Origin of the sequence: Streptomyces dangxiongensis, from assembly GCF_003675325.1 — a bacterium.
Classification (GTDB): domain Bacteria; phylum Actinomycetota; class Actinomycetes; order Streptomycetales; family Streptomycetaceae; genus Streptomyces; species Streptomyces dangxiongensis.
This window is the reverse complement of sequence record NZ_CP033073.1, coordinates 1,489,437-1,604,779: the sequence shown is the minus strand read 5'-3', so window position 1 is coordinate 1,604,779 and position 115,343 is coordinate 1,489,437. Positions and strand designations below refer to the sequence as shown.

Sequence of the window (115,343 nt, the reverse complement as noted above, 5' to 3'; positions counted from 1 at the left end):
CCCGCCGAGGTCCGTCCGTCTTCCGTCGCCTTCTACACCCGGGGCGAACTCCACGGCCTGACCGGCATCACCCACTACCGGCTCGGCGAAGCGGAGAAGGCCGAGTTCCACGCCCACCGGTTGCGGACCTCCGCGACGACCAGCACCGCAACCGCGCCTACTACCTGTCCCAGGCGGCCCTCGCACAGGTCGCGCAGGGCGACGTCGAGCAGGCCGTGGCCACCGCCACCCGCGTCATCGCTCCGACCGGCGCCGACTCGGGCCGGGTCCCCCATCTCTTGGGCAGCTTCACCTCCGCACTCAACCAGGCGGCCCCCAAGTCCGCCGTCACCCGCCAGTGGAACGACCGCACCCGTACGGCCTGAACCGTCACGCGACAAGGAGCACCATGCCCGCCCCGGAGATCACCCTTCACCGCTACGGCCCTGATCAGCTGCCCACCATCCGCCCCACCCTGGTCGGTGTGTACGCCGAGGTGTACGAGAAGGAGATCGGCCAGGACCCGTTCTTCTCCGTCGACCGCTTCGAGGGTCGTCTCACCGGCCACTCCTCCCGCCCGTCCTGGGAGGCCGTGGTCGCCTACGACGGTGGCGAAGCCGCCGGCTACGCCTACGCCGCCGCCCTGCCCCAGAACACCGGCTGGTGGGCCCACATGCTCCAGCCCCTCCCCGCGGTGGACACGACCGAGGACGGCACCCGCACACTCGCCCTCTTCGAAATCATGGTCCGTGCTCCCTGGAGGGGCACGGGCCTGGCACACCGCATCCACGAGGAACTGCTGGCCGGTCGCACCGAGGAACGCGTCACGCTGCTCGTCGAGCCCAGCCACCCGAAGGTGAAAGCCCTCTACGAGGGTTGGGGGTACCAGCACATCGGCGACCAGCAGCCGTTCCCCGACGCCCCGGTGTACACCACCATGCTCCGCGCACTCAGGCGTGATGGAAGTGCCTCTGCAGGGCGAGCCTGAGGCCGGGGACAGCCCTGAGGGCGGCTCGGGCGAAGCCGACGACGGTGACGCCGACGGTCCTGGCGGCGGTCGCGACGAGCGCGTGCTAGTCGTCGTTCAAACGGACGCTGCACACTTTGGAGCGCTGACCGTCCCTGTGGATACGTCGTTGTGTACGAGACTCAGGCGAGGTAGCGGAGGTGCACGAGACTTCGGGCACGCAGTCTGCTGCTCTTTCCTCGGCTGCGATCCGCCCTCGGTCGCAGCCTGGTGGACCGGTGCCCCCTGGCTCCGGTCCGCTCCCGCAACTCCAGGGGCGGGATTGGCCGAGACGCTCTCCCCCGACGGGGAAGAGCGTCTCGGCCGATAACTTGCTCCGTCTCGGGCTTGGGTAGGGGTCGCCTGCTTGGAGGTTGTGGGGACGCGTGGCAGTGGGGTTGCCGTGCAAGAGCGTGCCTTCTGTCGGTCGGGCTGGAATGGCATCGAGGCTGTGGGGATGGGGAGTACGAACGCCAGCTCGCCCCGCGACGGATGCGCGGGGGAGCAGCGTGACTTTCGGAGGGGGGCTACGCGGCGTCTGCTTGGCCGCTGTTGAGTTCGGCCTGGACCTGCCAGGTGATCTTGTTTCGGCGGTCCCTGCCGATGGGGAGGCCGCGAGCGCGGACAGCCGTCTCGATGTGGCGGCTTGACGCGCGCCCATCGCGTCCGAGCGGGGCGGTGCGGGCGATGGCGAGGAGTTCATCGTCCGTGGCGGCGGGCTTGCGACCGGTGCGCTTCTTCGGCGGGACGTGGCCTTCCGCCACTTGGTCGGTCTCTTCCGCCACATCGACTGATGCGCCCTGCGCAGCGCCAGCCGGAGTGGGGCGGTCACCCTCGCGGCCCTCGTGCCGTTCCGGGTCCCGGAGCTGCAGTGTGGCGGAGTGGGCGCGGGGACGGTTCAGGTCCGCGGGATGTGTTGAGGGCTCCCCTGTAGGGCGGCGACTGTGGCGGGACTCCGCGGCAGCGACGTGGCGGTGGATCTGCCGCATGAGGACGCCGAAGGCGAAGAGCGCGGCTGCGGGTGGGACGGCGGCGACGACGTAGTCGAGGGCCGGGGCCGGGACGCCGTCGGACCTGCTGACACCGGTGACGTTCAGGGCGATAGAGCCCAGAGATCCGGCAGCGGTGAGGGAGATCGCCCACCCGTCGGATTCCCGGCGGAGGCTGGCGCGGAGCATGAGCACTTCGCCGGCGACGATGAAGGCATCGAGCGTCGCGGGCCATGCCCACTGGCGGGTGGGGGAAGTCCCGAGGCCGTGCCGCCCTGCGACCTCGGCTAGGTGGGCGTAGGAGAGCCAGAAGCCCGCGGCGGTGAGAGCGACGATGACGCATCCAGCGATGGCGAGGGCGTACCGCTCGGCCGTCTGCGTGCGGTGGGAGGTGGTGGTCAAGCGGGTGGTGCTCCAAAGGGGTGGGCGCGTTCAAGCGGCGGGGGAGGTACGGCGGCGGTCGGGCCCGTCGAGGATGACCGGTGGGTCATCTCGGAGAGGCGGGAGGCGACGCGGTCACCGAGGGCGGAGCGGAGCTTGGGGATGGGGAGGTTGGTCGTGAGCAGGGTGGGGCGCAGGTACTCGTACCGGTGGTTGATCAGCCGGTAGGTCAGCTCCTCCGTCCACTCGCTGCCCTTGGCGGCGCCGAGGTCGTCCAGTACCAGCAGCGGGCAGCGGGCCAGGGTGTGCAGTTCACGCTCGGCGTCGAGTCCTGGTCGCGGCCTCAGGCGGGCGTACAGGTCGGCGGCGGTGACGGCTTCCCAGCGCAGGCGGACGCCAGCCGCGAGCAGGCTGCGGACGGCCCCGTAGGCCTGGTGGGTCTTGCCGGTGCCGGTGGGGCCGGCGATCAGCAGCGACGGGCCCTCTGCGATGCCCCGTGTGCCGGACGGGCCGGGGCGCCCGGCACGCGCGATCTCGTCCACCCAGTCGGCGACCTGAGGGTGATCGGCGAGGGACTGTCGGTAGCGCGGGGGGACGCGGGCGTCGGCCAGTTGCAGGGAGGTGACCGGTTGGGGTGCGGGCTCCGGTTCCTTCGAGTCCATGACGGACGGGTCCATGCCCCGGCGGAGCAGGATCCCCGCCATGGTCCGGACGACGTGGTCGGCCGGCTGCGGGAGGGCGGTGGGGGTCAGAGGGCACCCCCGTAGGCGGCGGCGACGTCGGTGGGGTTGGTCCAGGGGCGGTGGGCGGCGGTGGGCGTGGAGGCACCCGCGTTCATGACCTCGTGCACGAGGCTGGGCAGGGTCTTCGGGTGGAGGCCCTTGGCACGGTGGCGGTCGAGACCGGCTCGTACGTGGGCGGGGTCGATGCCCTCGTCGAGGAGCTTCTTGGCCTCCTGCCCGAGTTGGCCGAGCACGGTGGAGGGAGGGCGGTGCTCGCAGGCCGCGGCGTACTCGGTGATGAGGTCCTTCGCCGAGACGGTCTGGGACGCGGGGGCGCTCGCGCCCCCCAACGGGGTAGTTCCTAGATCCCTGTTCCTAGGTCCTAGATCCGGACGCTGAGGGCTCACGTCAGGCTCATTGAGCCCTCCCTCAACCGGCTGCGAGGGCTCACTGAACTGCCCTTGACCTGCGAATTCCCTGCTCATGGCGGGCTCCCTGCCTGCTGCCTGACCCGTCCTGGAGGACTCCGTGACGGCTCCGCGCACCGGCAGTGAGGACTCACGTGGGACGCCGAGGTCGTGGTGCGGGCAGGACGGGATCCTGCTGATGCTGGGGCGGTTGATCTTCTGGTGGAGGGCGAAGGCGACGACGTGCAGGTACTGCCTTCCGTCCTCGCCCTCGTAGCGGCAGATCAGGCCGGCCGCGTCGAGCTGCGTCAGATCGTCCTCGACCTCCACCGGGCCGTGTTCGCGGCGCAGCGACCACAGTTGTCCCGCGATGACGGCGGCCTGGTCGCGGAGGCGGCCCTTGTCGTCGGCTTGGGTGAGCAGGCCGAAGAAGGTCCGCTCGGCGCTCAGGGACACGGCCGCCAGGGACTCGGAGGCGAAGGCCTCGGGCTTGATGGTGCGGATACGGGCGATGGAGATCGACCGCCTTTCGAAATCGCGGCAGGGAAACCGGCGGGGCCGGGGTGCGTGGACAACACAGCCACACCCCGGGTCTAGAAGTCCAGACCTGGCTCAAGCGGCCGTGAAAGGTTTTCCGGTCGCACGACCGTAAATCCGAAACACCGGTCGGTGAAATCGCCCGCGATATTCGATGTCGGGATCGCTCACAGCAGACGGGGAATGCCTTCCCGAGCCTCCGGCGGGCAAGCTACAACACACCAATGCCGCCACGCCCTCTTGAAATCGGACCCGCCGGCCGCGCCGCCGCCCACGCCATCGAACGCACCCGCGTGGCCCGTGGCTACTCCCAGCGCCAGCTCGCCGCCCGGGTCACCGCACTCGGTCGCCCCATGACCTTCACCGCGCTCTCCCGCATCGAACGTACGGTCCGACGCTGCGACATCGACGACCTCGTCGCCATCGCAGCAGCCCTCGGATCCTCGCCGAACGCGCTTCTCGCTGCTCCGTCGAGCCGCCCCGAGTCACTGAGGGTGGGCGGAATATAGCCGACGATCCCCGGTTTCCGAAACCGGGGATTCTCCACACCATTGGTGGTCCCTGGAGGCCGCTGCGTCTGTGCGTGGCTAGTGGTCCATTTCCCCGTCCCCTGCGTAAGGAACTTCGCTTGTCCGTCGTCGATCCGATTCCCTCTGTCGGTGCCCCCGAATTTCGTCACCGTTCCACCGTCGGCCGTGCGTTTCTCGGGGTCCAGGACACGGCCGCGTATCTCGGCATTTCACCCAAGACGCTTTACGTCTGGCGTCACCGGCGGCAGGGTCCGCCCAGTTTCCGGATGGGCGCCCGCGGGCGCGTGACGTACAGAGTCGATGCGCTCGACGCCTGGATACGTGCGCAGGAACAGGAGGACTCCCGCTCCAACCTCGACCTCAACCCCGTGAGCGCCGCACCGCAACGGCGCGCCGCCTACTCGGCAACCGTCTGACGGCTTCCGGCTGACCGTCCCGAACCCCTAGCTGCAAGGAAACACTTGGCTGGCTACATCGAAGACCGTTGGATTAACAAGAAGAAGGACCCTGTCACCGGCAAGCGCGAGCGCACCGCCCGGTACGGCAAGGGCAGCCGGTACCGGGTCGCGGGCATCCCGGGCGTCCGGGGCATGTCGTTCGACACCCTGGAGGACGCCAAGGCATGGCTCCGCCGAGCCGGCACCGACAGTGAGCGGGGCGAGTTCGTCGACCCGCGCGACGGCTTCATCACCATCGCCGACTACATCGCGCGCCACTGGCAGGCGGGCGTGCGGGGTGCACCGGGCACGGTCAAGCGGGTGGACGAGCGCGTGCGCCTCCACGTACTCCCGCACATCGGTGACGTCGCGCTGCGGGACGTCACCGCCTCCGTCCTGCGCGGCTACATCGCCACGCTCGAAGGCGAGTGCGCACCGCGCTACGCCCGGCAGATCCTGACCACCCTCTCGAACGTCTTCGAGACGGCGATCGACGACAAACGGCTGGTCCGCAACCCGATGCGTGCCAAGTCTGTGCGCTGGCCCAAGGCCCCGGAGGACCAGCGGGAGGCTTGGCCGCTGGAGACCGCGCAACGGGTGCGGGACGCCGTCAGCCAGCGGTACCGGATCGCCGTCGTGGTCGCCCTCGGGTGCGGGCTGCGCCAAGGAGAGGTCTTCGGGCTGTCGCCGGCGGACGTCGACTTCGAGCGCGGGCTCATCCGCGTCCGCCGACAGGTCCAGCTCCTGTACGGCCGTTTGTACTTCACCCTTCCCAAGGGCGGGAAGACCCGGGTCGTCGACATGCCGCCTTCGGTGGCCGCCGAGCTGCGCGCACACTTCCTGCAGCTTCCAGCCGTCGAGGTCGAGCTGCCCTGGGGTGGACCCGAACCGGATCGGGAGAAACGCTCCTTCCCACTGGTCCTGACCACGACCTACGGCAACGCGATCCGCGCCAACATCTTCAACGACGAGGTATGGAAGCCCGCCCTCGCGAAGGCCGGCGTGATCCCCGTGCGGGAGAAGGGCCAGCGCTGGAAGGCCTCCCGCAAGGACGGCTTCCACATACTCCGGCACACCTACGCCTCCGTGATCCTCGAGGCGGGTGAATCCGTCGTCACCCTCGCCCGATGGCTCGGCCACTCCAGCCCGACCATCACCCTCGACCACTACGCCCACTTCATGCCCGAGGCCGGTGGCAAGAGCCGCGCGGCAGTCGATGCGTTGCTCGGCGCGCGGTGCCGTTTGCCATCCAATCGAGTCGTATGACGGTGAATCCAGTCGTACGTGAGCACGCTCCTGATCGAAGGGACACAAGCTGCGACGACGGATCGTTTAAGACGACGCGCCCTTCCGGAAACTCAGGTGATCTGTGTCCGGGATCGTCGGGTCGCGGACGAAGGGAGAGATCGCCGCAGCGGTCAGCGGGGAGGACAAGTACGCTCCGAAGGTGTGGAAGTCGATACGGCCCATCGGAGTGTCGGCGTGCTGGTCAACGGGGAAACGGTCGCCGAGCCGACGAGGAACCGCCACCAGGTCACCTGTGTCGGCGAGGTTCACCCAGTAGCGGACTCCGGCGGGCCGCGAACCCCGATCGGCGGTTGGCGTGGGCACCAAGTGATCGAAGATTCCGCCTGGCAGGCCGAGAGGAGAGCCCAAGGTCACGAAGCAGTCCACGGTCAGCTCTGGGTGAGCGTGGAGAGCCTCGTACGTGACGACCGAGCCGAGGGAATGGGCCAGCACTACGCGGGGGCGCACCTGTCGGATCGCCTCGGCCACAGCGGATCGGGCTGCATCCCTTACCTGCGGAACATGGAGGTAGCGGCGAACCTCGCCCGCCAGCTGGACGGCAAGCCGAATGACCGTCCCGACGGGGATGTTGCGGCGTTGGGAAACCCAGGACAGGACCTGCCGCAGCGGAGCAGTAACCAATCCCTGCCGTTCCCGGAGGGTGGGTGAACCGAGGGCCAGCGCCCAGGCGATGACGACGGACTCTTCTCGTTCGTCGAGAGCAGGTATGTCCAGCACGGCGGCCTGCCGCTCCGCGGCGTAGGTGTGGTGAGCGTAGTACGCGGCGTGCAGGGCAGGGAGCAGGTGGCCGTTCAGTCCAGCAGCCGAGAACCCATGCTGCAGCTTGAGCCGCCACTGCCCTGCTAGTTCGATGGCCGCCTGTTCCGGCGAGCGGCCGCTCAGGTGGTTGCCGATGCCGTGCACTGCGACGATCGTCACTGCTCTGGTCCTTCCTCCAAGTAACAATGAACGGAGTACGCCGGGAAGCGCCACGGGCCGCCGGTGGTCACGCCGGCGACCCTGCTGATCTCGTACCAGTGTGCCTCCAGCCGCATGACCTCGAATCCGTGGGGCGTGAGTACGTCGACGAGAACATCGTGTAGCTCGGCCGTCGTTGCAGTGATGGGGCGGGCGTACACCAGACCGTGGGAAGGCGGCAGGCCTCCCTCCCATTCCTCGAGGGTGTGCAACTCCCATCCGTCTGCACGGGCATCTCCACATAGCAGTTCGCCCGGCAGCCAAGCCAGGACATGGGTGGCGTGGACGGTCGGCTGCGCCGGTCGGACTGCCGACGCCGCTGCGGAACAGACCCACCCGAGGGCCGTGACATGGCCAGCCTTGGTGCCTACCAGCACACCGCTTTCGTAGGGGACGAGCGTGTGCACCCGACCCGGCACCAGGGCCGGATGTCCAAGTAGATCGCCGGATTCGGCATCCCATGCCTGGACCTCCTCCTCGCCGACAGCGGCCACGAGTACCGGCCTGCCGTTCACTTGGCTGACCGTCATCACCTGCGGGTCGGCGACGGGGGCGGAACCCACGAGCGAGGCCGTTACGAGGTCCCAGACCCGTACCTCATCGCCGTTCGAGGATTGCTCTGCAGCGAACAGGCGCCCGCCTTGCATCGTGATCGCTCCGATCCGGTCCAGCGTGATCGATTGCCGCAGGGTGCTGTCAGCCAGGGACCAGAGACGTACTGTGCGTTCGTTGTGGACGCTGATCAGGAGAGACTCGCCGCCGACGTCGCCCGCGACCAGTTCTGTGACCGGCCCCTCCACGTCGGCGAGGACGTGGGAAAGAGACTCCTTGCTCGTGTCCCATACATGGATGCTGCCGTCGGCACCGCCAACCACGGCCCATACCGAATCGCCGTGCGCCACAGCGGCCAATGAGGTGGCCGGGGTGGGGAGGCGGACCGTCGATTCGAGGACATCCTCACGGACATTCCAGGTGTCGAGCTCGGACTCCGTGGTCACCGTGACGACGTAGGACGCGTTGCCAGCTGTCACGATGGCGGCGTGGCTGAGCTCGCCCAAGTCGCCCAGCTCGTGATCCTGGGTACCGGCGCTCAGGTCCCAAGCCTTGACCTCACCGGATGCGAGTTCGATGCTGAGGGCGAGCTCCGAGCCGCCGAGCCGGATGGTGCCGAGTACTGTGGCGTGGTGCCAGTGGTCTTGGCCATGGCCGAACCGAGGGCAAACGTCGAGGTCCCACACCCTCATGTTCCCGTCGCGATGGGCGGTCAGCGCGAGCTGAAAGCGGTCGACACGACGGATGTCCGCGAGCGTCAACCCGCGGTCTTCGGCTCCGGTGACCACGTGGACGGTCTCGCCGTTCCCCCGTGCCGCATACATGCCGGAGTGGTAGGCGATGAGGGAGAACAGCGGGGTGCGTGCGTTGGTGGGCCGGATCCGCACTTCCTGGAGCGGTCCCTCCGATGAGATGCTGACGGGCCACTCGTCCAGGTGCCTCAGCACCTTCGGCCCGTGACCTTGAGGTGCGGCGGGCGCACAGTGAAAGCTGAGGGAGCCGTCTGCGGACTCCACACCGAGCAGCGAAGCAATGGCGGCGTCCCCGGCTTCGATGGTGTCGAAGATCGTGCCGAAGGACTCGTCTAGCAGGCCGACCAGGCCGATCTCTCCACTGACCCGACCGACTGCAAGCACCGCCTGGTCGCCGGTGCCGACGACCGCCAAGGCGGAGACCCTCTCGCCGTCGAGGCGTGCGTCGGCGACGTGCGAACCCGTCGTGAGGTCGTACAGCTGGAGCACGTTCTGGTCAGTGACCGAGACAATGACCGCCCGCTCGTCCAGATCCACGATCGCCATCTGGGTGATGGTGCCCTCGCCTGTCCGAGGAATCGAGAAGTACCGGAACGCGACGTCGGGGCTCGGCGTGATGTCCCATGCCTGGAGGGAGCCATCGGTACCGGCGAACACGGCGAGGAGCCGTCGTTCGACAGATCCCAGGGCCAGGGCTGACACCGTGGCGCCCAACTCGTCCTCGCCGATGACGGAGAGCAGGGACTCCTCGGGTAGCCCGGTGCTCCAGCGGGTACGGAGCACGGTCCGTTCGTCGCGGAGACGGCGTGCCAGCCCCACAGCCCGGTAGGTCGCCAGGTACTGGCGAAGCTTGGCACGGCGAGTCTCCAGCGGCACGCGCCGGCCAAAGCGGTCGCCGGTATCGAAGCGACCGAACGCCGTTCGGTACGCGACCCCCGCCCGCCGCGCCGCCGGGGTCCTCGTCCGGTGAACGGCCTCCCAGATGCTGCTGTGGTCGGCGCGGACTAGGTACTCCGGGTCCAGGAACAAGTGGTCGACCGCGGATCCGGCTGGCGCAGCGACGGCATGCTCCATCAGGTGTCGCAGGAGATAGGGTGCGGCGAGGTCCCACCGAGGCCCCTCAGCAGCCCACCGTCCGGGGACGGCCGACAATAGCTCGTGAAAGAGCATGTCGGCGAGCCCTTCGAATTCAGCCCCGGCGTCACGGAAGTGCTCGGTGACCGTCTCGTGGAAGAACCGGTAGAGCTGACGTCCGTCCGAGTCGATGCTCGTTCGCAGATAGAAGCGGGCGGTCGCTAGCTTCTCGTGGGCCTCGCCCGGGGTTAGCGGGCGAAGCTCCTGACCCGCGGCCATGGCGGCAGCGGTGGCCGCTGCGACCACAAGTTCCAGCGGCATACCCTGACCTCGCGCTTGTGCCAACCCCACCATCAAGTGCCGCATCCACGGGTCGCCGTCCAGGGTGGTCCGCAGGTGCAGTTCGAGTAGGTGCGGCAGGCTCTGCGGCAGTCGGGCGACTGCCTCGGCGGGATTCAGGGGTACACCGGTCCGCAGGAAGTCGGCGAAGAGTGCTGCGACGAGGAAGGTGCTGCGATCGGGGCTATGAGCGATCGCGGTAGCGACCGCATGGGCTACGGACTCACGAAGGGCCTGGTCGCTGTAACCGGGTGCGCTATACAGGATGTCGGCGATGTAGGTCGTGAGGTCGGCCGCGAGGTCCTCGACACCGGAGGAGGTGTCCAGGTCGAGCACCTTCCCGTGGGCACCGGGCACTTCCCAGCCCCGGTGGTCGTCCGCCTGCGGCGGGCGCATCCCCACGAGCGCCCGGAAGGCGGGGCGGCCGTCAGGGCGCAGCGTGCTCAGGAGCTTGGGTAGCAGATCGCTGACGATACGGCCGCTCTCTAGGGCTTCGTCGATGGCATCGAGGATGAGTACCACCGGTTCCGGAAGGTCTCGAGCGATACGTTTGAGCTCGTCCAGCGCTTGCTCACTACTAGCGAAGGCAGGCCTCGAGTCCTCGGGAGTCAGTTGAACAATGATCGAAGCGACTACCTCGTCCCTGCTCCGGTGCCGGGCATGGACTGCGACAAGGGTCGGGTACCGACGCTCCGGGCGGTATTGAGCAGGAATGCGACCGACCAGCATGGTGCTCAGCTCGGCGAGCTGGTGGTGCGACAAGAAGACTGTCACCCCCAGCAGCGCCGACTTTCCGGACCCAGGGCTTCCGGTGACCAGCAACAGGGGTTCGTCCCTCGCCAACCAGGAGCGAATCCGGGTCAGCTCACGGGTCCGCCCAGTGAAAAGGCAGCCCGTAATCGCAGAGGCGTCGTCCAGGCGGCCGGACGCTCGGGTGAGGAAGTGCACGGGGTCCAGACCGGGGTCGAACTCCGCCGCCAGCTCCCGAACTGCCAGCCGGAGCCGGCTCCGAAGCCGCTGCCAGCCGTCTGTGCTGAACGCCGGGTTGGCGAAGAACTCCGGTACAGGCAACGAGGCGGCTCGGCGTGGAGAGTGCACCACGGTCTGCGGATACCCCTCGCCGAGGCGGACCAGCTCGCGCGCGATCTCGTCGGCCACTGCTTCCACCGGCACGTGGGCCATGGCCGGAGAGATATCCCAGTGCCCCAAGCGGAGCCGCTCCAGTGCCTGTGCTGTGGCCTTGGTGAAGCATGCGTCGAAGGCGCTTTCGCCCGCCGTGCAGGCCGCAATCACCCAAGTCTTTCGGTCGCCCTCGGAAACGTCCTGGAACAACTGATAGTCCGTCGCGGCCCCTGCGCCGCAGACATCGAGCAGGAACAGGACGGGAGACTGGTCGGAGCCATGCTCGACCTCATTCAGCCATCGGCCGATATCGATCGCCGAAGCCGGAAGGTCAGTCGGACGACTATCGTGCACGGGCAGGTACAAGACCCTGCCACGAACGATCCCGTGACCGGCAAAGTGAACGATCCGCGGCAGACCTCCCGAATCGTGCCGCAACTGCCGCCAGCGCTCCTCGACGCTAATCTGGTCCGCATTGATCACCGGGTCACTGACGTGCAGCCCGTCGAAACGTGAGAGCACCGCACCGAGTTCACGTACTTGCGGTTCAACCGACGGCAGCGGAGACAACCCCTCCGAGGTGGGGCTCCACTCGCCGTCGGCCGCGTTCTCAAAGGTCCCAACTCCGAGCAGAAGTGCCCGAACCATCATCCCCCCGTGCCTGTTCGATTCTGTCTCCAGGCTATCGGGGTCGAGGCTGCTCACCCCTCACGACTGGATTCACTCCTTGACTAGCGACTGTCTGGATGTGTGTCCACGCAGGGTCGTAGGACGGCGGGCAGTCTCCACCTCGCATCTGAGATCTTGTGCCTACGGCAGTCGCCTGCGCCCGGGTCTGCTCCAGGCGCGCTGTCACCTCACCCTGGTCCGGTTGGTCCTCGATCGCCATCCGCCAGCCAGCTGAGCCTAGACCCACCGATGCCTTCATCAGTCGGTAGCAGTGAGGAGTCGCGCCGCATGCTCGGGGTCGAGATCCCATTGCAGGGTGATGGCCGTCATGCCGTCCAGCTGTAGGTAGTCCGCTGTTGGATGGTCAGCCACTCCTTGAGCGATGGCGCTGGCGAGGTTGGGCACGCCAGATTCTCTGAGGGATGGGTCCTCAGAGATCTCGCTCTCAACCCGACGAGCGAGGGTGTCGAGGAAGTCGAGGACCACTTCGATGACCGGATCCCCTTGGCGGAGTTTCGTGATCACGCGACGTGCCTGCTGGAACTGTGCTACCGCCTCGTCGGCAGTGCCCTGGTGCCTCAGGTCTGTGTCCCGCCGGGTCGCAAGGTGAGCGAGCCCCGACAGGCACTGGAGGGCCTGGTGGGCGGCGATGGCAGCATCGGTGAGGGGAGTTGGGTGCGCTTCGGGAAGCTCGGCGCTCCAAGCGTCGAAGAGACCGATTCCCGGCCACAGGGTCGTCTGGAGCTGTCGCGCCAAGAGCCTGACCGGCCTGCCGTTGAGAAGGGGCACGAGCAGGACGGCCCTACAGTTGCCCTGGGTGCCGGGATCATGCTCCAGCAGCGAGCACAGCTGTTCCACTGCCGTCGGCCACTGAGCTAGTTCGGTGAGGCTAACGCCCACCGCGAGCTCCACGGCAGGCCACTCCGTTGAGTCCGGCTCGGCGACGGGTCTGGTGTGCACACGGACACGGATCCCTGCTGCCTTGGCGTCGGACTGGAGTTTCACGGGCAGGGCCTCTGCCCGTGCGCTGGCAACTCGGCGGGCAAGGTCTGCCACCCGGCTGAGTGCCTGTGCGGAGGGACCTGATCGCGCCGCGGTGGTGAGTTTCTTGGGTTCGAGGGTGCCCCAGGCGAGTTCGGCCAGAACTGCGTGCAAGTCGGTGAGCTTCCTCACGAGGTGATCGAGGACGTCCGGAGGCTCCTGGCCGATGAGGTGCCAGCGCTCCTCATTCCGTACTTGCAAGGCGAGGCGCGTCAGGCTGTCACCCACGTAGCTGGCTAGCGCTGCGTACCCCTTGGGGTCTGCGAGCCTTCCGGTGAGGTTCTCGGCGATCCCATTCACGAGCTGTTGCAGGTGGTCGGTTCCACCTCCTGGAACGTCGTCGCTGACGGGCAGCGTGGACAGGAATGAAGTGTCGACAGGGAGTGTCAGTGAGGCAGCCCAGTCCTGTAGTGCTGCCTGCGTTGTGCATAGGTCCTCGACGTCTTCGGGCCGACCACGACCGACGCACCAGATCTGAGTCAGATCCGTCAGGTACTGGTGGAGCACGGGGAGTGAAGAGGCTGCGGTCGCGGCTCGGGTGGTCCAGTCGCTTTGCCCAGCCGCCATTGCACCGATCAACATGCGTGTGCGAGTCCACGCCATCGAGGCGGGAGGTCTGTCGAACTGCCGCTGCAGACGGCTGACCCCACTGGTGAAGTCACCGATGGTCAGGGGCAGGCCACCGGGCAGCAGATTCTGGACGTCGACACTCTCGCACTGCGGAAGGCAGCGCAGCAGCATCCGTCCGAGGTCCCTGACCTCCCGTTCCGCGTCCGGCCGTGCCTGGTCCGACACATGGAGCAGGCGGGCGAACGCCACCCGGCTGTCCTCGCGATCGACGATGGTCGCCTCAGTGACCCACGGCGAATGGGTCGCGATGGTCCGTAGCACACGCTCCTCTCCGCCCGCGATCTCCAACAGCTCTTCGGCCAGGGGGACCGACACGGCCCGGGCGGTGGAAAGTATGTCTCCCAGCAGATCGACCGGTGCGTCGGCGAGTAGCTGGCTGAACGGCGAATCGGAGAGTACCGTCGGCCAACCCGTGAGATCCAGATCCGTCCCGGCAAGGACGGCGAGCAACCGCTTGGATTCGACCGGCTCCCCGCACTCTGACAGGAGGAGGCTGATCGCTGCCGTGCCGAGCCGCTCCGCGAGCGCGTTGCGCAGTGGCGAACCGGATGAACCAGCTGCCCGGATCTCAGGGATGGCCGCAGCGATCTCGGGTTTGAGCTGCGGCAGCAGCTCTCCGTCTACGAGCGCGAACTGAAGGGTGGTGCGGCGCAGCGAGGGTGGGATCTGGTGTCGGTCGAGGGTCCGGAGCCAGGCGGCCGCAGTGCGGTTGACGTCGACCAGCCGAAGAGCCTGCAGAACGCCGGTGGTCGCCTCTACAGAGGGTCGGTTGCCGAGTTGGACCGCGATCTGGTCCAGTACGACGGTATCCAGCTCGGGATGTTCGGTGAGGACGCCGGCGATGAACGGCTGAAGCTGTGACTCCGCCAGCATGCGCATCACTGCGAGCACGGTCTCGTCCAAGATCGGCGGTGGAATCGCGTGCACGGCGTCGGCCAGGTGCGCCGAGCGCAGCTGGTGCAGCCCGGACAGCCGTCCGCTCCGCTCGTGGACGAGGTGCTCATCGGCCAGGCGGGACAGCGCTACGCGAAGGTCCGTGTTTCCAAGCCCCAGCTGCTGCTGAAGTGCCCGTACGGGCAGATCGACGCCCCACCGGTGGGCGATCGAGATCCTGGCCAGGATCTCGATCTCTGTCTCCCGCCCTTCGATAACTCGCCGCTCGACTTGCTCGGACAGGACATCCGAGAGCCTTCGTCCGCGGGTGAGGAGGTGAGTGAACTCCAGGGTCAATCCGTTTGCCGCGCCGTACGCCTCTTGCCAATGCGCGGCCGTCGTGGCTCCGGTAGCCGACAGCCCGGCGTGAATCTGCTCAGCGACCTCTTCATCGAGGGTCACCTCGATCTGGGTACAGTCGGCCCGGCTTTGAAGGGGCAGTAGGTCCTCGCTCCGGACCGAGCCCAGGAGCAGGACACCGGGAATAGGGGCGAGCTCGCGGTAGAGGACATCCCATGCCTCGGCCGCTCCGATGCCGATGCCGTCCACGACGAATCCGACCGGAGAACGAGCCGAGGGCTGCAACGCCTTGGCCAGCCTCACCAGCGGGACGGCGTCGTCGGCCTGGAGCCGCCTGATGCGGTACCAGAGCACATGCCTGGTCACGTAGGCAGCCGTCCACATCACTGTGGACTTGCCGATACCAGAGGGACCGGTCACGAGGACGCTCTGACCTCGATGGAGCGCGTCCGCTACCTGCCCGGTCAAGACCGGCCTGGGGGCCGGAAGCCCGGCAGCGATGTGGCCGGGCTGTACGTCGATGCCTTCGTGGAAGCCGGCTGACTGGAGTGGCCGGTCGAAGTCCACCGGCTCGCAGAGGCCCGTAGCCAGTGCCTCCTCCAGTGATGAGTGGTCGATGGTTTCCGCGACCTCGGTCGCAATCCGTGCAATGCTCGTTCGACTCAGCCCTGCTGCTTCCGACAGGCTCGTTTCAGCGTCGGCATCGGCCTGTTTTGCGACGGCGCTGCGTAGAGCCAGCACGACTGTCTCTGCGGCTACCGGCAGCAGCCCGAGCCGATGGGCTACAGCGGTGCGGGTGTCCTCGGCGGCGGCGCGCCATGGCAAGACGTAGAGACTGGCGGCATCGCACCATGCGTCGATTTCGTCCTTGTTCACGCCGGCCTTCGCGGCCTTGGCGTTGAGTGCCTCTAGCAACCGGTGGCCTCGCGGGAGGTCACTCAAGGGGGCGCCCCACTGAGTGAGCCATTCACCTTCAATCGGCCGCTCGAGCACAAGAAGGGGCCGACCTGCCACCCCTGCCTGTACACGCCTCGCGTGTGCCAGGGCCATGGCAACAAGATGCTCAGCAACCTCAGGAGCGGTGAAGTCGCCCATCCGTTCCTGGCGGGACTTCACCTGGACGTGCCAGGGTGTTGGTCCATCACATGAGAGGTCTTCCAGCCCTTCCGGGACGACGCGATCGGCGTCGAGGGCACCGGACATGACGCGGCCGCACAGCCAGGCCCCGACAGCGTCCTGATAGTGGAACCCACGCCCGGCGCGTGCTCCCGACCGCGTTTTCACCCATAGGGTCTCGCCGGGTCCGCTGCTCGGTTCGCTCTGCTGAACGGGGACGGAGGGCTTGACCCTGCTGCGTTGCCCCCTGCTCTTGCTGGTCATCCGAGAAGCTTTGCAGGCCCAGCTGGGAAACCGTACGGCTTCCCAGCACGAAGCTGAGGTGCACGGAGGGGGGAGCAGGTGGGAGGAGTGCGGCTCACTCCCCGGTGCCGCGCGTTCTCCCCGGATTCTCCCCAAGGCCTCGAATTAGTCCATCGTTGATGTTTGCCGTGGCGAACTCGATCACCGATTCTTGCTCCCCGACTAAAGCCAGTCGCGCTTCTTGAAGATGACGTACAGGCTGACGCAGACCACTGCCATCAGCAGGATGGCGAAGGGGTAGCCGGCCGCCCACTCCAGTTCCGGCATGTCCTTGAAGTTCATGCCGTAGATGGTTCCCACGAGTGTGGGTGCAAACAAGATGGCCGCCCACGAGGAGATCTTCTTGACCTCCTCGTTCTGCTCGAAGCCCGCCTCCGCCAGGGCCCGCATCTCCGCGTTCTGCTGCTGGGTGACCAGGGTCGCGTTGACCGTGAGGATCTCGGTGAGGGCCTGGCGGAAGCCGTCGACGCGTTCGCTGGTGTGCGTGACGTGGTCGGCGACGTCCCTCAGGTACCGCTGGAGTTCCTCGTCGGTCTCGTACTTGGCGAACCCGGCCATCAGGCCGTGCAGCATGCCGACGAGCGGGCGGGTGGCGCGCTGGAACTCGACCATCTCGCGGGAGAGTCCGTAGATGCGGCGGGAGACCTCGGGGTCGCCGCGGAACACCTCGGTCTCGATCTCGTCGATGTCGTTCTGGACGCCGGCCACGACGGGCACGTAGCCGTCGACCACCGCGTCCAGGATCGCGTACAGCACCGCCTCGGGGCCCAGTGCCAGCAGCTCGGGCGCGTCCTCCATGCGGCGCCGGACCGCCGACAGGTCGGGGGCGTCGCCGTGCCGGACCGTGATGACGAAGTCGGGGCCGACGAAGACGTGCAGTTCGCCGAAGTCGACCTCCTCGGGCGCGTCGAGGTAGCGGGCGGCGCTCAGGACGACGAAGAGCGTGTCGCCGTACCGTTCCAGCTTGGGCCGCTGGTGGGCCTCCATGGCGTCCTCGATGGCCAGCGGGTGGAGGTCGAACTCGGCTGCCAGGGAATGGAGTTCGCTGCCGGTGGGCCGGGCGAGGCCGATCCACGCCATGCCCCTGGGCTGCTGGCGCAGCTCGTGGTAGGTCTCGGCCAGGGTGGCGGGAGAGGAGACGCGGACGCCGTCGCGGTAGAGCACGGCCCGTACGACGTCCGCCGGCCCGGCGGGGCCCTCCGGGCCGGGGGAGGGCGTGGGCGGCTCGGCCGTGGCGGGGAGCTGGGCCGGGGTGACAGCGCGGCGCCAGCCGGACCTGCGGCCGCCGTTCCTGCCGTTGGGTCGCTCGGGCATCGGCCACCTCCCGGTGGTGCCCGCGCTGGGCGTGCTCACCCGGCGCGGGTACCTGCAGGATATCCGCGGGCCGCCGCGATCGGCGGACGTCGCGGTCCGGGTCCCGGCGGACGTCGCGGACCGGCTCTCTCCGCAACCGGTGTCGGAGCGGCTGGCGGGCGTGCGGTGTACGGGGAGTCGTACGGCATCCGGTGCGCGGCGGCCGTACGGCGGTGGGCCGGGGGGTGGTGTCGTGCCGCGGTGGCCCGGCGACGGTGTCCCGTGGCGTGGGCCGGGGTGGTGGAGAGGGGGCGTTGCGGGCCGCTCGTGGTGGCCCGCAACGCCCCCCGGCGGTTACCCGAGGGATGCTCGGGAAATCTTCCGGGTCACGAGTTGACCTGCGCGGTCACCAGGTCCGAGAAGGTGGCCAGCCGGGTGTAGACACCCGGGTAGCCCGCCTCCGCGCACCCCTCGCCCCAGGAAGTGATCCCTGCCAGGGCGCCCCCGATGAGCAGGGGACCGCCGCTGTCGCCCTGGCAGGTGTCGACGCCGCCGGAGGTGTATCCGGCGCAGACCATGTCGGACTGGACGAAGTCCGAACCGTAGGAGGAACGGCAGCTCGAGTCGGCCACGATCGGGACGGTCGCGGTCCGTAGCTGGTTGGAGGAGCCGCCGTTCTCCGAGGTGGTGCCCCAGCCGAGGATCCGGGCCGTGGTGCCGGCCGCGTAGACGCCCGTCTGGGACGAGGAGACGTACGACGCCGGGGTGTACGGCATCGACGTGGAGAGGGTCAGCACGGCCACGTCGTCACCGTTGGTGGCGTCCGAGTAGTCCGGGTTGATCCAGATCTTGCTGACCTTGCCGACCGTGCCGTTGGTGCCGTTGAGGTAGGTCCGGCCGCCGACGACGCGCACGCTGCCGGTGGTCTCGCCCACCATGCAGTGGGCGGCCGTGACGACCTTCCTGGGCGCCACCAGGGTGCCGCCGCAGAACTGGTTCTGGGAGGCGTCCGTGATCTGCATCATGAACGGGTACGCGGTCGTCGTGGTCGTCGTACCGCCGACGACGGGCTGGGGGGCGGCGGCGCTCGCCGTCGGCGCGGCGAGCAGCGCGGTCGCAGCGGCGGCGGCGGTGGCCACCAGGGTCGCGGCGGTCTTTCTCACACGTCTGGTCCCGAACATGAGTCTCCTCAGTGGGGGTTGCACCGGTGGGGGGTCGCGCGGGTGTGGGGAGTGCATGGGGGTGTGGGGGTCCCCTGCTCGAGCGCGGTCGGGCGCTCGGAGAGGGGACCGACCCCCATGTGCCCGGGCGAGCGGCACGCCCTTTACGCTAGGACCCGGAACCCTCGGCTCCCAATGAGGGAACCCCCTAGGGGGTTGGGTGAGGGAAAACCCTCGGTCCGGTTCAGTTAACAAGGGCGCCGCTCAGTTCGCGCGGTGACCTGCGGCCAATCGGACGATGTCGACGCGCGACCGGATCCCCAGCTTGCGGTAGACCCGGGTCAGGGTCGCCTCCACCGTCTTCACGCTGATGAACAGCCGGGCGGCGATCTCCCGGTTGGTGGCGCCCTCCATGACCAGCGCGGCCACCTGACGCTCCATCGCCGCCAGCCCGTCCAGGGCGTGCAGCGCCTCCGGCACGGCCGGCGTCATTTCCCGTTCGGGAGTGGTGAGTGCTTCGTCCACCTGGCGCAACCAGGGCAGCGCCCGGCAGCGCCGGAACATCCGGGCGGCCTCGTCGAAGGCGTTGGCCGTGCCGGTCCGGCGCGTCCCTTCCGTCGGACGCCTGGCCCGCAGCCGGGCCAGCGCGAGCGCGGCCCGCGCCTCCTCCAGACCGTAGCCGAGCTTGCCGAGCCGGTCCTGAGCGGATGTCAGCTTGGCGAGCGCGGCCTCCGGGTCGCCCTGCGCGGCCCGCACCAGGGCCTCTGACCGGTCGAGGACGGCGAGGACGCTCTCCCGGCCGAGCCGCAGCGCGTGCTCGCGGCTGACGTCGAGGACGTCCTGCGCCTCACCGGGCTCGCCCGTCCGGACGAGTGCCTCGGCGAGGTCGCCCTGCCAGCGGCCCCGGGCCGGGTCGGTGATGCCGAGCGCCAGCTCCAGCCGGCGCACCCGGCGCAGCGAACGGACGGTGCCCGCCGGGTCCCCGGCCACGAGCTGGGCGTACCCGAGGGCGCCCAGCGCCCGCGACAGGTACATCTGGTCGCCGTCCTCCTCGGCGTGCTCCACCGCCTCCCGGGCGAGCGCCAGCGCCCGGTCGACGTCGCCGCCGGAGGCCTCCGCGAGGGAGGTCAGCATCGCGGACGCGGTCTCGCCGATGCCGGAGTCCCGGGCGAGCCGCAGGCTCTCGCGGGCCAGGTCGAGTGCGCGCCCGCAGTGCCCGGCCCTCAGTTCCGTCTCGGCGAGGCCGCGCAGGAAGTGCACCTCGCTCTCCACGGAGCCGCGCCGGCGGACCTCGCGCAGCAGCGCGGTGACCGTGGCCCGGGCCTCGGCGAGCTGGTCGCCCATGACCAGCCAGCGGAACCGGGCGCTGCCCGCGCCGTTGTGATGCCAGGCGACCCGCGGGTCCTGGGGTTCCCGCAGGGCCCGTTTGATGGTGCGGGGTGCTTCCGGATGGCCCATCAGGGTCTCGGTCTGCGCCTGGAAGGCAAGGGAGAGCAGTTCGGTGCGCCGGTCGCCGCCGCACGCGGCGAGCCCGGCGGCGTGCGCGGCGGCCTCCCGGGCCTCGGTGAAGTCGCCCTCCACGATCAGCGCCCGCCAGGCCAGTTGGTAGTGGACGAGGGCGAGCAGCCGGGAGTCGTCGCCGGCGTCGGAGAGGGCCTGCGGGAACACGGCGTCGACCTCGGCCATGGTGTGGCCGGCGCTGTCGATGACGATCATCCAGGCCCGCACCCGGTCGGCGGGCACGGTCGCCCGGGTCAGCACCTCGCGGGCGATGTCCCGGGCCAGGTCCACCTCGCCGGCGGTGATCGCGTCCTCGGCGGCCTGGAGCCGGCGCTCCTCCTGCCGCGGCGTCCCGTCGGCGGGGGTGTGCCGGGCGGCGAGCAGCCCGAGCTGGGCGGCGACCGAGGGGGCGCCGCGGTCCCGGGAGAGGGCCGCGGCCTCGGCGAGCCGGGCGGCGACCTCCGGGTCGGTGCCGGTGGTGGCGAGGGCCAGATGCCGGGCCCGTTCGATGGGGTCGGAGGCCGCGGTGGACAGCGCCGCGTGCGCGGCCCGCCGCTCCTGGGCGGGTGTCTCCGCGTACAGCGCCGCGGATATCAGCGGGTGCGCGAACCGTACGGCCGGTGCGTCGGGCTCGGTGGCCAGCAGCCCGAGTTCGGCGGCCTGGGCGCACTCGGCCTCGGCGTTCTCCCGGCCGGCCGCGTGCAGCAGCGCCGGGGTGGGCCGGGCGCCGGCGCTGGCCACCAGCAGGGTGCGGCGTGCCTCCACCGACAGCATGTCCAGGCGGCTGAGGACCAGGGCGCGCAGTGAGGTCGGCACCGGCAGCGGTTCGCCTGGGCGGGGCGGGGTGGGGCTCTCGGCGAGGGCGCGGCCCAGCTCCAGGGCGAACAGCGGGTTGCCGCCGCTGGTGCGGTGGATCTCGCGGACCGTGGACCGGGACAGGCCGCCGTGGCCGCGGTGGCCGAGCAGTTGGGCGACCTGGGTGCGGGAGAGCGCGCCGAGCCGGACGGCGAGGGTGTCCGGCGGGCAGGCGTGCAGGTGGCGGTCGCACTCCTGGCTGGACTGCCCTTCTGTGCGTACCGCGCAGAGTAGCTGTACCGGGGTGCCCCCAAGGCGCCGGGCGGCGAAGCCGAGCAGTTCGGCGCTGGCCGGGTCGAGCCACTGGAGGTCGTCGGCGACGATCAGGACCGGGCCGTCGGCGGCCAGGGCGCGCAGCGCGGAGAGCACGGCCAGGCGCAGGGCGAGACCGTCGCGCTGGAGGCTGGACTCGCCGCGGCCGGTGAGCGCCGACTCCAGGGCGGTGCGCTGGGCGGCCGGCAGCCGCGGGGCGATGTCGTCGAGGACGAGACCGAGGAGGTCGGCGAGGGCCAGGAACGGAAGATGCGATTCTGACTCGGTCGCCGAGCAGCGCAAGACCGTGCGGGCGGTGGCGCCGTATTCCTCGGCCAATGCCCGCAGGACGGTGGATTTCCCTATTCCGGCGGGGCCGTGGAGCAGCACACTGCCCCCGGAGGCGAGTTGCTCACGGGCGCCGGCGAACAGCTCCTCGCGGCCGATGACCAGGTCGGGGCGGCACCTGGCAGGCTCCTGGAAGTCCCGTCGCAAGGTCACCGCTCCCCTCGTGTGTCGTGTCCGGGCCAAATTCTAGGCAACGATCGTGGAAATACGGACGGAAGCCGTGGTGAGGGAAATAACAAACGGTCAAGCAGAGGGAAATTCAAAGCGCCGCCGCATGAATGGCAGGTTCCCTTCCCGTCGCCGCGCTACGGCAGCAGCCCCGCCCTGCGGGCCGCGGACACCGCCTCCCCTCGTGTGTGGGCGCCCAGCTTCCGCATCGCCGAGCGCAGATAGCCCTTGACCGTCTCCGGCCGCAGACCCAGCCGCTCCGCCACCGCCGTGTTGGTGGCGCCCGCCGCCACCCAGGACAGCACGTCCAGCTCACGTGGCGCCAGGGTCACGCCTCCGGCTCGTGGCGGCGCGGTCAGCAGCCCGCACGCGGCGAGCAGTTCGGCCCGCAGACCCGGATCGCTGATCCGGGGGACCAGGGCCCGCAGTGCGGCGTGCGCCTCGCGCACCTGTTCCCACCCCGCGCCCCGATCGGCGCCCTCCGGCTCCGGCCGGGCCGCGGCCAGCAGCCCCCACGTCTCGTCCCGCACCACCAGCGCCTGCTCCACATCCCGCGCCGCCGCCATCGCCGCGCCCAGCATGCGGTCACCGAGCGGCTCGGCCGAGCGCAGCGCGCCGTACAGCACCCCGCGCACGCGGCGCCGGACCACGACCGGCACCGCGAGCACCGAGCGGATGCCCTCGGCGGCCACCGGCACGTCGTACTCGTGGCTGATCTGGCGGGAGCTGGAGTAGTCCGTCACCGCGCACGGCCGGGCCAGCGCCACCGCCCTGCCGCCGAGACCGCTGCCGGAGGTGACCGCGAGGGCGTGCAGCGCGGCCGTGGTCGTGCCGCTCAGCTCGCTGATGCGGATCCGCGGCCGGCCGGTCTCCACCAGCCCGCCGAAGGCGACCGGAAGTCCCGTCGCACGCCGCAGCCGGGCCAGCGCGCCACCGATCACCACCTCGCCCACCGCGTCCGCCGTCACCTTGTCCGCCCCTCCGGCAGTCCTCACCCCCGTTCGGGGGTAGTGAGACCTGCATCACGGATTAGACGATGCCAGAGAGCCGCCCGGCAATGGCCGGGAACATGGGAGGACAGATGACGACGGCGACCGACGCCTTCAGGGGCGCACGGGACTTCCTGCTGGAGCACCGCGAGGACTACGCCAGCGCCTACAACGGGTTCACCTGGCCGCGGCCCGAGCACTTCAACTGGGCGCTGGACTGGTTCGACGTGATCGCCGACGGCAACGACCGGACCGCGCTGCACATAGTGGAGGAGGACGGCAGCGAGACCCGGCTCTCCTTCGCGGAACTGGCCGACCGCTCCGACCGGGTGGCCCGGTGGCTGCGCGAGCGCGGGGTCGCCGCCGAGGACCGTGTCCTGGTCATGCTCGGCAACCAGGCCGAGCTGTGGGAGACCGCGCTGGCCGCGATGAAGCTGCGCGCGGTCGTCATCCCGGCCACGCCGCTGCTCGGCCCCGCCGATCTGCGTGACCGGGTGGACAGGGGCCGGGTGAAGCACGTGATCGTGCGGGCGCAGGACACGGCCAAGTTCGCCGACGTGCCCGGCACCTACACGCGGATCGCGGTCGGCGGCCTGCCGGAGGAGGGCTGGGAGCCGTACGAGGACGCCTACCCGGCCTCCGCCGAGTTCCTCCCCGACGGCCCCACCCTCGCCGACGACCCGCTGATGCTCTACTTCACCTCGGGCACGACCGCCCGCCCCAAGCTGGTCGAGCACACCCACACCTCGTACCCGGTCGGGCACCTGGCCACCATGTACTGGATCGGCCTGAAACCTGGCGACGTGCACCTGAACATCTCGTCGCCGGGCTGGGCCAAGCACGCCTGGTCCAACCTCTTCGCCCCGTGGAACGCGGAGGCGACCGTCTTCGTCGTCAACTACACCCGCTTCGACGCGGCCCGGCTGATGGCCGAGATGGACCGGGCCGGCGTCACCACGTTCTGCGCGCCGCCGACCGTGTGGCGGATGCTCATCCAGGCCGACCTCGGTCGGCTGCGCACCCCGCCCCGTGAGGCGCTGGCGGCCGGCGAGCCGCTCAATCCCGAGGTGATCGAGCAGGTCAGGCGGGCCTGGGGCGTGACCGTCCGGGACGGCTTCGGGCAGACCGAGACCGCGGTGCAGGTCTCCAACAGCCCCGGCCAGCCGCTGAAGACCGGCTCGATGGGCCGTCCCAGCCCCGGCTTCCGGGTGGAACTCCTCGACCCGGTCTCCGGCGCGCCCGGCGCCGCCGAGGGCGAGATCGCCCTCGACCTCACCGAGCGCCCGGTCGGCCTGATGACCGGCTACCACGGCGACCCGGACCGCACGGCGGAGGTCATGGCGGGCGGCTACTACCGCACGGGCGACATCGCCTCCCGCGACGGAGAGGGATATCTCACCTATATCGGGCGCAGTGACGACGTGTTCAAGGCCTCCGACTACAAGGTGAGTCCGTTCGAGCTGGAGAGCGCGCTGCTGGAGCACGAGGCGGTGGCCGAGGCGGCCGTCGTGCCCGCCCCGGACGAGCTGCGGCTCGCCGTGCCGAAGGCGTACATCGTCCTGGCCGCGGGCTGGGAACCCGGCCCCGGCACCGCGCACATCCTCTTCGAGCACTCCCGCAGCGTGCTCGCCCCCTACAAGCGCATCCGGCGGCTGGAGTTCGGCGTGCTGCCCAAGACCGTCTCCGGCAAGATCCGCCGCATCGAGCTGCGCGAGGCCACGGCCGCGGGCTCACCGAACGAGTACCGCGAGGAGGACTTCCGGTGACGGTGACCCCCCGGCTGTCGTACACCCACGGGACGGGCACCACCGCCCTGCTCGGCGACACCATCGGCCGCAATCTCGACCGGACCGTGGCCGCGTGGCCGGACCGCGAGGCGCTGGTCGACGTCCCGTCCGGGCGGCGCTGGACGTACGCACAGTTCGCCGCCGACGTGGGGGAACTGGCGTGCGCGCTGCTGGCGAGCGGGGTGGCGCAGGGCGACCGGGTCGGCATCTGGGCGGTCAACTGCGCCGAGTGGGTGCTGGTGCAGTACGCCACCGCCCGGATCGGCGCCGTCATGGTCAGCATCAACCCGGCCTACCGCACGCACGAGGTGCGGTTCGTCCTCGACCAGGCCGGGATCTCCCTGCTGTTCGCCTCCCTGCGGCACCGGACGAGCGACTACCGGGCGATGGTGGAGGAGGTGCGGCACGCGTGCCCGCGGCTGCGGGAGGCCGTCTACATCGGCGACCCGAGCTGGGAGGCGTTCACCGCGCGCGGCGCACACCCCTCGGACGGGCTGCGGGACGAACTGCGGGACAGGGAGGCCGCGTTGTCGTGCGACGACCCGATCAACATCCAGTACACCTCGGGCACGACCGGCTTCCCCAAGGGCGCCACCCTCTCCCACCACAACATCCTCAACAACGGCTACTTCGTGGGGGAGTCGATCGGTTACACCGAGCAGGACCGGATCTGCGTCCCGGTGCCGTTCTACCACTGCTTCGGCATGGTCATGGGCAGCCTCGCGGCCACCTCGCACGGCGCCTGCACGGTCGTCCCGGCCCCGTCCTTCGAACCCGGCGCCACCCTGGACGCCGTACAGCGTGAACGCTGTACGTCCCTCTACGGCGTGCCGACCATGTTCATCGCCGAGCTGAACCTGCCGGACTTCGCCTCCTACGACCTGTCCTCCCTGCGCACCGGCATCATGGCGGGCTCGCCCTGCCCGGTGGAGGTGATGAAGCGGGTGGTCACCGAGATGCACATGGAGCAGGTCTCCATCTGCTACGGCATGACGGAGACGTCACCGGTGTCCTTGCAGACGCGTGTCGAGGACGACCTGGAGCACCGCACCGCCACCGTCGGCCGCGTCCTGCCCCATGTGGAGGTCAAGGTGGTCGACCCGGCCACCGGAGTGACCCGGCCCCGGGGAACGGCGGGCGAGCTGTGCACCCGCGGCTACAGCGTGATGCTCGGCTACTGGGACGAGCCGGGGAAGACCGCCGAGGCCATCGACGCGGGCCGCTGGATGCACACCGGGGACCTCGCGGTGATGCGCGAGGACGGGTACGTGGAGATCGTCGGCCGGATCAAGGACATGATCATCCGGGGCGGCGAGAACATCTACCCGCGCGAGATCGAGGAGTTCCTGTACGCCCACCCGGGCGTCCGGGACGTCCAGGTCGTCGGGGTGCCGCACGAGCGGTACGGCGAGGAGGTCCTCGCCTGTGTCATCCCGGCCGACCCCGCGGACCCGCTCACCCTGGAGGACCTCCGCTCCTTCTGCGCGGGCCGGCTCGCGCACTACAAGATCCCCAGCCGGCTGCGGATCCTCGACTCCTTCCCGATGACGGTGTCGGGCAAGGTGCGCAAGGTGGAACTCCGGGAGACGTACGGGGTGTGAGGCGGCGGGGGCCGAGCATCCGCTGAACGCTCCACGGCGGGCCCCGGACGAGCGCGCATATTGCGGCGCACTCGTCCGGGGCCCGTCCGCGTTCCGGTGGCCGAGCCGGTGCGAACAGCGCCTGGTGGTTTCCCGCCCCTCCCGCCCCGCCGCTCCTGTCCCGCCGCTCCTGTCCGGTGCTCGCCGGTCCGTGGACCTCTTGACGGTCCTGCCCCGCCGCCCTACATTGCTTCCAGATAGTAGAAGTTATATTCCGTAATGCGAAAGATTGCGGAAGGTCGACCACTTGGAGACTGTGCTCACCGCGGGGCGCGACGGGAGTACGCATCCGACAGCCGAAGCAGGAGTACTCGATGGCCCGTATGACCGCTGCCCGCGCGGCAGTTGAGATCCTCAAGCGCGAGGGCGTCACCGACGCCTTCGGTGTGCCGGGCGCGGCGATCAACCCGTTCTACAAGGCCCTCCAGGAGGGTGGCGGCATCAGCCACACCCTTGCCCGCCATGTCGAGGGCGCCTCCCACATGGCCGAGGGCTACACCCGTACCCAGCCGGGCAACATCGGCGTCTGCATCGGCACGTCGGGTCCGGCCGGCACCGACATGATCACCGGTCTGTACTCGGCCATCGGCGACTCCGTCCCGATCCTGTGCATCACCGGCCAGGCGCCGACGCACGTCATCCACAAGGAGGACTTCCAGGCCGTCGACATCGCCTCGATCGCCAAGCCGGTCACGAAGATGGCGGTGACCGTCCTGGAGGCCGCGCAGGTCCCCGGGGTCTTCCAGCAGGCCTTCCACCTGATGCGCTCCGGCCGCCCCGGCCCGGTCCTGATCGACCTGCCGGTCGACGTGCAGCTCACCGAGATCGAGTTCGACCCGGAGACCTACGAGCCGCTGCCCGTCTACAGGCCGGCCGCGACCCGCGCCCAGATAGAGAAGGCGATCTCCTTCCTGCTCGACTCCGAGCGCCCGGTCATCGTCGCCGGCGGTGGCGTCATCGGCGCCGACGCCGCCGACCTGCTGGTCGAGTTCGCCGAACTGACCCGGACCCCGGTCATCCCGACCCTGATGGGCTGGGGCACGCTGCCCGACGACCACGAGCTGAACGCCGGCATGGTCGGCGTCCAGACCTCCCACCGGTACGGCAACGCCACCTTCCTGGAGTCCGACTTCGTCCTCGGCATCGGCAACCGCTGGGCCAACCGCCACACCGGCTACAAGCTGGACGTCTACCGGCAGGGCCGCAAGTTCGTCCACGTCGACATCGAGCCCACCCAGATCGGCAAGATCTTCCCGCCGGACTACGGGGTCGTCTCCGACGCGAAGGCCGCGCTGGAGCTGTTCGTCGAGGTGGCCGAGGAACTGAAGGCGGCCGGCCGGCTCCCTGACCGCTCCGGCTGGGTGGCCTCCACCCGGGAACGCAGGGCGACACTGCTGCGCCGTACGCACTTCGACGACGTTCCGATGAAGCCGCAGCGCGTGTACGAGGAGATGAACAGGGCCTTCGGCCCGGACACCCGGTACGTCACCACGATCGGCCTCTCCCAGATCGCCGGCGCGCAGATGCTGCACGTCTACCGGCCGCGCCACTGGATCAACTGCGGCCAGGCCGGCCCGCTCGGCTGGACCATCCCGGCCGCGATCGGCGTCGCCAAGGCCGATCCGGACTCGCCGGTCGTCGCGCTCTCCGGCGACTACGACTTCCAGTTCATGATCGAGGAGCTGGCGGTCGCCGCCCAGCACCGGATCCCGTACGTGCACGTCCTGGTGAACAACGCCTACCTCGGTCTGATCCGGCAGGCCCAGATCGGCCTGGACATCAACTTCCAGGTCAACCTGGAGTTCGAGAACATCAACGCGCCGGAACTGGGCGTCTACGGCGTCGACCACGTCAAGGTCGTCGAGGGACTGGGCTGCAAGGCCATCCGGGTCACCGAGCCGGACCAGTTGGGCGCCGCCTTCGAGCAGGCGAAGAAGCTGGCCGCCGAGTACCGGGTGCCGGTCGTCGTCGAGGCGATCCTGGAGCGGATCACCAACATCTCGATGAGCCGCACCATGGACATCAGCGACATCTCCGAGTTCGAGGACCTGGCCACCGAGCCCGGCCACGCGCCGACGGCGATCAGGCCCCTGAAGGTCTGACCCGCCCGGTAGGCACGGGGAAGGGGCGGCCGTCCGAGAGGACGGCCGCCCCTTCCCCGTGCCCGCACACCGGCCTCAGCCGCCGGCCGGGGCCCGCGTCCGGCCGGGCCCGCCCCTCCGGACGGAGGAAGGGCGGCGCCCGGTCCGTCCGGCCCGCGTGACGCCCCCCCCGTGCGGGGTCCGCCACCCCCGTGCCGGCGGGCCCCGCGTGGAGATAATGTCCCCGAGAACAGGCGCGGTTGAAGCCCCCGCGGCGGTGTTCAGAGGTTGATTTGAGGTTGCGCGGCCCGCGTACGGCCACTGCCCTACGCGCCGTCGCCCCGGCCGGCGCTCCTACAGCTCGTGCTCCGACAGCCCGGGCCAGTCGTCCGGCCCCCCGCCCTGCCACTCGATGAGATCGCTCTCCTCCACCTCGACGCGGTCGAGGTCGGTGAGCCGCAGGATCTCCACGACGTCGTCCAGGTGGGACGCGATCCCGAGGATGACGTCCCCCTCGGTGACGCGCCGGGAGCCGTCGAGGGCCGGCGGATGGACCACGATGTGCGGGTACTGCGTCGGATCGCCCATGGCTTCAGCGTGCTGCGGAACCGGCGCCCGCGCACCCCGGGCCGGCCGGGCCGCCGGGAACACGCGAAAGCGCCCCCCGGCCAGGGGGCGCTGCGGGCGCCGTGTGGTGACCGTCCGACGGCGCGAGGCTGGGCGCGACAGGTCGTTCGCGCCGCCGGACGGGGTGGGAGGGCCCCGCTGACGGGACTGGGTGGGACCGCGGTGGGAGCGACGGAGCCGGACGCCCCTCCCTCTGGTCGAGAAGGGAGTCCGGTCCTTCACCACCGCACTGGCTCGCACGCCACCGCGGTCCTCGCCCTGCCCGCGCCACGTGCCGGCGACCACCCCTCATCAGGGCCCGTCCGGCGTGCTGCGCGGGCCGCGTGCGGGATTATGACCTCCCGTCAGATCCCGTACGCTGCTCGGTTGTTCCTCGGGTCAGTCCTCGCGCAGGGCGCGTACCGCCTCCTCCACGCGCTTGCCGTACCCGGGGTCGGCCGCGTGGAAGTGGGTCAGGTTCTTCTCGATCACGTCGTCGCGGGAGACCTGCGAGAGGCCGCCGGCGATGTTCGCGATCAGGCGGGACTTCTCCTCCTGCGACATCAGGCGGTACAGCTCGCCCGCCTGGAAGAAGTCGTCGTCCTTGGTGTGCAGGGGGGCCTCGTGGGTGCCCGTGTGCCCGTGGACCGCGAGGGGGGCCGACAGCGGGCGGCCGGTCTCGGCCGGGCCGTCGTAGGAGTTCGGCTCGTAGTTCTTGGCGTACCGGCCCTGGGGGTTGAGGGCCATGAGGCCGTCGCGGCCGTGGTTCAGGGCGCCGCCCGGGACCGCCTTCGGGGCGTTCACGGGGAGCAGGGTGTGGTTGACGCCGAGGCGGTAGCGGTGGGCGTCGGCGTAGGCGAACAGGCGGCCCTGGAGCATCTTGTCCGGGGAGGGGCCGATGCCGGGCACGAAGTTGTTCGGGGAGAACGCGGCCTGCTCGACCTCGGCGAACACGTTGTCCGGGTTGCGGTCGAGGACCAGGCGGCCCACGCGCTGGAGCGGGTGGTCACGGTGCGGCCAGACCTTGGTCAGGTCGAACGGGTTGAAGCGGTAGTCGGCCGCCTCGGCCGCCGGCATGAGCTGCACGTAGAGGGTCCAGGACGGGTGCACGCCCCGCTCGATGGCCTGGAGCAGGTCCGTCTGGTGGGAGTTGGGGTCCTGGCCCGCGATCTCGCGGGCCTGCTCGGCGGACAGGCAGCGGATGCCCTGGTTCGTCTTGAAGTGGTACTTGACGAAGAAGGCCTCGCCCGCGGCGTTCGTCCACTGGTAGGTGTGCGAGCCGAAACCGTCCATGTGGCGGTACGACGCCGGGATGCCGCGGTCGCCCATCAGCCAGGTCACCTGGTGCGTGGCCTCGGGGGAGTGGGCCCAGAAGTCCCAGACGTTGTCGGGTTCCTGCCGGCCGGTGAACGGGTCCCGCTTCTGCGAGTGGATGAAGTCCGGGAACTTGATCGGGTCCTTGATGAAGAACACCGGGGTGTTGTTGCCGACGAGGTCGTAGTTGCCCTCCTCGGTGTAGAACTTCACGGCGAAGCCGCGCGGGTCACGGACGGCGTCCGCACCGCCGAGGGAGTCGGCGACCGTGGAGAAGCGCACGAAGACCTCGGTGCGCTTGCCGGCGGCGCCGAGGAAGTCGGCGTGGGTGAAGCCGGTGACGTCGTCCGTCACCTCGAAGTGGCCGTAGGCGCCGGAGCCACGGGCGTGCACCACACGCTCCGGGATGCGCTCGCGGTTGAAGCGCGCGAGTTTCTCCAGCAGGTGCTGGTCCTGGATCAGGAGCGGGCCGCCTACGCCGGCGGAGGCGGAGTTCTGGTTGTCGGCGACCGGGGCGCCGGACTCTGTCGTCAGCACGCGCTTGGACATCGGGGACCTTCCGTGCGGTGGCACTTCCGTGCGGGTGGCAGCGGAAATCTTCTTCCGCTCGGTGGAGCCTAGAAGTGGGACATCTAAGCGTCAACAGTTTGTTGAAGTTGATTCCGGGCCGCGGTACCGCCTGGGCGCGACAGGACAGGTGTCGGCGGCACCGCGGCCCGGAAGTCTCGTGCGGCCGGTCAGACCTGGGCGCCGGACAGGCGCTCCACGGCCCGCAGCAGGGCCGAGTGGTCCAGGCCGCCGTCGCCCTGGGCGCGCAGCGACGCGACCAACTGGGCGACCACGGCGCCGACCGGCAGGGCCGCGCCGACGGTGCGGGCGGCCTCGGTGACGATGCCCATGTCCTTGTGGTGCAGGTCGATACGGAACCCGGGCTCGAAGTCGCGGGCGAGGAAGTTGTCCTTCTTCCGCGTCAGCACGGTGGAGCCCGCCAGGCCGCCGTTGAGGACGTCCAGCGCGGCCTTCAGGTCCACGCCCGACTTCTCCAGGAAGACCACGGCCTCGGCGCACGCCTGGATGTTCACGGCGACGATGAGCTGGTTGGCGGCCTTCACGGTCTGGCCGGAGCCGTGCGGGCCGCACAGCACGATCGTCCTGCCGAGCGCCTCGAACACCGGCCTGGCCTCGTCGAAGTCGGCCTGCCGGCCGCCGGCCATGATGGACAGCACGGCCTCGACGGCGCCTGCCTCGCCACCGGACACCGGCGCGTCCAGCACCCGGATGCCCTTGTCCTCGGCGGCCTTCGCCAGGTCGACGGAGGTCTGCGGGGTGATGGACGACATGTCGATCAGCAGGGTGCCCCGCCGAGCGTTCTCCAGGATGCCGTCCGGACCGTAGGCGATGGCCTCGACCTGCGGGGACGCGGGCACCATCGTGATCACCACGTCGGCCTCGCGCACGGCCTCGGCGATCGAGGGGGCGGCGGTGCCGCCGGCGGCGGCCAGGCGGTCCAGCTTGTCCTGCTCCAGGGTGTAGCCGGTGACCTGGTAGCCCGCCTTGATCAGGTTCTCGGCCATGGGGGAGCCCATGATGCCGAGGCCGATCCACGCGATCTTGGGGAGGTTGCTCATCTTCGGGGTGCCTCTCTCACTGCTCTGCAAGGTCGGGGGTTCGGCGCGCCGGGCGCGGGAGCCACTCGAAGGCCTCGGCGCTCGGGCGGTCGCCGGGCTTGTACTCCAGGCCGACCCAGCCGTCGTAACCGGCCTTCCCCAGCCGGTCGAGCAGCTCCGCCAGCGGGAGCGAACCCGTGCCGGGGGCGCCGCGGCCGGGGTTGTCGGCGATCTGCACGTGCCCGGTCCTCGCCGCGTACCGGTCGATGACCGCCGGCAGGTCCTCGCCGTTCATGGACAGGTGGTACAGGTCCATGAGGAACTTCGCGTTGCCGAGGCCCGTCGCCGCGTTCACCCTGTCGACGACGGCGACCGCGGCCGGCGCCGACACCAGCGGGTACCGCGGCGACTCGGGCTTGTTGAGGGCCTCGATCAGCAGGATCGCACCGACGCGGTGGGCGGCCCGGGCCGCCAGGACCAGGTTCTCCAGGGCGAGCGCGTCCTGCTCGGCCGGGTCCACGCCCTCGACGCGGTTGCCGTACAGCGCGTTGAGCGCCTCGCAGCCCAGGGAGGCGGCGAAGTCGGCCGCCACGTCGATGTTGGCGCGGAACCTGTCCGACTCCTCGCCGGGCACCGACAGGGCGCCACGATCCGGGCCGGGCAGTTGTCCGGCGTAGAAGTTCAGCCCCGTGAGCCGTACGCCCGCGTCCTCGATCGCCTTCTTCAGGGCGTCCGGTTCGGACCGCTCGGGGGTGGGGGAGTCGATCCAGGGCCACCACAGCTCGACCGCGGAGAAGCCCGCCGCGGCGGCTGCCGCGGGGCGCTCCAGGAGCGGGAGTTCCGTGAAGAGGATCGACAGGTTGACGTTGAAGCGCTGGTCTGTGGTGGTGCTCCACTCGGAACCTGGCATTCGGGCCGCGCTCCCTTCCGTGGTTGCTATTCCGTATTACGGAAGTTTGTTTCTGTGTAATGGAAGATTGCCGTCGTGTGTCGCCCCTTGTCAAGGGGGGCCGGCCGCGGAGTCCGGCCGGGCTGCCCAGGAACCGCCCCGCGCGTTAGGTTGAGCCCGTGCGATTGAGAGTGGAGTTCACGACCGAACCCTTCGACCTGGACGAGGCGCCCGCGCACGCCCTGGTGGCGCGGGAGGTCATCGAGACGGCCGGGCTGGACGCCGTCGACGTCGGCCCGTTCGGCAACACGGCCGAGGGCGGGGCCGACCGCGTGCTCACCGCGGTGGACGCGCTGCTGCGCAAGTCCCTCCAGGCCGGCGCGACCCGGGTCTCCCTCCAGGTCAACGTGGTCGACGACGAGATCGGGGAGGAGGGTAGGTGACCGGGGACGAGCCCTTCATCGCGGCCGTGAAACCGCTGGTCGACGCCATGGGCGGGGAGATGCTCCCGCCCGACGAGGCCGGCCCCGACGACGTCGTCCTCGCCTGGCAGGGCGCCGACATCGTCGCCGTGCGCCTGCCCCAGCTCGCCGACTCCCTCGACCACATCCTCGCCGCCATGGAGCGCAGACAGGGCCGGCCGCTGGCCGAACTGGACCGCAAGGCCAAGCAGGAGGTCGTACGGATCCTGGAGGCGCGCGGCGCGTTCGCCGTGCGGCACGGCGTGGAGACGGTGGCCGGCGCGCTCGGCGTCAGCCGCTTCACCGTCTACAACTACCTCAACCGGGAGAAGGGCGTCTGAGGGGCCGGGGACGGGGGCCGACGCGCAGCCCGGTCCCGGTCCTCTCTTGTTACGCGGAATTTTCAACAAAGTGTTGACGTGATGTTTCCGAGGGCGTTAGCTATCGGCAGCCCGTTCAGCACGACGGCCCATCGTGGCCACGGAGGCTCCCGTGACGTCGACTTCCACGCCCCCGGGCCTGGCCCGGTTCAACGCCCTGGAGGAGCCGGATGCCCTCGCCGCCCTCCACGAGGTGTGCGCCTCCACCGAGTGGGCCCGGCGCCTGACCGCCGCCCGTCCCTACGCCACCGCGGAGGACCTCCGCACCGTCGGCGACGCCGCCATGGCCGAGCTGACCACCGCGGACCTGGAAGAGGCGATGGCCGGGCACCCGCCGATCGGACGCCCCCGCCCCGGCGACCCGACCTCCGCCCGCGAACAGCGCGGCATGGCCGGCGCCTCCGCCGAACTGAAGGCGGAGCTGCTCGAACTCAACCTGGCCTACCAGGAGAAGTTCGGCCACGTCTTCCTCATCTGCGCCACCGGCCGGACCGCCGAGCAGATGCGCGACGCGGTCAAGGAGCGCATCGGCAACGCGCCGGAACAGGAACGGGAGATCGTCCGCACCGAGCTGGGGAAGATCAACCGCATCCGACTGGCCCGACTCGTCGAAGAGGACGCCTGACACCATGAGCACCAGCACCACCGCCTCCGTGTCCACGCACATCCTGGACACCTCCGCCGGCCGCCCCGCCGAGGGCGTCGCCGTCCGGCTCGCCGCCCGCGGCGGCGCGGCAGCCGACTGGCAGACGCTCGGCGGCTCCGCGACCGACGCCGACGGCCGGTGCAAGGACCTGCCGGCCCTGCCGGCGGGGACGACCCACGTACGGCTCGACTTCGCCGTGGAGCCGTACTTCGAAGAGCAATCCGCGAAGAAGCAAGCCGATGCGCAGCAGGACGCCCCCGCGAACCGGGACAGCGGACCCGGCGTGTTCTTCCCGGAGGTGGCGATCACGTTCGCCGTCGTACCGGGCGAGCATTACCACGTACCGCTGCTGCTCAACCCGTTCGGCTACTCCGTTTACCGAGGGAGCTAGCTACATGACCGACAATTCCCGCCCTGCCCGCCCTGTCATCCTGGGACAGAACCAGTACGGCAAGGCCGAGAACCGGGTCGTCAAGATCACGCGGGACGGCGCCACCCATCACATCAAGGACCTCAACGTGTCGGTCGCGCTGAGCGGCGACATGGAGGAGGTCCACTACTCCGGCTCCAACGCCAACGTCCTGCCGACCGACACCACCAAGAACACGGTGTTCGCGTTCGCCAAGGAGTACGGCATCGAGTCCGCCGAGCAGTTCGGCATCCACCTCGCCCGCCACTTCGTCACCACCCAGGAGCCGATCAAGAGCGCGCGGATCCGGATCGAGGAGTACGCCTGGGAGCGGATCGAGAACTCCGACGCCAACTCCCGGTTCATCGGCGCCGACGAGGTCAAGCACTCCTTCGTCCGCAAGGGCCAGGAGACCCGCGTCACCCAGATCACCTACGACGGTGAGCGCTGGGAGGTCATCTCCGGCCTGAAGGACCTGGTCGTGATGAACTCGACCAACTCCGAGTTCTGGGGCTACGTCAAGGACGAGTACACCACCCTCCAGGAGGCGTACGACCGCATCCTGGCCACCCAGGTCTCCAGCCGCTGGCGGTTCAACTGGACCGACGACGAGCAGAAGGCGCCCCACTGGGAGAAATCCTACGAGCAGGTCAGGAAGCACATGCTCCAGGCCTTCGCCGAGACCTACTCCCTCTCGCTGCAGCAGACGCTGTACCAGATGGGCGCGCGCATCATCAACAACCGCAGTGAGATCGACGAAGTGCGCTTCTCCCTGCCGAACAAGCACCACTTCCTCGTCGACCTGGAGCCGTTCGGGCTCAAGAACGACAACGAGGTCTACTTCGCCGCCGACCGGCCCTACGGCCTGATCGAGGCGACCATCCTCCGGGACGGCTGCGAGGCGAAGATCCCGGTCGACATGACCAACCTCTGACGCGGGACGCGCGCCCCCGCCCCCGCCACCACGGCCGGGGGCGCGCCACACCGGAGGGAACGAAATGGCACAGCCTGCGAAGGGGCCCGCCACAGCCCCGTGTTCCACCCCGCCGGTGCACACCGAGGACGCCGTCACGTCCGTGCACCCGGTGGACGAGAAACTCCACCCGACGCGGCTCGTCCCCGCCGCACTCCAGCACATCGCCGCGATGTACGCGGGCGTGGTCACTCCTCCGCTCATCATCGGCCAGGCCTGCGGACTCGACATCGCGGCCCGCACCCGGCTCATCGCCGCCAGCCTGCTCATCGCCGGCCTCGCGACCATCCTCCAGACCATCGGCGTCAAGGGCCTCGTCGGCAACCGGCTGCCCTTCGTCAACGCCGCCTCCTCCGCCGGCATCGCCCCCATCCTCGCCATCGCCGAGACCAACGGCCGTGGACACCAACTCCCCGCCATCTACGGCGCGGTGATGGTCGCCGGCGCCTTCTGCCTGGCCCTCGGCCCCTTCTTCGGCCGGCTGCTCCGCTTCTTCCCGCCCCTGGTCACCGGCGTCGTCATCACCCTGATCGGCGTCACCCTGATGCCCGTCCCGGTGAGCTGGGCACAGGGCGGCGACGCGACCGCCGCCGACTTCGGCGCCATGCGCCACCTCGCGCTCGCCGGGTTCACCCTCGCAGTCATCCTGCTGATCCAGCGCTTCGGCCGGGGCTTCGTCCGACAGGTCGCCCTGCTGTTCGGGCTGCTCGTCGGCACCCTCGCCGCGATCCCCTTCGGCATGGCCGACTTCAGCGGCCTTCAGTCCGCGCCCGTCGCGGCCCTCCCCACCCCGTTCGCCTTCGGGGCCCCCGAGTTCCAGCCCGCGGCCATCCTCTCCCTGTGCATCGTGATGCTGGTGCTGATGACCGAGAGTTCCGCCGGCATGCTCGCCCTCGGCGAGATCTGCGACCGCCGCGCCGACGCCAGGACCATCACCCGCGGTCTGCGCACCGACGGCATCGCCACCCTGCTCGGCCCCGTCTTCGGCGGCTTCCCGACCTCCGCCTTCGCCCAGAACGTCGGCGTCGTCTCCCTCACCCGGGTACGCAGTCGCTACGTCGTCGCCGTCGCCGGCGGCACCCTGATCGTCCTCGGCGCCTTCCCGGTCCTCGGCGCCGTCGTCTCCCTGGTCCCCATGCCGGTCCTCGGCGGCGCGGGCATCGTGCTCTTCGGCTCCATCGCCGTCAGCGGCATCCGCACGCTGTCCGAGGCGGGCCTGGACGACAGCTCCAACATCATCCTCGTGGCCGTGGCACTCGGCGCCGGCATCATCCCGCTGGCCGCACCCACCTTCTACGCCGACTTCCCGGCGTGGGCGCGGACCGTGCTCGGCTCCGGCATCAGTGCCGGCGCCCTCGTCGCGGTCCTGCTCAACCTGTTCTTCCACCATCTCGGCACCCGGAGCCACGGACCGGCCCCGGCACTCAGATCCTCCTAGGGTCCTGCCGTGCCCTCCCCGTGGCCCCATCCCCGGCCACGGGCCGCCACTGAAAGACAAGGAAGCAGCATGGCAGCACCGGCAGCCCAGCGCACCGTCATCGAGAACTGTGCCATCGCGACCGTGGACGCGGGCGACACCGAGTACGCCTCCGGGCACCTCGTCCTCGCCGGCAACCGGATCGAGTCGGTCGGCGCCGGCCGGGCCCCCGAGGGCCTTCAGAACGTGGTGCGCCGCATCGACGCCACCGGCCACCTGGCCACACCCGGCCTGGTCAACACCCACCACCACTTCTACCAGTGGATCACCCGGGGCCTCGCCACCGACCACAACCTGTTCGACTGGCTGGTCGCGCTGTACCCCACCTGGGCACGCATCGACGAGCAGATGACGTACACCGCCGCGCAGGGGTCCCTCGCCATGATGGCCCGCGGCGGTGTCACCACCGCCATGGACCACCACTACGTCCACCCGCAGGGCTCCGGCGACCTGTCCGGCGCGATCATCCGGGCCGCCGCCGAACTGGGCGTCCGCTTCACGCTGGCCCGCGGCTCCATGGACCGCAGCGAGAAGGACGGCGGCCTGCCGCCGGACTTCGCCGTCGAGACCCTGGAGGGCGCCCTCGCCGCCACCGAGGAGACCGTCCGCACCCATCACGACGCCTCCTTCGACGCCATGACCCAGGTGGCCGTCGCCCCCTGCTCCCCGTTCTCCGTCTCCACCGAACTGCTGCGCGAGGGCGCCGAACTGGCCCGCCGGCTCGGCGTACGGCTGCACACCCACGGCTCGGAGACCGTGGAGGAGGAGAAGTTCTGCCACGAGCTGTTCGGCATGGGCCCGACCGACTACTTCGAGTCCACCGGCTGGCTCGGCGAGGATGTGTGGATGGCGCACTGCGTCCACATGAGCGACTCCGACATCGCCGCGTTCGCCCGCACGAGGACCGGCGTCGCCCACTGCCCCTCCTCCAACGCCCGCCTCGCCGCCGGCATCGCCCGCGTCCCCGACATGCTGAGGGCGGGCGTCCCCGTCGGCCTCGGCGTCGACGGCACCGCCTCCAACGAGTCCGGCGAACTCCACACCGAACTGCGCAACGCCCTGCTGATCAACCGCCTCGGCGCCCACCGCGAGGCCGCGCTGAACGCCCGCCAGGCCCTCCGGCTCGGCACCCACGGCGGCGCCCGGGTCCTCGGCCGGGCCGGACAGATCGGCTCCCTGGAGCCGGGCAAGCTGGCCGACCTGGTGCTGTGGAGGATGGACACGCTCGCCCACGCCTCCATCGCCGATCCGGTGACCGCGCTGGTCCTCGGCGCCGCCGCCCCGGTCACCGCCTCCTTCGTCAACGGCCGGCAGATCGTCGAGAACGGCCGTCTGCTCACCGCCGACGAGGACACCATCGCCGCCTCCACCCGCGAGGAGGCCCGGCGCCTGGCCCGGATCGCCGCGCAGGGCTGACCACCACGAACCCGGACCGGCCGTCGCACGGCCGGCCCGCCACGAAACTCCGGCCGGAGGGGACGGCTTCCGGCCGGAGCCGTGGATCCGAGCGGGATCCACGGCCGACCGTCTCCGGGGTGCGTGCGGACGCGCGCGCCCCGGAGCGGTCACCAGCGCACCGCTCACCACTCACGCCCCACCCCCGTCACGGTCCCGCACGACCACACGCACCACCTCCATGAAACCCGCGTCTGTGACGACGTGTTACCCGCCCGGAGGAGCAGCCGTGGCCGCCCATCCTGTTGACGAGAAACTCCCCGCCCTCAAAATGGCGACCAGCGGCCTGCAGCACGTGGCCGCCATGTACGCCGGAGTCGTCGCCCCACCCCTGATCGTCGGCGCGGCCATCGGCCTCTCCGCCACCGACCTGACCTTTCTCACCGGCGCCTGCCTGTTCACCGCGGGCCTCGCCACCATCCTCCAGACGCTGGGCATCGGGAAGATCGGCGCCCGGCTGCCCTTCGTCAACGGCGTCACCTTCGCCGGTGTCGCCCCCATGACCGCGGTCGTCGCCTCCACCAAGGACAAGTCGGACGCCCTGCCGCTCATCTTCGGCGCGGTCATCGTCGCCGGCCTGCTCGGCTTCCTCGCCGCCCCCGTCTTCTGCAGGGCCGTCCGCTTCTTCCCGCCGGTCGTCACCGGATCCGTCATCACCCTGATCGGCGTATCCCTGCTGCCGGTCGCGTTCGGCTGGGCCCAGGGACCCGACCCCCAGGCACACGACTACGGTTCGACCACCTACCTCACCCTCGCCGGCATCACCCTGGCCATCGTCCTGCTGCTGCGCCGCTTCACCCGCGGCTTCGTCAAGCAGATCGCCGTCCTGCTCGGCCTGGTCGCCGGCACCCTCATCGCCATCCCCTTCGGCGTCACCGACTTCGGCCCCGTCGCCGATGCCCACGTGCTCGGCTTCCCGACCCCGTTCCACTTCGGCGCCCCCCGGTTCCAGCTCGCCGCCATCCTCTCGCTGTGCGTGGTCATGGTGGTCTCGATGACCGAGTCGACCGCCGACATGCTGGCCCTCGGCGAGATCGTCGAACGCCCCGCGGACGAGAAGACGATCGCTGCGGGCCTGCGCGCCGACACCCTCGGCTCCGCCCTCAGCCCGCTCTTCAACGGCTTCATGTGCAGCGCGTTCGCCCAGAACATCGGCCTGGTCGCGATGACGCGCATCCGCAGCCGGTACGTCGTCGCCACCGGCGGCGGCTTCCTGGTCCTCATGGGCCTGTGTCCCATGGCCGCCTCGCTCATAGCGGTCGTACCCCGGCCGGTCCTCGGCGGCGCCGGCGTCGTCCTGTTCGGCTCGGTCGCCGCGAGCGGGATCCAGACCCTGGTCCGGGCCGGCCTGGAGAAGGACAACAACGTCCTGATCGTCGCCGTGTCCCTCGCGGTCGGCATCATCCCGATCACCGCGCCGGGCTTCTACCACGCCTTCCCCGAGACGGCGAGGATCGTCCTGGACTCGGGCATCTCCACCGGCTGCGTCACCGCCGTCGTCCTCAACCTCCTCTTCAACCACCTCGGCAGGGGCCACGAGGCCCAGGACGTCACCCACCCGATGGAGGCGGGGGAGGAGATAGCCGCCGCACACTGAACCGGACGGCCACCCCGTCAACAGGCCGGGGGAGACGGAGAACGACCCGTGTCCCCCGGTCCGGCCGTCACCCGTCGGCGGCTACAGGCCGAACAGGGCCGGTTCGGCCGCCAGTTCCTTGAACACCCCGCCCGGATCGGCGACCAGCCTTCTCTCCTCCAGGTCGAGCAGACCGGCGACCGCGGTGACCTCGGCGGCCACCGTGCCGTCCGTCCTGCGGATCTCCTGGAGTATCCGGAAGGTCTTGCCGCCGCCCCACTCGAACACGCAGGTGACGTCGATCTCGTCACCGGCGAGCAGCTCACGCCGGTAGCGGATGGTCGTCTCCAGCGCCACCGGCCCGACACCCCGGCCGATCAGCCGGGCCTGGGTGATCCCCGCCGCGCTCAGCAGGGACCAGCGGGCGTGCTCCGCGTAGTTCACGTACACCGCCTGGTTGACGTGGCCCTGGGTATCGGTCTCGTAGCCCCGGACGGTCACCCGCACGGAAAACGGTTCGGACACTGCTCGCCCCTCTCGCGTTCGCACTCCCGACGCACCGATCCTGGCACGCCGTTCAGACCCGGCGGGGTGAGGCCAACAGATAACGCACGCCCGTCCGCGGCTCGCTGTACTCGCCGGCCTGCCACCCCGCCCGCTCCAGCGTGACCGCGCAGGCCGCCAGGGTCCGCGCGTCCGGCGCGTACACCGCGACCGCCTCCGGCTGCGGGGTCGCCCGCACCCGGTAACCGTCCGCGTCCCCTCCCGCCGGACGGTGCCCGGCCGCCTCCAGGGCGAGCGCCGCCGCCCGCACCAGATGCGCCCGCTCCCAGCCGCACGGCCGGTCCACCGCACCGTCCGCACTGGTCATCCGGCGCAGCTCCAGCAGCCCCTGCCAGGCACTGTGCACCTCACGCAGCCGGGCCGGCCCGGAGCCGGGCGGCTCCTCCTCGCCGCCGACCCGCGCCGCGAACACCCCGCTGTCCGCCACGGGTTCGGCCGGCGCCTCCGGTAGCTGGGGCACCGCGTCCCGGACGCGGTGGCCGGCCGGGGTCAGGAAGTGGTCGTGCGGCGGCCGGGGATGGCGGAAGGCCAGCCCCTGCTTCACCAGCGCCGCGAGCTGGAACTCCGTACCACGCAGCCGGCCCGTGACCGGATCGGCGGCCTCGATCACGCGGCGCTGCGCGGCGGTGGGCGGTCGGGACACGGGACGCTCCTTCCGGGGCCGACAGGGCCGACGGGGCCGAGGGGGCCTGCGGGACATGAGGGCCGCCGCGGTGGGCCGGCCTCTTCGCAGAGTACGGGCCGGGTCTGACAACGGCCGGCACGCACCCCGCGGGGCGGACGGCGCGGGAGGCGTCCGACGCCCCCCCGCACGCACTCTCCCGCATCCTGTGCGCGCGGTACGCCGCCTACCCCTGTGGCCGGATGTTCCACCCCGCCACCACCGGCCGCCCGTGCTCCGTGCCGAGCCGGCACAGCGTTCCCGTCGCCAACTGGAACAGCGCGCCGTGCCGGGGCGAAAGGCCCAGGCGGCGGGCGGTGAGGACGCGGAGGAAGTGGCCGTGCGCGATCAGGACGACGGCCCCCTCGGTGTCGGCGAGGGCGGCGTCGGCCCTCGCCAGGACGCGGTCGGCGCGCTCCCCGACCTGCTCCGGCGTCTCACCCGGGTGGTCGGGCGGGCCGGGGTCGACGCCGTCCGTGAAGAGGAACCAGCCGGGCCGCTGCCGCTGGATCTCCACGGTGGTCACGCCCTCGTAGCCGCCGTAGTCCCATTCGCGCAGGTCGCTGTCGACGAGGGCGTCCGGGACGCCGATGAGCCGGGCGGTCTCCCGGGCCCGGAGCAGGGGACTGACGAAGGCCGCCCCGATGCGGTGGGAGCGGATCAGCGGGACCAGCCGGCGTGCCTCGTCCCGCCCGTGGCCGGTGAGGGGCACGTCGGTGGAGCCGGTGTGCCGGCCGGTCCGCGACCACTCGGTCTCACCGTGCCGGACGAGGAGGAGGTCACCCATGACGGCACGGTGCCACAGGGCCGCCGCCGCCCGCAGGACGGACTGCGCCAGACGGCCGTTCCCCGGGCCCGCCCCGGCGAGCGCCCGCAGGACGGACCGCGCCGGACGGCCGTTGCCCGGCTCCGTCCCGGCGAGGAGTGGTCCTCGCCGTCGTCCTCGTGCCGTCCTCGCCGGCCCCGGCCGACGCCCCCGGGGCCGCGCCGGCGGTACGGCCGTCCTCAGGTCCCGGCGGGCGCGCGGCGCGGGGCGGCCATGGCGAGGGTCTCCCCGCACGCGTCGATCGTGGCGGGACGCCGGTGCTCGTCCGTGACGGGGACGACCGTGCCGTGGGTGTCGTGCGGTGCCCGCACCACGGCCTCGTTCTGCCGTACGCACCAGGTGCCGGCGCCCTTCGTGCCGCGGGGCGTGTAGCGGAGGTCCACGGCCACGGCCGCCCTGCCGGGCAGGGTGAGGGAGGCGGGGTGACCGTCTCCCGCACCCTCGATGCCGTCCGCCTTGCCCTGGTGGATCTCCAGCCCCGGGTATCCCGCGAACGCGCAGTTGCCGGGGCCCTTGTTGACGGCGGTGAGCCGGGCGTTGGGCCGGCCGTCGTCCTCGCCCGTGCCACCGCCGGTGAGGGACAGCGTCCAGGTGAGTGCGGCCGTCCGGCACGGTGGCGCGGTGGCGGACGGTGAGGTGGTGGGCGGCGCGGTGGCATCCGGTGCGGCCGTCGTGGTGGTGCCGCACGCCGTCAGCGCCAGCGCCAGCGTTGCCGTGAGTACGGCGGGGCCGCCGGCCGGTCGGATCGTCGCTCGCATCGTTCCCCCTGGGTGTGGTGCCTGTGGTGCGGTGTGGTGCTCTGCCGTGCGGTCAGGTGCCGGGGTGGACCAGGGTGTACTCGGTGCCGAGGGCCTTGGTGCCGGTGTCGGCGTACAGGGTGGTCTCGCCGTCGGACCAGCGGACAACCAGGTCGTCGGCGCGGTGGTCGGCCGTGAGGTCGCCGGCGGTCAGCACCTGGGCGTGCTGCCACAGGCTGTTCGGGCCGCGCACCCGGGCCGCGGTGCCGGGTCCCGCGGCGGAGGTGTCGGTGTAGGTGTCGAGCGCGCCGTCCGTCCAGCGCACGAACAGGTCTGCGACGCCGGTGCCGCCGAAGCCGCCGCCGGTGAGCAGGGCGGCCCTGGTCCACGTGCTGTTCGCCGCGCGGAGCGGGGTGGCGGGGCCGAAGCCGCCGGTACCGGTGCCGGAATACAGGGTGAGAGCGCCGTCGGCCCGGCGGACCAGCAGGTCGGTGCCGCTCCGGCCGTCCGGGCCGTCGTGGAAGGCGCCGGTGGTGAGCTGGGCGGCGTTCTTCCAGGCGGAGCCGGGCGGTGCCATCCGGATCTCGCGGCCCGGGCCGGCGGGGCCGGGGGCCGGGTAGAGGGTGACCCCGCCGTCGGACCAGCGCACCAGCAGGCCGGACCGGCCGTCGCCGGTGAAGGTGCCGCCGGTGAGGCTCCGGGCGTGGGTCCAGGTGGAGTTGGCCTTCCGTAGCTGCTTCTCGGCGCGGAACCCGCCCCTGCCGTCCCCGGGGTGCAGGGTGAGGGCGCCGTCGGAGTGGACGACGAGGAGATCGCCGCGCCCGTCGCCGGTGTAGTCGCCGCAGGCCATGAGCGTGGCCTTGCGCCAGCGTGCCGCGCCGCCGGGCAGGCTGCCCTTCAGGCCCGGATAAGGGGGCAGGTCGGCGGGCGGCGCGTGGTCGGCGACGGCGTCGGCGAGGAGGTTCGCTGCGTCGGCGCCGAAGGCCGTGGCATAGCTGATGTAGTCGACGTTCGCGTCGTTGCCGCCGCCGTTGTAGCCGCCGAGGTTGCCGATGACGTGCCCGGCGCGGGCGTCCTCCTTGTAGTCGGTGATCCAGGGGCTGCCGGAGACGCCGCCGTAGTAGCCGCCGCAGGTCATCGACATCTGCCGGTAGCCGCGGAGTTGTGTGGTGGGGACGGTGCACCGCACGGCGCGACCGGCGCTGTTGTGCCGGTGGGAGGGGTAGCCGACGACGGTGACCTTCTGGTGGGTGTAGCCGGAGGGCCGGGTGAAGGTCAGTCCGCCGCCGACCGCGTCCTGGAGGGACTTCCCGTTCTGGTTGGCCGAGACCCGCGCGAAGGCGGTGTCCAGGTCGGAGGAGACCTTCTTGGTGGTGGTCGAGCCGCGGTCGGGCGTGTACCGGGGGTCGATGAAGATCCGCTGGATGTGGAAGATGCCGTACGGCTGCCGGCCGGGGTCCGCGCCCTTCACGAACTTCGGGACGAAGATGTAGTCGCCCTTCATGTTCAGTGCGCAGTGGGCCGCGGTGAGCACGATGTTCCGCGCCCGGGTGTCGATCACACTGCCGGTGCAGTGCCACGTGGTGCCGCGCGGCCCGTCGGAACCGAAGAAGGTCCCGACCAGCCGGGTGCCCTTGAACAGCGTGCCCTGCGGCCTGCGCGCCGCGGCCGGCCGGCCCGGCGCCGACGACGGCTGCCGTGCCGTGTCCAGCGGCCGTGCCCCGGCCATGCGCTGTGCCGTCCAGAACTGTGCCGCCTGCCGTGCCTCCCGCCCGGCGGTGGGACCGGGCGGCGCGGGCGCCGCGGCCCGCGCCGCCGGAGCCGTGACGCCGAGGAGCGCCGCGCTCAGCAGGGCCACGGCGGCGCGGCGGAATCCGTACGAGAACACTCTGCTCCCCCTGGTGTGCCTTCTGTGCCGAAGTCGGAACCAGGGGTGGGCGGTGCGGCGCTGGTCAGGCGCGCACCGACGGCTTGTGGACGCGTTCCGCGTGAAACCCCCCGGTCGTCGACGGGGTGATCTTCGCACATACGCGCGAAACGGGCCAGGCGGCTATTGCCGGTACCCGCTGAGGAACCGTCCGATCCGGCCGATGGCCGCCTCCAGGTCGTCGGCGTACGGCAGGGTGAGGATGCGGAAGTGATCGGGGGAGGGCCAGTTGAAGCCGGTGCCCTGGACCACCTGGATCTTCTCGCGCAGCAGCAGGTCCAGGACGAACTTCTCGTCGTCGTGGATGCGGTGCACCTTGGGGTCCAGGCGCGGGAACGCGTACAGCGCGCCCTTCGGTTTGACGCAGGACACGCCGGGGATCTCGTTGAGCTTCTCCCAGGCCACGGTCCGCTGTTCGTGCAGCCGGCCGCCGGGCACGGTCAGGTCGCGGATGGACTGGCGTCCGCCGAGCGCGGCCTGGATGGCGTACTGGGCGGGCGCGTTGGGGCACAGCCGCATGGAGGCCAGCATGGTCAGGCCCTCCAGGTAGTTCTTCGCCTGCTGCCTCGGGCCGGTGACCACCAGCCAGCCGGAGCGGAAGCCCGCCACGCGGTAGGTCTTGGACAGGCCGCAGAAGGTGAGGACCACCAGGTCGGGGGCGAGTGCGGCGGCCGAGTGGTGGACGGCGTCGTCGTACAGGATCTGGTCGTAGATCTCGTCGGCGAACACCATCAGGCCGTGCCGGCGCGCGAGGTCGAGGATGCCTTCGACGACCTCCTTGGGATAGACGGCGCCGGTGGGGTTGTTGGGGTTGATGATGACCACGGCCTTGGTCCGGTCGGTGATCTTCGACGCCATGTCGGCCAGGTCCGGGTTCCAGTCGGCCTGTTCGTCGCACAGGTAGTGCACGGCCTTGCCGCCGGCCAGGGTGGTGACGGCCGTCCAGAGCGGGAAGTCCGGTGCCGGGACGAGGATCTCGTCGCCGTCCTCTACCAGGGCCTGGACGGCCATGGTGACCAGCTCCGATACGCCGTTGCCCAGGTACACGTCGTCCACGCCGACGTCCAGGCCCAGGGTCTGGTAGCGCTGGGCCACCGCGCGGCGGGCGGAGAGGACTCCGCGGGAGTCCGTGTAGCCGTGGGCCTGCGGCAGCATCCGGATCATGTCCTGGACGATCTCCTCCGGCGCCTCGAAGCCGAAGGCCGCGGGGTTGCCGGTGTTCAGGCGCAGCACGCTGTGCCCCGCCTCCTCCAGCGCGTTGGCGTGCTCGATCACCGGGCCGCGGATCTCGTAGCAGACCTCGCTGAGCTTGTTCGACTGCCGGAACTCCATGCGCCCCTCCGGGAACTCGTGTTACTTGGTTTTACCAAGTGCGAGCTTGGAAAGTCCAACAACATGTCTAGACTGCGTCGCATGCCACCTCGCCGAAGCTACGACCAGTACTGCTCCGCGGCCCGCGCGCTCGACCTCGTCGGCGACCGCTGGACCCTGCTGATCGTCCGGGAACTGCTCGCCGGCCCCCGCCGCTACACGGACCTGCACGCCGACCTGCCCGGCGTGAGCACGGACGTCCTCGCCTCCCGGCTGAGGGACATGGAACGGGACGGGCTCACCACCAGGCGGCGGCTGCCCCCGCCGGGCGCGGCGTACGTGTACGAGATCACGGACCGCGGGCGGCGGTTGCTGCCGGTGTTGCAGGCGCTGGGCAGTTGGGGCGAGGCCGAACTGGGGGAGCGGCGCCCGACCGACGCGGTCCGCGCGCACTGGTTCGCGCTGCCGTTGCTGCGCGCGCTGGAGGGCGAGGGGACCGTCGAAGTACACCTGGAGGAGGGCGACTTCCACCTGCGGGTCGGCGCCCCGACCGGGCCGGTGTACGGCGACGGGCCCGCTCCCGGGGAGCCCGCGGCGCGGCTGACGATGGACGCGGCGACCTGCGAGGCCCTGGCCCGGGGAGAGCTGGGCCTGGCAGACGCGGTACGGGACGGACGGGTGACGGTGACCGGCGACGGCACCCTCGCCGAAGCCCTCCGACAGGCGTGAACGGACGCCGCCTCCGGACGTCACCCGGACCCCGGCCGCACAGTGAAGGCCCGCCGGTGGGCGGGCCTTCACATGAGCGGATCAGACGTTCGGCGGCACCCGGGACGGCCGTCCCGGTCCGCGCGTCAGCACATATCCGCCGACACCGGCAAGCGCGGCCAGCATGCCGCCGATCGCGGTCCACACCCAGCGGTCGGACCACCAGCCCGACGACCAGCCGTCGTCCGAACCGAAGCTGGACAGCACCGCCGCCTTCGAACCGTCCTCGTCACCGGCCTCGACGGCGATCCCGGGGACGAGCGGCTTGCCCAGCGAACCGTCCACCGCGGCCGCGCCGCCGATGTCCTTGGTGTCGACGCGCACCTCGGCGCTCACCGGCTGCCCGAGGTCGGAGGCGCCGAGGTCCACCACGGTCAGCCGGACGTAGTACGTGCCCGGCAGCGGGTCGTTGGCCCACGGCTCCGACCAGCCGCGCACCGTGCGCAGCACACAGGCCAGTTCGACCGAACCGGTGCCCTGCGCCGCGGTGCGGGTCTGGGCGCCGTACTGGCAGGCCTGCCGGCGCCGCAGCCCGTCGTACACGTCGAGCTGCCACGCCTGGGGGCCGTGCGTGCCGGGCAGCTTCACGGTCGCCCGGACGGTGGGACGCCGCCCGGTGTCCGCAGGGAACGACCAGTACAGGTAGTCACCGGCGGAGCCGGACGCGGTGGCCCGCTGCCCCTGCTCGATCTCCGTCGCCGTACGGAACGACGTGCCCGCCCGGGTGGGCGCCTTGCCGTCGTCGGAGGCGCCCGGGGACGGCGAGGAGTCGGCGGCGGCCGGCCCGGCGGCCAGCCCCAGCGCCAGCAGCGCGGCGCCCAGCACACGTGTGATACGCATCAGTTCGTCCTCCAGACGGCGACCCGCCAGCGCGACAGCCAGCCCCACAGCAGACCGGCGAGGAAGCCGGCCAGCACCAGCGCGCCCAGCAGCCACCAGCCGCGGCCGAGCCCGAAGGAGGCCACGTCGTGGTGGCCCGACGGCCCGTCCACGACGTCGACGGTCAGCTCCAGCGGCAGGCCCGGCGTGGTCTTCACGCCCGTGGCGGCCGAGAATGAGTTGGTGACCTGGAGGCACACCGTCTCCGCCGGCGCGTCGTCGTCGCTGTCCGGCCGGGGATAGCGCAGGCCCGTGGAGACGGTGTCCGTCCGGCCGGTGCCGGCGGCCTCGCCGCGCACGATCTCGCGTCCGTGCACGGTCACCGCCCGCAGCAGCACACCGTAGTCGGGGTGGACGGCCCGGTCGTCGGCCACGCTCACCGAGGCGCGCAGCTCCTGGCCGGGCTCGACGTCCACCCGGTACCAGCGCTGCTGCCCGAACTCCTCACGGTCGGTGTACAGCCCGGACTTCAGTGCCGGCGCCTTCGCGCACTGCGCCGCGCCCTCGGTCGCCACCGGCGTGACCACCGGGTCGGCCGCCCGGTCCACCAGATCCCCGACGCGGTCGGTCAGTTCCTCCTTGTGCCGCACGGAGGTGTAGGTGCCGCCGGTCGCGTCCGCGATGCAGCTGAGCTGGTCGCGGGTCTTCGCGTCGGGCACCAGGCCGAGGGTGTCGATGGTCAGCCCGATGCCCTTGGCGGCTATCTCCCGTGCCACCTCGCACGGGTCGAGCGGCTGGCAGGTGTCCTCGCCGTCGCTGATCAGGACGATACGGCGGGTGCCGTCACCGCCGTTCAGGTCGGCCGCCGCCTTCAGCAGCGCGGGCCCGATCGGCGTCCAGCCGGTCGGTGCCAGCGTGGCCACGGCCGTCTTCGCGTCGGTCCGGTCCAGCGGGCCGACCGGGTAGAGCTGCTCGGTGTCCTTGCAGCCCTCCTTGCGGTCGTTGCCGCGGTAGTTGGCGCCCAGGGTGCGGATGCCGAGCCGGACCTCCTCCGGGGTCGCGTCCAGCACCTCGTTGAACGCCTGCTTCGCCGCGGCCATCCGGGTGCCGCCGTCGATGTCGCGGGTACGCATGGAACCGCTGACGTCCAGCACCAGTTCGACCTTGGGAGCGGCTTGCTCCGTCTCGTCGGCGACCGCTCCGGCGGGGAACGCGATCCCGGCCGTCAGGGCGGCGAGCAGAGCGCAGACTCCCGCCGCCAGCCGTTGTCTTCTGATCATCGCCGGATCCTATTGATCAGACCGGCCGGACTCCAAAACGCCGGGCGGCCGTCGCCACCCGGTGCCCGGCCACGCTCACGACCCGCCGCCCACCGCCTCCGCCCCGAACACCCCCGCCAGACGGGCCCGGTACAACGCGGCGACGGTGAAGCCGTCGGTGATCCGTCCGTCGGCCACCATCTCCTCCGCCTCGGCCGCCGGTCACCGTGATCGCCCGGCGGATCGCCTCGCCCTGCTCGACGTCGCCGACCCCGTCCACACGCGCCGCGTACAGGGCGGCCTTGTGACTCAACAGATCGCTGTCCGGGTGCAGTTCCCCCAGCGGGATCACCCCGGTCGGCGTGGCGGAGATCTCCTCCCTCAGCTCGCGGGTGACGTTCTGCCCGGGCGTGGCCCCCGGATCCCCGAAGCCCCGCACCACCTCCCAGTGCCGGCTCCTGGTCGCGTGGCGGTGGTGCTCGATCAGCACCACCCTCTCCTCGGGGCCGGCCAGCGGCAGGACCACCACGCCGGGCGACGAGCCCGGGGCGGCACGATCCGGTCGTACAGACCGAGGCGGCCGTCGGGGAAGCGCACCGGGTCGCGCAGGCACCACAGGTAGCGCCCGGCCGACACCACACCGGCCGGGACCGGCCGGAGCGCGGCCCGCAGCCGTGCCCACAGGGCCTCGAACGGGCCGCCGTCACCGCTCCGTCGGACGGTGGTGCTCCGGCGACTGGCGTCACGGATCAGCGCCGGGTCCGTGAGGATCCGGCCCCCCGGGATCGTCCCGGAACCACTCCGGCACCTGGTGGCGCAGGGCCTCGTACCGCGCTGGCACCTCAGGGGTACACCATCGGGCGGCGGCCGCGAGGCCAACGCGGTTTCCAGCCACCCACCAGGACGCGACATCAGCTCAGCGCCGGGAACGCCGTCGAGCAGGGCGGGGGCAGCGCCGCCCAGATGTCGCCGGTGCGGTCGGGGGAGAGGCGCATCAGTGTCAGCGCCTTCGCGGGCAGCGGGTCGTCGCGCAGGGCCGCGAGATCCGGGGTGTGCGGCAGGTGGGGGAGAGCGTCCCGCAGGGCGGCGGCCAGAGCCGGACCCGAACCCGCGGTGCCGGCGAGCGCCCCCGCCACCAGGGAGCCGAACAGCTTGCGGCGCAGGGCGGTCGCGTCGTCCGTGATCAGACGGCCGGACAGGTCCGGCACCGGGACGCCGTGGCGGGCCAGCCGGGCGGGGCTGATCCGGATGTCGGCGAGGTCCCGGTAGACCAGCCGCCGGGGGCTGCCGTCGGCGGCCAGGATCACCAGGAGGTTCTGCCCGTGGGCCTCCAGGGCCACCCCGAGGTCGAGCAGCCCGAGGCCCACCGTGAGCGCCAGCCGGGTGAACGCGGTCATCCAGGCGGGATCACCGGGCAGGGCCGTACCGGAGAGCGCTGCCACCGGCAGCACGCGCTCACCCGGTCGCGTGTACGCCTCGGGTGACTCCCGCAGCAGCGCCGCCAGTGCGGGCGAGCCGGCGGTGACCGCGCCCAGGGTCCGGGTCACGTGCAGCAGACCGTCCGTACGCGCCGCCAGTTCCTCACCGAGCGACGACAGCACCGCGGCGGCCTGAACCGAGTACGCGGAGATGTCCCGCACCGACGACGTCAGCCGGGCACTGAGCGCGGTCTTCACATGCGGACCACCGGGAAGTGCCAGCGTGCGCAGCGACATCAGCGGACGGGCCGGGCGCCAGCGGTCGTACGGCCCCCGGAGCACCCGCTCGGCCTGCCAGGGGTGCACCGGCACCAGCAGCCTCTCCCCGTCGCGCAGTTCGGCCGGCCAGTCACCGGAGACCAGGCACCGGTCCGCCGGCACCGGCACCGTCCCCAGCTCCACCACCGGCCCGTGCTCCGGGCCGTACGCCAACTGGTCCGCCACCGAGAAACCGGGCCGTGCGCGGCAGTTGGGGTGGAACGGATGCCCGTCGACGACCCGCTGCTCCCACTCCCAGTCCTGCGCCGGCCACTCCTTCGAGTGATCCGCGCCGGCCCGGGACAGCGCCAGCGACGCCACGCTGTGCGCCAGTTCGGCCGCGAAGGGGGACGCGTGCGGCACCCCGAGCGCGGTCATCAGAGCCGCCGGATCCACGTGCCGCTCCCGGCCGAGGCGGACCGCCGTGACGTACGCGCTCGTGGCGTACGGGTCCGCGTGCGGGCCGTGCAGCGTGCGGCCGTCGGCGAGGCGCAGGGCGAGGCCGTGCGGCCCGGGCGTCCGGCCGGTGAGCCACGGCAGCGGCTCATGGACCAGCGCCCGCCACAGGCGCGTCAGCACGGCGGCGCGGGCACCCGGCAGCTCCGCCGCGTACCGGGGCAGCAGGCCGGGCCGGACGGCGGCCAGCTCGTCGGCGACCTCGGTCTCGGTGGTCGCGGGACGGTCCACGGGCGGCTCCTCGGGTACGCGGGGCACGGCACCATTGTCGGGGACGACAGCCATACTGATCGCGACCGGCTACCGATGGCGCACCGGCGTGCGGGGGGACGCCGCCACCGGGCCCCGCCGGACGACGGACCATGGAGGACGGACCGTGGACCACGGGCGCCGGACGGACCAGGGACTACGGGCGCCGGGCGGACCAGGGACTACGGACGACGACGGACGACGACGGACGAAGAGAACGCGTGGACCTCACACCCCTCCGCCGGCGAGACCGGCGAGACCGGCCGCCGCGCCGACGCGTACGCGGCAGCGCCCCTGCTCAACTGCCTCCTGCGGGAGGTGGCCGAACCGCTCGCGGACACCGGGGACCGGCGCGTCCACCGGCTGCCGGGCGGGCGGCTGCTGCGGGTGCGGGCCGGGCGCCGCCCCGCCGACCCCGAGGTGCGCACGGCCGGGGTCTGGCGCCGGATCGGCCACACCGAGCTGGTCAAACTGGTTGCCGAGGAGCTGCGCCGGCACACCGGACTGCCCGGCGGCGACCTGCCCGCCGAGATGATCGACAGCCGGGACACGGTCGCCGCCCTGCTCGCCGCCCGCGAGCGGGCCACACCCCCCGCCGACCCGTATCTGCGCTCGGAGCAGTCGCTGCTCACCGGCCACCCCCACCACCCGGCCCCCAAGGCACGCGGTGGCGGCCCTGCCGCGTCCTGGCTGCCGTACGCGCCCGAGGCGCACGCCCGTTTCCCGCTGGTGCTGCTCGGCGTCCGCGAGGACCAGGTGGCCGAGGAGGGCGACACGACCGCACTGGACGCCCTCGGCACGGCCCCGCCCGGCTACCGGCTGCTGCCCGCCCACCCCTGGCAGCTCGACCTGGCCGCCCGTGACCTCGCCCCCGCCTTCGCCGACGGCCGCCTGCTGCGGCTCGGCACGAGCACGTTCGACGTCCGGCCCACGGCGGCGGTCCGCACGGTGTACGAACCCGGCCGCGACCTGTTCCTGAAGTTCAGCCTGGACGTGCGCATCACCAACGACATCCGCCGGCTGTGGCGCCATGACCTGCTCGGACTCCGCCGTACCGACAGCGCCGCCGGGCGCGCCTTCGCGGCGATGGGCCCGCCCGCGGCCTGGCTCAGCGACCGCGGCTACCGCACCGCCGCCTTCGCCTTCGAGGAGCTGGCCGTGCTGGTCCGGGACGGGCTGCGCGGCCACCTCGTGCCGGGCGCCACCCCGCTGCTCGCCGCGGGCCTCGCCGAGGGCTTCGACGGCAGCCCGCTGGCCGCCACCGCCGACCCGGCCGGCTGGTGGGAGGCGTACCTGCGACAGGTCGTACCGCCCGTCCTGACCGCGTTCGGCGACCACGGGGTCGTCCTGGAGGCCCACCTCCAGAACACCCTCGTCGCCGTCGACGCGTCCGGTACGCCCGTGCAGGCCCTGTTCCGGGACGCCGAGGGCGCCAAGGTGCTGCCGGACGTCTCCCGTGCCGCCGGCTGGGAACGGCTGGTGTACTGCCTGGTCGTCAATCACCTCACCGAGATCGCCGGCGCCCTCGGCGACCACCGTCCCGGCCTCGACCCGTGGCCCGCCGCCCGCCGCGCACTCGCCCGGCACGATCTGCCCGAGATCCCCGCCCTGCTGACCGCGCCCACCCTGCCGGGCAAGACCAATCTGCTGCTGCGCTGGACCGGCGCGGCCGGCGCGGACGCCCGCTACCTGCCCCTCCCGAACCCCCTGCGCGCCGGCTGACAGCGACACCCGCCTCACCCGTCCGGGGGACCCCGACCGGACGCCGGCAAGGAAGGGGACGGCGGCGCGGTCGACGTCCGAATACCGCTGGTACGGCCGCCCGGAATGATGCACAGTGCCTCCGTGGACAGACGACGGCTCGACGACACGGCCCCCGCGACGGCGACCGCTCGCGGTCACACGCTGATCGGTGGCGACGGCCGGCCGTACCGCAGCGGCGTGCCCGGCCGGTTCGGTGGCTACCGGCGCGGACGTATCTACGGACGGCTGGACTGTCCGTCCGCTCTGCGGCACATCGCCCGCGGGAACTACGTACGCCACCGCGTGTTCTTCGCGGACGAGGCCACCGCCCTCGCCGCCGGGTACCGGCCGTGCGCGGTCTGCCTGCCCCTCCGCCACCGGGCATGGCGGAAGGGGGAGCCGTCATGAGTGAGCCCTCACCACGGCTGGACCCGGCCGCACTCGCCGACCACGGGCCCTGGCCCGCTCCCCGCCCGCACACCGACCGCGAGCTCGCGCGCCTGCTGGCACTGCTGGAGGACTGCGGCGTCCGTGGCGGCAGCGTCGCCCTGGGGCACGGCCGGGACGCCGCGTCGAGGGCCGCCGCCCTCGCGTTCGCCGACGCCTGGCAGGAACGCGGCGGACGGCTCGCCGCGGTCGTCGACTGGCCGGAGGAGGCTGCCTCCTGGCTGCGGCAGGCCCGCCGGCTGACCGGTGTGGCGCCGGACGCCTGGGTGGTGGCCGCGGCGCCCGTCGGCTGGGCCCAGTTGAGCCGTCGCCTGCGGCACAGCACCGACTGGGACCCGCGCCGCACGTTCGGCTTCGCGTCCGCGGGGGACACGCGTCTGGTGACCGCCGCCGGACCGGGAGTGCTGGACGGGATGCGCGGCGCGACGTCGGACGGCCGGGTGTGGACGATCCGGCGGGGCTGGGTCATGGAGTCCGCCGACGGCTGACCGCCGCCCCCGCCTGCGGCCGTTGCCTCTCCTCGCACCCACGCGGGAAGACCCCGTACCCACAAGTGCTGGGTACGGGGTCTTCGTCAGCGCCGCGCACGGAGCGTCCCGGCGGGGGATGGCGAGATCGAACTCCTCTGCGTGGCGCGCTCATGGGGTGCTCTTTCGTCAGCGGTCCGACGAATCCGAGGAGTGCAGGCCGTGGGATCGTCCGGCGCCCCGAGCAGGCGCCCGATGTCTCACTCGGCCCCCGGGCGGACGGAGGGGAAGGCGTGCTTGCGGGCAGCGACCACGACGATGAGTACCGGGGCCATGAGGGCGAGGACGCTCCACGGGAACGACTTGGGGCCGAGACCGTCCAGGAGGATGCCGCCGGCCGCGCCGCCGCCGGCCATGAACGAGTTCCACGTGGTGACCAGCAGGGCCTGTCCTCGGTCGCCTCCCGCGTCGGTGACCGCCGTCTGCAGGAGGGTGGTGACGCCTCCCCATCCCAGACCCCACAGCACCATCGCCGCATAGACCACGACCATGTTGTCAGCCAGTACCGCCAGCAGGACGGAGGCGACCAGGAACAGAGCGCTGCTGACGATGGTGAGCTGACGCAGCTTGCGATCGACCAGAGCACCCGTGATCCAGATGCTCACCACCGACGCGATGCCGAAGACGAGCAGCACGATGTCGCGGGAGCCACCCATGTCGTAGGCGTCGAGGAAGGTCGCGATGTAGGTGTAGAGGATGTTGTGGGCCAGCACGTAGGCCGCGACCACGAACAGGACCGCTGCGACCCCGGGAAGGGACAGGGCCTTCAGGATGGGCTCGCGGGCTCCGGGCCGCTGGCCCGGGGCGTCCGGGACCGACATCGTGATCCATCCGAGCAGTGCCACGGAGACCAGCGTCACGAGGCCGAACGTCAGGCGCCAGCCGAACAGGCCGCCGAGGAAGGTGCCGAGCGGGATACCCAGCGACAGGGCGAGCGGGACACCCGCCATGGTGATGGCGATGGCTCTGCCCTGCAGGTGCGGAGGTGCCAGTCGCCGTGCGTATCCGACCAGTTCGGCCCAGACCGCGGCGGCGGCGACACCGGCGATGAGGCGGAAGGCCATCGTCAGGGGATAGCTGGAGGACAGGGCGGTGACCGTGTTGGCCACCGCGAACGCCGTCACGGCCAGCAGGAGCAGCCGCTTGCGCCGCCAGGCCGCCGTCGTGACGGAGAGGGGGATGGCCGCGACGCCGGTGGCGATGGCGTAGACCGTCAGTGCCTGGCCCATCGCGGACTCGCTGACCGACAGGTCCCGTGCCATCTCGGGGAGCACGCCCGCCGGGAGTGCTTCGGTCAGAATCCCCATGAAGGCTGCTGTGGCCAGAGCCAGAAGCGGTGAAAGGGGCAGCTTCCGATTGTCTGCTGCTGGAGCGGAGGTGCTCAGCAGCTCTGTCTGGGATGTTGACATGGTTGTATCCTCGAACCCTCACATCGGTGTGAATGTCAAGCTCGTGCGAATGAGGTGGGTCACATGCGGATCGGAGAGCTTTCCGAGCGGACCGGAACCCCACGTCGGCTGCTGCGTTACTACGAGGAGCAGGGACTGCTCGTCGCCGACCGCGCGCCGAACGGCTACAGGGACTACCCCGAGGGCTGTGTGAACCGGGTCCTGCAGATCAGAGGTCTGCTGGACGCCGGCCTGCCCACGCGGATCATCAAGCAGATCCTGCCCTGCATCAACGACCCCCGGGCCATCCACGTCTCCGACGCCACGTCGGAGACGATCGCCACCCTGGAGGGCGAGCGCCAGCGCATGACCGACCGCATCGAGTGCCTGCTGCGCAGCAGGGAAGCCATCTCCGGCTACCTCGAGGCCGTTCGCCGCGAGTCGGCCGCGGCCGTCTGACCACACTGCACGGTGTTGGCCAGCACGACGCCGTGGCTGGTCACGTCGATGACCATCCGGTCGCCGTCCTCGATCCGGAACCCGTCGTGGAAGGTGGCCTTGTCGGCGCCGAGCAGCAGGTAGTTCACCAGGCCCGGCCGGCGCAGAAGCGGGTACGACAGGACGTGGGCGGTCATGTCCTCGATCCGGTGGTAGAGCGAGTCACCGCCGCACGAGAAGTCGCCCTCCCAGGCCGGAGCGCCGTCCCGTTCGACGGTGACCCGTCCGGTCACGGTCCGGGGCGGCTCGTCCAGGAACAGCCAGGGCGTGAGCGAGGTCTCGCACAGTTTGGCGTACGGCGTCCAGGCCCACGGGTTCTTCCGGTGCAGCCCGATGTCGTTGAGGTCGTTGCCGAAGGTGTAGCCGGCGTAGTGCGGCACGCCGTCGTCGTCGTTGACGTAGACCAGGGCGACCTCCGGTTCCTCGAGCAGCCAGAGGGGCTCGGCCGGGGTGATCAGGGGCTCGTCCGGCATGCGCAGCCAGGAGCCGAAGCCCTTGAGGTAGTAGTTCGGCGGGGTGAACTCCTCGTCGGGGGCGGGGTCGTGGTCGAACTTGGAGCGGTGGGTGCCCATGAAGCCGTTGATCAGGGCGTTGTTGGTGGTCGTGGGCAGCAGTGGCGGGAGGAACCGCAGTTCGGGGTCGCCGGTGGTCACCTCGACCGTCTCGGCGCCCTCGGTCACGGCGGCGAGGACCGCCTCCGGCCCGCCGCCCGCGATCACGGCGTCGCGCACCCGGTCCTCGGGCACCCGGTACAGGACGTGGGGCCGGCCGGGGGCCGGTATGCCGACACCGGCGTACCGCAGACCCTTGTACTCGCATTCGAAGAGGATGGACATGGTGGTGAGGGCCCTCCTTGGTGGGTGGTGGCGTCTTCAGGGGGTGGGCCGGCCGGGACCGGCGAGATCGGTCAGGACCTCGGTGATGCGGTCCGACGAGGCCTTGATCCAGGGCAGTCGGGTGGGGTCGGCGGCGGCCAGGGCCTCGAAGCGCTCGGCATCGGTCTCGCCGTAGAGCCGACTGGTGGCGACCCGGATGCGCAGCGAGTGTTCGGGCTCGCCGAAGGCGGTTCCGGGCAGCACGCCCACCCCGTACCGTTCGGCGAGGAGCGTGGCGAGAGCCTCGCCGCCGTGCACGGCGTGGGCTCCGGCGAGGTGTTCCCGCAGCGGCTCGAAGTCCGGGTAGAGGTAGCAGGTGGCCCGCACCGGTGACAGTTCGGCGCCCACGGCGGTGAACCGTTCGGCCACCGTGCGCACCACCGCCTCGTGCAACCGCCGCGCGGCGGCGACGTACGCGACCACCTCGGGCGGCTCGCCGAAGGCATGAGCCGCGGCGGCCTGCACGGGAGCCGCGGTGCTCGACCAGATCTGGCTGGCGATGCCGACCAGCCGGGTGTGCACCTCGCGCCCGAGCGGGCCGTCGGGCAGCCGGGCGACCCCGAACCGCCAGCCGCCGAGCGCCAGGTTCTTGGTGAGACCGGTGGTGACGACGGTCCGCTCCGGCGCGAAGGCGGCCGGGGACACCGCACGGTCCGCCGGGTCGAAGACCAGGTCGCAGTAGATCTCGTCGGAGACGATGACGAGGTCCAGGTCCCGGGCGGCCCGCGCCAGGCGCTCGACCGTGCCGGGAGCGGCCACGGTGCCCGTGGGGTTGTCGGGCAGGGTGACCACCACGCACCGCGGGTTCCGCCCGGCGGCACGGGCGAGGGCCACCGCCTCGCCCAGCGCCGCCGGGTCGGGCACACCGCCCTCGCCCGGCAGGGTGGGCACCGGGATCGGCCGCGCCCCGGCCAGCCGGGCCTGCGCCGCGTAGCTGACCCAGCTCGGCACCGGCACCACCACATCGCCGCCGATGGCCAGCAGCAGGGCGAACAACAGGGGCTTGCTGCCCGGACCGCAGACCACCAGAGCGGGGTCGACGGGGAGGTTCCGCCGCTCCCAGTAGCCGGCGACCGCGGACCGCAGCGCCGGGCTCCCCGACACGGAGCCGTAGGAGTTGCGGTCCGCCGCCGCGGCGAGCCGGTCCCGCAACGCGGGCAGGACGGGCAGGCCGATCTCACCGCTGGCCAGGGAGAGAACCTGCTCCCCGGCACAGCGCCGTCGGGCCAGCGCCTCGTCGGCGGCGAGGGTCGCCGACATGGTGACGGGCACGGGTGCGGTCATGGTGGGCTCCAACGGTCGAGCTGAGGCGGGGTCGGGGAGCGGGCGGAGGGCCGGGAGGAACCGGGACGGGGCGTCCGCCGGCGGTGCGCGGAGAACCGGGAGGGGGCGTCCGCCGGCGGTGCGGGAGGCCGGGCGGTCACGCCCCGGCGTAGCGCTCCCGCAGTTCGACCTTCCGGACCTTTCCGGTGAGCGTCTTGGGCAGGGCCGTGACGATCTCCAGCCGCTCCGGGTAGAAGCGCGGGTCCTGGCCGGCCTCCCTCAGGTAGGCGCGGATGTCCTCCAGCGTCAGGGTGGCGCCGCCGCGCGGGACGGCGACCGCGAGGATCGGGTCGTCGACCGTGCCGTGCGGGCCGACGAGGGCGGCCTCGGCCACCTTGGGGTGCCGGGAGATGATCGCCTCCAGCTCGGCCATCGGTACGACGATCCCGTCACGCAGGATGGTGTCCTTGGCGCGGCCCAGGATGCGGATGCCGCCCCGGCCGTCCTCACGCGCCACGTCTCCGGTGTCGAACCAGCCGTCCTCGGTCAGCTCGGAGTCGAAGACGTCCTGCTGCTTGTAGTAGCCGAGCGCCCGCGACGCGCCACGTACCCGGAGCCGGCCCACCGGGGCCCGCGTGTTGTGGTCATGGCACAGGTCGATGCGGATCTCCATGGAGTCGATCGGCCTCCCGTGGCTGTGCGCCGCCCAGTCCTGGTTGTAGTCGAGCCGGCTGATGGTGACGGGGCCGAACTCCGACATGCCCCACACCGAGTACGTGCGGGCCCCCAGCGTCTGGCGCAGCTCGTCCACCAGTTGCTGGAGCACCGGCGCCGCGCCGGTGACCGTGTGGCGCAGACTGGACACGTCGTGCGGATCGATCCGCTGGGCCGTGGCGACGCCGGAGAGCGTGGGCGGCGGGCCGTACAGCAGCGTGGCACCGTACCGCTCGACCAGGTCCAGCAGGCCGGCATGGTCCGGGCCGTTCTGGAAGGCGATCGTCCCGCCGAGCATCACCCCGGCGAGGACGCCCTGACCGAAGCCTGAGTAGTGCACCAGCGGGGTGGTGACGACGGCCACCAGGTCGTCGCGGAGCAGGAAGGTGTCCACGTAGCCGCGCACACCCGAGTGGACCGTGTTCTGGCTGTGCACCACTCCCTTGGAGAAGCCGGTGGTGCCGGACGTGAACAGCACCACGAACGGCTCGTCGGGTCGCAGTTGACGACCCTCCAGATCGGCCGTGCGCTGCTTCTCCCAGGGGGTGGCGAGGAAGTGGTCGTGGAAGTCGAGGGCCCCCTCGGGGGCGTGGCCGTCGACCACCACGACGTGATCGAGGGGGAGTTCGCCCTTGAGCGCGGTGACGGTCTCGGCGAGCGGATAGCCCTCCCACTCCGGCACCGTGACGCACACCTTCGCCTCGGTGAGCGCCAGCCGGTGGCGCAGCTCCTCCTCCCGGCAGACCGGGGCGATGGGGCAGATGACGGCACCGACCGCCATGCAGGCGAACATCAGCGGCACCATCTCCCACCGGTTGGGGAGCTGGACCGCGACCACGTCGCCGCGCCGCACGTCCAGTTCGAGCAACGCCACGGCGAACCGGTCGCTCAGCCGCGCCAGTTCGGCGTAGTCGAGGGTGTCGGTGCGGGCCTCGTCGAGACGGCGTCCGGCGATGGCCAGCTTGCGCGGCCGTTCCCGGGCCTGGCGGCGCAGGTCGTCGAGGAAGGTCTCGTCCCGCCACCAGCCGCGCCGCCGGTACTCGGCCATCCGGTCCGCGGCCGACGCGGTGGCCAGGATGGCGGTGGTCGTCGAGGTCATCCCCGCTCCTTACGACGGCTCTCCAGCAGTTCGGGCAGCGGGTCACCGGGGTTCGCGGCAGCGATCTCCAGCAGGTCCCGGGTGTTGCGGCGGACCCGGTCGCCGATCCAGTCGAAGACCCAGGCCTTGCGGGCGTCCGCCGCCAGGTCGAAGGGGACGACCCGGGTGACGGCCAGGGCGGCCGAGCCGGCTCCGCCGATGTTGGCGATCACGCCCGGGACCAGCGTGGCGCCGGAGGCCCGCGCCTTCTCGCGCGCCTCGGCGCCGGAGGCGAGGTTCGCGCCCTCGACCACCAGGCCGGCCCGCAGCCGGTGTGCGTTGTCGGCGTTCAGGGCGTGCTTCTGCGCGGCGAGGACCAGCAGGTCGGCGTCGACGTCGAGCCAGGCGTCCGGCTCGGTGGAGACGGTGACGTGCTGCGGCAGCCGGGAGCGGTCGATCAGCCCGAACTCGTCGGTGACGGCGACCAGGTCGGCCACCGGCAGCCGGTCCGCACTGATGGTGCCGTGCACGTCGGCCACGCCGACGATCACATGACCGCGGTCCTCCAGGAACCGGGCGACGGCCCGGCCCACCGCGCCGAAGCCCTGGACGACGACCCGGGCGGGCCCGGTACGGCCGCTCGCCTCCAGGGCGGTGACCGCCGCCACGCCGACACCGTGGCCCGTGCAGTCGATCAGGGGCTCGTAGTACGTGCGCCAGTCGATGGGCATGTCCGGCGCGCCCAGCCGGTAGCGGGGGTCGTAGCCGGCCTCGGCGAAGAACACGGCCCGGTCGGCCGGGGTGACACCCATGTCGATGCCGAGGTGGATCCCGCCGTGCAGCAGCGGCTTGACGGTACGGCCGAAGGTGCGGAACGTCTCCTCGCGGTGGGTGCCGTCGGAGACTATGCCGCCCTTCGCCCCGCCGATGGGCAGGCCGGCGAGGATGAACTTGTGCGTCATGTCGCGGGCGAGACCGGCGACCTCCTCCTCGGTGACCCCGGTGGTCATCCGTACGCCGCCCATGGCCAGGCCGTCGTAGAGGGAGTCGACGACGACCCAGCCCTTGAGTGCACCGCCGCTGCCGTTCAGGTGGACCGTGAACGCCGGCTGCTGTGAATTTTCCAGATCACTCATGGTCAAGTCAGGTCCTTGCCTATGTGGAAGAAGGGACGGGGGCAGGGCTGCCCGCGGCATCACTGGTAGAGCTGAGCGAAGCCCCGCAGGATCTCCAGGCCGTCACTGCGGAACTCCAGGTGCGCCTGCGAGCCGAGGATCCGGCCGTCGTCGGAGCGCAGGAACTCCACGGGCGCGTGCTCGGAGCGGCCGATGGAGCGGAAACCGGCGGGGGCTTCTCGGAGGTAGAGGGTGTGCCGGTGGAAGACGGTCACCGTCGGCTTCACATGGGTGAAGAGCGGTTCCTCCTTGTCGACCTGCACTTCGTAGCCACCGACCCGCTGGGGTCCCTCGGCGAGTCGGCCGCCCGCCGCGACCGCGAGGATCTGCATGCCGCCGCAGATCCCGAAGACCGGGACGCCGGCGGTCATCACCAGGTCGACCAGCGGTTCGTAGTGGTCGCGGTCGTAGGCCCGCACCTTGGTGCCGCTCAGGACGATCGCCTGGTAGCGGCCGTCCAGCCGGGTCGGCACGGATGCTGCGTCGACCGCGTCGGTGTCCGAGCCGAGCTCCTCGAAACGCTTGCGGAGCTGCTTCAGCGACAGGGTTCCGTTGTTGACCACGAGTACACGGGACTTCGCCACGCGCGTGCTCCTCACGTTCGGGTGATGACGGTGCCGGTGCGGGCGGCCAGCAGGTCGGTGACCGGGGCGCTGCCGATGACGACGCGCTCCACGCCCTGCTCCAGAGCCTCGCCGGCGGCCCGGAGCTTCTTGCGCATGCCTCCGGTCGCGCCCCTGTCACGGAACTCGGCGGCGGCCCGCGCGGTGATCCGGCGCACCGGTTCCCCGTCGATCAGCAGGTGTGCCACGTCGGTGACGAGCACCAGGTCGGTGGCGCCGGTCGCGCCGGCGAGGGCGGCGGCGGCCCGGTCGGCGTCGGTGTTCACCTCCTGCCCGGCCGCGTTGCGGGCGAGCGGGGTGACGAGGTAGGCGTGGCCCGGCTGAAGGTTCTTCAGCGCGGCGGGGTCCACGCCGGTGATCGGGCCGACGAGGTTCTCCAGCTCGACGAGCTGCTTGTCCCGCCACCACCAGCGCTCGCCCTCGCCCGCGCTGACGAGCCCGTCGCTGCCGAGCAGCCGCTCCGCGGTGACCCCGCGCTGTTCGAGCCGTCCGAGGACCGACTCGCCCAGCTCGGCGCTGACCGTCTTGATGTCCTCGATGACCTCGGGCGTCGTCCAGCGGCTCTGGTTGCCGTACCGGTCGCGCAGGATCGCCGACGGCTCGAGGTAGCGGGCGCTGAGCCTCTTCAGCGGCTTGGACCAGCCGTGTACGAGGACCAGCGGCCGTTCCTGCGCGTGCCGGGCCAGGTCGTCCCACCAGGGGCCGGCGAGATCGTCGAGGCAGCTACCGCCGAGTTTCACCACGGTCGGGGTCCGCCGGGTGGCCGTCGCGCTCATGCGGGCATCACCGGCTGCATCGTCAGGCCTGTCTCCTCGGGCAGCCGGAATCGCTTGTTCATGGCCTGGAGGGCCTGGCCCGCCGCGCCCTTGACGAGGTTGTCGAGGGCGGCGAGGACGACGATCCGGCCGCCTTCGTCGTCGTGCAGGACCGTCACGTCGCAGAAGTTGGAGCCCAGGACCGCCTGCGGGTCGGGTACCGGGATCAGCGTCTCGGTGTGCCGCCGCACCCGCACGAACGGCTGCCCCTTGTAGAAGCGCAGGTAGGCCCGTTGCAGCTCGCGGCCGTCCACCTCGTCGTCGGTGAAGACGTAGGCGCTGGCGAGCAGTCCGCGTACGTGTGACACCCCGTACGCCGACATGGTCAGCGAACCGACGGTGCCCGGCTTGCTGTGCTCCAGGAAGTCGCTGACCTCGGCGGCGTGCCGGTGCCCGGTGGGGGCGTACGGTGCGATGGCGCCGTTGCGCAGCGGGTGCAGGTCGGGGACGCGTAGCTGTAGACCGCCGCCGCTGGAGCCGCTCTTGCCGTCCACGACCACGGTCCTCAGGTTCAGGCCGAGACCGAGGGTCAGCGGGGCGAGCCCGAGGGTGATCGCCGTGGCGTAGCAGCCGGGTACGGAGATCAGCGGGGCGTCGGCCAGTTGGTCGCCGACGAGTTCCGGTACGCCGTAGACGAAGCGGTCGGCGAGTTCCTCCGACCGCGCGGCCTTGGGGTACCAGCGCTCGTGCAGCCGGGTGGTGCGGATACGGAAGGCGCCGCTCAAGTCGATCACGCAGGGGACGCGGTCGGCGAGGAGCGCGGCCAGTTCGGCCGAGGCCGGAGCGGGCGTGGCGAGGAACACCACGTCGCACCGCTCGGCCACGGCGTCCACCGTGACGCGTTCGACGGTCAGACCCAGGTCGAGACGGAGCCCGGGATGTAGCTGGGCCGGGCGTCGGCCGGCGCTGGAATTGCCGCCGAGGAAGGTCAGTTCGAGTTCCGGGTGCTGGCTCACCAGCCTGATCAGTTCACCGCCGGCGAGCCCGGAGGCGCCGACGATTCCCACGCGGATCATGCGAGTATCTCCTGCAGGTGACGGGCGATGGCCGACGGGATGTCCACTCCCGTGGTCGACGCCACCCCCCGCCAGGCGGGGGCGTGGTTGACCTCGTTGACGAGGTGGCCCGATGGCGTCTTGAAGAGATCGACTCCGTAGATCCCCTCGCCGAGCCGGTCCACGACACCGTCGACGAGCTTCTGGACCTCGGGGTCATGGGCGAGGGCGCGGCTCTGGTTGCCGAGCGCCGCGTTGCTGCGCCAGTCGGCCCCGGCGCTCTCGAACTCGGCCGCGGCGACGATCTCCCGGCCGACGACCAGGCACCGGACCGAGCCGCCACCCAGATACGGCTCGACCAGGCAGGCCTGCTCGAAGGCGTGGCCGAGGTCCTCGACATAGTCGTAGACGGACTGCGCCAGGTCGGCGTCCCGGACGAGGGTGACGCGTTTGCCCATCCCGCCGTAGACCGGCTTGAGCACCGCCGGCAGGCCCAGCTCGTCGAGCGCCCGCGTGAAGTCCTTGCGGGACAGGGCGAGCCGGAAGTCCGGCACCGGCACGCCGGCGGAGCGCAGCACGGCGCGCAGCACCAGCTTGTTCTCGCAGGCGTGGACGGCGTCGGCGGAGTTGAGGACGCGTACGCCGCTCGCCTCGGCCAGGGTGGCGAGCAGCCCGCCCCGGGTGTAGCTGCGGCTGCGGATCAGCAGGGCGTCGTAGCCGTCGATCGACGGGGCCTCGACGTCCCCGAGGCACAGGGACTCGTCATTGACCCAGTCGACCTGGAGGCCCAGGTCCGGTGCGCGCCGGATGAGTTCGCGTTCCTCCCAGCCGACCCGGTCCGCGACGATGGCGACTCTCAGGGTCATGTCACTGGCCCCAGTCGCGCAGCTGTACCTCGACCATCTGGAGGGACAGCCGGCCGTCCTGGATCTCCTCCACGCGCAGCGTGAGCATGCACTCGGGGCAGGAGAGGGTCTCGCCCTGAACCATCGGCGGCACGGTCAGGTCGGTCTCGCACTCGGGGCACTCGCCGGCGAGGGTGGCGGTGGACATAGATCAACTCCGGATTCTTCGTACGGATCGGGCTGAGGCGGGGCTGGTCCGCCCCGGTACGGGGTGGGTTCAGGCGGCCTGGAAGTCGACGGCGGCCTTGCGGATCGTGTCCCGGTCGAGCAGCGGACCTCCGTCGCGCTCCTGGCGCTCGGTGAGCCAAGGGGTGAAGGTGTCGATGTCGACGGAGACACCCGAGTCGGTCAGTGCCCACTTGACGAGGGCAGGGGTGAGGCGCGTGCGGACCCGCAGCTCGCGGGCGTTGCCGACGAGTTCGGCGGGGAGCGTCTCGTACGCCTCCGGGTGGGTGAGCTGGCCCGGCAGTTCGTAGGCGAAGGCGTGCGGTGTGGTCGGCCCCGACTGGAAGGCGTCGCCGAGGCCGGCGCCCTCGAGGGCGACGCGCGACAGTTCGGTGAGGTGGCTCAGGTCGAAGCGGGTGTCGCCGTGGACGACGCGCAGCGAGGTGAGCAGCTCGGCGAGCGGGGCGTTGCCGCCGCGTTCACCGATGCCGCCGACGGTCGCCGAGATCCACTGCGCGCCCGCGCGGACGGCGGCGAGGGAGTTGGCGACGGCCATGCCCAGCATGTTGTGCGAGTGGATCTCGATCTCGGAGCCGTCGATCGCGGTGAGGCCGGCGATGACCTCCTCCATCTGCCAGGGCGAGAGGCACGCGACGGTCTCGGCGAGCCGGAACCGGTCGGCCCCCGCCTCGAAGCCGGCGGTGACATAGGGGACGAGGCGCTCCTTGGGCGTACGGGCGCCGTCCTCGCCGCTGAAGGTGACGTGGAAGCCGCGCTCCTTGGCCTGCGAGATCGCCGAACGGGCCAACGTGTGCAGGAACTTGGCACTGGGCGAGCCGAGCTTGAGCTGCGCGTGCTGCTCGGAGGTGGGGATGGAGTACATGATGTGCCGTACCCCCAGGCGTTCGGCCTCGTCGAGGGCCTTCGCGACCTGCTGGCGGTCGCGCACCACGACGAGCGTCATGCTGCGCTCGGGGCCGACGGCCTCATGGGTGGCGAGGACGAGGTCGGCGTCCTTGGAGCCCGGACCGGACACCATGCCGACCTCGACGAGTTCGATGCCGGTCTTCACCAGCAGGTTCGCGATGATCGCGGCATCCTTGGGGCCGAACTCGACGCCGGCCATGTGCGCGGAGTCCCGCAGGGTTGCGTCAGACAGACGAGGCAGCCTCGAAAGGCTTCCCCCGTGCTCTTCTACTGCCATTGCGTTTTCCTCCTTCTTGCAGGGCCTCGACCATCGTGGACGGCGCAACGTCAGGAAACAACGGACTCCATGTCAGAGCTGTGTCAAGGAATGTGATGGAAAGTCGGTGGGGGTCATGTCTGTGAATTCTCCGCAGGCTCGGCGAAAAATCTGGAATCCGTCCGGGGAACCATTTGGATCGCTGGCTATGGTGATCGGGCCCGTTTTCAGCAGCTGAGAATGGAGAGTTCGAATGGAAATGCCGCATTCCCCCACGGGCGACTGGGCCCGGGAGCGCGCCCGCCGCGTCGCGGAACCGACCGCCGCCGACCGCGACCGTGAACGCCGCTGGGACCCACGACTCTTCGCCGAACTGGCCGCGGCCGGGCACGGCCCGGGCCTCATCGGCCCACTGGTACCGCGCGACCTGGGCGGTGGCGGCCTGTCCGCCACCCAGACGGTCGCCCTTCTGGCGGGGCTCGGCGAGGGGGCCCGGGACCCCGGTCTCGCCCTCTCGGTCGGCGTGCACGCGGTGCTGGCCACCGTGCCGCTGCGCGCCTTCGGCAGCCCCCGGCAACGGCAGCGGTACCTGCCCCGGATGGCGTCCGGCGAGTGGATAGGCGCCCTGTCGCTCCAGCAGACCCAGGGCGCGTCCGTCGCCCCGGCCGTCACCGCCCGGCCCGCCGCGGAGGGCTCACGAGGCTGGGTGCTCACCGGCGAACTGGACCTGGTCGCGGGCGCCCCCGTGGCACATCACTTCCTGGTCATCGCCGCCCACGACGACGGCGGACGGACGGCGTTCGTCGTGGACCGGGCCACCCCGGGACTGCGGGTGGGCGAGGCCGGCCCGGCCGCGATGGCCACTTGCCCCTGGGGCCGGCTGGTCCTGGACGACTGCGCGGTCCCCGACACCGCGGTGCTGGGCACCGTCGGCGGTGCCGCGGGCGAAGCGGAACCGCTTCTCGCGGTGCTGGACTGGGTCTTCTCCAGCGCGCCCTGGCTCGGCCTCATCCGCGCCCTGACCCGGGACGCCGTCGAAGGCGCCCGCGAACGCCGGCTCTTCGGCCGGCCCCTCCACCACGACCAGTCCGTCCGGTTCACCCTGGCGGACCTGGCCGCGCGGTGCGAACTCGCCGAGGGAATGCTGTACCGGGCCGCCGAGCAGTTCGACTCCGGCGCCCGGCCCTCGCACCGCGACGCGGCCGCGGCCCGGCTGTTCGTGGCGGACGCCGTGCGCACGGTCACCGACGCGGCCGCGCGCCTGTCCGGCCCGCTCGGCCTCGACAGCGGCCACCTGATCGGACGCGCCCACCGTGACGCGCTGTTCTTCGCCGGCACCGGAGGCGGCACCGAGGTGCTGCGGCCGGTGATCGCGGCGTCGTTGCTGGATCTCGGCCGACCGTGCTGAACACAAGGAGCGCTGACGACATGACCACCACGACGAACGCCTACGACATGAGCGGCGACGCGCGCGGCATCCGGCCGGCGCCCGCTTTCCCGGGCATCGCCGCCCGGGCCGCCGACACGGACGCGACGGGCCGTATACCGGCCGAGAACTGGAAGGAGCTGATCGACAGCGGTTACCTGCGGCTGTTCCACCCGCCGGAGATCGGCGGCACGGGCGCCGACGGCCTCACCCAGGCCGACGCCATGGAGGCGCTGGCCCGGGCGTGCCCCGGCACCTACTGGGCGGCGACCGTGTCCGCGCTGCTGTGCGCCAAGCTGATCTCCACCTACGGCGACCTCCGCAGCCACGAGCCGCTGCTGCGGTCCCTGCTGTCCGGGGAGCGACTGGCCGCCTTCGCGGTGGTGGAGCGTACGGCGGGCAGCGACGCGGGGACCTACCGCACCACGGTGCGGCACGCCGGGCCGGCCGGCGACGGCTTCGTCATCAACGGCGAGAAGTCCAGGATCACCAACGCGCCCATCGCCGACGTCGCCGTCGTGCTAGCCCGTCGGGAGCGCATCGCCGGGGACGACGGCCCCGACTGGTGCCTCGCCTTCGTGGACCTGCACCAACCCGGCGTCGAGCGGTACGAGATCCCCCACATGGGGCTGCGGGGCATGCCGTGGGGCGGGATCGTCTTCACCGACGCCCGCATCGCCGAGGCCGATGTGGTGCCCGTGCCGTTCGGGGAGCTGGCCGAGGGCATGGCATGGGGCTGGCTGAAGAACTCGTTCGCCGCCATCGCCGTCGCCGAGTCCGCACTGGCCGCCTCCGTACGGCACGCCCGGGAACGGGTCTCGTTCGGCCGGCCGCTCGCGCACATGGAGGGCGTGCAGGCCCAGCTCGCCGAGTCGCGCGCCCAGATCGACGCCGCCCGGCTGCTGGCCCGGCGGGCGATGTGCGAACGCTTCGCGGGCCGCTCGGCCCGGGATCTGATCGCCATGCTCAAGATCTACGCCACCGAGATGGGCGTCGAGGTCGCCGCACGGGCCGTGCAGATCCACGGGGCGACCGGTGTGACCCAGGGCCACGAGGTGGAACGCCTCTACCGTGACGCCCAGATGAACGTCATCGGCGGCTTCACCTCCAACCGGCTGCGGGAGCAGGTCGCCGAGGGCATCGGCCTGGGCCCGGCCGTCTACAGCGCCTTCGACTGGGTCACACCCGCCGGCCTCGGCCAGGACCCCGCCGGGCTCGACGGACCGTACACGGCAGGGGCGGTGTCATGACCGGCTGCCGGGCGAATTGATGTGCCGCTGCGGGTCCGCATTTCCTCCGGGTGCGGGCCCGCAGCGGTGTTCCGCGCTATTTCTCAGCCGTGTCCCATGCGGTAACCGACACCGCGGACCGTGATGATCCAGGAATTGGCACCGAGCTTCGCCCGCAGGCTGCGTACGTGTGTGTCGATGGTGCGACTGGAATCCGCCCACGTGGTCTCCCAGACCCGCGCCATCAATTCTTTGCGTGAAATGACGCTTCCGGGGGTCGCGGCCAGTGTGTGCAGCAACTCGAATTCCTTGGCGGTGAGGTTCACCGGCCGGCCGTGCAGACGGATCTCACGCGTTCCGCTGTCGATGCGCAGCGGGCCGAGGCAGAGGGTCCCGGGCTCGTCCGGCCGGGGGCGAGCCCGGCGCAGCACGGCTTCGATGCGCGCCAGCATCTCGCGCGTGCCGCACGAGGTCACCACGCAGTCGTCCGCCCCGGCCTGGAGGGCGAGGACCCGGTCCAGTTCGGTGTTGCGGGCCGTCACGGAGATGATGGGCTTGTCGCCGGCCTCCCGTATCGACCGGCAGACCTCGAGACCGTCGATGTCGGGAAGATCGAGGTCGAGCAGGACCAGATCCGACTGCTGATGGGCGCTCAGCGCTTCGGCCCCGGTGTCGACGCTCCTCGCGAAGTACCCCTGCCGACGCAGCTCTCGCACCCTCGCCTCGGCCGTGCCGGCGTCATCGCCGACCACCAGGACGCGGGTCGTGTCCAGTTGCGCTGCGTGCACTGCCATCGCTCCCCCTTCCGCACGCCAGTCTTCCCAACAACAAAAGAACACACGTCCTGTTATTTGTACAGTCGACCGCTGGGCATAAATAGGGTCGAATGGGACAGAAGGCACGAAAAAATGCAACACACTGGGCCCTCGTGAGCATCAGATCCGATATTTACGTCATATCGGTCACTGGAAAACAGAACGCTGAGCGAATATGCTCACTCGTCAACACCCGCCGGGGGGTCCGGGCGACTGGGACGATCACGTAGCGTTCATGCCACAGTCGGGTGGAGCATGGCGTGCGATGCTTTCGTCGCGCCATAGTTCGGGGGTACACGAATGCAAATCGAGCGAGCTTTGAATGCGCAACAGCTCCGGGTCTGCACCCGGAGCCGCCGGCACGAGCCCTCGCCTGGGGCCATCTCTCACTCGTGGTCGGGAGCCTGCTCTCCGCCGTTCTCCCGCAGCAGGAGTCGCTCCGCCCGGTAGGGCGACAGGTCGAGCTTCGCCAGCACCACCGGGGTGACGATGCTGGGGAGCAGTAGCTGATACAGGCCCGCGATCTCCTGGGACAGGTCCAGCTTCTCCTCCAGGACCTCCGTCACCAGCTGGACCCCGGTCCACGCGCCGACGACCGCTCGCGAGACGGCGGCGGGGTCGGCGTGCGCGAGCAGTTCGCCGTTCACCTTGGCCTCGCTGAGCAATTCGTCCCCGACCGCGACCCAGTCCGGCCACCGCGTGCCGAACAGCCTGCGCGCCTTGGGGTCGACGGCCAGCCGGACGGCGGCGCGCAGTATCGGCTCCCTGGGCAGCCGGTGGGCCAGCAGCAATCCCAGGTCCACCCACTCCTGCAGCTTGAACGCCTGTGGGCTGAGCCCCTCGCGGGTCACCGCCTCGTCCAGCACGGCACGCGCCATGTCCTCCTTGGAGGCGAAGTGGAAATACAGGGCTCCCCGGGTCAGTCCTGTCCGTTCGACCAGTGCGGCGATCGTCGCGGCGTCGTACCCAACCTCGTTGAACAAGATCGCCATGTTTTCCAGGATGAGCTTGCGAGTGCGAATCGCCCTGTCTTGCCTCACCAACCTGCACCTTCCAGTAGTCCCTGGGTCTGGTCCTCAGCGCTCACTAAATGACCACCTATGAGTAACCGACTAGCCGTTACTTTATCAGCGCGGCGCCCTCGAACAGACTCCGCATCCGAGGAGGCGTCGCAACGTGGGGGGAATCCGTGTTCAGCGTCGTCACATCCACGCAGCCCGCGTTCCATGACACCGAACCCACAGCAAAAGTGGGGGAATACACGCATCTCAGACACAGATCGGCGATCCTCGTCAGAGGCTGGCGTCAGGAGAGACCGGACGCCTTCACGGTGATCGCCCGCTGGCCCGGGCACAGCGGCCCCGGCCGGTACGATCCCCGGCTCCTGGCGCAGACCGTCCGGCAGAGCGGACTCCTCGTCGCGCACGCCGCGTACGGTGTGCCGACCGGGCATCAGACGCTGTTGAGCAACCTCAACATCACGACCGAACCCGACTTCCAGGCCTTCGACGCCTCGGAGTTCGAGGTCGACATCACGGTCACCCGGTCCGCCAGGCGTTCCGCGAGCCTGGGCATGGAGTTCCGCATCCGGCGGGACCGCGCCACCGTGTGCCTGGCGGACACCGAGTTCGGCTGGGTGTCCCCCGCGGCCTATCGCCGGATGCGCGGCCGGCACCTCACCGTCGACTGGGGCGAGTGGCCCCTGCCGGAGCCCATCGGCCGCCACCTGGCCGGCAGGGCCGACGACAACGACGTTCTCCTGGCGGCCGGATCAGCCGACCATCAGTGGCGGCTGCGCAACGACGTCTCCAACACCCTGCTCTTCGACCACCCCGTCGACCACGTCCCCGGTCTCGTCCTCCTGGAAGCCGCGCACCAGGCCGCCCGCGCCGCCGCGGGCCCGACGCCCCTCGAACTCACCGACATCGCCATCGGCTACGAGCGGTACGTGGAGTTCGACGAGCCCTGCTGGATCGACGCCCGGCAGCTTCCGCCCCTGGTGCCCAACCGGTTCGCCGTCGCCGTCACCGGACGCCAGGGCGGAGAGGTCGCCTTCCAGGCGCGGCTGAGGGGCCTGCGGACGCCGGCATGAGTCATGGCGCGCCGCAGGCGGCCGACTCCGCCTCCTGCGGCCGCCCTCGGTGACTGCCGTCAGTGACCGTCCTCGGTGACTGCCGTCAGTGATTGACGAACCCGCCGTCCACCGGCAGCACCGTGCCGGTCAGGAACGGGCAACGGTCGCTGAGCAGCCAGGCCGCGGCCTCCGCGATCTCCTGCGGTTCCGCGGCACGCCCCTGCGGGGTCAGGGAGTTGGTGAGCTGCTCCATGCCGGGGTTGCGCGCGAACCAGTCGACCGTGATCTCACTGCGCGTGGTGCCCGGGGCGACCGCGTTCACCCTGATGCCCTGCTTCGCGTACTCGTCCGCAGCCGCCCTGGTCAGCCCGATGACGGCGTGCTTGGAGGCGACGTACGGTGCCGCGGCGGGGATGGCCACCAGGCCGGCCACGCTGCTGTTGTTGACGATCGCGCCGCCCCCGCGTGGCAGCATCGCGGCGATCTCATGGCGCAGGCAGTTCCATATGCCCCGCACGTTGACGTCCATGATCGTGTCGTACACGTCGTCCGCCATCAGATGCAGCGGAGTGCGGTCCCCGCCGATCCCGGCGTTGTTGAACGCCCCGTCCAGGCGACCGTACTCGGCGACGGCGAGGTCCACCGCGCGGCCCGCGTCGGCAGCGACCGACATGTCGCCCACCACACAGGACGCCTCGGCCCCCGCGTCACGCAGTTCGTCGCCGAGCGCGACCAGCCGGTCCTCCCGGCGAGCAGTGAGCACCACCACCGCACCCTCCCGGCTGAACACCTTCGCTGCCGCGGCGCCGATGCCGCTGCTCGCACCGGTAACGAGGATCACCTTGTTCGCCAGCAGGCCTCTGCTCATCGTCGCAGTCTGTCAAACAGGCCTGAGGGCCGCTCCTGTTTTGGTGACTCACGCGTGGTTCGGTCACCGCGACGCGCACCACGTCGACGGCGACCATGATCCGGAGCACGTCCGCGCCTCGATCATGCCGGAGGTGGGGGAGTCCGTGGGGGGCGCCGGCGCGACGGCTCGGGTCTTCCTCTCCGGCTTTCACGCTTGGTTACTATGCTCACTTCATGCCGGAGGCGGAAAGCAGTGGCCGCGTCGTGTGGGAGCTGGCCGTGGAACATAAGGCAATTGAGCAATGGGGCCTCGGAAGATGCTGAGAGAGGTCACCGCCAACCGCTATGTCCAGCCCCTGCGCAGCGGCGGCTCCGTCCCCGGAGTCGTCGAGGCCGACGATCTCGGCACGTACGTCGTGAAGTTCACCGGCGCGGCGCAGGGGCACAAGGCGCTCGTCGCCGAGGTCATCGTCGGGGAACTCGCCCGCGCGCTCGGCCTGCGCTTCCCTGAGCTGGTCCTCGTCCGCTTCGACCCCGCCATCGCCGCCGCCGAGCCGCACCAGGAGGTGCGCGAGCTGCACAGTGCCAGTGCGGGCGTCAACCTCGGCATGGACTACCTGCCGGGCGCCCGGGACCTCACGCCGGAGATCGCGCGGGTCTTCCCCGTGGATCCGCTGGAGGCCGGCCGGATCGTGTGGCTGGACGCGCTGACCGTCAATGTCGACCGTACGGTGCACAGCTCCAACCTGATGGTCTGGCCGACGTTCGGCACCGCGCCACCGCGGCTGTGGCTCATCGACCACGGCGCCGCCCTCGTCTTCCACCACCGCTGGGACACCACGGCCCCGGGCCGGGCGTACGACTTCCGGCACCACGCCCTCGGCCAGTACGGCCCCGACGTGCGCGCCGCCGACGCGGAACTGGCGCCCCGCGTCACCGAGGAGCTGCTGCGCGGGATCGTCGCCGAGGTGCCGGACGCGTGGCTGGCCGAGGACGCCGGGTTCGCCACCCCCGACGACGTCCGCGACGCGTACGTCGCTTATCTCCTGGCCCGCGTCCGGCTCTCCGCCGAGTGGCTGCCCACCGACTTCCCGACCCGCGAGGAACTCGCCGCCGAACAGGCCGCCCGCGCCGCGAGGACGCAGGCGGGCCGTCCGGACTGGCTGAAGTGGGTCCCCGACCTGCACGGCGGGCCGGGGACGGAGGAGGACGGGGCGGTGCGCCCCCGGTGAGCCGGAGGCCGGGGTCGGCTACCGCAGCCGCTCGTACGCCGGCAGGGTGAGGAAATCGGCGTAGTCCTCGTCCAGAGCCACCTGGAGCAGCAGGTCGTGCGCCTCCTGCCAGTGCCCGGCCGCGAACGCCTCCGCACCCGACTCCTCGCGGATCGCGTCGAGTTCCTCGGCGGCCACCTTGCGGGCCAGCTCGGGCGTGGCCTTCTCGCCGTTCTCGAACTCGACGCCCGCGTTGATCCACTGCCAGATCTGGGAGCGGGAGATCTCGGCGGTGGCCGCGTCCTCCATGAGGTTGAAGATGGCGACCGCGCCGAGACCGCGCAGCCAGGCCTCGATGTACCGGATGCCGACCTGGACGGCGTTGACCAGGCCCGCGTACGTCGGCCTGGCGTCGAGCGAGTCGACGGCGATGAGGTCGGCGGCCTCGACGCGCACGTCCTCGCGCAGCCGGTCCTTCTGGTTCGGCCTGTCGCCGAGGACCTTGTCGAAGGACTCCATGGCGATCGGCACCAGGTCGGGGTGGGCGACCCAGGAACCGTCGAAACCGTCGTTCGCCTCACGGTCCTTGTCGGCGCGGACCTTCTCGAAGGCGACCCTGTTGACCTCGGCGTCCCTGCGGGACGGGATGAAGGCCGCCATGCCGCCGATGGCGTGCGCGCCGCGCTTGTGGCAGGTGCGGACCAGGAGTTCGGTGTAGGCCCGCATGAACGGGGCGGTCATCGTGACCGCGTTGCGGTCCGGGAGGACGAACCTCGATCCGCCGTCACGGAAGTTCTTCACGATGGAGAACAGGTAGTCCCAGCGGCCGGCGTTCAGCCCCGAGGCGTGGTCGCGCAGTTCGTAGAGGATCTCCTCCATCTCGTACGCGGCCGTGATCGTCTCGATCAGCACGGTGGCGCGGACGGTGCCCTGCGGGATGCCGACATGGTCCTGCGCGAAGACGAACACGTCGTTCCAGAGGCGGGCCTCCAGGTGCGACTCCGTCTTCGGCAGGTAGAAGTACGGGCCCTTGCCGAGGTCGAGCAGGCGCTGCGCGTTGTGGAAGAAGTACAGCCCGAAGTCGACGAGGGCGCCCGGCACCTGGCGGCCGTCGGCGTCGACGAGGTGCCGTTCGTCGAGGTGCCAGCCACGCGGGCGCATCACGACGGTCGCCAGTTCTCCGGCCGGGCGCAGGGCGTAGGACTTGCCGGTGCGCTCGTCGGTGAAGTCGATGTTCCGGGTGTAGGCGTCGCTCAGGTTGAGCTGGCCGAGGACCACGTTCTCCCAGGTCGGCGCGGAGGCGTCCTCGAAGTCGGCGAGCCAGACCTTCGCGCCCGAGTTGAGCGCGTTGACGGTCATCTTGCGGTCGGTGGGCCCGGTGATCTCGACGCGCCGGTCGTTCAGCGCGGCCGGGGCCGGGGCGACCTTCCAGGAGTCGTCCGCGCGGATCGCGGCCGTCTCGGGCAGGAAGTCGAGCGTGCAGGTGCGGGCGATCTCGGCGCGGCGCTCGGCCCGGCGGGCCAGGAGTTCGTCACGGCGCGGGGTGAACCGCCGGTGCAGCTCCGCCACGAAGGCGAGCGCGGCGTCCGTGAGGATCTCTTCCTGCCGGGGCAGGGGCTCGGCGTCGACGATGGCCAGCGGGGACGGCGCTGGTGCGGACATGAGCTGTCACTTCCTTCAGCGGTGGCACCTCGTGCCAAGGGGCACGAACAGGACAGTGAGCGCCCACTGTGCGGTCGGACGCTTCTGGTCAGTGGATACTAGTTTCCTCATCGTGGAACTTCAATGGTTTGTTGATGTCGAGATTCTCCGGGTCGAGGCAAGGTGGCGCTCGGTGCCACCCCGTTCACTCCAGGTGGCTCAGGTCGGCCTCGGTGTCGATGTCGTACGGCTCTGCCACGTCCGCGCACTCCACGAGCCGTATCCGGTCCTCGTGCGCCGTCAGATAGGCCCGCGCGCCACGGTCGCCGGTGGCCGTCCGCGCGATGCCCGCCCAGTGGGCCGCGCCGAACAGCACGGGATGCCCGCGCACCCCCTCGTAGGAGGCCGCGGCCAGCGAGGTCCCGTCCTCGTAGGCACCGAGCACCCGGGCCACCGCGGCGGACCCGATGCCGGGCTGGTCCACCAGGCTCACCAGCGCCGCGCGCACCCCCGTACCGGCGAGCGAGGCCAGGCCCGCGCGCAGCGACGACCCCATGCCCTCGGCCCAGTCCGGGTTGTCCACGAGCACGCAGCCGTCCAGCCCGGCGCACCGTCTCACCTCGTCGGCGCGGGCACCGAGCACGACATGGATCCGCCCGCATCCCGCCGCACGCAGCACCCCGGCCGCGTACTCGACCAGGGGCCGCCCCCGGTGCGTCAGCAGTGCCTTGGGCCGTCCGCCGAGCCGTCTGCCCCCGCCGGCGGCGAGCAGCAGCCCCGCGACGTCCGTGCGCGGATCGTGGTTGTCCGTCATGGGTCCTGCATACCCGACGGCGACGGAACCGGCCGGTTTTTGCGGCGCACATTCCGTAGGGCTGAATTTCGGTCCGCGTGGTGGCGCTCCCGTACGGGGTGGCGTTTACTGACCCGCGCACGACGGCGTGGCAGGGGGAGGGCTGTGTTGCGGAGCTTGGGGCAGAGGCCGGTGACCGGCAGCGACGAGGATCCCAGGGTGGTGGGACTGCGGACCGCGGTGTCCCGGCTGCGCCGCGAACTCGCCGCGCATCCGGCGGAGTTCCCCGACCGGGCGATAGCCGAGGACGAACTCGCGGCGCTGGGGGCGATGGCCTGCGGCGGCTCGCCCGAGATCCCGCGCCTGCGCAGCTCCCTGTTACTGGTCGCCGCGGCGATCGGCTCGGTCAGCGCCCTGGCCCGGGGGCTGGGCGAGGTCCGGGACGCGGTGGACCTGTTCGGCGGACCACCGAGGGCGTGAGGATGCGTCGGGGACGTGACAGCGCACCGAGGACGTGGGGCAGCACCCTGAGGGTGGGAGCGAGCCGAGGCGTGGGGCTGCACTCTGAGGGTGAGGGCGAGCCGAGGCGTGGGGCCGCACTCCGGGAGTGAGGGCGTGGGCCGTGCCGTGAGACCGCGTCGAGGACGTGGGAACGCGGGATTCCGGACCGGCCGGTGGGCGCGGGCGGCCGGTGACGCGACGGGCGCCCGGGGCCGCCGCCCCGGCCCCGCCCCCGTCGGCCGGCCCTTCCCTCAGGCGCCCGAACTCGCCAACGCCTGGGACAGTTCGACGGCGACCTGCTGGAGCACCGGCACGATCTTGTCCGTCGCCGCCTCGGTGACCCGTCCCGCCGGCCCGGAGATCGAGATCGCCGCGGCCGTCGGGGACTCCGGCACGGACACCGCCAGGCACCGCACCCCGATCTCCTGCTCGCTGTCGTCGACGGCGTAACCCGCCCGCCGTACGTCCTCCAGCGCCGCGAGGAAGCCCTCCGGCGTGGTGATGGTCTTGTCGGTGGCCGCGGGCATGCCGGTACGGGCCAGCAGTGCCCGCACCTCGTCGTCCGGCACCCCGGCCAGCAGGGCCTTGCCCACCCCGGTCGAGTGGGGGAGCACCCGCCGGCCCACCTCCGTGAACATCCGCATCGAGTGCTTGGACGGCACCTGTGCGACGTACACGATCTCGTCGCCGTCGAGCAGCGCCATGTTCGCGGTCTCGCCGGTCTCCTCGACCAGCCGGGCCAGGTACGGCCGGGCCCAGGTGCCCAGCAGGCGGGACGCGGACTCGCCGAGCCGGATCAGCCGGGGGCCCAGTGCGTAACGCCGGTTGGCCTGCTGCCGTACGTAGCCGCACGCGACCAGTGTGCGCATCAGGCGGTGGATGGTCGGCAGCGGCAGTCCGCTGGCCGCGGACAGCTCGCTCAGGCCGACCTCGCCGCCCGCGTCCGCCATCCGCTCGAGCAGGTCGAAGGCACGCTCCAGGGACTGCACCCCGCCGGCGGCGGAGGGCTTGGCGGAGTCGGTGGTGCTGGCGCTGGACGTCGGCACGGCGCGTTCCTTTCGGGACTGGCGGGAGGGCAGAAGCCTACCCGGCGGCCGGTTGACTGCCCGCTTGTACGTAGCTACGTTCTGCTTGCTGGAATTCTAATTCCGCTTTGTGGAAACGTCCAGAGCGGGTGGCGACGGCCCGTCTGTCCAGAAGTGTGCCCCTTGACTGCGGAGAAGTGGGAGTGAAGACTCCTTCAACAGAACGTTGAAGTCCGTTGTGTAGGTGTACATCCTGTTTCCCGGATGTAAAACGGCGGTACAGAGAGGGGTTCGGGTGTCCGACGCTGAACTGGTGCTGCGCTCGACGCGCGTCATCACCCCGGAGGGGACGCGGGCCGCCACGGTCACCGTGTCCGCCGGCACGATCACGGCCGTCCTGCCGTACGGCGCCGCGATCCCGGCCACGGCCCGGCTGGCGGACCTGGGCGACCACGTCCTGCTGCCCGGACTGGTCGACACCCACGTGCACGTCAACGACCCGGGCCGCACCGAGTGGGAGGGCTTCTGGACGGCCACCCGCGCGGCGGCGGCCGGCGGCATCACCACCCTGATCGACATGCCGCTCAACTCGCTGCCCCCGACCACCACCGTCGACCACCTGCGCATCAAGCAGGCCGTGGCTTGGGACAAGGCCCACATCGACGTCGGCTTCTGGGGCGGCGCCCTGCCCGACAACGTCAAGGACCTGCGCCCGCTGCACGACGCCGGCGTCTTCGGCTTCAAGGCGTTTCTGTCGCCGTCCGGCGTGGACGAGTTCCCGCATCTCGACCAGGACCAGCTCGCCCGGTCCCTCGCGGAGATCGCCGGCTTCGACGGGCTGCTGATCGTGCACGCCGAGGACCCGCACCACCTGGCCGCCGCCCCCCAGCACGGCGGCCCCCGCTACGCCGACTTCCTCGCCTCCCGCCCGCGCGACGCCGAGGACACGGCCGTCGCCGCCCTCATCGGCCAGGCCCGGCGGCTCGACGCGCGCGTGCACATCCTGCACCTGTCCTCCAGCGACGCGCTGCCGCTGATCCGCGCCGCCCGCGCCGACGGCGTCCGCGTCACCGTGGAGACCTGCCCGCACTACCTCACCCTCACCGCCGAGGAAGTCCCCGACGGCGCCAGCGAGTTCAAGTGCTGCCCGCCCATCCGTGAGGCCGCCAACCAGGACCTGCTCTGGGCGGCGCTCGCCGACGGCACCATCGACTGTGTGGTCACCGACCACTCGCCGTCCACCGCCGACCTGAAGACCGCCGACTTCGCCACCGCCTGGGGCGGCATATCCGGCCTCCAGCTCAGCCTCTCCGCCGTGTGGACGGAGGCCCGCAGGCGCGGCCACACCCTGGAGGACGTCGTCCGCTGGATGTCCACGCGGACCGCCGCCCTGGCCGGCCTGGACGCGCGCAAGGGCGCCATCGCGCCCGGCCGCGACGCCGACTTCGCCGTCCTCGCCCCCGACGAGACCTTCACCGTCGACCCGGCCGGCCTCCAGCACCGCAACCGGGTCACCGCCTACGCCGGCAGGACCCTGTACGGCGTCGTCAAGTCCACCTGGCTGCGCGGCGAGCGCATCGTCGCCGACGGCGCGTTCACCGAGCCGAAGGGCACGCTGCTCGGCCGCCCCCGGTGAGCCGGCCGCGAGCCACCCCCGCTCCCGCACCTCGCCGACCCCCGAAAGGAACCCCTGATCACCGTGACGGCGCTGCACCACTCTTCCCCGGCCCGCTTCACCGGCGACGCGAACCCCTATGGAGGCGGCGACCCGTACGCGGACTACCGCACCGCCGACTTCCCCTTCACCCACCACGCCGACCTCGCCGACCGCCGGCTCGGCGCCGGTGTCATCGCCGCCAACGACGAGTTCTTCGCCGAGCGGGAGAACCTGCTGGTGCCCGAGCGCGCCGAGTTCGACCCCGAGCACTTCGGCCACAAGGGCAAGATCATGGACGGCTGGGAGACCCGCCGCCGGCGCGGTGCCTCCACCGCGCACCCCTGGCCGACCGCCGAGGACCACGACTGGGCGCTGGTCCGCCTCGGCGCGCCCGGGGTGATCCGCGGGATCGTCGTCGACACCGCCCACTTCCGCGGCAACTACCCGCAGGCCGTCTCCGTCGAGGGCGCCTCCGTACCGGGCGCGCCGTCGCCGGAGGAACTGCTGGGCGACGAGGTGAAGTGGACGACCCTCGTCCCGCGCACCCCGGTCGGCGGCCACGCCGCGAACGGCTTCGAGGTCACCGCCGAGCAGCGCTTCACGCACCTGCGGATCAACCAGCACCCCGACGGTGGCATCGCCCGCCTGCGCGTGTACGGCGAGGTCGTCCCGGACCCGGAGTGGCTGGCGGCCCTCGCCACCTTCGACGTGGTCGCCCTGGAGAACGGCGGCCGGGTCGAGGACGCCTCCGACCGCTTCTACTCCCCGGCCACCAACACCATCCAGCCGGGCCGCTCCCGCAAGATGGACGACGGCTGGGAGACCCGCCGCCGCCGCGACCGGGGCAACGACTGGATCCGCTACCGGCTCGCCGCCCAGTCCCTGATCCGGGCGGTCGAGGTCGACACCGCCTGCCTGAAGGGCAACAGCGCCGGCTGGGCGTCGGTGTCCGTGCGGGACGGCGAGGGCGGCGACTGGACGGAGATCCTGCCGCGCACCCGCCTCCAGCCCGACACCGACCACCGCTTCGTCCTGCCAGCGCCGGTGACCGGCACGCACGCGCGGATCGACATCTTCCCCGACGGCGGCATCTCCCGGCTGCGCCTGTTCGGCTCCCTCACCGAGCAGGGCGCGAGCGGCCTCGCCGCCCGCCACCAGGAGCTGGGCGGCTGATCCGCTCCCCACGCGCGGGGAGCGACCACGTCAGCACCCTGCCCGCACGCGCGGGCGGGGCGCCCCGGCCGGACAGCACCGGGGCGCCCCGCGCGTCACCCCCGTGAACCCCGCGTCACCCCCGTGAACCCCGTCCCCGCCCGCCGGAACTCTTCCGTCCCCCTCCCGCGTTCTGTCCGTGTGACCCTTCAGCAAGAGATCGTCGGCAACGCCATGCAGATGGCGGTCGTCAACCTGCACCCCGGCCAGACCGTGTACTGCGAAGCCGGGAAGTTCCTGTTCAAGACGACGAACGTGACCATGGAGACGCGGCTGTCCGGACCTTCCGGCGGCGGCGGACAGCAACAGAACGGCTCGGGCGCGGGCATGGGCGGCATGCTGCGCCAGGCCATGGGCACCGCCATGCAGGTGGGCCAGCGCATGATGGCGGGCGAGTCGCTCGCGTTCCAGTACTTCACCTCCCAGGGCGGCGAGGGCACGGTCGGCTTCGCGGGCGTGCTCCCGGGCGAGATGCGCGCCCTGGAGCTGAACGGCACGCGCGCGTGGTTCGCCGAGAAGGACGCCTTCGTGGCCGCCGAGTCCACCGTCGAGTTCGGCATCGCCTTCGCCGGCGGGCGGACCGGCAGGAGCGGTGGCGAGGGCTTCGTCCTGGAGAAGTTCACCGGGCACGGCACGGTGATCATCGCCGGCGCGGGCAACTTCATCGACCTCAACCCGGCCGACTTCGGCGGCCGTATCGAGGTCGACACCGGCTGCGTGGTGGCCTTCGAGGAGGGCATCGAGTACGGCGTCCAGCGCGTCGGCGGCCTCAACCGGCAGGGCATCATGAACGCCGTGTTCGGCGGCGAGGGCCTGTCCCTGGCCACCCTGGAGGGAAACGGCCGGGTGATCCTCCAGTCGCTCACCATCGAGAGCCTCGCCAACGCCCTGAAGAAGGCCCAGGGCGGCGACAAACAGGGCCCGACCGGCGGCATGTTCTCGACGCACGCGGGGTGAGCCGGTGCGGCCCAGGGCGCGGGCACCGATGAGCCGCGGGCGGGTGCGGGGTCCGACGGAGGACGGCGGGCCCCGCACCCGCGGCGCGGTCGTAGGGAGTCAGCCCGGCGGGCCCGGCCGGGTTAACTCCGCGAGAACGCGCGTGACGTGATGGGAAAATCTTCAACCTTGACGTTGACATGTCAATCTCTACGCGCGTCATCATGAAGCCATGACTTTCCCCCCACGCGCGACCCGCATCGGCGCCGCAGCCGCACTCCTGTCCGCCCTCCTCGTGGGCGGCACCGTCACCGCCGGCACGGCGGACGCCGCGGCGGCGTCCGTCGGCAGCGTCTGCTACGGCGACCTGCCGTCGCAGGCCTACACCACCCTGCGCCTGATCGACCAGGGCGGCCCCTTCCCGTACTCGCAGGACGGGACCGTCTTCCAGAACCGGGAGGGCGTCCTGCCCCGGCAGACGAGCGGCTACTACCACGAGTACACGGTGAAGACCCCCGGCTCCTCCACCCGCGGCGCGCGGCGCGTCATCACGGGCAAGGCCTACGACGAGGACTACTACACCGCCGACCACTACGCCACGTTCGACCTGATCGACTACGGCTGCTGAGACCGTCCCGCCGGCACAGCTCAGCCGGACCCCCGGCTCTCCGCGACGGCGAACAGCGCGAACGCCAGCACCAGGAGCGCGGCGCTCGCGTAGACCCCGTAGCCGTCGAGGAAGCCGACCCGTTGCACGAGACCGACGTGCCAGTCGGTGAACTCGTGCACCAGGCCCAGCGCCCCCTGCACCAGGGCGACGAATCCGAGAAATTCCAGCAAGTCCTTCACGGCACGAGTCTCGCCCCGCGGCTTCCCACGCACATCGGCCGCGGGGCGGATTCCGTACCGCCACAAGGCTGTTCGCCGGCCGGCGCCCGCCATCGAAAGTCCACGGCTCCGCGACTTCGGTCGATGATCCGGGCACGGAAGGGCGGCGGTGCGCGCTCCCGTGCGTAGATTGGCCGACCGTGAGCACTGACGAGGCGGCGGGGGCGCCGCGGGAGTTCGCCGGCCGCCGGTGGCTGTTCCCCTCCGCCCTGATCCACGAACTGGACCCGGAGGGCGCGGAGTCCGGCCGGCGGCCGCGGCGTACGGCGCGCGACTGGGCCGTCGACTTCTCCTGCTTCCTGCTGGCCGTCGTCATCGGGCTGGCAGCCGCCCGGTCCCTGGCCGACGAACCGGGCCTGCCGCACTCCCTCGCCGTCCTCGACCAGATCCTGGGCGCCCTCGCCTGCGCCGCCCTCTGGCTGCGCCGCCGCCGCCCGGTCGGGCTCGCCGTCGCGATGATCCCGATCGGCCTGCTGTCCAACACCTCGGGCGGCGCGGCGATGGTCGCGCTGTTCACCCTCGCCGTGCACCGGCCCTTCCGGTACGTCGCCTGGATCGGCGGTGCCGGCCTCGCGCTGATCCCGCTCTTCTTCTGGCTGCGGCCCGACCCCGACCTGCCGTACGCCGGCATCATCGCGTTCACCTCCCTGCTCACCGTGTCCGTCACGGGCTGGGGCATGTTCGTCCGGTCCAAGCGGATGCTGATGCTGAGCCTCAGGGACCGGGCCCGGCGGGCGGAGACCGAGGCACGGCTGCGCGCCGAGCAGGCCCAGCGGCTGGCCCGGGAGGCCATCGCCCGCGAGATGCACGACGTCCTGGCCCACCGGCTCACCCTGCTCAGTGTTCACGCGGGCGCGCTGGAGTTCCGGCCGGACGCGTCCCGCGAGGAGATCGCGCGCGCCGCCGGCGTGATCCGGGAGAGCGCCCACGAGGCCCTCCAGGACCTGCGGGAGATCATCGGCGTGCTGCGGACCGGCGACGCGGAGGAGCCGTCCGGCGGGCGGCCCCAGCCGACGCTGGCCGCGCTGGACGCCCTCGTCGCCGAGTGCCGCGAGGCCGGCATGAGGATCACCCTGGACCACCGCGTCACCGACCCGGCCGCCGTCCCCGCCTCCGTCGGCCGCACCGCCTACCGCATCGTCCAGGAGGCCCTCACCAACGCCCGCAAACACGCCCCCGGCACCGAGGTCGCGGTCCGCCTCACCGGTGCCCCCGTCGACGGCCTCACCGTCACCGTCACCAATCCCGCCCCGCCAGCCCGGGTCCCGCCCGTCCCCGGCTCCGGCCAGGGCCTGATCGGCCTCACGGAACGCGCCACGCTGGCGGGAGGACACCTGGAGCACGGCCCGGGGCCCGACGGCGGTTTCGCGGTGCGGGGGTGGCTGCCGTGGGCCCGGGCGTGACGGGCGCGGCGGGCGGCGGTGCCCGGGGCGGCGTACGGGGGTGTGCGGCGGCCCCGGAGCGGCGGACCCCGCGGGCGGGCGGGCCGCACGCGCGCGCGTGCCCCGGGGTTCCGGTCCGCCCCCTCCGCTCCCGCTCCCCGGCGTGGTTTCGTGACCCCATGACTGCGACCCCGATCAGACTCCTCCTCGTGGACGACGACCCCCTCGTACGGGCCGGACTGGTCCTGATGATCGGCGGGGCCGAGGACATCGACATCGTCGGGGAGGCCGCCGACGGCGCGGAGGCCGAGGAACTCGTGCGCCGCACCGCGCCGGACGTCGTCCTCATGGACCTCCGTATGCCGTCCGTGGACGGGCTCACCGCCACCCGGCGGCTGCGGGCGCGGCCCGGCGCGCCGCAGGTCGTGGTGCTCACCACGTTCCACGCCGACGAACAGGTGCTGCACGCCCTGCGCGCGGGCGCCGCCGGGTTCGTACTGAAGGACACCCCGCCCGCCGAGATCGTCGACGCCGTACGCCGGGTCGCGGCGGGCGACCCCGTCCTGTCGCCCGCCGTCACCCGGCAGCTTGTGCGGCACGCGGCCGGGGCCGGCGGCGCCGCCGACGTGCGTCGCGCACGCGCGCGGGAACGGCTCGCCGTCCTCAACGACCGCGAACGCGAGGTCGCCGTCGCCGTCGGCCGTGGCTTCGCCAACGCCCGGATCGCCACCGAGCTGTTCATGAGCGTGGCCACCGTCAAGACCCACGTCTCCCGCATCCTCGCGCGGCTCGGCCTCGGCAACCGGGTGCAGATCGCCCTGCTGGCCCACGACGCGGGCTGGCTGGAGGACGACGAGGAGCACCAGGGCCTGTCGTGAAACGCCGGCTGGAGGTCACCGGGCTGTGCCGGCTGACGCGCGGGCGTACCGCGAGCGCCACGCAGTCGAACGCGGGGTCGACCGCCTCGACCGCCACCGGGCTGTGCTCCCGGCGCTCACTGGATCGTCCGGGCGTCGCGCGCAGCTTCGCCCTCGGAGCCAACCTGTACGTCGACGGCGGCGAGACCCGGATCGAACCACGGGCGACGCCGGTCAGCCGTACGGATGAGGTGCCCGGTCCTGAACCTCCGTCAGGGCCACCGGCCGCCGCTCCCGGCGGGAGATCTCGCAGGCCTCCGCGATCCGCAGCGCCCGCAACGCCTCCCGGCCGTCGCACGGGTTGGGCCGCTCGCCCCGCACGACCTCCACGAAGGCGTCGAGTTCGGCCTCGTACGCGGGCCCGAACCGGTCCACGAACCCCGACCACGGCTTGTCGGCGGGCGGCGGGCCGGTCGGCTCGGTGGACGCGAGGGGCGTACGGTCGTCCAGGCCCACCACCACCGTGTCCCGCTCCCCGGCCAGCTCCATCCGTACGTCGTACCCGGCGCCGTTCAGCCGCGTCGCCGTGACCGTGGCCAGGGTGCCGTCGTCCAGGGTGAGCAGCGCCGCCCCGGTGTCGACGTCACCCGCGTCGCGGAACATCCCGGGGCCGCCGTCGGAGCCGGTGGCGTAGACGTCGAGCACCTCGCGGCCCGTGACCCAGCGCAGTACGTCGAAGTCGTGGAGCAGCGTGTCACGGAACAGTCCGCCGGACAGGGGCAGCCAGTCGGGCGGGGGAGGGGACTGGTCGCAGGTCATGGCCCGAACGGTGTGCAGCCGGCCGAGCCGGCCCGCGCGCACCGCCTCCCGGGCGCCGGCGTAGCCCGCGTCGAAGCGCCGCTGGAAGCCCATGTGCAGCACCGTCCCGGCCGACTCCACCTCGGCGAGAGCGGCCAGCGTGCCCGGCAGGTCCAGGGCGATCGGCTTCTCGCAGAAGACCGGCAGCCCGGAGCGGGCGGCCCGGCCGATCAGTTCGGCGTGGGCCGGCGTCGCCGTGGTGATCACCACCGCGTCCACGCCCCACCGGAAGATCTCGTCCACACCGGGCGCCGCCGTCTCGCCCAGCCGGAGGGCCAGCTCCTGCGCGCGCGCCGGCTCCGCGTCCGTCAGGATCAGCGAGCCGACCTCGCGGTGACGGCTGAGCGTCCTCGCGTGAAGGGTGCCGATGCGGCCCGTACCGATGACCCCGATGCGCATGGAAACAAAGTGAACGGCGACCCCGCACCCTGTCAATGTGTATGTCCTGACAATCGGACTACACGACTTCCCGTCAACCAGGCACCGGACTACGCTCGGGCCCGTGCCGAAACCAGATGTGGACCCGACCGTGCCGCTCGACCTCCGCGTGGACCGTAGCTCCCCGGTGCCGCTGTACTTCCAGCTCGCCCAGCAGTTGGAGGCCGCCATCGAGCAGGGCCGCCTCACCCCGGGCAGTCTGCTCGGCAACGAGATCGAGCTGGCCGCGCGGCTCGGCCTGTCCCGGCCCACCGTCCGCCAGGCCATCCAGTCCCTCGTCGACAAGGGCCTCCTCGTCCGGCGCCGGGGCGTGGGCACGCAGGTCGTGCACAGCCAGGTCAAGCGCCCGCTGGAGCTGAGCAGCCTCTACGACGACCTGGCGGCGGCCGGCCAGCGGCCCGCGACCAAGGTGCTGGTCAACACGGTCGTCCCGGCCTCCGCCACCGTCGCCGCCGCGCTCGGCGTCGCCGAGGGCGGTGACGTCCACCGCGTCGAGCGGCTCCGGCTCGCGCACGGCGAACCGATGGCGTACCTGATCAACCACCTGCCGCCCGGCCTGCTCGACCTGGACACCGGCCGGCTGGAGGCCACCGGGCTGTACCGGCTGATGCGGTCCGCCGGGATCACCCTGCACAGCGCCCGCCAGTCCATCGGCGCCCGCGGTGCCACGGCCGCCGAGGCGGAGCGGCTCACCGAGGCCGAGGGCGCCCCCTTGCTCACCATGCAGCGCACCACCTTCGACGACACCGGTCGCGCGGTGGAGTTCGGCGACCACACCTACCGCCCGACGCGCTACTCCTTCGAGTTCCAGTTGCTCGTACGGCCCTGACCGGCCCCCGTCCGGCACGCCCCTCGGCGCCCATGTCCGGACAAGGCGGCCGGGAGAGGCTCCCCGGCCGTGTCACGGCTGCTGCCCGTGTTCGATACTGAAGTGTTTGGGGCAGGTGAGGTCACCGCCGGGACACGCCGACGGCAGAGGTCGCCCGCCCCTCACGCACGTCGGAGCAGAGCAAGAGCACAGCAAGAAGGGCACCGCCTCGTGGCACGGTTTCGGACCTGGGTAGGCATAGCGCTGGCGGGGGCACTCTCCGTGTCGCTCGCGGCGTGCAGCAGCACCGGAGGCAAGCGGGCGGAGGACGCCCGCAAGGCCGCGGCCGCCCAGGGCAGGGCGGCGGTGAACACCCCGCGCTGGACCTTCGCGATGATCACCCACTCGGGAGACGGCGACACCTTCTGGGACATCGTGCAGAGCGGCGCCAGACAGGCCGCCGTCAAGGACAACATCAAGTTCCTGTACTCGCACGACGACGAGGCCCAGCAGCAGGCACAACTGGTGGACGCGGCCGTCGACAAGAAGGTCGACGGCATCATCGTCACCCTCGCCAAGCCGGACGCCATGAAGGCCGCCGTGGCCCGCGCCGAGAAGGCCGGCATCCCGGTGATCACGGTGAACTCCGGCTCCGAGGAGTCCAAGGCCTTCGGCGCCCTCACCCACATCGGCCAGGATGAGACGATCGCCGGCGAGGCCGTCGGCGACGAACTGAACCGGCGCGGCAGGAAGAAGGCCCTGTGCGTGCTGCACGAGCAGGGCAACGTCGGCCACGAGCAGCGGTGCGACGGCGTCGCCGAGACCTTCCGCGGCAGGCTCCAGAAGCTCTACGTCAACGGCACCAACATGCCCGACGTGCAGTCCGCGATCGAGGCCAAGCTCCAGGCCGACAAGTCCGTCGACTCCGTCGTCACCCTCGGCGCGCCCTACGCCGACACCGCCGTCAAGGCCCGGTCGGACGCGGGCAGCAAGGCCGAGGTCGACACCTTCGACCTCAACGCCACGGTCGCGGCGTCGCTGAAGAACGGCACCCTCGGCTTCGCCGTGGACCAGCAGCCGTACCTCCAGGGCTACCAGGCCGTCGACCTGCTGTGGCTGTACAAGTACAACGGCGACGTCCTCGGCGGCGGCAAGCCGGTGCTGACCGGCCCGCAGATCATCACCAAGGACCAGGCGTCCGCGCTGGCCGATTACACCGAGCGGGGCACGCGATGAGCGCGGCCACGGAACCGGCGGCTGACGAAAGGGTGCTCCCGACCTCGTCGCTGCGGAGACTGCTCTCCCGCCCGGAACTGGGCTCCGTCGTCGGCGCCCTCGCCGTCCTCGTCTTCTTCGCCTGCGCCGCCGACGGCTTCCTGCGCGCCTCCAGCCTCAGCACGGTCCTCTACGCCTCCTCGACCATCGGCATCATGGCCGTACCCGTGGCCCTGCTGATGATCGGCGGCGAGTTCGACCTGTCGGCGGGCGTCCTGGTGACGTCGTCGGCGCTGGTCTCCTCGATGTTCAGCTACCAGATGACCGCGAACGCCTGGGTCGGTGTCGGCGTGTCCCTGCTGGTCGCCCTGGCCATCGGCGCCTTCAACGGCTTCATGCTCACCCGCACGAAGCTGCCCAGCTTCATCGTCACCCTGGGCACGTTCCTCATGCTGACCGGCATGAACCTCGGCTTCACCAAGCTGATCGACGGCACCGTCTCCACCAAGACCATCGGCGACATGGAGGGCTTCCCGAGCGCCCACGCCGTCTTCGCCTCGACGCTCACCGTCGGCGGTGTCGGCGTCAAGGTCACCATCCTGTGGTGGCTCGGCCTGGTCGCCGTCGCCTCCTGGATCCTGCTGCGCACCCGCACCGGCAACTGGATCTTCGCCGTCGGCGGCAACGAGGACGCCGCCCGCGCGGTCGGTGTCCCGGTCGCCCGGACCAAGATCGGCCTCTACATGGGCGTCGCCCTCGGCGCCTGGATCTCCGGCCAGCACCTGCTCTTCTCCTTCGACGCCGTCCAGTCCGGCGAGGGCGTCGGCAACGAGCTGATCTACATCATCGCGGCCGTCATCGGCGGCTGCCTGATCACCGGCGGCTACGGCAGCGCGGTCGGCTCGGCCGTGGGCGCGCTCCTGTTCGGCATGACCAGCAAGGGCATCGTCTTCGCCGAGTGGAACCCCGACTGGTTCAAGTTCTTCCTCGGAGCGATGCTGCTCCTCGCGACCCTGCTCAACGCCTGGGTCCGCAAGCGCGCGGAGGCCTCCAAGTGACACTCGTCGAGCTGACCGGCGTCAGCAAGCGCTACGGCACCGTCCGCGCCCTCGAAGGGGTCTCCCTGGAAGTCCGCGCCGGCGAGATCACCTGTGTCCTCGGCGACAACGGCGCGGGCAAGTCGACGCTGATCAAGGTGATCGCGGGCCTGCACCGGCACGACTCCGGCACCCTGCGCATCGAGGGCGAGGAGACCACCCTCTCCTCGCCCCGGGACGCCCTGGACCGGGGCATCGCCACCGTCTACCAGGACCTCGCCGTCGTCCCCCTCATGCCGGTCTGGCGCAACTTCTTCCTCGGCTCCGAGCCCCGCACCGGCGCGGGCCCCTTCAAGCGCCTGGACACCGGCCTCATGCGCCGCACCACCCGCGATGCCCTGCTCCGCATGGGCATCGACCTCCGGGACGTCGACCAGCCCATCGGCACCCTCTCCGGCGGCGAACGCCAGTGCGTGGCGATCGCCCGCGCCGTCCACTTCGGCGCGAAGGTCCTGGTCCTGGACGAGCCCACGGCGGCCCTCGGCGTGAAGCAGTCCGGTGTGGTGCTGAAATATGTGGCTGCCGCACGCGACGAGGGCCTGGGCGTCGTGCTGATCACCCACAACCCGCATCACGCGTATCTGGTGGGGGACAGGTTCGTCCTGCTCCGGCGCGGCACCATGGTGGGCAACCACACACGGGACGAGATCACCCTGGACGAGCTGACGCGCCAGATGGCGGGAGGGTCCGACCTGGAGGCCCTGCGCCACGAACTGCAACGCGGCTGAGCGGCGCCCGACCGGTCCGGCGCTCGGTCCGGCGCGGGGCCGGGCGCGGGGCGCGGCCGGCGGGACGGGGCCGCGCCCGGCACCGACGGGCACCCCCGCTCCCGCCCCGCGCAGCACTCAGCGTGAGCGTGCGGCAGAATCGACAAGCGATGAGCACCTACCGCGACCTCACCGCCCCCATCGGCTCCCGCCGGGCCCCCGTGCTCCGTACGGTCGGCACCCGCGAACGCCGGTCCCATCTGACCGCACCCCGGGTGCCGACGGTGGGCATCGACATCGGCGGCACCAAGGTCATGGCGGGCGTCGTGGACGCCGACGGCAACATCCTGGAGAAGCTCCGCACGGAGACCCCGGACAAGTCCAAGAGCCCCAAGGTCGTCGAGGACACCATCGCCGAACTCGTCCTGGACCTCTCCGACCGGCACGACGTGCACGCGGTCGGCATCGGCGCCGCCGGCTGGGTCGACGCCGACCGCAACCGCGTCCTGTTCGCGCCCCACCTCTCCTGGCGGAACGAACCCCTCCGCGACCGCCTCGCCAGCCGGCTCTCCGTACCCGTCCTCGTCGACAACGACGCCAACACCGCCGCCTGGGCGGAGTGGCGCTTCGGCGCCGGCCGCGGCGAGGACCACCTCGTCATGATCACGCTCGGCACCGGCATCGGCGGCGCCATCCTGGAGGACGGCCAGGTCAAGCGGGGCAAGTTCGGTGTCGCCGGCGAGTTCGGCCACATGCAGGTCGTCCCCCAGGGACACCGCTGCCCGTGCGGCAACCGCGGCTGCTGGGAGCAGTACAGCTCCGGGAACGCCCTCGTCCGCGAGGCCAGGGAGCTGGCCGCCGCCGACTCCCCGGTCGCCTACGGGATCATCGAGCACGTCAACGGCAACATCGGCGACATCACCGGCCCCATGATCACCGAGCTGGCCCGCCAGGGCGACGCGATGTGCGTGGAGCTGCTCCAGGACATCGGGCAGTGGCTCGGCGTCGGCATCGCCAACCTCGCCGCCGCCCTCGACCCCTCCTGCTTCGTGATCGGCGGCGGTGTCTCGGCCGCCGACGACCTGCTCATCGGCCCGGCCCGGGAGGCCTTCAAACGCCACCTCACCGGCCGCGGCTACCGGCCCGAGGCCCGCATCACCCGCGCCCAGCTCGGTCCCGAGGCCGGCATGGTGGGCGCCGCCGACCTGGCCCGGCTGGTCGCCCGCCGGTTCCGCCGCGCCAAACGCCGCCGCGTGGAACGCTACGAGCGCTACGAGCGCTACACCCAGTCCCGCCGCGACCGGGACACGGCATGACCGCGGCGCTGCCCCGCCAGGCCCCCCCGCCGGACAAACCCCGCCGGCCCGCCGAGGACCCCCGCCACAAGGCCAGACGCCGGGCGCTCACCCTGCTGATCATCGTCCTGCTCATCGGCGTACCGGCCGGCTACCTCGTGATCTCCGCCGACCAGAGCCGCAACAGCGGCAAGGACAAGGAGGAGAAGTACTCGGCGACCGGCCTCACCCCGGGCTGGCCGTCCAAGGTGCAGCGCCGCCTCTACCAGGTGACCGTCCCCCACCCCGCCGACGACATCGCCTACTACGAGACCAACAACTGGAAGACCAGCCGCCTCTACGTGCAGTTCCGCACCAACCCCGCCGGCCTGGACAGCTTCCTGGAGGCCATGGGCGCGCGCCGGGACCAGCTACGGAAGAACGAGATCGCCGTCGGCGAACGCGACCAGAAGGTCAGCGGCTGGAACTTCACCGGCCGCGGCCCCTGGCGGGGCCTGACCCACGCGCAGAAGAACCCGGCGCCCACCCAGGACGTGGTCGTCAACCTCTCCGACCCGGAACACCCGATGGTGTTCGTCGTCTCCCGCACGGTCCCCTGACCACCCGCCCCGCCCCCCGGAGCCGATTGTCAGACCCCGCCCGTAGAGTCGAAGACATCGTGATCCGGCACGCGGACGGGAGGTGGCAGGACGTATGAACAGCACGGCGGCGGTGGCCGAGCGCACGGGCGGCGGCCCGGAGACGGACACCGGGCACCCGGTCCCGGTGCGCCTCGCGTCCGTCTACCTCCCCGCGCCCCTGCCGCGCGAGGGCCGCCTCGCCTTCTGGGACCCCGACGGCGACCCGCTGCCCCCGACGGCCGGGACCGACGCCCAGGAGCTGACGGTCGTACGACGCCACGGTGCCGGCGTGCGCCGCCGGCAGGTGCCCGCGCTGACCCTGTCGCTCGCCGAGGCCCTGCCGCTGCTGGTCCGCGCCCGCCGCGACCCGGCCGCCCACCCGGCCACCGCCTGCTGGGGCGCCGCCGCCCTGCACGCCCTTCGGCTCGTCGCCCGCGGCCGGCTGCTGCCCGGCCTGACGCCCGGCGGACACGACGCCTGGCGGGCCGGCCCGCTGGAACCCGACGACATCGACCACCTGCGCGCGATCGCCGCCGCCCTGCCCCCCGAGGGCCACGCCGTGCCCCTCCCGGGCCCCGGCGCGCTCCGGCTGCCCGAGCCCGAGGCCCTGGTCCGCGCCTTCCTGGACGCGGTCGCCGACACCCTGCCCCGCACCCCCGCGGCCCCCTGCGCCGCCGGCCGCCCGTTCGCCGCCCGCGAACCGCAGGCCCTGCCCGGGGCCCACGCCTGGGCCGCCGAGGTCGCCGCCGGCATGGACGCCGGCGTCCGGATCTCACTCCGCCTGGACCTGTCCGCGTACGAGGTGTTCGACGCCGGCGCGCACGAGGACGCGCGCGCCGCGGGAGCCGCGATCGTGCAGGTCCACAGCCTCGCCGACCCCACCCTGGTGGCCGACGCGGCGGCCCTGTGGGCCGGGGAGGCCGACACGGCGTTCGGCCCCCGCGCCCGCGTCGACGCGGCCCTGGCCGTACGGCGCGCCGCCCGCGTGTGGCCGCCCCTGGACCGCCTCGCCCAACAGGACGCACCCGACGTCCTCGCCCTCTCCGAGGAGGAGCTGGGCGACCTGCTCGGCGTCGCCGCGAGCCGGCTGGCCGCCGCCGGAGTCGCCGTCCACTGGCCCCGCGACCTCGCCCGCGACCTGACCGCCGCCGCGGTGATCAGGCCGGCGCCCGGTTCGGCGACCGACGGCACCGGCTTCTTCGAGAGCGAGGACCTGCTCCGGTTCCGCTGGCAGCTAGCACTCGGGGGCGACCCGCTCAGCGAGGCCGAGATGGACACCCTCGCCGAGGCCCACCGCCCCGTCGTCCGGCTCCGGGACCGCTGGGTGCTCGTCGATCCCGCCCTCGTCCGCAGGGCCCGCAAGCGCGAACTGGGCCTGCTCGACCCCGTCGACGCGCTGTCCGTCGCCCTCACCGGCACCGCCGAGGTCGACGGCGAGACCGTCGAGGCCGTGCCCGCCGGAGCGCTCGCCGCCCTCCGCGACCGCCTCACCGCGGGCCTGCACCCCGCCGACCCGCCCCCCGGCCTGCACGCCACCCTCCGTGACTACCAACTGCGCGGCCTCGCCTGGCTCGACCTCATGACCTCCCTCGGCCTCGGCGGCTGCCTCGCCGACGACATGGGCCTCGGCAAGACCGTCACCCTCATCGCCCTCCACCTCAAACGGGCCCGCACCGAACCGACCCTCGTCGTCTGCCCGGCCTCCCTCCTCGGCAACTGGCAGCGCGAGATCACCCGGTTCGCGCCCGGCGTCCCCGTCCGCCGCTTCCACGGCCCCGACCGCACCCTGGACGACCTCACCGGCGGCTTCCTCCTCACCACGTACGGCACCATGCGCTCCACCGCCGCGCGACTCGCCGAACAGCCCTGGGGCATGGTCGTCGCCGACGAGGCCCAGCACGTGAAGAACCCCTACTCGGCCACCGCGAAGGCGCTGCGCACCATCCCCGCCCCCGCGCGCGTGGCGCTCACCGGCACGCCGGTCGAGAACAACCTCTCCGAACTGTGGGCCCTGCTCGACTGGACCACCCCCGGCCTCCTCGGCCCCCTGAAGTCCTTCCGCGCCCGGCACGCCCGCGCGGTGGAGAACGGCGAGGACACCGAGGCCGTCGAGCGCCTCTCCCGGCTGGTCCGCCCCTTCCTGCTGCGCCGCAAGAAGTCCGACCCCGGCATCGTCCCCGAGCTGCCGCCCAAGACCGAGACCGACCATCCGGTGCCCCTCACCCGGGAACAGGCCGCGCTGTACGAGGCGGTGGTGCGCGAGTCGATGCTGGCCATCGAGACCGCCGGGGGCATGGCCCGCCGGGGCCTGGTCCTCAAGCTGCTCGGTGCCCTCAAGCAGATCTGCGACCACCCGGCGCTGTACCTGAAGGAGCAGCCGCGCCCCGACGGCCTGGCCGCCCGCTCGGGCAAACTCGCCCTCCTGGACGAGCTGCTGGACACCCTGCTCGCCGAGGATGGCTCCGCCCTCGTCTTCACCCAGTACGTCGGCATGGCCCGCCTCCTCACCGCCCACCTCTCCGCGCGCGCGATCCCCCTGGACCTCCTGCACGGCGGTACCCCGGTGCCGGAGCGCGAGCGCATGGTCGACCGCTTCCAGAGCGGCGAGACCCCGGTTCTCGTCCTCTCCCTGAAGGCCGCCGGCACCGGCCTGAACCTCACCCGCGCGGGCCATGTCGTCCACTTCGACCGCTGGTGGAACCCGGCGGTCGAGGAACAGGCCACCGACCGCGCCTACCGCATCGGCCAGACCCAGCCCGTCCAGGTCCACCGCCTGATCACCGAGGGCACCGTCGAGGACCGCATCGCCGAGATGCTCGCCGCGAAGCGCGCGCTCGCGGACGCCGTCCTCGGCTCCGGCGAGGCCGCGCTCACCGAACTGACCGACCGCGAGCTGTCCGACCTCGTCTCCCTGCGGAGGACGCCATGACGGCCGCCGACCGCCCCGGCGACGCCGCCCGCCGGGCCCTGCGGGCGGCCAGGAACCGCTCCGAGGCCGACACCCGGCCCCCGACCCCCGACGCGGTCGAACCGGGCCCGGGCCGGGCGGCGCGTGCGGTGGCCCCGGAGGACGGCGTGCCTGGAGCCGACGGGGGAGAAGGGGCGGCGGCGCTGCCGGGGGGTGCTGAGCCGGGGGCCTCCGACGCCGCTGCCGCGGCGCCGGAGCCGGGTTCGGCCGGTGCCGCGGGCAGGCGTCCCGGTGACGTCGCCCGCGAGGCGCTGCGCGCGGCCCGTCGGGATGCGCTGCGCGTGGAGACGGGGGAGCGCCGGGGCGGGCGGCGCGTCCCGCCGCGCTCCGGTCCCTCGGGCCCGGGTTCCCCGTCCGCACCGGCGGAGGGCAGCGGGGGCGCCAGGACCAGGGCCGTACAGGACATACGGCACTACTTGGCGAACGCTTTCCGGATGCCCGCGTGGACGGAAACACCGGAGGAGGGGGCGGAGCCGGAGGGGTTGGCCGAGCCCGAGGGGCCGGTGGAGGACAAGGGGTCGGTGGAGGACAAAGGTGCGGTGGCGCCCGGGGAGCCCACCCGTGCCACGGCCACACCCACCGAGCCGCCCGCTTCGGCGTCCCCGCTCACGCCTGCGCCACCCGTGCCCTCGGCACCGACCCCGGCATCTACTCCCGCCTCCGCCTCAGAGATGACCGCGCACGCCCCGCCGACTTCAGCGCCGGCGTCCTCGCCCACCCCTTCGACGCCCGCCTCCCCCGCCGCCATGTCTTCGGCGTCCCCGTCCTCGACCACGTCGCCCCCGCCCGAGGCACCACCCGCCGCTCCCTCGGCCCCCGCGTCCTCGGCCGTCGCCCCCGCGTCTCCGGCGCCGGCCCCCGCCCTCTGGGGCTCTCGGTCCGCGCCCGTTGCCTCGGTCTCCGCGGCGGTGGCTGCGCATGTGCCCGCGACCATGGCCACCCCGCACCGCGACACCGAACTGCGGCGTACGTTCGCGGCGTTCGGGGCCCGGGCGGCCGGCGGGGACGGGGAGTCGTTCGCGGGGACCTGGTGGGGCAACGCCTGGGTGGCGGCGCTGGAGCGGGGCGCGCTGGATCCCAAGCGGCTGGCGCGTGGCCGGGGTTACGCGGACCAGGGGCACGTGGACGCGATCACCGTCACCCCGGGGCTGGTACTGGCGTACGTGCGCGGCAGCCGGCCCCGTCCCTACCGCGTACAGGTGCGGCTACGGACGCTGGAGGACGAGGACTGGGAGCGTTTCCTGGACGCGGCGGCCGACCGGCCGGGACACATCGCGGCGCTGCTCGACAAGGAGCTGCCCCACTCCCTCGCCGACTGCGGCGTCGGCCTGCTGCCCGGCCCCGGCGACCTCGCCCCCCGGTGCAGTTGCCCCGACTCCGGCCACCCCTGCAAGCACGCCGCGGCGCTGTGCTACCAGACGGCCCGCCTCCTCGCCGCCGACCCGTTCGTGCTGCTCCTGCTCCGCGGCCGGGGCGAGAAAGAGCTGCTCGACGCGCTGTCCCGGCGCAGCGCCGCCCGCGCGGCCCGCGCCGCCCAGGACAAGCAGCCGCAGTCCCTGCCCGGTGTCCGGGCCACGGACGTCCTCACCTCGCGCCGGCTGCCGCCGCTGCCCCCGCCGTCGCCGGTGCCGCCGCATCCCGCGCAGCCTCCGGTGTATCCGTCGGCGCCCGGCGGCCCGGACCCCTTCGCGCTGGACCAGTTGGCGACCGACGCCGCCGCCCGCGCCCACGCGCTCCTCGGTACGGGGCGCGATCCGGTCGGCGGGCTGACCCTGTGGCAGGACGCGGTGCGCCTCGCCGCGGCCCGCCCCGGTTCAGGGCTGACCGCCGGCACCCGCACGCTGTACGCCACGCTGGCCGGCGCGGCGGGCCGCACCCCGGCCGACCTCGCGCGGGCCGTCGCCGCCTGGCGGCAGGGCGGCGCGGAGGGGCTGGCCGTCCTGGAGGAGCCCTGGGATCCGCCGGCCGGCCGCTTCGACCGGGCCCGTCCGCTGCTGCTCGCCGCCGATCTCCCGGCGTTCCGTCCCTGGCGCAACCGCCTCACCCATCCGCGTGGCCACGTCCAGCTCCGCCTGGGCCGCGACGGCCTGTGGTACGCCTACGAGTCGGAGCCGGGCCAGGACGACTGGTGGCCTCGTGGCACCCCCGACCTCGACCCGGTGGGCGCCCTCACCGGACTCGGCGTACCGGACGACCTGTGACCGGCACCGGCACCGGCACAGGCACCGGCACCGGCATCGCAGGGCCATCGGCCCCGGCACCGGCATCGCAGAGCACCGGCACTGGCACAGGCGCCGGCATCGGCACAGGCACCGGAGCGGGTGTCACCGCCTCACCCGTTCCCGGCCGAGCCTCCTGACCTCGTGAGCACGAGTCACGCGTAGCGCTGTACCAGCAGGCGCTTGAGCACCTTGCCGCTGTGGCCGGTGGGCAGGGCCCGGGTGAACTCGACGCGGCGCGGATACTTGTAGCCCGCCAGGCGGTCCCGGCTCCAGGCGACGATGTCGGCGGCCAGCGCCGGGCCTTGCGTGAACTCCGGCCGGGTCACGACGACCGCGCAGATCTCCTCGCCCAGCCGGTCGTCCGGGATCCCGATCACCGCGGTCTGCTCGACGGCGGGATGCCGCAGGAGCGCCTCCTCGACCTCCCGGGGATAGACGTTGTAGCCGCCGCGCAGGACGATGTCCTTCTTCCGGTCGACCAGGCGCAGACAGCCGTCCGCCTCCAGCACGCCCAGATCGCCCGAGCGGAACCAGCCGCCGACGAGGACGGCGGCCGTCGCCTCGGGCAGGCCGAGGTATCCGGACATCACGTTGTGACCGCGGATCACGACCTCGCCGACCTCGCCCGCGGGCAGCAGCTCGATGCGGTCCTCGAGACCGGCCCGGGTGATGCCGACCTCGACACCGGCGATCGGGGTCCCGACGGTGCCCGGCCGGGTGACCTGTCCCGGCTGGTTGTAGGCGACGCACGGGGAGGTCTCGGTCAGCCCGTACCCCTCGTACACCTGACAGCCGAACGTCTCCTGGACCCGGTCGAGCACCGGGACCGCCAGCGCCGAACCGCCGCTGTACGCCCGGTGCAGCCGCGGCGCGGGCGTGCCGTCCGGCACCGCCTCCAGCAACGCGTGGTACATCGTCGGCACGCCCATGAACACGGTGCAGCCGTACCGGCTCATCAGGGCCAGCGCGTCGGGCGCGGTGAACCTCGGCATCAGCACGACCGTCGCGCCGGCGTGGAAGGCCACGCTCATGACGCAGGTCTGGCCGAAGGTGTGGGACAGCGGAAGACTGCAGAGCAGCACGTCGTCGGGCCGGACGTCGAACGGGGAGACGGCCGTCACCTCGATGTTGGTGACGATGTTGCGGTGCGAGAGCATCGCGCCCTTGGGGCGGCCGGTGGTGCCCGAGGTGTACAGGATGGCGGCGATGTCGTCGGGGGAGCTGGGGAAGTACCCGGCGACGGGGGGTGCCGGCTCGGGTGGGTCCAGTCGTACCCCGTCGGTGTCGTCGACGCCGACCGTGAACAGGGTGGCACCGGCGGTGGCCGCCGCCTTGGCGCCCTCGTCCAGCGTCGGCGCGGCGCAGACCAGCGCGCGTGCGCCACTGTCGGCGAGCACGAACTCGATCTCACCGGACCGTAGTTGTGTGCTCATCGGGACCACGGTGGCGCCCAGCGCGAGCGTGCCGTAGTAGGCGACGGGGAAGTGCGGGGTGTTGGGCAGCAGCAGTCCGACCCGGTCACCGGGGCCGATCCCGTGCCGGCGCATCTCGGCGGCGTAGCTGCGGGCGCGTTCCCACAGCAGCCCGTAGGGCACGGGGGTGTCCTCGAAGATCACCGCCGGCGCGTCCGGCCGCCGTGCCGCTGTGTCGGCGAGCACGGCGGCCAGGGGTCGGGTCACACCACTTCCTTCACGGGCGAGGACGATCCCCGCCGTGCGGAGGCGGTCGTGATGCCCAGGTCACGCCAGATCCCGGCGAGCGCCTCGGCGAACTCCTTCACATCGGTGGGGGTGTGGGTCGCCGACGGCGCGATCCGCAGCAGTTCGTCCCCCTCGCGCACGCTGGGGGCGTTGATGGCCTGCACGTAGATGCGGTGCCGGTCGAGCAGCAGCGCGGACGCCTGCTTGCACAGCGTGTCGTCGCCGACCACCGCCGAGACGATGTGCGAGTCGGAGGACTTGTAGGGGATGTCGGCATCGTCCAGCAGCCGGTGCAGCAGCCGGGCGTTCTCGGCGAGCCGCTGCCGTTCCAGCTCGGAGCCCCGCAGATGCCGTACCGCGGCCAGCGCGCCCGCCGCGGTGGCCGGCGGCAGCGAGGTGGTGAACACGAACGCGCGGGAGGTGGCCCGGACGTAGTCGATGAGCCCGTTGGGCCCCGCGATGTAACCGCCCACCGTGCCCAGGCCCTTGGCGAGCGTGCCCATGATGATGTCGAACCGGTCGGCGATGCCCTCGCGCGCCGCGATACCCGCGCCCTCCGGCCCGTACATGCCGATCGCGTGCACCTCGTCCAGGAACGTGGTCGCTCCGTGACGCCGCGCCAGCTCGGCGATCTCGGCGAGCGGGGCGACATCGCCCGACATCGAGTAGACCGACTCCAGCACGATCAGTTTCGGCAGTTCCGGGTCGGTGTCGGCGAGCAGTTGCGCCAGGTGCTCGACTTCGTTGTGCCGGAATATCCGCTTGGTCGCGCCACTGTGCCGCAGTCCGTCGATGATCGAGGCGTGGTTCAGCTCGTCCGAGAACACCACGGTGTCGTCCGGGGTGCCCGCGAGCACCGTCAGCGCGCCGTCGTTCGCGGTGTAGCCGGAGGTGAACAGCAACGCGGCGTCCTTGCCGTGCCAGTCGGCCAGCTCCCGCTCCAGCTCGACGTGACGGTGGTTCGTCCCGCCGATGTTGCGCGAACCGCCGGACCCGGCACCGAACTTGGCCACCGCGTCATGCACCGCGGCCAGCACCAGCGGATGCTGGCCCATGCCGAGGTAGTCGTTGCTGCACCACACGCTCACCTCGGCGCTCCCCTCGGGGACGCGCGCGAGGGCGGTCGGGAAGTTGCCGGCCTGCCTGCTGATCTCGAGGAACGTACGGGAGGGTGTCTGGGCCGGAGTGACCTCGGTCGTGAAGTGTTCCAGATGCGTGGGCATGGTTCTCCGAATCTCCGCTACGGATTGGGGTCCTGCCTGCTGTCAGGCGTGCGACGCGTGTTCCAGTCGCAGGCGCGGCTTGTCGGGCTTTCCAGCCGCGTTCAGGGGAATCTCGTCGAGAACGAGCACCTGTTCGGGGACGTGCGCCGGCGAGAGTATGTTGCCGAGGTGTCCGCGCACCGCGTCGATGGCCACCGAGGTGCCCGGCCGCAGGGTGATCGCGGCGTGCAGATGTTCCATGCCGTCCTTGCCCAGGAAGCCGTACACGACCGCCTGGGCGATCCCGGGAAGCGTCAGCATCGCCCGTTCGACCACCGTGGGGTACACCTTGACCCCGTCGATCTTGGCCATGTCGGCGACCCGGTCCAGCAGGTGCAGATAGCCGCGTTCGTCGCGGTAGCCGATGTCGCCGGTGTGGTACCAGCCGTCGCGCAGCACCCGCGCGGTCAGCACCTCGTCAAGGTAGCCGTCCATGACGTGCGGGGACCGGACGCGCACCTCACCGACCTGCCCGTCGTCCAGCGGGGCGCCCGTCTCCAGGTCGCTGATGCCGATCTCGACACCGGGGAAGGGCCGCCCCACCGTCGCCTGCAGTTCCGGGTCGGCGTGGTCCTCCGGCAGCAGGCAGCTGATCCTGGCGCTCTCGGAGGTGCCGTACTGCTGGAACAGGCTGGGTCCGAACAGCTTGACGGCCTCGGCGAGCCGGGCCGGCGCCGCCGGGCTGCCGGCGTAGTCGATGCGGCGCAGCCCGGCCAGCCCAGCGGCCACCGGATCACGCAGCCCCCGTTCCTCCAGGCGGTCGAGCAGCCGGTACAGATGACTCGTGGCCATGAAGGTCCGGGTCACCGCGTGCTCGTTCACCGCCTGGATCCAGGGATCCGGCGCGAACTCCTCCAGCAGCACCAGCCGGCCCCCGTCGATCAGCGCGGCATCGGCCAGCTGGCCGACCGTCTGGCTCAGCGGGGTGCCGATCAGTGCCGTGATCCGCTCGGCCTCCCGGCCCAGGGCGATCGTGCCGTACACCACGCTGTCCCAGGACCGCCGTGACTTCCTGATGCCCTTGGGCCGCCCGGTGCTGCCGCTGGTGAACGCGATGGCCGCCAGGTCCTCCGGCGACCACGGCACCGGCCGGTGCGGACCCGGATCGTCGCCGGGCGTGACCTCCAGCGCGCCGGGCACGCCGGGCCCGATGAGCGGGACACCGGCCCGCCGCGCCAGCTCGGCCGCCCGGTCGGCACTGTCCCGGTCGGCGTACAGGACCGCTGCGCCGGTGGTCCGCAGGATGTCCAGTTGATCATCGACCGACAGCATGGCCGTGCTCGACCCCGGGTTGGTCGACCGCAGGTGTCCGACGGCCGCCCCGAGCAGATGGGCCGCGTGCCGCACTCCGAGTATGTCGGGGCTGTTCGGCGAGGTCAGTACGGCGACGACCGTGCCGTGGCCCACTCCGCACTCGTGCAGGGCACGGTAGGTCCCGGTCACCGAACCGAGGTGCGCGCCCCCCGTGATCCAGGAACCGCGGTGGTGCAGCACCGGTTTCTCCGGTTCCTTCGCGAGCACGGAAAGCAGTTCGGCCACGTAGCCGCCCGCCGCCGCCCACCATTCCCCGCTATCGGTCGCCATACTGATCGCTCCCTCTGACCGGATCTCTTTCGCTGACAGGGGAAAACCTCGAGCCGGAACGCGGTCGGAACAGCCGGGACCGGGCACCTCGCGAGCAGGCTCAAGGGGGGTTCGGACGGACGGGGTCCCGGTCAGGTCCCGGCGCTCAGCCGCCCACGAACTCGGCGCGCACCAGCCAGCTTCGTGAGGGCCCCTTCCGGTCCCGGGGCTGGACCTGGAACGGCCAGTCCTCGTGCGCCGTGGTCGGCTCGCCGGGCTCCTTCACATCGCGCGCCTTCCAGCCGAGCGAGGCCAGGTACTCCTCGGGCTCGTCGGTGCCGAACAGCCACGGCGTGCCGTCCTCCTCCAGCTTGCGGCGGAAGTCGCGGGAGAACGGGCTGCGCAGCAGCGCCTGGCTGACGAAGTCCACACCCAGCCAGCTCCCCGGCGCGGAGGCCGAACCGAGGGAGCGCAGCAGGTTGGTCGCCTGCTCCTCGGTGAGGAAGAACAGCAGCCCCTCGACGACCCACAGGGTGGGCAGGCCGCGGTCGAAACCGGCCTGCTCCAGGTCGGGCAGCCAGTCCCGGCGCAGGTCGACGGCCACCTCACGGCGGGTCACCCGCGGCTGTGCGTCCAGCGCGGTCAGCCGGCGGCGCTTCTCCGCCAGCAGCGCCGGGAAATCGACCTCGTACACCGTCGCGTCGTCCGGCCAGTGCAGCCGGAACGAGCGGGTGTCCATGCCGGCGGCGACGAACACGATCTGGCGGATGTCGTTGTCCGCCAGGATCTGCTCGACGCTCTCGTCCAGGTATCGGGTGCGGATGGCGATGAATGTGGTCAGTCCGCTGCCCCGGTTCTTCTCCAACAGGTCGAATCCGCGTGGGGCGGCCAGTTCGCGGGCGAAGGGGTCCTCGAAGATCGCCCGGTCGCCGCGTTCGGTCTCCAACGCCCGCGCCGCGGCCGTCCACTGGGCCGTGTACGAGACGGCTTCCATGAATGCCTCTCTCCTGGTGCTGGTCAGGCCGCGATGAAGAATGCTTTTTCGATCGCGGCCAGGGTCTGGAAGTCCTGGATGTCGATGTTGTCGAAGTCGATCTCCACGCCGGTCGCGTTCTCGATCACGTAGACCAGCTCCACGAAGGTCAGCGAATCGACCAGGCGGGTCTGGATCAGGTTCTCCTCGGCGTCGATGGTCCGGCGCTCCGGATGCCGTTTCAGGATCCAGTTGCGGACTTCGTCAATCCCTGTCGCTGCCATCTGCACTCCTGTTCTCTGGGTTGCCCGCCGTGAACGCCACCGCCACGGCACAGGGTTCGTCGTGGGTGATGCTCACCGCGATGTGCTCGATACCGGCGCGTCGCGCCAGTTCGGCGGCCCGGCCCGCGAGCCGTACCACCGGCCGGCCGCCGTCGGCGGTCAGGATTTCGATGCCGCGCCACGGCAGGGTCTGGCCGGCCGTGTGGAACAGCTTGAACACCGCTTCCTTGGCGGCCAGCCGGCCCGCGATGCCCGGGACGTCGGGGCCGGTGTCACCGCGGCAGAGCCGGATCTCCTCCTCGGAGAGCATCCGGGCCAGCAGGGGCTCGTCACGCACCAGTTCCCGCACCCGGTCGAACGGGACCATGTCGATGCCGACCCGGCCCTCCACCGTCACGGCAGCCGCGTGGCGGCGTCCCGGACCGCCGCCAGCGCCTGCGGGGCGCTCCCGTGAGCGTCCAGCAGCACGGCCAGCCAGCGCTCCAGCCCGAATGCCACGCAACTGGTGTAGGCGTAGCCGTCTTCCCCGGCGAGCCGGATGCGGCAGCGCTCGCCGAAGAAGTTGCGGTGCGTGTTGACGGACGCGATGGCCAGGTCACCGGCCTGGAACTCGTACTTGACCGGGCTGAGCCGGGACAGCAGCGCCCGCGCGCCGTCGTTCTCGAAGAACGGGTCGGACGCGGCCACCCGCTCCAGTGCCACTCCCAGCGCCGCGCCGAACGCGATGATCCGCTCGGTGAACTCGGCCAGCAGCCGCTGCGTGTGGTCGTAGGAGCCCAGCGCCACGATCTCCCGCATCTGGAAGCTGGCCAGCCTGCGGAGCGGGACGTAGTGGTCCTCGTTGCGGAAACACCGGTTCACCAGGGTCACCAGGGTGTCCTGGTCCAGCTCGACGTCCTCGTAGAACAGGTAGGCGCCGAAGCAGGTGGCGTGCGGCAGGCCGAGCCGGGCCTCGCGCAGGCCGTCCGGGGCGAACCGCCCGTCCGACGGTTCGGCCGGGCCGCCCGCCAGTTCCAGCGGGGCCGCGACCAGGGCGAGGTGCGGGAAGTTGGTGTAGACGTCGAACTTCGCCAGATCCTCGACCGGGTACACCGGCGGCGGCAGGATCTCCCGGGCGCCGGCGGTCCGGCCCCAGCCGGCGAACACGCCGTCCAGTTCGCGGAGCAGATCGGTCTGGTCCGGGTCGAGAATGGCCAGCGCGTCGGTGCGCGTGACCGATGCGGCATGGGCGGTCATCAGATGATCCCGATCTTCTCGAGGAATTTCGAGGTCTTGCGGAAGATGCTCTGCTCGAAGGCCGCCCGCGCGGGCGACGTCAGCAGTTCCTCGCGCACGGCCAGCGGGTCGGCCAGACCGGCGTCCCGGTAGACGTGCGGGTTGAAGAGCGATTCGAAGCTGTACGTCATGTACCGGCGCAGGTAGTCGCCGATGGCGGTCAGTTCCTGCTCGGTCGCGGTCCGCTTCACGTCGGTGAACAGCGCGGTGACCAGCTCGCGGCCGAACGCGATGTGCCGGGACTCGTCCTGGTGGTGGATCCGGTTGATGGCCCGGATGGTCTCGTGCAGCCCGGTGTCCACGGCCATCCGGGAGTTGAAGTGGTCGACCAGTTCCTCGAAGATCAGGATCCGGGCGAAGACCAGCAGGCTCTCCACGTCCGACTTCGGGATCTCCGCGCTCGCCCCGGCCGGCTGCCGGTAGATCTTCCCGCCGTAGCGCAGGCAGAACTCGGCGAAGAACCACATGTGTTCGTTCTCCTCACCGATGAAATGGTGGAAGAACTCCGACGGCGTCTCGAATCCCTTGGTGTGGATGCGCCGGGTGACCTCGATGAGCAGTTCGCGGATGCCGTGCACGTTGAGGCTGTAGAAGTTGATGCTCTCGAACTTGGAGAGCGCGTACAACTCCTTTTCGGACAGGCGCCCGGCGACGGAGGTGCCGTGGGTGGTGGTCAGTTCCGGGCTCATCCACCACATGTCGTCCGGCAGGGACTCCGGCCACTCGAAGAGCCGGTAGGGGTTGTAGTAGTCGTCGATCGACTTGGTGGTCAGCCGGTCGAGGATCTGGAGGAACCGGTCGTCGGACTTGATCAGCTCGCTCACCATGTGTCTGCCACTCCATTCGAGGTCGTTCAGGCTCTGACGCTGCCGGCAGCCGGCCCGGTGGTGACCGGTGACCGGCCGGGAAGCGGCTCCCCGGCGCGGTCCCGGTCCTGTGCGACCAGCCGAGGGGGTACAGAACGCGCAGCAGTGGGCCGGCCATCACGGTGGTGAGCACCGCCATGAGCACCATCAGTGAGTACAACGGCTGGTCCAGCAGGCCGAGTTGCAGCCCGGTGGTGAGAATGATCAGTTCGGTGAGCCCTCTGGTGTTGAGCAGGGTGGCCAGCACCGCGGACCGCCGCCGGCCGAACCCGGCCCACCGCGCGCCACCCGTCGCACCGAGGAACTTCCCGCCCACCGCGACCAGCATGATCGCGCCGAACTCGGCCGGCCCGGACGCCCCGAGCCGGGAGAGGTCCACCCGCGCACCACCCGCCACGTAGTACACCGGCGGCAGCAGGTACTCGGTCACCGGACCCGGGCTGGCGGCCGGCCGGCTCACACAGCCCGCCCGGCCCCGACGGCATGATCGGGCCGAGCACGAACGCGCCGAACGGGAGGTGCGGGCCAAGCCACTCGGTCGCCGCGCCACAGGCCGGCAGCCCGGCCGGCGCGACCACGAACGGCTCCCGCGTCCGCCCGTGCCGCTCCCGCCACCGCACCCACCTTGCCGGCAGTGGCCGGCCGGCCCCGAACAGCAGGCCCAGCAGCGGGATCACCAGCAGCAGCCGCCACCGGGTCCGGCCGGAGGCCGTCATGGTCGTGACCGCCGGCATCGACCAGGCGAGCGGGTCGCCGGCCGCGGCGCTGGCCGGCGAGATGCCGGCCACCGGGGTGCCCAGCAGGTCGCGGTCGCGGACGATCCGGGCCGGCACCGGCAACGCGGTCACCGACATCGCGGTGCCCAGGAACAGGGCGTACCCCACGGTCCGGCCGCCGGACGGCGCGTCCATGGTCACGGCCAGCAGGCACGCGAGGCCGAAGGGCACCGCGATCGAGCCGGGCGTGGTGGCCGGCACGGCACCGGTCCGGCGCCGCGGTGGATGCCGGGCGAGTTCCCGGTCGATCAGGAACAGGAACAGCGCGATCCCGAGATTGCCCAGCGCGCTCAGGATCAGCCTGATACCGGCCGGGAACAGCGCGCGGTGCACCGCGTCCAGCAGCAGGCTCGGGCCGGGCAGGATGCCGGTCAGGATCTCCCCGATCACCGCGGGCTGGTCCCACCGGGCCGGCAGCCGGCCGAGCGTCCTGGCCACCACCAGCACCATGGCCGGCACCAGCAGCAGCGTGACGCTCTGCCGCGAGGTCACTCCGCCTCGACGGCCGGCGCGAGCCGCCGGATCCGCAGCTTCGGCTCCAGTTCGAGGTAGAGGCCGCCCACGGCCTTCTCCGGGGAGGCGGGCATCGAGTTCATCGCCTCGTTGTGGCCGGCGAGGATGCCGCCCTGGGTGTCGACGTCTCCCTCGGTGCGGATGCGCTGGGCGACCTTGTCCAGCGCGGCGGTCCCGTCCCGGCTGTCGTCCAGGTCCTCGACGCCGGTCACGATGTGCAGGAACGACTCGTACAGGTTGAGCATGTGGCGTTCCCGCCGGGTCAGCTTGTCCGCCTCGAAGAACTGCGACTCGCGGTTGTAGCTCTTGTAGAAGAAGGACACCACGACCAGCAGCCGCTCGTACGCCTGCCGGTAGGCCTTGGCGAAGAAGGAGGTGGCCTCCTCCTCGGACAGCCCGCCGTCCACGATCGCGGAGATGGCCGCGGCGGCCAGCAGCGCGCTGAACGTGGCCAGGTGCACACCTGTGGACAGCAGCGGGTCCAGGAAACAGGCCGCGTCGCCGATCAGCAGGTACCCCGGGCCGGTGAACTGCTCCGAGCTGTACGAGTAGTCCTGCTCGACCTTGAACTCGGGCAGCCGCTCCGCGCCGTCCACCATCTCGGCGATGCGCGGGCACTGGGCGAGCGCGTCGAAGTAGACGTTCTCGACACCGCCGAGCCGCTCCCGCTCCTCCGCGAACGTCGTCCGCTTGGCCACCAGGCCGATGGAGTGGGTGCCGTCGTGCAGCGGGATCGACCAGAACCAGCCGTACGGCACCGAGCAGACCGCGATCGCGCCGGCCGGCCCCCGGTCGAGCGGTTTCACCCCGCGCCAGTAGGACCACACCGCGATGTTCTTGAACGCCTCCTGGTAGTGACGGTTCTTCAGGTACTTGGTGGCCATCAGGCCGGACCGGCCGGTCGCGTCCACCAGGAAGTCGAAGCCGATCTCACCGGTGACCGAGCGGTCACCGGATGCGGCCCAGCGGGCCTTGACCGGCCGGCCCTCGTCGAATTCGATCTCGGTGACCTTCGTGCCCTGCCGCACGTCCACGCCGAGTTCAGCGGCGTTGTCCAGCAGAATATGGTCGAATTCAGAGCGAATCACCTGGTAGCTGTACCGGCCGGAACCTGTCAGGTGATCGAAGTTGAGGTCCCAGTTCTCCGGGCCCCACTCGAAGTACGCACCGTCCTTCCGTACGAAGCCGTGCTTGTCGATCTTCTCCCGGACGCCGAGCAGGTCGAGAATCGGCAGCACGGAAGGCAAGATCGACTCACCGATGTGGTACCGCGGAAATGTCGAACTCTCCAACAGGGTCACTCGGACGCCCTGTTGAGCCAGTAGTCCGGCGGCCGTGCTGCCCGCCGGCCCGCCGCCGATCACCAGCACCTGGGTACGCTCCCCCATCACCGATTCCTCACCTCGGTTGGCACCCAACATTCGGACGCGAAGACGCTAGATTTCCGCGGTGGAAACCCGCAACAACCAGAAGAGGCTGGCCGCATGTGGCCACCCGCCGGACGGCTCGCGGACCGGGGCCGATCTTCGCGGCGATGCGGGACCGGAGACCGGCCCGGTACGACGGCGGGTGACCCGGCGCACCCGGTGGCCGAACGAGGCCAGCCACTTCCGGCAATTGCGGTCGCCGGTGCCCCTACTTAGGGTTTGCCCAGCGACGCCCCGGTGCCGGGAGATCGTATCTGGAAGGGACCAGCATTGGCCGCACAGGAGAACGTGAGGGAACCGGCCTCGGCGACCACGACATCGGGCGTCGTCGCGGGCCGGGTCCACGAGGGCGTTATTTCGTTCAAGGGAATTCCGTACGCGGCGGAGCCTTTCGGGGAGAACCGGTTCAAGCCGCCACAGCCTCCGCAGCCCTGGGACGGCGTGCGCGAGGCATTCGAGTACAGCCCGGCCGCACCGCAGCCCAACACCTTCTCACTGGTGGACGCCACGCCCCTCTACCCGTGGGGAACCGACTGCCTGACCCTCAACGTCTACACCCCCGACCTCGGCGCGGCCCGGCTGCCCGTCATGGTCTGGGTGCACGCCGGCGGCTACATCTCGGGCAGCGCCTCCACCACCCGCGCCGACGGGTCGGTCTTCGCGCGCGAGGGCGTCGTCGTGGTCGCGATGAACTACCGCCTCGGCGCCGACGGATTCCTGTCCGTGCCGGGCGGCACCACGAACGCGGGCATGCGCGACGTCGTCGCCGCACTGCGCTGGATACGCGAGAACATCGCGGCCTTCGGCGGCGACCCGGACGCCGTCACCGTCTTCGGCAACTCCTCCGGCAGCGCCATCATCTCGGCGATCGCCAAGACCGTCGCCGGTGAGGGACTCATCCACCGGGCCATCCTCCAGAGCCCGTGCCTGTCGGTGGTCGCCGAGGCGGAGGAAGGGCACGCACTCGCCAAACGGGTCCTTGCCGATCTGGGCGTCGAGACCGATCTGCGGGACGTCCCGCTCCGGGAACTGCTGGGCCGCCGGCAGCGCGCCCTGGACGTCCGTTTCCGCGACGCCCGGCGCTGGCACCCGTACACCTACTGGTTCAGCCCCTACATGCCGGTCGTGGACGACACCCTTTTCACCGACTCGGCACTGAGCGAACGCATTCCGTCCTCCGTCGACCTGCTGATCGGCACCAACCGCGACGAGTCCCGCTACTTCCTGATGCGCAACGGGCAGTTCAACACGGCGACCGAGCAGGACCTCCTCGACGCCCAGAACTCCTACGGCCTCTCCGAGGAGTGCCGTGCCGCGGCGCGTTCCCTGTACGGGCATCTCCCGCTCGGCGAACAGCTCGCCGAATCGGTGACCAACTGGGTCTTCCGCGGCTCCACCGTCGAACTCACCCGTCTGCACGCCCGGTCCGGCGGAAACACCTACGCGTACGAGTTCACCTGGCAGGACTCACCCGCTTTCGACGGCCATTACGGCGCCGCCCACTTCCTCGAAGTCCCCTTCCTCTTCGACCAGCTCGACGATCCCGCCTTCGCACCCCAGGTCGGCCCGGACGCTCCCGCGGAACTCGGCCGCTTCCTGCGCAGTAGCTGGATCCGGTTCGCCACGACCGGCGATCCCGGCTGGTCCCGTTACGACGACGAGGACCGCTCGGTCATGATTCTCGACAATACCTGCCGAGTCGAGCCCGACCCCCGCGAATACCACCGCGCCGCCTGGGACGCTCAGTTCGCCAGACCCACCCCATAGGTGACAATGCCGACGCCGTACGCAGGCGTCCCGTCTGGAAGAATCCCGATGCGTAGCCTGATCATCGACAATTACGACTCGTATACGTTCAATCTCTTCCAATTGATCGCGGAGGTGAACGGGTGTGAGCCGGTCGTTCTGAAGAACGACGATCCGGCGCTTACCACGCTGGACCTGACGGAATTCGACAACATCGTCGTCTCGCCCGGGCCCGGCAGCCCGCGCATCCCGCGCGATCTGGGCCATGTCGGGGACATCCTGGCCAGAGCGGTCGTACCGGTGCTCGGAGTCTGTCTCGGTCATCAGGCGATCGCCCATGCCGCCGGAGCGACGGTCGACCGCGCACCACAGCCGCGGCACGGCCATCTCACCAAGGTCCGGCACGCGGGCACCGAGTTGTTCCGCGGCGTTCCGCAGGACTTCACCGCCGTCCGCTACCACTCGCTGCGCGCCGACGAGCCGCTGCCCGAGGCGGTCGAGGCCACGGCGTGGGCGGAGGACGGGGTCGTCATGGCGATCCGGCACCGCACCCGCCCCCAGTGGGGAGTGCAGTTCCACCCCGAATCCATCGCCTCCGAATACGGGCGGGAGATCATCGCCAACTTCCGGGACCTGACGGCCGCCCGCGCCGCGAGGAACGGCGGCCCGGCACAGGCGCCGGAGCAGAGCCCGCCGGCGTCCACCGACGCGGCACAGCCGGTGGGCACGCCCGGCGACGCCTACCAGCTGCTCGAACTCACGGTGCCCGGAGCCGTGCACACCGAGGCGGCGTTCACGGAGCTGTTCGGGCTGTCCGAGTACGCCTTCTGGCTGGACAGCAGCCGCGTCGAACCGGGACTGTCCCGGTTCTCCTTCCTCGGCGACGCGTCGGGGCCGCTCAGCGAGGTGCTGACCTACCGGCTCGCGGACCGGGCCGTGCTGGTGCGGGGCGCCGAGGGCGTCCACCGGGAGAACGGCACCATCTTCGACGTCCTGGAGCGTCGGCTCGCCGAACGCCGGCTCACCGACCCCGGGCTGCCGTTCGACTTCACGAGCGGCTACGTCGGCTACTTCGGCTACGAGTTGAAGCACGACCTCGGCTCCCGCCCCGGGCACACCGCCGAGACACCCGACGCCACGTGGATCTTCGCCGACCGTCTGATCGCCGTCGACCACGAGCGCGAACTCACCTACGTCGTCGCCCTGCACCGCGGCGACCCGGACACCAGGAAGTCCGCCCAGGAGTGGATCGACGACACCGCAGCCACCCTGGTCGCGCTGCTCGGCCGGCCCGACACCGCCGACGAGGAAGCGGACCCGGCAGGGACGGCCGACGACAGCGTCGACCCGCGCCCCCGGCTGGCCCGCGATCCCGAGGGCTACGTGCGCGACATCGAGGAATGCCGGCGCCAGCTCGTCGCCGGCGAGAGCTACGAGATATGTCTGACGAACAAGGTGAGGGTCCCCTTCGACCTGGACGACCTGACGTACTACCGCAGGCTGCGCGCGTCCAACCCGGCGCCCTACGCGGCACTCCTGCGACTCGGCGAGGTGACCGTCTTCAGCTCCTCGCCCGAGCGCTTCCTGAAGATCGACGCCGATCACGTGGTGGAGACGAAGCCCATCAAGGGCACGGCACCACGCGGCACCGACCCCGCCCACGACGCCGCTCTGGCCGCGGAACTCGCGAACAGCGCCAAGACGCGGGCGGAGAACCTCATGATCGTGGACCTGCTGCGCAACGATCTGGGCCGCGTCTGCGAGATCGGAAGCGTCGGCGTCCCGAGCTTCATGGCGGTGGAGTCCTACGCCACCGTGCACCAACTGGTCTCCACGGTGCGGGGAGTGCTGCGTCCGGAGATCAGCGCGGTGGAGTGCGTACGGCGCTGTTTCCCGGGCGGGTCGATGACCGGCGCGCCGAAGCTGCGCACCATGGAGATCATCGACGGCCTGGAGACGGAGGCCCGGGGAATCTACTCGGGTGCCCTCGGATACCTCGGGCTGACCGGCACCGCGGACCTCAACATCGTGATACGCACCGCGGTGCGCCACCGCGACGAGCTGAGCGTCGGCGCCGGCGGCGCCATCGTCCTCGACTCCAGCCCCGAGGGCGAACTCGACGAAATGCTGCTCAAGGCCAGCGCCTCACTGCGGGCGCTGCCGTCGCGGACCCCCGGGCGCCGGCGGTGACCGGCTCCGGCAGCGCCGGCCGACGCTGGCGCTGGTCGCGGGCCGCCGGCACGTTCGCCGCCGTACCGCCGGGCGGGCCGGTCGACGTCATCGACTCCTGGCTGGTGTCGGACGGCCACGTCGTGGCCCTCGACGCGCACCTCGACCGTTTCACCGCCGCCTGCGCCACCTTGTTCTCCGTACCTCGGGAGCACACCTCCGCCTTCCTGCGCGCCGCGGTCCGTCGCATCCCGGCCCGCGGTCACTGGTTCCCCCGCATGGAACTGACCGCCCGTGACGGCGAGCCGGCCTTTCACCTCTGGCTCCGTACGGCGCCCCCGCGTGGTGCCACCGTCCGGGTCTGGGTGCACGACGGTGCCGACCGGCGGCGGCATCCGTCCGTGAAGGGCCCCGACCTGGACTGGCTGACACAGGTGCGGTCGGCGGCCCGGGACCGGGGCGCCGACGAGGCGTTCCTCCGCTCCGCTGACGGCCGGCTGGTCGAGGGAACGACGACGAGCGTCCTCTGGTGGCGGGACGACACCCTGTACGCGCCCGACGCGGACCGCCTGGACCTGCTGCCGAGCGTCACGCGGACGGCGATCCTGCGGATCGCGGCCGCCCACCGGACCCGCGTCGTCCACGAGTGTCCCCGCCCCGAGGAGCTGGACGGCCTGGAGACCTGGGCGGTCAACGCGCTGCACGGCATCCGGCCGGTGCGGGAGTGGGTCGGAACCACCACCGTGGCCGGGCCGACGCCCCGCGCGCGGACATGGCAGACACGGCTGAGCGCGCTGGCCGCCGACATCTTCCAGGAGCCGGCCGTCGACCGGTCCCAGAAGCCGGTCACCCGGTGATCCCGCCGCCCCTGGCTGAGAACGCCGCCCGCGGCGCACAGTGATCCGACCATGGTTCGACAGTCCCGGACTGTCGAACTATGTGCTATGGTCCTCGCTATGCGCCTGCTACCCGAGCCCGCTCTCGAGTCGCTGACGCTTGCTTCAGTGTTGTACGCACTCGGCAATCCGGTGCGTTTGGAGCTGGTGCGGCGAGCATTCGCCGATCCCGGTCTGACCTGTACCGTCGAAGGTTTGGGAGTACCGAAATCGACACTGAGCAGTCACTGGCGAATTCTGCGCGAGGCCGGAGTGGTCAGGATGGCCGTCGACGGCCGATGTCGACGGATCTGGTTGCGCTCCGACGATTTGAGCGACCGCTTCCCGGGCTTGTTGGACGCGATTCTGCGCCAGGGTTCCGTCGAGTCGCTGCATAGCACACTGCCGTAGCAGCAAGTCTGCGCTGTTCCTCTTTCGTAGGGCTTTCACGGGGGTTTTGCTCATGGGGCTTGTCGGGTTATCGACCACGAACGAGCGCGACCATCAGCCGGATTGGCCAGTGGAGTCAGAGGTGCGCCGTGCCCGCGCGGCACTGGCCCGGTCGGCGCCCCTGGTGCCGGCCTCGGACATCCGCCTCCTGCGGGCCCGGCTGGCCGAACCGGCGTTCCTGCTGCACGCCGGGGACTGCGCGGAGACCTTCCGGGACAACACGCGGCAGTCGGTGGCGAACCGGGTGTCGCTGTTGCGCGGCATCTCCGACGCGATCGAGCTGAAGAGCGGCCGGTCCGTGGTGACCGTGGGGCGGATCGCCGGGCAGTACGCCAAGCCCCGCTCGGCGCCGGTGGAACAGCGAGCGGGCCTCGCCCTGCCCTCGTACTTCGGTGATGCGGTCAATGACGCGGACTTCTCCCCGGGCAAACGCGCGGCCGACCCCTGGAACATGGTCCGGGCCCACGAACAGTCCCGGAAGACACTCACCTACCTGTCGGACTCGGGCGTCTTCACCTCGCACGAGGCGCTGCTGCTCGACTACGAGCAGCCGCAGACCCGCCGCAGCGCGGACGAGGGCCGGCTCTACGATCATTCGGCACACCTGCTCTGGATCGGCGAGCGCACGCGATCGCTGACCGGTCCCCACGTGGCCTTCGCCGCGGAGATAGCCAATCCGATCGCGGTGAAGATAGGGCCCGGCGCAACCCCGGCGGACCTGATGGCCCTGCACGCCGTGCTCAACCCCGACAACATCCCGGGCCGGCTGGCCTTCATCTTCCGCATGGGCCGCCGACGGGCGTACGACCTCGTCTACGCCATGCTGAGCCGCATGGTGGCGGAGGGCTGGGTGGACCGGGTCGTCTGCGACCCGATGCACGGCAACACGGTCGTCAGCCCGGCCGGGGTGAAAACGCGCGTGGTCGGCGACATCGAATCCGAACTGCGCGCGTTCTTCGGCGCCTGTAACGATACGGGCGTCGTTCCGGGTGGTATCCACCTGGAGGTGAGCGGTGACGACGTCAGTGAATGCGTCGCGACGCAGGTCAACGACACCTACCTGGCCACGAATTACCGCAGCGTCTGTGATCCCCGGCTGAACCCGGTACAGGCCGCGTACCTCGGGCAGGTGGTGGGCGAACTTCTGGTGCCTCACCGGGAGTTCAGCGCATGGCTGGAAGTGGCGATGTCACACCGCTGACGCCGGGCGTCATCTCCCGCTCATCGCGGGATTCATCGAGATCGGTAGCAGTCAAAAAGGGGTTCCCACGTGTCCGTGGAAGTTCGATCGAATCGGGCAGTAGTGCTCGCCATGGCCTGTGTAGGGCAGTTCATGGTTCTGCTCGACAGCACTATTGTCGGTGTAGCACTCCCTGACATGCAGCACAAGCTGCACACCGAATTATCCGGTCTCCAGTGGATCGTCGACGCATACGTGTTGCTGGTCGCCATGCTGTTGCTGACCGGCGGTGTCTTCGCCGACCGCTTCGGTCGCAAGCGTGTCTATCTGTCGGGTGCGGTGGTGTTCACCCTCGCGTCCGTGGTCTGTGCCGTCGCGCCGTCGCTCGGCTGGCTGATCTTCGGCCGGGTCCTGCAGGGCGTCGGGGCCGCGGCGCTGAGCCCCGGCTCGCTGGCCCTGCTCGCCGCCGCGTACCCCGTTCCCCAGGAGCGGGTCAAGGCGATCGGCCTGTGGGCCGGTATCAGCGGCACCGGCCTGGCGGCGGGCCCGCTGGCCGGCGGCATCCTGGTGGACGCCTTCGACTGGCGCGCCATCTTCCTGGTCAACGTGCCCATCGGCGCGGCGCTCCTGCTGGCCGCTCTGCCCACCCTCAGCGAGTCCCGGAACCCGAACGCGCCGGCCATCGACATCCCGGGGACCATCCTGTCCATCCTGGGCGTCGGGGCGCTGACCTACGGGCTGATCGAGGGCGGTGCGAAGGGCTGGACGTCGCCTGTCATCCTGGGCAGCTTCGCCGCGGCAGTGGTGATCCTGGGCGCGTTCATCGCCGTGGAGGGGCGTACCGCGACGCCCATGCTGCCACTGCGGCTGTTCCGGAACCGGTTGTTCACGGTGTCCAACACCGCCATGGTCATGGTCGGTTTCGCGCTGATGGGTTCGGTCTTCTTCTTCTCGCAGTTCTTCGTCGCGGTGCAGGGCAGCTCGATCCTCAGCTCCGGCCTGAAGACCCTGCCCATCTCGCTCGGCATGGCGATCGTCAGCCCGTACGCGGGCCGGCTGGCCGCGAAGTACGGCTTCCGGATCGTGGTCACCAGCGGTCTGGCGATCGCCGGTGTGGGGCTGCTGACCCTGGGCTACGTGCACGCGGACACCCCCTACGGGAACATGTGGTGGCGCCTGGCGGTCACCGGTGTCGGTTTCGCCCTGACCATGTCGCCGTTGACCGGCGCCGCGATCCAGTCGGTCAACCCGCAGGAGGGCGGTCTCGCGTCGGGCATCAGCAGCACCACCCGGCAGATCGGTGCGGTGCTCGGCGTGGCGGTGCTCGGTGCCATCGTCGTCGGCCGGCAGGACAGTGGGGCGTCCTTCGAGGCCGGTCTCGACAGCGCCTTCATCGTCGCCGGCGCGGCCACGCTGGTCACCGCGGTCTTCACCGGCCTGTGGCTGGTGAAGTCCAAGCCCGCGGAGGTTCTCGTGCCGGAGGCGCGCCCGCAGGCGCAGCCGACCGACTGACCCGTCTACACGCGGCCGTGTGACACACGCGGTCGCGTCCGGCGAACGGGGCGGCGGGCTTCCACCCGGGACCGCCGCCCCACCCCCCCCGTGACCGAGGACGGAACGGGCTCCCGCACCTGGCAACTGACATGCTCAGGTCAAATTAGAGGGTGGTTGCCGTACCGGCGTGGCGCGGGTGAGAGCCCCACCGGTCGCACCTGTCTGTCGCACCACGATCACCGAAGCCGCCGCGCCCCGGGACCGCGCACTCGGCCTCGTACCGTCTCCTCGACCGGCCCGGCCGGAGGACCACGGCCCGCGATCACGCGTACCCGCCGGTGACCACAGCCCAAGTCGGGCGCAGGCCCTTCCGATTATCTCCAAGAAAGGCGTCAGACGTCTGATGAAC

General features: G+C 71.4%; 96 protein-coding genes and 4 pseudogenes (1 of these 100 only partly in view). 46 read left to right on the top strand and 54 right to left on the bottom strand.

All coding sequences use genetic code 11. The annotated features are described in order from the left end of the window. Both D9753_RS07100 and D9753_RS36420 read left to right on the top strand, forming a co-directional pair. Positions 1–429 carry the 3' end of a hypothetical protein gene (locus tag D9753_RS07100; protein WP_163010642.1) on the top strand. The gene continues 567 nt to the left of window position 1, outside the view, so only the last 429 of its 996 coding nucleotides appear in the window; the start codon falls outside the window, past its left edge; its stop codon occupies positions 427–429. Next, on the top strand, positions 389–967 hold the full coding sequence (locus D9753_RS36420; protein WP_163010641.1) for a GNAT family N-acetyltransferase: 579 nt from the start codon (positions 389–391) through the stop codon (positions 965–967). The genes D9753_RS07100 and D9753_RS36420 overlap by 41 nt, the downstream gene beginning before the upstream one ends. A gap of 545 nt (positions 968–1,512) precedes the next feature. Here D9753_RS36420 and D9753_RS07085 read toward each other — a convergent pair. The 3 genes and pseudogenes from D9753_RS07085 to D9753_RS07075 all read right to left on the bottom strand — a co-directional run bounded on the left by D9753_RS07085 (position 1,513) and on the right by D9753_RS07075 (position 3,997). Beyond that, entirely contained in the window at positions 1,513–2,376 is an 864-nt protein-coding gene (locus D9753_RS07085) for a DUF2637 domain-containing protein (protein WP_121786228.1), read from the bottom strand. 30 nt (positions 2,377–2,406) lie between these two features. Next, a pseudogene (locus tag D9753_RS07080) lies at positions 2,407–3,059 on the bottom strand (ATP-binding protein). A gap of 44 nt (positions 3,060–3,103) precedes the next feature. Then, positions 3,104–3,997 carry a hypothetical protein gene (locus D9753_RS07075; RefSeq protein WP_121786227.1) on the bottom strand — a complete coding sequence of 298 codons (894 nt, stop codon included), beginning with the start codon at positions 3,995–3,997 and terminating at the stop codon, positions 3,104–3,106. A 248-nt stretch (positions 3,998–4,245) separates the two neighbouring features. On the opposite strand from D9753_RS07075, the gene D9753_RS07070 reads away from it, so the two are divergent. The 3 genes from D9753_RS07070 (at position 4,246) to D9753_RS07060 (ending at position 6,254) form a co-directional block, all read left to right on the top strand. Further along, positions 4,246–4,530, top strand: coding sequence for a helix-turn-helix domain-containing protein (locus D9753_RS07070; RefSeq protein ID WP_121786226.1), 285 nt, complete (start codon positions 4,246–4,248; stop codon positions 4,528–4,530). Between the two features lie 119 nt (positions 4,531–4,649). Beyond that, the gene (locus D9753_RS07065) at positions 4,650–4,967 is read left to right on the top strand and encodes a helix-turn-helix transcriptional regulator (protein WP_205614075.1); all 318 of its coding nucleotides are present in this window, start codon (positions 4,650–4,652) and stop codon (positions 4,965–4,967) included. Positions 4,968–5,012: 45 nt separating this feature from the next. Next, on the top strand, positions 5,013–6,254 hold the full coding sequence (locus tag D9753_RS07060; RefSeq protein WP_121786225.1) for a tyrosine-type recombinase/integrase: 1,242 nt from the start codon (positions 5,013–5,015) through the stop codon (positions 6,252–6,254). A gap of 66 nt (positions 6,255–6,320) precedes the next feature. Here the strand turns inward: D9753_RS07060 and D9753_RS07055 are convergent, their stop codons facing one another. The 7 genes from D9753_RS07055 to D9753_RS07025 all read right to left on the bottom strand — a co-directional run bounded on the left by D9753_RS07055 (position 6,321) and on the right by D9753_RS07025 (position 22,628). Continuing rightward, complete coding sequence (locus D9753_RS07055) at positions 6,321–7,214, bottom strand: serine peptidase (RefSeq protein WP_205614074.1); 894 nt, start codon at positions 7,212–7,214, stop codon at positions 6,321–6,323. Continuing rightward, positions 7,211–11,797, bottom strand: coding sequence for an AAA family ATPase (locus tag D9753_RS07050; RefSeq protein WP_121786224.1), 4,587 nt, complete (start codon positions 11,795–11,797; stop codon positions 7,211–7,213). The genes D9753_RS07055 and D9753_RS07050 overlap by 4 nt, the downstream gene beginning before the upstream one ends. Before the next feature lie 222 nt (positions 11,798–12,019). Next, entirely contained in the window at positions 12,020–16,045 is a 4,026-nt protein-coding gene (locus tag D9753_RS07045) for a hypothetical protein (protein WP_163010640.1), read from the bottom strand. A 201-nt stretch (positions 16,046–16,246) separates the two neighbouring features. Then, positions 16,247–17,398, bottom strand: coding sequence for a magnesium and cobalt transport protein CorA (locus D9753_RS07040; RefSeq protein ID WP_121786222.1), 1,152 nt, complete (start codon positions 17,396–17,398; stop codon positions 16,247–16,249). A 365-nt stretch (positions 17,399–17,763) separates the two neighbouring features. Next, complete coding sequence (locus D9753_RS07035) at positions 17,764–18,558, bottom strand: S1 family peptidase (protein ID WP_121786221.1); 795 nt, start codon at positions 18,556–18,558, stop codon at positions 17,764–17,766. 243 nt (positions 18,559–18,801) lie between these two features. Then, the gene (locus D9753_RS07030) at positions 18,802–21,645 is read right to left on the bottom strand and encodes a helix-turn-helix transcriptional regulator (protein ID WP_205614073.1); all 2,844 of its coding nucleotides are present in this window, start codon (positions 21,643–21,645) and stop codon (positions 18,802–18,804) included. A 152-nt stretch (positions 21,646–21,797) separates the two neighbouring features. Then, complete coding sequence (locus tag D9753_RS07025) at positions 21,798–22,628, bottom strand: helix-turn-helix transcriptional regulator (protein ID WP_121786220.1); 831 nt, start codon at positions 22,626–22,628, stop codon at positions 21,798–21,800. A 113-nt stretch (positions 22,629–22,741) separates the two neighbouring features. Between D9753_RS07025 and D9753_RS07020 the strand changes: the two genes are divergently transcribed. The 3 genes from D9753_RS07020 (at position 22,742) to gcl (ending at position 28,178) form a co-directional block, all read left to right on the top strand. After that, complete coding sequence (locus tag D9753_RS07020) at positions 22,742–24,415, top strand: AMP-binding protein (protein ID WP_121786219.1); 1,674 nt, start codon at positions 22,742–22,744, stop codon at positions 24,413–24,415. Positions 24,416–24,417: 2 nt separating this feature from the next. After that, a complete protein-coding gene (locus D9753_RS07015; protein WP_121790942.1) occupies positions 24,418–26,037 on the top strand; it encodes an AMP-binding protein in 1,620 nt (539 codons plus the stop codon). A gap of 353 nt (positions 26,038–26,390) precedes the next feature. Next, positions 26,391–28,178, top strand: coding sequence for a glyoxylate carboligase (gene gcl / locus D9753_RS07010; protein WP_121786218.1), 1,788 nt, complete (start codon positions 26,391–26,393; stop codon positions 28,176–28,178). Positions 28,179–28,511: 333 nt separating this feature from the next. Here gcl and D9753_RS07005 read toward each other — a convergent pair whose 3' ends face one another. From D9753_RS07005 to D9753_RS06990, 4 genes are all read right to left on the bottom strand, one after another. Next, entirely contained in the window at positions 28,512–28,745 is a 234-nt protein-coding gene (locus tag D9753_RS07005; RefSeq protein ID WP_121786217.1) for a hypothetical protein, read from the bottom strand. Between the two features lie 417 nt (positions 28,746–29,162). Then, positions 29,163–30,626, bottom strand: coding sequence for a catalase (locus D9753_RS07000; protein ID WP_121786216.1), 1,464 nt, complete (start codon positions 30,624–30,626; stop codon positions 29,163–29,165). 188 nt (positions 30,627–30,814) lie between these two features. After that, positions 30,815–31,705, bottom strand: a complete 891-nt coding sequence (locus tag D9753_RS06995; protein WP_121786215.1) for a 2-hydroxy-3-oxopropionate reductase — start codon at positions 31,703–31,705, stop codon at positions 30,815–30,817. A gap of 16 nt (positions 31,706–31,721) precedes the next feature. After that, positions 31,722–32,594, bottom strand: a complete 873-nt coding sequence (locus D9753_RS06990) for a TIM barrel protein (protein ID WP_121786214.1) — start codon at positions 32,592–32,594, stop codon at positions 31,722–31,724. A 158-nt stretch (positions 32,595–32,752) separates the two neighbouring features. Here D9753_RS06990 and D9753_RS06985 point away from each other — a divergent pair, with 158 nt between their 5' ends. The 8 genes from D9753_RS06985 to D9753_RS06950 all read left to right on the top strand — a co-directional run bounded on the left by D9753_RS06985 (position 32,753) and on the right by D9753_RS06950 (position 39,971). Next, positions 32,753–33,016 carry a thiamine-binding protein gene (locus D9753_RS06985; RefSeq protein ID WP_121786213.1) on the top strand — a complete coding sequence of 88 codons (264 nt, stop codon included), beginning with the start codon at positions 32,753–32,755 and terminating at the stop codon, positions 33,014–33,016. Between the two features lie 47 nt (positions 33,017–33,063). Next, positions 33,064–33,375 (top strand): helix-turn-helix domain-containing protein, encoded by a 312-nt coding sequence (locus tag D9753_RS06980; protein ID WP_394346802.1) that lies wholly within the window; start codon positions 33,064–33,066, stop codon positions 33,373–33,375. Between the two features lie 151 nt (positions 33,376–33,526). Further along, positions 33,527–34,039, top strand: coding sequence for a 2-oxo-4-hydroxy-4-carboxy-5-ureidoimidazoline decarboxylase (gene uraD, locus D9753_RS06975; protein WP_121786211.1), 513 nt, complete (start codon positions 33,527–33,529; stop codon positions 34,037–34,039). A gap of 4 nt (positions 34,040–34,043) precedes the next feature. Next, positions 34,044–34,451: a hydroxyisourate hydrolase gene (gene uraH / locus D9753_RS06970; protein WP_121786210.1), complete on the top strand. Its 408-nt coding sequence runs from the start codon at positions 34,044–34,046 to the stop codon at positions 34,449–34,451. A gap of 4 nt (positions 34,452–34,455) precedes the next feature. After that, a complete protein-coding gene (pucL, locus tag D9753_RS06965) occupies positions 34,456–35,403 on the top strand; it encodes a factor-independent urate hydroxylase (protein ID WP_121786209.1) in 948 nt (315 codons plus the stop codon). 64 nt (positions 35,404–35,467) lie between these two features. Beyond that, on the top strand, positions 35,468–36,880 hold the full coding sequence (locus D9753_RS06960) for a nucleobase:cation symporter-2 family protein (RefSeq protein ID WP_121786208.1): 1,413 nt from the start codon (positions 35,468–35,470) through the stop codon (positions 36,878–36,880). Positions 36,881–36,949: 69 nt separating this feature from the next. Then, positions 36,950–38,335, top strand: coding sequence for an 8-oxoguanine deaminase (locus D9753_RS06955; protein ID WP_121786207.1), 1,386 nt, complete (start codon positions 36,950–36,952; stop codon positions 38,333–38,335). 268 nt (positions 38,336–38,603) lie between these two features. Then, on the top strand, positions 38,604–39,971 hold the full coding sequence (locus D9753_RS06950) for a nucleobase:cation symporter-2 family protein (protein ID WP_121786206.1): 1,368 nt from the start codon (positions 38,604–38,606) through the stop codon (positions 39,969–39,971). Positions 39,972–40,052: 81 nt separating this feature from the next. On the opposite strand, the gene D9753_RS06945 is transcribed toward D9753_RS06950, so the two are convergent. From D9753_RS06945 to D9753_RS06920, 6 genes are all read right to left on the bottom strand, one after another. Then, positions 40,053–40,475: an acyl-CoA thioesterase gene (locus tag D9753_RS06945; RefSeq protein ID WP_121786205.1), complete on the bottom strand. Its 423-nt coding sequence runs from the start codon at positions 40,473–40,475 to the stop codon at positions 40,053–40,055. A 52-nt stretch (positions 40,476–40,527) separates the two neighbouring features. Then, a complete protein-coding gene (locus D9753_RS06940) occupies positions 40,528–41,157 on the bottom strand; it encodes a hypothetical protein (RefSeq protein WP_121786204.1) in 630 nt (209 codons plus the stop codon). A gap of 205 nt (positions 41,158–41,362) precedes the next feature. Further along, the gene (locus tag D9753_RS06935) at positions 41,363–41,962 is read right to left on the bottom strand and encodes a histidine phosphatase family protein (protein WP_121786203.1); all 600 of its coding nucleotides are present in this window, start codon (positions 41,960–41,962) and stop codon (positions 41,363–41,365) included. 218 nt (positions 41,963–42,180) lie between these two features. After that, on the bottom strand, positions 42,181–42,759 hold the full coding sequence (locus tag D9753_RS06930; RefSeq protein ID WP_121786202.1) for a DUF4232 domain-containing protein: 579 nt from the start codon (positions 42,757–42,759) through the stop codon (positions 42,181–42,183). A 52-nt stretch (positions 42,760–42,811) separates the two neighbouring features. After that, positions 42,812–44,626 carry a trypsin-like serine peptidase gene (locus D9753_RS06925; RefSeq protein ID WP_240468068.1) on the bottom strand — a complete coding sequence of 605 codons (1,815 nt, stop codon included), beginning with the start codon at positions 44,624–44,626 and terminating at the stop codon, positions 42,812–42,814. Positions 44,627–44,788: 162 nt separating this feature from the next. After that, positions 44,789–45,997: a pyridoxal phosphate-dependent aminotransferase gene (locus D9753_RS06920; RefSeq protein ID WP_121786201.1), complete on the bottom strand. Its 1,209-nt coding sequence runs from the start codon at positions 45,995–45,997 to the stop codon at positions 44,789–44,791. An 81-nt stretch (positions 45,998–46,078) separates the two neighbouring features. On the opposite strand from D9753_RS06920, the gene D9753_RS06915 reads away from it, so the two are divergent. After that, complete coding sequence (locus D9753_RS06915; protein WP_121786200.1) at positions 46,079–46,705, top strand: winged helix-turn-helix transcriptional regulator; 627 nt, start codon at positions 46,079–46,081, stop codon at positions 46,703–46,705. An 81-nt stretch (positions 46,706–46,786) separates the two neighbouring features. On the opposite strand, the gene D9753_RS06910 is transcribed toward D9753_RS06915, so the two are convergent. The 4 genes and pseudogenes from D9753_RS06910 to D9753_RS06895 form a co-directional block, all read right to left on the bottom strand. Beyond that, a complete protein-coding gene (locus D9753_RS06910; protein WP_121790940.1) occupies positions 46,787–47,584 on the bottom strand; it encodes a hypothetical protein in 798 nt (265 codons plus the stop codon). Further along, the gene (locus D9753_RS06905) at positions 47,584–48,843 is read right to left on the bottom strand and encodes a VWA domain-containing protein (RefSeq protein ID WP_121786199.1); all 1,260 of its coding nucleotides are present in this window, start codon (positions 48,841–48,843) and stop codon (positions 47,584–47,586) included. The genes D9753_RS06910 and D9753_RS06905 overlap by 1 nt, the downstream gene beginning before the upstream one ends. Before the next feature lie 367 nt (positions 48,844–49,210). After that, positions 49,211–49,312 (bottom strand): annotated as a pseudogene (locus tag D9753_RS37715) (NUDIX hydrolase); the annotation flags it as partial. A 421-nt stretch (positions 49,313–49,733) separates the two neighbouring features. Then, a complete protein-coding gene (locus tag D9753_RS06895) occupies positions 49,734–51,245 on the bottom strand; it encodes an IucA/IucC family protein (protein WP_121786198.1) in 1,512 nt (503 codons plus the stop codon). 327 nt (positions 51,246–51,572) lie between these two features. Between D9753_RS06895 and D9753_RS06890 the strand changes: the two genes are divergently transcribed. The 3 genes from D9753_RS06890 (at position 51,573) to D9753_RS06880 (ending at position 53,941) form a co-directional block, all read left to right on the top strand. After that, the gene (locus D9753_RS06890) at positions 51,573–52,985 is read left to right on the top strand and encodes an IucA/IucC family protein (RefSeq protein ID WP_394346801.1); all 1,413 of its coding nucleotides are present in this window, start codon (positions 51,573–51,575) and stop codon (positions 52,983–52,985) included. Between the two features lie 123 nt (positions 52,986–53,108). Further along, a complete protein-coding gene (locus D9753_RS06885) occupies positions 53,109–53,414 on the top strand; it encodes an Ada metal-binding domain-containing protein (RefSeq protein WP_240468066.1) in 306 nt (101 codons plus the stop codon). Next, complete coding sequence (locus tag D9753_RS06880; protein WP_121786196.1) at positions 53,411–53,941, top strand: ABC transporter substrate-binding protein; 531 nt, start codon at positions 53,411–53,413, stop codon at positions 53,939–53,941. Before D9753_RS06885 ends, D9753_RS06880 begins: the two co-directional genes overlap by 4 nt. A gap of 239 nt (positions 53,942–54,180) precedes the next feature. Here D9753_RS06880 and D9753_RS06875 read toward each other — a convergent pair whose 3' ends face one another. Beyond that, positions 54,181–55,389 carry an MFS transporter gene (locus D9753_RS06875; RefSeq protein ID WP_121786195.1) on the bottom strand — a complete coding sequence of 403 codons (1,209 nt, stop codon included), beginning with the start codon at positions 55,387–55,389 and terminating at the stop codon, positions 54,181–54,183. 63 nt (positions 55,390–55,452) lie between these two features. Between D9753_RS06875 and D9753_RS06870 the strand changes: the two genes are divergently transcribed. After that, the gene (locus D9753_RS06870) at positions 55,453–55,827 is read left to right on the top strand and encodes a MerR family transcriptional regulator (protein WP_121786194.1); all 375 of its coding nucleotides are present in this window, start codon (positions 55,453–55,455) and stop codon (positions 55,825–55,827) included. On the opposite strand, the gene D9753_RS06865 is transcribed toward D9753_RS06870, so the two are convergent. The 10 genes from D9753_RS06865 to D9753_RS06820 form a co-directional block, all read right to left on the bottom strand. Beyond that, positions 55,785–56,702, bottom strand: a complete 918-nt coding sequence (locus tag D9753_RS06865; protein ID WP_121786193.1) for a fumarylacetoacetate (FAA) hydrolase — start codon at positions 56,700–56,702, stop codon at positions 55,785–55,787. The genes D9753_RS06870 and D9753_RS06865 overlap by 43 nt on opposite strands. A 36-nt stretch (positions 56,703–56,738) precedes the next feature. Next, the gene (locus tag D9753_RS06860; RefSeq protein ID WP_205614072.1) at positions 56,739–58,025 is read right to left on the bottom strand and encodes a pyridoxal phosphate-dependent aminotransferase; all 1,287 of its coding nucleotides are present in this window, start codon (positions 58,023–58,025) and stop codon (positions 56,739–56,741) included. Between the two features lie 136 nt (positions 58,026–58,161). Next, complete coding sequence (locus D9753_RS06855; protein WP_121786192.1) at positions 58,162–59,817, bottom strand: AMP-binding protein; 1,656 nt, start codon at positions 59,815–59,817, stop codon at positions 58,162–58,164. After that, on the bottom strand, positions 59,814–60,932 hold the full coding sequence (locus tag D9753_RS06850; protein WP_121786191.1) for a Glu/Leu/Phe/Val dehydrogenase dimerization domain-containing protein: 1,119 nt from the start codon (positions 60,930–60,932) through the stop codon (positions 59,814–59,816). Before D9753_RS06850 ends, D9753_RS06855 begins: the two co-directional genes overlap by 4 nt. 59 nt (positions 60,933–60,991) lie before the next feature. Then, on the bottom strand, positions 60,992–61,555 hold the full coding sequence (locus tag D9753_RS06845; protein WP_121786190.1) for a type 1 glutamine amidotransferase: 564 nt from the start codon (positions 61,553–61,555) through the stop codon (positions 60,992–60,994). An 11-nt stretch (positions 61,556–61,566) separates the two neighbouring features. After that, positions 61,567–62,370, bottom strand: a complete 804-nt coding sequence (locus D9753_RS06840; protein WP_121786189.1) for an amino acid kinase family protein — start codon at positions 62,368–62,370, stop codon at positions 61,567–61,569. Beyond that, positions 62,367–63,425, bottom strand: a complete 1,059-nt coding sequence (argC, locus tag D9753_RS06835) for an N-acetyl-gamma-glutamyl-phosphate reductase (RefSeq protein ID WP_121786188.1) — start codon at positions 63,423–63,425, stop codon at positions 62,367–62,369. Before argC ends, D9753_RS06840 begins: the two co-directional genes overlap by 4 nt. Then, on the bottom strand, positions 63,422–64,270 hold the full coding sequence (locus D9753_RS06830) for an ATP-grasp domain-containing protein (RefSeq protein WP_121786187.1): 849 nt from the start codon (positions 64,268–64,270) through the stop codon (positions 63,422–63,424). The genes argC and D9753_RS06830 overlap by 4 nt, the downstream gene beginning before the upstream one ends. Before the next feature lies 1 nt (position 64,271). Beyond that, on the bottom strand, positions 64,272–64,457 hold the full coding sequence (locus D9753_RS06825) for a lysine biosynthesis protein LysW (RefSeq protein ID WP_121786186.1): 186 nt from the start codon (positions 64,455–64,457) through the stop codon (positions 64,272–64,274). Between the two features lie 69 nt (positions 64,458–64,526). Further along, a complete protein-coding gene (locus D9753_RS06820; protein WP_121786185.1) occupies positions 64,527–65,678 on the bottom strand; it encodes an isopropylmalate synthase in 1,152 nt (383 codons plus the stop codon). A gap of 232 nt (positions 65,679–65,910) precedes the next feature. Between D9753_RS06820 and D9753_RS06815 the strand changes: the two genes are divergently transcribed. Together D9753_RS06815 and D9753_RS06810 are read left to right on the top strand one after the other, a co-directional pair. Next, complete coding sequence (locus D9753_RS06815; protein WP_121786184.1) at positions 65,911–67,065, top strand: acyl-CoA dehydrogenase family protein; 1,155 nt, start codon at positions 65,911–65,913, stop codon at positions 67,063–67,065. Between the two features lie 20 nt (positions 67,066–67,085). Continuing rightward, positions 67,086–68,333, top strand: coding sequence for an acyl-CoA dehydrogenase family protein (locus tag D9753_RS06810; RefSeq protein WP_121786183.1), 1,248 nt, complete (start codon positions 67,086–67,088; stop codon positions 68,331–68,333). Between the two features lie 83 nt (positions 68,334–68,416). On the opposite strand, the gene D9753_RS06805 is transcribed toward D9753_RS06810, so the two are convergent. Together D9753_RS06805 and D9753_RS06800 are read right to left on the bottom strand one after the other, a co-directional pair. Continuing rightward, entirely contained in the window at positions 68,417–69,106 is a 690-nt protein-coding gene (locus tag D9753_RS06805; RefSeq protein WP_121786182.1) for a response regulator transcription factor, read from the bottom strand. 407 nt (positions 69,107–69,513) lie between these two features. Continuing rightward, positions 69,514–70,167, bottom strand: a complete 654-nt coding sequence (locus tag D9753_RS06800; protein ID WP_276209421.1) for a ScbR family autoregulator-binding transcription factor — start codon at positions 70,165–70,167, stop codon at positions 69,514–69,516. A 149-nt stretch (positions 70,168–70,316) separates the two neighbouring features. Here D9753_RS06800 and D9753_RS06795 point away from each other — a divergent pair, with 149 nt between their 5' ends. Further along, the gene (locus D9753_RS06795; RefSeq protein ID WP_338057966.1) at positions 70,317–71,219 is read left to right on the top strand and encodes a ScbA/BarX family gamma-butyrolactone biosynthesis protein; all 903 of its coding nucleotides are present in this window, start codon (positions 70,317–70,319) and stop codon (positions 71,217–71,219) included. Between the two features lie 85 nt (positions 71,220–71,304). On the opposite strand, the gene D9753_RS06790 is transcribed toward D9753_RS06795, so the two are convergent. Continuing rightward, on the bottom strand, positions 71,305–72,069 hold the full coding sequence (locus D9753_RS06790) for an SDR family NAD(P)-dependent oxidoreductase (RefSeq protein ID WP_121786179.1): 765 nt from the start codon (positions 72,067–72,069) through the stop codon (positions 71,305–71,307). Between the two features lie 298 nt (positions 72,070–72,367). Between D9753_RS06790 and D9753_RS06780 the strand changes: the two genes are divergently transcribed. After that, a complete protein-coding gene (locus D9753_RS06780; RefSeq protein ID WP_121786178.1) occupies positions 72,368–73,282 on the top strand; it encodes a HipA family kinase in 915 nt (304 codons plus the stop codon). Positions 73,283–73,300: 18 nt separating this feature from the next. On the opposite strand, the gene aceB is transcribed toward D9753_RS06780, so the two are convergent. Both aceB and D9753_RS06770 read right to left on the bottom strand, forming a co-directional pair. After that, a complete protein-coding gene (aceB, locus tag D9753_RS06775; RefSeq protein WP_121786177.1) occupies positions 73,301–74,923 on the bottom strand; it encodes a malate synthase A in 1,623 nt (540 codons plus the stop codon). A 184-nt stretch (positions 74,924–75,107) separates the two neighbouring features. Continuing rightward, positions 75,108–75,716, bottom strand: coding sequence for a nucleotidyltransferase family protein (locus D9753_RS06770; RefSeq protein WP_121786176.1), 609 nt, complete (start codon positions 75,714–75,716; stop codon positions 75,108–75,110). A gap of 144 nt (positions 75,717–75,860) precedes the next feature. Between D9753_RS06770 and D9753_RS06765 the strand changes: the two genes are divergently transcribed. After that, positions 75,861–76,175 (top strand): DUF5955 family protein, encoded by a 315-nt coding sequence (locus tag D9753_RS06765; RefSeq protein ID WP_121786175.1) that lies wholly within the window; start codon positions 75,861–75,863, stop codon positions 76,173–76,175. A gap of 272 nt (positions 76,176–76,447) precedes the next feature. Here D9753_RS06765 and D9753_RS06760 read toward each other — a convergent pair whose 3' ends face one another. Continuing rightward, the gene (locus D9753_RS06760) at positions 76,448–77,242 is read right to left on the bottom strand and encodes an IclR family transcriptional regulator (protein ID WP_121786174.1); all 795 of its coding nucleotides are present in this window, start codon (positions 77,240–77,242) and stop codon (positions 76,448–76,450) included. A gap of 274 nt (positions 77,243–77,516) precedes the next feature. Between D9753_RS06760 and allB the strand changes: the two genes are divergently transcribed. The 4 genes from allB (at position 77,517) to D9753_RS06740 (ending at position 81,654) form a co-directional block, all read left to right on the top strand. After that, a complete protein-coding gene (gene allB / locus D9753_RS06755) occupies positions 77,517–78,857 on the top strand; it encodes an allantoinase AllB (protein ID WP_121786173.1) in 1,341 nt (446 codons plus the stop codon). A 63-nt stretch (positions 78,858–78,920) separates the two neighbouring features. Next, positions 78,921–80,051 (top strand): allantoicase, encoded by a 1,131-nt coding sequence (alc, locus tag D9753_RS06750; protein WP_121786172.1) that lies wholly within the window; start codon positions 78,921–78,923, stop codon positions 80,049–80,051. 180 nt (positions 80,052–80,231) lie between these two features. Beyond that, positions 80,232–81,047, top strand: coding sequence for an AIM24 family protein (locus D9753_RS06745; protein WP_121786171.1), 816 nt, complete (start codon positions 80,232–80,234; stop codon positions 81,045–81,047). 211 nt (positions 81,048–81,258) lie between these two features. Continuing rightward, positions 81,259–81,654, top strand: a complete 396-nt coding sequence (locus tag D9753_RS06740) for a ribonuclease domain-containing protein (protein WP_121786170.1) — start codon at positions 81,259–81,261, stop codon at positions 81,652–81,654. 20 nt (positions 81,655–81,674) lie between these two features. Here D9753_RS06740 and D9753_RS06735 read toward each other — a convergent pair whose 3' ends face one another. After that, a complete protein-coding gene (locus D9753_RS06735) occupies positions 81,675–81,875 on the bottom strand; it encodes a hypothetical protein (protein ID WP_121786169.1) in 201 nt (66 codons plus the stop codon). Positions 81,876–82,054: 179 nt separating this feature from the next. On the opposite strand from D9753_RS06735, the gene D9753_RS06730 reads away from it, so the two are divergent. Both D9753_RS06730 and D9753_RS06725 read left to right on the top strand, forming a co-directional pair. After that, complete coding sequence (locus D9753_RS06730; RefSeq protein WP_121786168.1) at positions 82,055–83,317, top strand: sensor histidine kinase; 1,263 nt, start codon at positions 82,055–82,057, stop codon at positions 83,315–83,317. Positions 83,318–83,475: 158 nt separating this feature from the next. Beyond that, complete coding sequence (locus tag D9753_RS06725) at positions 83,476–84,174, top strand: response regulator (RefSeq protein ID WP_121786167.1); 699 nt, start codon at positions 83,476–83,478, stop codon at positions 84,172–84,174. Between the two features lie 213 nt (positions 84,175–84,387). On the opposite strand, the gene D9753_RS06720 is transcribed toward D9753_RS06725, so the two are convergent. Beyond that, positions 84,388–85,410 carry a Gfo/Idh/MocA family protein gene (locus tag D9753_RS06720; protein ID WP_121786166.1) on the bottom strand — a complete coding sequence of 341 codons (1,023 nt, stop codon included), beginning with the start codon at positions 85,408–85,410 and terminating at the stop codon, positions 84,388–84,390. 130 nt (positions 85,411–85,540) lie between these two features. Between D9753_RS06720 and D9753_RS06715 the strand changes: the two genes are divergently transcribed. The 8 genes from D9753_RS06715 (at position 85,541) to D9753_RS37710 (ending at position 96,360) form a co-directional block, all read left to right on the top strand. Next, positions 85,541–86,278, top strand: coding sequence for a GntR family transcriptional regulator (locus D9753_RS06715; protein WP_121786165.1), 738 nt, complete (start codon positions 85,541–85,543; stop codon positions 86,276–86,278). A gap of 210 nt (positions 86,279–86,488) precedes the next feature. Then, positions 86,489–87,493, top strand: a complete 1,005-nt coding sequence (locus D9753_RS06710; RefSeq protein WP_121786164.1) for a sugar ABC transporter substrate-binding protein — start codon at positions 86,489–86,491, stop codon at positions 87,491–87,493. Beyond that, a complete protein-coding gene (locus D9753_RS06705; RefSeq protein WP_121786163.1) occupies positions 87,490–88,530 on the top strand; it encodes an ABC transporter permease in 1,041 nt (346 codons plus the stop codon). The genes D9753_RS06710 and D9753_RS06705 overlap by 4 nt, the downstream gene beginning before the upstream one ends. Then, a complete protein-coding gene (locus tag D9753_RS06700; RefSeq protein ID WP_121786162.1) occupies positions 88,527–89,297 on the top strand; it encodes an ATP-binding cassette domain-containing protein in 771 nt (256 codons plus the stop codon). Before D9753_RS06705 ends, D9753_RS06700 begins: the two co-directional genes overlap by 4 nt. A gap of 149 nt (positions 89,298–89,446) precedes the next feature. Next, positions 89,447–90,592, top strand: coding sequence for an ROK family glucokinase (locus D9753_RS06695; protein ID WP_121786161.1), 1,146 nt, complete (start codon positions 89,447–89,449; stop codon positions 90,590–90,592). After that, the gene (locus D9753_RS06690) at positions 90,589–91,170 is read left to right on the top strand and encodes a sugar kinase (protein ID WP_121786160.1); all 582 of its coding nucleotides are present in this window, start codon (positions 90,589–90,591) and stop codon (positions 91,168–91,170) included. The genes D9753_RS06695 and D9753_RS06690 overlap by 4 nt, the downstream gene beginning before the upstream one ends. A gap of 94 nt (positions 91,171–91,264) precedes the next feature. Next, the gene (locus D9753_RS06685; protein WP_121786159.1) at positions 91,265–94,120 is read left to right on the top strand and encodes a DEAD/DEAH box helicase; all 2,856 of its coding nucleotides are present in this window, start codon (positions 91,265–91,267) and stop codon (positions 94,118–94,120) included. Next, positions 94,117–96,360, top strand: a complete 2,244-nt coding sequence (locus tag D9753_RS37710) for an SWIM zinc finger family protein (RefSeq protein WP_240468062.1) — start codon at positions 94,117–94,119, stop codon at positions 96,358–96,360. The genes D9753_RS06685 and D9753_RS37710 overlap by 4 nt, the downstream gene beginning before the upstream one ends. A gap of 173 nt (positions 96,361–96,533) precedes the next feature. Here the strand turns inward: D9753_RS37710 and D9753_RS06670 are convergent, their stop codons facing one another. The 11 genes and pseudogenes from D9753_RS06670 to D9753_RS06625 form a co-directional block, all read right to left on the bottom strand. After that, positions 96,534–98,060, bottom strand: a complete 1,527-nt coding sequence (locus tag D9753_RS06670; RefSeq protein WP_121786156.1) for a long-chain-fatty-acid--CoA ligase — start codon at positions 98,058–98,060, stop codon at positions 96,534–96,536. After that, entirely contained in the window at positions 98,057–99,304 is a 1,248-nt protein-coding gene (gene hemA / locus D9753_RS06665) for a 5-aminolevulinate synthase (RefSeq protein WP_121786155.1), read from the bottom strand. Before hemA ends, D9753_RS06670 begins: the two co-directional genes overlap by 4 nt. A gap of 42 nt (positions 99,305–99,346) precedes the next feature. Further along, positions 99,347–100,927, bottom strand: coding sequence for a class I adenylate-forming enzyme family protein (locus tag D9753_RS06660; RefSeq protein ID WP_121786154.1), 1,581 nt, complete (start codon positions 100,925–100,927; stop codon positions 99,347–99,349). Between the two features lie 145 nt (positions 100,928–101,072). After that, on the bottom strand, positions 101,073–101,900 hold the full coding sequence (locus tag D9753_RS06655) for a class I SAM-dependent methyltransferase (RefSeq protein ID WP_121786153.1): 828 nt from the start codon (positions 101,898–101,900) through the stop codon (positions 101,073–101,075). 23 nt (positions 101,901–101,923) lie between these two features. Then, positions 101,924–102,163, bottom strand: coding sequence for a phosphopantetheine-binding protein (locus D9753_RS06650; RefSeq protein WP_121786152.1), 240 nt, complete (start codon positions 102,161–102,163; stop codon positions 101,924–101,926). After that, positions 102,144–102,560 (bottom strand): holo-ACP synthase, encoded by a 417-nt coding sequence (locus tag D9753_RS06645; protein WP_240468061.1) that lies wholly within the window; start codon positions 102,558–102,560, stop codon positions 102,144–102,146. The genes D9753_RS06650 and D9753_RS06645 overlap by 20 nt, the downstream gene beginning before the upstream one ends. Further along, entirely contained in the window at positions 102,557–103,399 is an 843-nt protein-coding gene (locus D9753_RS06640; protein ID WP_121786151.1) for a class-II aminoacyl-tRNA synthetase family protein, read from the bottom strand. The genes D9753_RS06645 and D9753_RS06640 overlap by 4 nt, the downstream gene beginning before the upstream one ends. Then, on the bottom strand, positions 103,399–104,265 hold the full coding sequence (locus D9753_RS06635) for a diiron oxygenase (RefSeq protein WP_121786150.1): 867 nt from the start codon (positions 104,263–104,265) through the stop codon (positions 103,399–103,401). The genes D9753_RS06640 and D9753_RS06635 overlap by 1 nt, the downstream gene beginning before the upstream one ends. A 196-nt stretch (positions 104,266–104,461) precedes the next feature. Further along, positions 104,462–104,683 (bottom strand): annotated as a pseudogene (locus D9753_RS39305) (cation:proton antiporter); the annotation flags it as partial. A 112-nt stretch (positions 104,684–104,795) separates the two neighbouring features. After that, positions 104,796–105,530, bottom strand: a pseudogene (locus D9753_RS39300) (cation:proton antiporter domain-containing protein); the annotation flags it as partial. A gap of 38 nt (positions 105,531–105,568) precedes the next feature. Then, positions 105,569–106,981, bottom strand: coding sequence for an NAD(P)/FAD-dependent oxidoreductase (locus D9753_RS06625; protein ID WP_121786148.1), 1,413 nt, complete (start codon positions 106,979–106,981; stop codon positions 105,569–105,571). Positions 106,982–107,308: 327 nt separating this feature from the next. On the opposite strand from D9753_RS06625, the gene D9753_RS06620 reads away from it, so the two are divergent. The 6 genes from D9753_RS06620 (at position 107,309) to D9753_RS06595 (ending at position 114,952) form a co-directional block, all read left to right on the top strand. Further along, positions 107,309–108,787 (top strand): carboxylesterase/lipase family protein, encoded by a 1,479-nt coding sequence (locus tag D9753_RS06620; protein WP_163010638.1) that lies wholly within the window; start codon positions 107,309–107,311, stop codon positions 108,785–108,787. A gap of 48 nt (positions 108,788–108,835) precedes the next feature. Then, positions 108,836–110,956, top strand: a complete 2,121-nt coding sequence (gene pabB, locus D9753_RS06615; RefSeq protein WP_121786146.1) for an aminodeoxychorismate synthase component I — start codon at positions 108,836–108,838, stop codon at positions 110,954–110,956. Then, positions 110,953–111,792 (top strand): aminotransferase class IV, encoded by an 840-nt coding sequence (locus D9753_RS06610; RefSeq protein WP_121786145.1) that lies wholly within the window; start codon positions 110,953–110,955, stop codon positions 111,790–111,792. The genes pabB and D9753_RS06610 overlap by 4 nt, the downstream gene beginning before the upstream one ends. Before the next feature lie 99 nt (positions 111,793–111,891). Further along, complete coding sequence (locus D9753_RS06605) at positions 111,892–112,221, top strand: ArsR/SmtB family transcription factor (RefSeq protein WP_121790937.1); 330 nt, start codon at positions 111,892–111,894, stop codon at positions 112,219–112,221. Between the two features lie 52 nt (positions 112,222–112,273). Next, positions 112,274–113,461, top strand: coding sequence for a 3-deoxy-7-phosphoheptulonate synthase (locus tag D9753_RS06600; protein ID WP_121786144.1), 1,188 nt, complete (start codon positions 112,274–112,276; stop codon positions 113,459–113,461). Between the two features lie 111 nt (positions 113,462–113,572). Beyond that, positions 113,573–114,952, top strand: a complete 1,380-nt coding sequence (locus D9753_RS06595) for an MFS transporter (RefSeq protein WP_121790936.1) — start codon at positions 113,573–113,575, stop codon at positions 114,950–114,952. Positions 114,953–115,343: the final 391 nt, after the last annotated feature.

Coding starts and splice junctions, on each gene's coding strand:
- D9753_RS06995 (WP_121786215.1), bottom strand. CDS start 31,705: ATGAGCAACCTCCCCAAGATCGCGTGGATCGGCCTCGGCATCATGGGC.
- D9753_RS06910 (WP_121790940.1), bottom strand. CDS start 47,584: ATGCGTATCACACGTGTGCTGGGCGCCGCGCTGCTGGCGCTGGGGCTG.
- D9753_RS06990 (WP_121786214.1), bottom strand. CDS start 32,594: ATGCCAGGTTCCGAGTGGAGCACCACCACAGACCAGCGCTTCAACGTC.
- aceB (WP_121786177.1), bottom strand. CDS start 74,923: ATGTCCGCACCAGCGCCGTCCCCGCTGGCCATCGTCGACGCCGAGCCC.
- D9753_RS06955 (WP_121786207.1), top strand. CDS start 36,950: ATGGCAGCACCGGCAGCCCAGCGCACCGTCATCGAGAACTGTGCCATC.
- D9753_RS06805 (WP_121786182.1), bottom strand. CDS start 69,106: ATGGCAGTGCACGCAGCGCAACTGGACACGACCCGCGTCCTGGTGGTC.
- D9753_RS06865 (WP_121786193.1), bottom strand. CDS start 56,702: ATGTCCATCCTCTTCGAATGCGAGTACAAGGGTCTGCGGTACGCCGGT.
- D9753_RS06725 (WP_121786167.1), top strand. CDS start 83,476: ATGACTGCGACCCCGATCAGACTCCTCCTCGTGGACGACGACCCCCTC.
- D9753_RS36420 (WP_163010641.1), top strand. CDS start 389: ATGCCCGCCCCGGAGATCACCCTTCACCGCTACGGCCCTGATCAGCTG.
- D9753_RS06915 (WP_121786200.1), top strand. CDS start 46,079: ATGCCACCTCGCCGAAGCTACGACCAGTACTGCTCCGCGGCCCGCGCG.
- D9753_RS06780 (WP_121786178.1), top strand. CDS start 72,368: ATGCTGAGAGAGGTCACCGCCAACCGCTATGTCCAGCCCCTGCGCAGC.
- pabB (WP_121786146.1), top strand. CDS start 108,836: ATGCGTAGCCTGATCATCGACAATTACGACTCGTATACGTTCAATCTC.
- pucL (WP_121786209.1), top strand. CDS start 34,456: ATGACCGACAATTCCCGCCCTGCCCGCCCTGTCATCCTGGGACAGAAC.
- D9753_RS06935 (WP_121786203.1), bottom strand. CDS start 41,962: ATGGGTGACCTCCTCCTCGTCCGGCACGGTGAGACCGAGTGGTCGCGG.
- D9753_RS06690 (WP_121786160.1), top strand. CDS start 90,589: ATGACCGCGGCGCTGCCCCGCCAGGCCCCCCCGCCGGACAAACCCCGC.
- D9753_RS06770 (WP_121786176.1), bottom strand. CDS start 75,716: ATGACGGACAACCACGATCCGCGCACGGACGTCGCGGGGCTGCTGCTC.
- D9753_RS07070 (WP_121786226.1), top strand. CDS start 4,246: ATGCCGCCACGCCCTCTTGAAATCGGACCCGCCGGCCGCGCCGCCGCC.
- D9753_RS06815 (WP_121786184.1), top strand. CDS start 65,911: ATGGAAATGCCGCATTCCCCCACGGGCGACTGGGCCCGGGAGCGCGCC.
- D9753_RS06650 (WP_121786152.1), bottom strand. CDS start 102,163: ATGGCAGCGACAGGGATTGACGAAGTCCGCAACTGGATCCTGAAACGG.
- D9753_RS06860 (WP_205614072.1), bottom strand. CDS start 58,025: ATGACCGCACCCGTGCCCGTCACCATGTCGGCGACCCTCGCCGCCGAC.
- D9753_RS07045 (WP_163010640.1), bottom strand. CDS start 16,045: ATGACCAGCAAGAGCAGGGGGCAACGCAGCAGGGTCAAGCCCTCCGTC.
- D9753_RS06830 (WP_121786187.1), bottom strand. CDS start 64,270: ATGACCCTGAGAGTCGCCATCGTCGCGGACCGGGTCGGCTGGGAGGAA.
- D9753_RS06855 (WP_121786192.1), bottom strand. CDS start 59,817: ATGACCTCGACGACCACCGCCATCCTGGCCACCGCGTCGGCCGCGGAC.
- uraH (WP_121786210.1), top strand. CDS start 34,044: ATGAGCACCAGCACCACCGCCTCCGTGTCCACGCACATCCTGGACACC.
- argC (WP_121786188.1), bottom strand. CDS start 63,425: ATGATCCGCGTGGGAATCGTCGGCGCCTCCGGGCTCGCCGGCGGTGAA.
- D9753_RS06825 (WP_121786186.1), bottom strand. CDS start 64,457: ATGTCCACCGCCACCCTCGCCGGCGAGTGCCCCGAGTGCGAGACCGAC.
- D9753_RS07020 (WP_121786219.1), top strand. CDS start 22,742: ATGACGACGGCGACCGACGCCTTCAGGGGCGCACGGGACTTCCTGCTG.
- D9753_RS06870 (WP_121786194.1), top strand. CDS start 55,453: ATGCGGATCGGAGAGCTTTCCGAGCGGACCGGAACCCCACGTCGGCTG.
- D9753_RS06600 (WP_121786144.1), top strand. CDS start 112,274: ATGGGGCTTGTCGGGTTATCGACCACGAACGAGCGCGACCATCAGCCG.
- D9753_RS06930 (WP_121786202.1), bottom strand. CDS start 42,759: ATGCGAGCGACGATCCGACCGGCCGGCGGCCCCGCCGTACTCACGGCA.
- D9753_RS06660 (WP_121786154.1), bottom strand. CDS start 100,927: ATGGCGACCGATAGCGGGGAATGGTGGGCGGCGGCGGGCGGCTACGTG.
- D9753_RS06905 (WP_121786199.1), bottom strand. CDS start 48,843: ATGATCAGAAGACAACGGCTGGCGGCGGGAGTCTGCGCTCTGCTCGCC.
- D9753_RS06740 (WP_121786170.1), top strand. CDS start 81,259: ATGACTTTCCCCCCACGCGCGACCCGCATCGGCGCCGCAGCCGCACTC.
- D9753_RS06880 (WP_121786196.1), top strand. CDS start 53,411: ATGAGTGAGCCCTCACCACGGCTGGACCCGGCCGCACTCGCCGACCAC.
- D9753_RS06840 (WP_121786189.1), bottom strand. CDS start 62,370: ATGAGCGCGACGGCCACCCGGCGGACCCCGACCGTGGTGAAACTCGGC.
- D9753_RS06980 (WP_394346802.1), top strand. CDS start 33,064: ATGGGCGGGGAGATGCTCCCGCCCGACGAGGCCGGCCCCGACGACGTC.
- D9753_RS37710 (WP_240468062.1), top strand. CDS start 94,117: ATGACGGCCGCCGACCGCCCCGGCGACGCCGCCCGCCGGGCCCTGCGG.
- D9753_RS07035 (WP_121786221.1), bottom strand. CDS start 18,558: ATGTTCGGGACCAGACGTGTGAGAAAGACCGCCGCGACCCTGGTGGCC.
- D9753_RS06655 (WP_121786153.1), bottom strand. CDS start 101,900: ATGGAAGCCGTCTCGTACACGGCCCAGTGGACGGCCGCGGCGCGGGCG.
- D9753_RS06850 (WP_121786191.1), bottom strand. CDS start 60,932: ATGAGTGATCTGGAAAATTCACAGCAGCCGGCGTTCACGGTCCACCTG.
- D9753_RS06635 (WP_121786150.1), bottom strand. CDS start 104,265: ATGGTGAGCGAGCTGATCAAGTCCGACGACCGGTTCCTCCAGATCCTC.
- D9753_RS06685 (WP_121786159.1), top strand. CDS start 91,265: ATGAACAGCACGGCGGCGGTGGCCGAGCGCACGGGCGGCGGCCCGGAG.
- D9753_RS06820 (WP_121786185.1), bottom strand. CDS start 65,678: ATGGCAGTAGAAGAGCACGGGGGAAGCCTTTCGAGGCTGCCTCGTCTG.
- D9753_RS06790 (WP_121786179.1), bottom strand. CDS start 72,069: ATGAGCAGAGGCCTGCTGGCGAACAAGGTGATCCTCGTTACCGGTGCG.
- gcl (WP_121786218.1), top strand. CDS start 26,391: ATGGCCCGTATGACCGCTGCCCGCGCGGCAGTTGAGATCCTCAAGCGC.
- D9753_RS06960 (WP_121786208.1), top strand. CDS start 35,468: ATGGCACAGCCTGCGAAGGGGCCCGCCACAGCCCCGTGTTCCACCCCG.
- D9753_RS06810 (WP_121786183.1), top strand. CDS start 67,086: ATGACCACCACGACGAACGCCTACGACATGAGCGGCGACGCGCGCGGC.
- D9753_RS07005 (WP_121786217.1), bottom strand. CDS start 28,745: ATGGGCGATCCGACGCAGTACCCGCACATCGTGGTCCATCCGCCGGCC.
- D9753_RS06705 (WP_121786163.1), top strand. CDS start 87,490: ATGAGCGCGGCCACGGAACCGGCGGCTGACGAAAGGGTGCTCCCGACC.
- D9753_RS07000 (WP_121786216.1), bottom strand. CDS start 30,626: ATGTCCAAGCGCGTGCTGACGACAGAGTCCGGCGCCCCGGTCGCCGAC.
- D9753_RS06920 (WP_121786201.1), bottom strand. CDS start 45,997: ATGGAGTTCCGGCAGTCGAACAAGCTCAGCGAGGTCTGCTACGAGATC.
- D9753_RS06695 (WP_121786161.1), top strand. CDS start 89,447: ATGAGCACCTACCGCGACCTCACCGCCCCCATCGGCTCCCGCCGGGCC.
- hemA (WP_121786155.1), bottom strand. CDS start 99,304: ATGCCCACGCATCTGGAACACTTCACGACCGAGGTCACTCCGGCCCAG.
- D9753_RS06875 (WP_121786195.1), bottom strand. CDS start 55,389: ATGTCAACATCCCAGACAGAGCTGCTGAGCACCTCCGCTCCAGCAGCA.
- D9753_RS06595 (WP_121790936.1), top strand. CDS start 113,573: ATGGCCTGTGTAGGGCAGTTCATGGTTCTGCTCGACAGCACTATTGTC.
- D9753_RS07040 (WP_121786222.1), bottom strand. CDS start 17,398: ATGCCCGAGCGACCCAACGGCAGGAACGGCGGCCGCAGGTCCGGCTGG.
- D9753_RS06720 (WP_121786166.1), bottom strand. CDS start 85,410: ATGCGCATCGGGGTCATCGGTACGGGCCGCATCGGCACCCTTCACGCG.
- D9753_RS06605 (WP_121790937.1), top strand. CDS start 111,892: ATGCGCCTGCTACCCGAGCCCGCTCTCGAGTCGCTGACGCTTGCTTCA.
- D9753_RS06640 (WP_121786151.1), bottom strand. CDS start 103,399: ATGACCGCCCATGCCGCATCGGTCACGCGCACCGACGCGCTGGCCATT.
- D9753_RS06625 (WP_121786148.1), bottom strand. CDS start 106,981: ATGGGGGAGCGTACCCAGGTGCTGGTGATCGGCGGCGGGCCGGCGGGC.